We start from the raw sequence: 114,308 nt of genomic DNA on the forward strand, positions 1-114,308 counted from the left end.
ACCTCGACCTGGAGGTAGTCCGGGGAGCCGGGGACGGGTTTGAGGAGTTCGGCGTTGTCGCGGGTGAGGCCGAGGACCTCGTGCACCAGCGAGCCGTAGCGGTCGAGCAGATGCCGCACGCGGTACGGGTGCAGGCCGTAGCGGGTGGCGAGCTGGTCGGCCTGGTTGACGAGGGCGTGGTAGCCGTCGGCGCCGACGAGGGGGACCTTGTCCGTGATGGACGGTTGGATGCGGCCGGGTACGTCGACCGAGGCGGCGTCGACGGCGTCGGCGCCCATGACGCGGTAGGTCGTGTACTTGCCGCCCGCGATGGCGACGAGGCCGGGGGAGACCCTGGCGACGGCGTGTTCGCGGGAGAGCTTCGAGGTGGACTCGTCCTCGCCCGCGAGCAGGGGGCGCAGGCCGGCGTAGACGCCTTCGATGTCCTCGTGGGTCAGCGGGGTCGCGAGGACCGAGTTGACGTGTTCGAGGATGTAGTCGATGTCCTTGCGGGTGGCCGCGGGGTGGGCGAGGTCGAGGTTCCAGTCGGTGTCGGTGGTGCCGACGATCCAGTGGTTGCGCCACGGGATGACGAAGAGGACCGACTTCTCGGTGCGCAGGATCATGCCGGACTCGGAGACGATCCGGTCGCGGGGGACGACGATGTGCACGCCCTTGCTGGCGCGCACGCGGAAGCGGCCGCGGCTGCCCGCCAGGCGCTGCAGCTCGTCGGTCCAGACGCCGGTGGCGTTGATCACCGCGTGGGCGCGGACGTCGGTCTCGCGGCCGTCCTCGACGTCGCGGACGCGCACACCGGAGACCCGGTCGGCCTCGCGGAGGAACTCGATGACCTGGGTGGACGTCCGCACGACGGCGCCGTAGTGGGCGGCGGTGCGGCCGACCATCATCGTGTGGCGGGCGTCGTCGGCCTGGGCGTCGAAGTAGCGGATGCCGCCGATGAGGGCGTCGCGCTTGAGCGCGGGCACCATCCGCAGCGCGCCCGCCCTGGTCAGGTGCTTCTGACCGGGGACGGAACGCCTGCCGCCCATGGAGTCGTAGAGGAACAGGCCCGCCGCGGTGTAGGGGCGCTCCCAGACCCGCTTGGTCAGCGGGTAGAGGAACGCGACCGGCTTCACGAGGTGCGGGGCGATCCGGTTGAGCATCAGCTCGCGCTCGCGCAGCGCCTCGCGCACCAACCCGAACTCGAGCTGCTCGAGGTAGCGCAGGCCGCCGTGGAACAGCTTGCTGGACCGGCTCGACGTGCCGGAGGCGAGGTCGCGGGCCTCGACGAGCGCGACCCGCAGGCCGCGCGTCGCGGCATCCAGCGCGGCGCCGACACCGACCACGCCGCCGCCGATGATGACGACGTCGAAGGTCTCGGTCTCCAGCCGTCGCCAGGACTCCTCGCGTTCCAACGGCCCCATGCGACCGGTTACGGCCGCCTCGACCTCGGTCTCGGTTTGTTCGTGCACCGCTGCTGTCCGGGGCTTGCGCGTGGCCACGACAGACGCCTCCCTGCGCTGACCTGTACTGACCCACAGCACGCTACTCGTAGGTAAGGGGATTCGGGGGATGGAGGGCTTCCGTTGGCGCGCTCTAACGGTTCGTGGTGTGCTGACCAGGAGCGAACGACCCTAAAACGGCCTGAACTGACCACGGACCCATAGACAACCGATCAGTTCGACGGTTAGCTTCAGGTCGCATCACAGGGTGGGCAGCGCGGCCGGACCCGAGCTCGGACGCGCCTCTTCGCCCTGTCCGCCACACGGCGAGGAGGCTGGCGAATGAGTGCAGGTTCGATCTTCGTCTGGGAGACCCTCGGCACCGCGATACTGATCTTGCTGGGTACCGCGGTCGTAGCCAACCACGTGCTCCGCAACACCAACGGCAACGGTGCGGGCACCCTGTTCATCAACTTCGGCTGGGCGTTCGCGGTCTTCACCGGTGCGAGCGTCGCCGCGAAGAGCGGCGCCCACCTCAACCCCGCGGTCACCCTGGGGCTGGCCATCAGCGGCAAGACCCCCTGGGGCGACGTCCCCGTCTACTTCGCGGGCCAGATGGTCGGCGCCGTCATCGGCGCGATGCTCACCTGGGCCACCTACAAGCTGCAGTTCGACGCGCACGACGAGCCGGGCGGCACGCTCGGGATCTTCTCCACCGCCCCGACCATCCGCAACACCCCGTGGAACCTCGTCACGGAGATCATCGGCACGTTCGTGCTCGTCGCGTGGATCCTGCTGAGCCCCGGCGCGAAGATGGCCGAGAACGGCCTGCCGAACTTCGGCAACTCCGCGCTCGGCTACGCGGGTGTCGCGTTCGTCGTGCTGGTGATCGGTACCTCGCTCGGCGGTCCGACCGGGTACGCCATCAACCCGGCCCGCGACCTCGGCCCCCGCATCGCCTACGCGTTCCTGATGCCCATCAAGGGCAAGGCCAACCCGGACTGGGGCTACTCCTGGATCCCCGTCGTCGGACCGTTCGTCGGCGGCGCGCTGGCGGCCCTGCTCTACCTGGTACTCCCGGTCTGAAGATGAGAGGACACCTCGCATGACCCAGTACGTGGCCGCGATCGACCAGGGCACCACCTCGACCAGGTGCATGATCTTCGACCACTCCGGTCGGGTCGTCTCGGTCGACCAGAAGGAGCACGAGCAGATCTTCCCCAAGGCGGGATGGGTCGAGCACGACCCGGAGGAGGTCTGGTCGAACACCCGCCAGGTCGCCGCGGGCGCGCTCGCCAAGGCCGACCTGAACGCGAGCGACATCGCCGCGGTCGGCATCACCAACCAGCGCGAGACCGCGGTGGTGTGGGACAAGACCACCGGCAAGCCCGTGTACAACGCGATCGTCTGGCAGGACACCCGCACCGACAGGATCTGCCAGGAGCTGGAGGCGTTGGGCGGCGGGCAGGAGCGGTACCGCGAGAAGACCGGCCTGCCGCTGGCGACCTACTTCTCCGGCCCGAAGGTCCGCTGGATCCTGGACAACGTCGACGGCGCCCGCGCCAAGGCGGAGGCCGGTGACCTGCTGTTCGGCAACATGGACACCTGGGTGCTGTGGAACATGACCGGCGGCGTCGACGGCGGTGTGCACGTCACCGACCCGACGAACGCCTCGCGCACCCTGCTGATGGACCTCGACACGCTGACGTGGGACGAGTCCATCGCGTCCGACATGAAGATCCCGCTGTCGATGCTCCCGGAGATCAGGTCGTCGTCCGAGGTCTACGGCCAGGTCAGGGAACGGGGTGCGCTCGCGGGCCTGCCGATCGCGGGCATCCTCGGCGACCAGCAGGCCGCGACGTTCGGCCAGGCGTGCCTGTCGCCCGGCGAGGCGAAGAACACCTACGGCACCGGCAACTTCGTGCTGCTCAACACCGGCACGGAGAAGGTGCTCAGCAACAACGGGCTGCTCACCACGGTCTGCTACAAGATCGGCGACAACGCCACGGTGTACGCCCTGGAGGGCTCCATCGCGGTCACCGGCTCGCTGGTGCAGTGGCTGCGGGACAACCTCGGCATGATCGGCACGGCCGCTGAGATCGAGGAGCACGCGCGGTCCGTCGAGGACAACGGCGGCGCGTACTTCGTGCCCGCGTTCTCGGGTCTGTTCGCGCCGTACTGGCGGTCCGACGCGCGCGGCGCGATCGTCGGCCTCACCCGGTACGTCAACAAGGGCCACCTGGCCCGCGCGGTGCTGGAGGCCACGGCCTTCCAGTCCCGCGAGGTCATCGACGCCATGAACGCTGACTCGGGTGTGGAGCTGACGTCGTTGAAGGTCGACGGCGGCATGGTCGTCAACGAGCTGCTCATGCAGTTCCAGGCGGACATCCTGGGCGTGCCGGTCATCCGGCCGGTCGTCGCCGAGACCACCGCGCTCGGCGCCGCCTACGCCGCGGGTCTCGCCGTCGGGTTCTGGGCTGGTGAGGACGACATCCGCGAGAACTGGGCGCAGGACAAGCAGTGGGACCCGTCCATGGACGAGGACCAGCGGGCCCGCGAGTACAAGAACTGGAAGAAGGCCGTCACCCGCACGCTGGACTGGGTCGACAAGGAGGAGTGATCACCAGGATGAAGGACCACCGCGCGAGGTCGCGTCGGTAGGTCGGGTCGCCATTCTTTCGAGCCGGGCGGGGACGGAGTCTCTGCCCGGCTCGAAAGAATCGAGGCTCGACGTGCCGACTCCCGGCGACCGAGCCGCCGTCTGCGGAGCAGCGGCCATGTTTCAGTCCAGGTCGTCGTGGCGCATGAGCTGGCGGCCGGACTCGGTGATGGAGCCCGAGAGGGACGGGTAGACGGAGAACGTGGTGGCGAGGTCTTCCACGGTGAGCTGGTTCTGCACGCTCAGCGCGATCGGCAGGATCAGCTCGCTGGCGTTCGGGGCGACCACGACGCCGCCGATGACCACGCCGGTTGCCGGGCGGCAGAACAGCTTCACGAAGCCGCGGCGCAGGCCCTCCATCTTGGCGCGGGGGTTCGTGGCGAGCGGCAGCATGATCGTGCGGGCCGGGACCTTGCCGGAGTCGATCGCCTGCTGGCTGATGCCGACGTTGGCGATCTCCGGGTTGGTGAACACGTTCGCGGCGACCGTCTTGAGCTTGATCGGGCTGACGCCCTCGCCCAGCGCGTGCCACATCGCGATCCGGCCCTGCATGGCCGCGACCGACGCCAGCAGCATCAGGCCGGTGCAGTCGCCCGCCGCGTAGACGCCGGAGACGTTCGTGCGCGACACCCGGTCGACCGGGATGTACCCGCCGCGCCCGAGCTCGATGCCGATCTTGTCCAGGCCGATGTCGGTGGTGTTGGGCACCGAGCCGACCGCCACGAGGGCGTGGCTGGCCTCGACCACGCGACCGTCCTCCAGGTGGATCTTCACGCCGTCGCCGACGTTCTCCACCTTCTCGGCCCGCGCGTGCTTCACGACCTCCGTGCCGCGTTCCGCGAACACGTCCTCCAGCACCGCCGCCGCGTCCGCGTCCTCGTGCGGCAGCACCCGGTCGCGGCTGGAGATCATGGTGACCTTCACGCCCAGCTCGGTGTACGCCGAGGCGAACTCGACACCCGTGACACCCGAGCCGACCACGGCCAGGTGCTCGGGGAGCTCGGGCAGGTCGTAGATCTGCCGCCAGTTCAGGACGCGCTTGCCGTCGGGCTCGGCACCGGGCAACACGCGCGGGGTCGCACCTGTGGCGATCAACACCACGTCGGCCGACAGCGTCTCCGACGCGCCCGAGCTCTCGACCACGATCCGGTGCTGCGCGAGCCCCCGCGAGTCGTCGCAGAACTTCGCCGTCCCGGTGATGATCTGCACCCCCTCGCGCTGCAGCCGCGCACGGATGTCCGCCGACTGCGCCAGCGCAAGGCCCTTCACCCGTCCGTGCACCACCGGCAGGTCCACCACGGCGGCGTCGTTGTCGGCGCCGATGCCCAGCTCACCGGCGTTGCGGAACGCGCTGCGACCACCCGCGGAGGCGATGAACGTCTTCGACGGCACGCAGTCGTAGAGCACGCACGCGCCCCCCACGCCGTCCGTCTCCACGACCGTCACTTCGGCCCCGTGCTGAGCTGCGACGAGCGCGGCTTCGTACCCAGCCGGGCCGCCGCCCATGATGACGATGCGGGTCACGCCAGATCCTCCTCAGACAGCGGCAACGGCCGCGGTCAACCGTACGCGGTCGGGTCGATCTCCGTGTCGCGCGGTCTGGTGTTCCTCAAGGTGATCGCGGGGTCGCTAGGCTGTCGGTCGTGCCGCTCTATGCCGCGTACGGGTCGAACATGGATCCGAACCAGATGATGGAGCGAGCCCCCTACTCCCCGATGGCGGGGACTGGCTGGCTCGCGGGTTGGCGTCTGTCGTTCGGTGGCGAGGACCTCGGCTGGGAGGGCGCTCTCGCCACCATCGTCGAAGACCCGGAAGCCCAGACCTTCGCAGTCCTCTACGACGTCAGCCCACGCGACGAGTCGCGCCTGGACAGGTGGGAAGGCGCACTGGGCCTCTACAAGAAGATCCGCCTCAGAGTCCAGACCCTCGAAGGCTCCGTCGTCGCCTGGCTCTACGTCCTGGACGCCTACGAAGGCGGCCTACCGTTAGCCAGGTACCTCGGCGTCGTCTCCGACGCCGCAGAAGCCGCAGGCGCCCCAGACGACTACGTAGCCGACCTCCGCACCAAACCCTGCCGCGGCATCGGCTCCGGCTGACAACAGCAACAAAGCCCAAGCCCAAGCACAAGCAAAGCCACTGCCCCAAAGCGACGGCGACGGCGACGGCGAAGCCGAGCACCAACGACCCGCCCTAAAGCCGATTGACCAGCACAAGCAGGCCAACCGGCAACGGAACGTGGCCGATTTTACTTGGGGTTTTTGGGCCTAAAATTAGTCGGCGGGCAGGCTCTACCACCTGCCCTTTTTCGCCCGACGAGGCCCAAAAAGAGGGGCCCCAAGTCAAATCGGCCACAGCACGACGCAACCGAGCTCACCTCTAGCCCCACACGCACTGAGCGGCGCTTCCAGCCCCATGCGCTCCCGAGCACACACCTAGCCCCACGCGCTCCGAGCAGCAGCCCCAGCCACCCAAAAACCAGCCACCCAAAACCCAGCCAACCCTCAAACCAGCTCATCCAACAGCTCACCAACATGATGGACCAACCGCCGTGCGTCCACCGGCGAGATCGTGCTCCAAGGCTCCTGCCCCGGCGACGCCCGCCTCATCTGCACGTACCGCCCCTCAGGCGTGTCGTAAAAAGCCACCACCCGCTCCGGCCTACGCCTCTTCCCCCACTTGTCCCGCGCCGCGGCCCCGAACTGCCCCCGGCTCCCCGCGTCCCTCATCATCTCGACCAACGTCTGCGCGTCCGCCCCGCGCACCCCGCGAGCCACCAACGCCTGCTCAAGCCCGTCCGGCGTCCCCGCCGCGGCGGCCGCCGCATCCAGGTCCGCGCTCGGCAGCGTGATCGAGTGCCCCGGACCCGCGGGCGCCGATGGCAGCACCGACAGGGCCTCCCGAGGCAGTCCTTCCCCGGAAGCGGCCCGCAGGGTCAGCCGGTCGTCGTCCAGCACGGCGAGCACCCCCGACTGCCCCTTCGCCGCCGCCAGCACCCGCACGCTCCGCCCCAGCCACAGCCGCCCGTCGACCTCGGTCTGCGGGCGGTTCAGCAGGTGCAGCAGGTCTTCGAGCACGGGGTCCAGCGAGGACGGCCTGCCCAGGCCGCGCTGGTCGAGCCCGGCCCACACCTGGCGTTCCAGCTCGGCCCGTTCGGCGTGCGTCTTCCCCGGTGACGGCACCTTCAGCACCAGCGGCATGACCTCCAGCCGCAGGTGCTCCCAGAGGACGTCGAACTCCAGGGTCGAGATGGTGACCGGTTCGTGCAGGTCGGCCGTGCCCAGGTCCACTCCGAACGTCGTCATCAGGGGTTCTGGTTCTCCCCGATGACCGGCGGCGAGATCATCCCGCCGATGCCGTAGATGTCGTCGGTCTCGCGCAGGTAGTCGGCGGCGTTGTGCTCGCCGTCCTCTTCCTCCTCGGCCCGGCCGCCGACGTTGCCGAACGGGTCGAACGCGCTGTTCTGCGCGGGGACCATCGGCGTCGCGCGGCGGTGCACCGTGTCGTTGTCGGCCGTCGACGTCGCCGAGCCGCCACCGGAGGGGCCGCCGAGGCCGGAGGCCATGCCGTGCTGGGCGGTGGGGGTGGCGATCGGGCCGAACTCGGCCCCGCTGGCGACGGTCACGCCGGACTGGCGGCCCGCGCCCGCGGCACCGGAACCGGCACCGCCCGCGCCCTGGCCGGACGCGTGCTCGGCGTGCGTGGAGTCCGACGAGGACTTGTCCTTCTTGGACCCGGCCCGCCCGCCCGCGCCGATCACGCCGCTGCCGGAGCCGGAGCCGGACGCGCCGAGCGAGGTGGACCCGCCGCCGTTGGCCGTCTTGGTGGAGCCCGCGGTGGAGGCCGTGCCGCTCGGGGCCGCCCCGGCCGCGCGGGTGGTCGACGAGGACGTGCCCGACGCGGAGCCCGCCGGTCGCGCGCCGCCCTGCGCGGGCACGCGCGCGCCGCCGCCGATGCCGACACCGCCCGCGACCACGCCGTAGCCGCCGCCGAGGTTGCCGCTGATGCCGTGCACGTTGCCCAGCGAGGACTGCGAGGCGTTGATGACCAGCTGGGGAGGCTGGTGGAACTGGCCGAGGGTGCTGGTGTTCGTGCTGGTGCTCGACGCGTAGGTGGCCATGACCTCGCGGGCGCGCTGCTCGGCGGCGCCGTGGGCCTTCTCCTGCACCTCGTAGTCGGTCTGGCCGCCGACGAGGTGCGTCAGCGCGCTCAGGATCGTGCCGGGGTCCTCCGCCGTGACGGGCACGGGCGCGGGCATGTCGGAGCGGGCCTTGCTGATGAAGTCGGCCTGCATCTCGGCCGAGACGCGCATCACGTCGGCACCGGTGCGGGCGTCGTCCGCCCACGCCGCGAGGGGGTTGAGGCCCGCGCGCGCCTGGTCGGCCGCCGCGCCCTCCCAGACCGCTCCGGACCTCTGCACACCCTTGTGGAGCTCGTTGTTGATCTCCGTCATGGCCGCCGAGATGCCGTGCCACCGCTCCATGGAGGCGTGCGACGCCTTGGGACCGGGGCCCGAGTTGATCTGCTTGTAGAGCTCCTCGTGGCTGTACCCGCTCCAGCGGTGTCCGTCGGGCATGATGACGATTCCCCTCAGTTTCGCGACCGGTCCGGCGGCTGCGTCAGCATCCGCCCTGCTGCTGCATCAACCCGGTGGCGTCCTCATCCATCCTGCGGTACTGCTGTTCGACCAGGTCCAGCGCGTCCATGGCGGACTTCAGCTGCTGCTGGTAGCTCTGCAGCGCGCCCAGCGCCGAGTCCCCGGACTCGAAGGCGCGCTCGTTGAACTTCTCGGCGGCCTCCTGGCTCACCCCGTCGCCCGCCCAGGGTCGCACCCTGACCTCGGTGACGGCGAGCTCGATCTGCTCGTCCAGTTTCGTCAGCGCGGACGTGAAGGCGCTGCGGAGGCTGGGGATGGCCCCCTGATCCACGCTGAGCGTGTGCGATGACAGGAACGCCTCGACGTCTGCACCACTAACCTCGGACGGCATCCCGGCCTCCTGCGTAACGTCGTTCTCGGTCGACACTCTAGCCATCTCAGCGGGTTCCCAGGGAGGGGCCGAACGGAGGTCCCCCCGTGTGGGTCAGCGCCGTTCGAGCAAACCGGTCAACGCGGCCTCCGCCGCGCGTTCCGCGCCCGCACAGAGGGTGTCCTGCGTGGCCTTCTTCTCGTTACCGCCGTCGCGGAACATCACGTCCACGAACTGCCCTTCCGCCACGTCGACCTCCACGTTGCACACCTCGTCGAGCCCCGGTGTCCTCACGACCATCGCCGGGAACCCGCCGATGGTCGTGAACTGCGGCTCGACCTGGGAGTTCTCGGACAGCCACACCCCGACCCCTTCCACTGTGACGAGCGCGAGCCGCATCACGTTCCCACTGATCCCGCTCCGGAACGAACACGCCTTCGACTCCCCGAAGGCGGCGTCGACGTAGCCGTTGGGATCGTGGTCGAGGCTGAGCTGCGCCCGCTGCTCCTCGCTGAGCACCGTGCACGGGTCCAGGCCGTCGAGGCGGATCTCACTCGGTCGCGGCAGCAGCGGCTGCCGCGTGGTCGTCGTGACCTCGGGCGTCGGGCTCGCGGACCCCTTGTCCGCGGTGGGGTGCGTCGGCGTGGTGCAGCCGACCAGGATCAGCGCAGGTAGGGCGAGTGCGATTCGCAGGGGACGCCGCATGACCGCATACCGTAGTGCTGACACCCGGTACGTCCACGTCGGCGGGTCACCGGTCGGTCTCCAAGCGCGACCAGATCAGCAGGTCGTGCTGCTCCCCCTGGACCGACTGGGCGCCCCGAAGTCGACCCTCCAGGGTGAACCCCAGCTTCTCGGCCACGCGCTGTGACGACACGTTGTCGACGGCGTGCCGGTAGCTGATCCGGTGCAGGTCGACGCCCCCGAAACCGAACCTGATCACGGCCCCGGCCGCCTCCGTGGCGATGCCCCGACCGCGGTGCCCGGCACCGGTCCAGCAGACGAGCTCGGCCGACCGGTTGTGCGGGTCGAGGTCCTTCAGCGCGATCTCCCCGACGGGACGGCCCAGCAGCTGGTCGCACACCGCCCACGAGTAGCGCTGGTCGCTCTCCCACTGCCACGCCCGGAACTCCACGTACTTGCGCGCGGCGGCCTCGTCGTCGACGAGCAGCCCGCCCTGCCAGCGGCGGATCCCGGGATCGGCGAACGCGGCCACCAGCGCCGCGCTGTCGTCGATCCGGTCGTCCGCGCGCAGCTGCCGCAGGTAGTGCTCGCCCGCGTTGATCTCGACTGGCTCCACGGCCCCAGGTTAGCCGTTGTCGCTGGTGAAGCCCTCGTGCTCGTCGGCGAGCGCGTCGAGCCACGCCCGGCGGGTGCTCGCGGGACGGCCGTCGGGCGCGGTGACCAGCTCGACCACCCAGTCGGCCGCCTCGCCGTCGTCCTCGCCCGCCAGCAGCTCGCGGTGCACGGCGGCGGGCGCCCACCCGTCGGCCGCGAGCCGGGCGGCGAGGTCCTCGGCGGCGTCGCGTTCGGGCAGCACCAGCAGGACCTCGTCGGCCACGTCCGTCGTCGCGGTGCCGGTGGGGCCGTCCAGCAGCCCGCGCGCCTCCAGGGCCTCGCGCAACGAGGCCGTGGTGGGCGTGTGCACGCCGTCGACGCCGATCGCGCGGGCACCCGAGGCGTTCTCCGCCTTGTCGTCGCAGAACACCGTGGCCGCGGGGGAGTGCTGGAGCACCCGCAGCGCGCGCCGGAACGCCTCGGGCGACGGCTTCGCCACGCCGATCCGCGCCGACGACACGACCGCGTCGACCTCCTGGTCGAGGCCGAGCAGCCGCAGGTCGTCGGGGAGCCTGCTGGTGGCGTTGGTGAGCAGCGCGACCCGGCACCGCGTGCGGGCCCGGCGGACCAGGTCGACGGCCTCGGTCACGACCTCGCCGGGTCGGGACCACCGGGCCACCGCCGCCTCGGCCGTCGCGCGGTCCACGTCGAGGGCGAGCCGGTGCACGACCCGTGCCCGCCACACCTCGTCCGGCACCGCGCCGGTGATCGCGGGCCCGAGCAGGTCGGGGGCGAAACCGGCACGGGCCAGCGCGCCGCGCGGCAGGCCGTGGGCGTCCTCGATGGCGTCGTCGGGTCCGAAGCGGCGCAGCACGCCGTCGAGGTCGAGCAGCAGCAGGGTGGGCGGGTTCAGCGCCGCCGCCTGCGGTCGCGGTCCCGCCCGCGCTGGTCGCCGGTGATCGAGCCCGCCAGGATCGCGATGATCGGCACCAGCAGGAAGATGAGCGGGCTCTTGACGACCGTGAGGAACAGCAGCACGCACACCAGGCCGGTCACCGGCACCAGCGCGTTGGCCAGCCTGCGGGCCACCGGCGGTATCGCCCCCGGCTCCTGCTTGGCCACCACCGGGGCGGGGGCGGCGGGCCGCACGACCTCGCCGAAGCGCGGGTGCGGCTCCGGGAGGTCGACGAACAGCGCCAGCAGGTCGCGGCGGGTCTTCGACGTCGTCACCTGGGCGCTGCGGTCGCCGTACTCGTCCAGCTCGAGCCGACCGGCGCTCATGTGCTCGCCGAGCGCCTTGAGTGCTTCTTCGCGTTCGGTGTCACCGATGCGGATGTCGGGCTCGCTCACACCCGAGAATCTAGTCCTTCAGTTCGCAGAGCACGGTTCCCTGCGTCACGGTTGATCCGGATGCCGCGGAGAGGCCCGTCACGGTGCCCGCTTTGTGCGCGGTGACCGGGTTCTCCATCTTCATGGCCTCCAGCACGACGACGAGGTCGCCCGCCGCGACGACCTGGCCCTCCTCGACGGCGACCTTGACGATCGTGCCCTGCATCGGCGCGGTCACCGCGTCGCCGGACGCGGCGGCACCGCCACCGCCCGCGCGCTTGCGGGTCTTCGCCTTCACGGCCGTCTTCGCACCGCCACCGCCGCCGAGCGCGAGGTCGCCGGGCAGCGACACCTCCAGCCGCCTGCCGCCGACCTCGACGACCACGGTCCGCCGCGGCTCGTCCTCGGCCGCCTCGGCGGGGTCCGCGAACGGCGGGATCGTGTTGTCGAACTCGGTCTCGATCCAGCGGGTGTGGACGGTGAAGGCCTCCTCGGCGGTGAACGCCGGGTCGCGCAGGATCGCGCGGTGGAACGGCAGCACGGTCGCCATGCCCTCCACGACCATCTCGTCGAGCGCGCGCCGGGCCCGTTCGATCGCCTGCGCCCGGTCCTCGCCGGTGACGACCAGCTTGGCCAGCAGCGAGTCGAACTGGCCGCCGATCACGCTGCCGCTCTCCACCCCCGCGTCCACCCGGACGCCGGGACCCGAGGGGGCGGTGAACGTGGTCACGGTGCCGGGGGCGGGCAGGAAGCCGCGGCCCGCGTCCTCGCCGTTGATCCGGAACTCGATCGAGTGGCCGCGCGGGGCCGGGTCCTCGGTGGAGCGCAGCTCCTCGCCCGCGGCGATGCGGAACTGCTCGCGCACCAGGTCCAGGCCCGAGGTCTCCTCGCTGACCGGGTGCTCGACCTGGAGCCGGGTGTTGACCTCCAGGAACGAGATCGTGCCGTCCAGCGCGACCAGGTACTCGACCGTGCCCGCGCCGTAGTACCCGGCCTCCTTGCAGATGGCCCGCGCGGAGCTGTGGATCGACGCGCGCTGCTCGTCGGTCAGGAACGGCGCGGGCGCCTCCTCGACGAGCTTCTGGTGCCGCCGCTGCAACGAGCAGTCGCGGGTGCCGACGACGACCACGTTGCCGTGCTGGTCGGCCAGCACCTGCGCCTCGACGTGCCGGGGCTTGTCCAGGTAGCGCTCCACGAAGCACTCGCCGCGGCCGAAGGCGGCGACGGCCTCGCGCACGGCGCTGTCGAACAGCTCGGGGATCTCCTCCATCGTGCGGGCGACCTTCAGGCCGCGTCCGCCGCCGCCGAACGCGGCCTTGATGGCCACCGGCAGCCCGTGCTCCTCGGCGAACGCGATGATCTCGTCCGGTCCGTCGACCGGGTCCTTGGTGCCGGGCACCAGCGGCGCGCCCGCGCGGGTCGCGATGTGCCGCGCGGTCACCTTGTCGCCGAGGTCGCGGATCGCCTGGGGGCTCGGGCCGATCCAGGTGAGCCCGGCGTCGATGACGGCCTGCGCGAAGTCCGCGTTCTCGGACAGGAAGCCGTAGCCGGGGTGCACCGCGTCGGCCTCGGCGCGCTTGGCGACGTCCAGGAGCTTGTCGACCGAGAGGTACGTCTCGCCCGAGGTGCTGCCGCCGAGCGCGAACGCCTCGTCCGCGAGGCGCGCGAACGGCGCGTCCCGGTCCGGGTCCGCGTACACGGCGACGCTCCTGAGCCCGGCGTCCCGGCACGCGCGAACCACCCGGACGGCGATCTCACCGCGGTTCGCGATGAGGACCTTGCGCAGTGCGACCACGTCCAACCTCCCAGGCAACGGCGACTCGGGGACTGCCCGCGAGTTTAGTGACCCACCAGTAACCCCGTGAGCGAGAGCATGCTCACTTTCCAGCAGAATCTCCTCCACCGGGAGCTTCGACGGAGGGGGACGACGTGGCGCGGGTACCGCGGTCGGTGCTGTCGACGGCGGTCGCCGCCGTGCTGGTGCTCGTCGGCTGCCTGGTGGCCGCCTACCTGCTCCGGCCCGCGGCGCCGGGCTCGGCGGGCGGACCGTCGACGGGTGACGACGCCCTGCGGTGCGGCAGCGAGGCCTGCCGGGCGGTGGTGCGGGCGGACGTGGGCGCGGACTCGGTGGAGCTGGTGGTCGGCGGCGGCGTCGGCCGGATCAGGATCGGCGGTCCCGGCGGGCCGAACGTCGTCGAGTCCACGGTGGTGGACTCCGGCGCCCAGGTCGACGGGCAGTCCCTGGAGTGCGTCTCCTCGAAGGTGAGCGTGTGCCTGGTCCGCGGCAAGTCCGGGGACGAGGTGCTCGGGGAGGTGCTGGTCGGCCGGGACGGCACCTGGACCCGCGTCCAGACCCGGTACCTGGCGACCGGCGGCTACCTGGGGCTGCACGACGTGGACGGCGACGCGGTGGCCGACGTCGTCGCCGTGCAGCTCGACTGCGACCAGGACGTCTGCGGGAAGGTCCACGCCCAGGTGTTCTCGTTCACCGGCGGCAAGGAGCCGCTGGGGTGCACCGCGCCGGTCGGCACCGCCGAGCAGCTGCCGGGCTGGCCCGCGGTCGCTCCCGCGACCGCGGACCTGTCGCCCTGCGGGGCCTGACCGTCAGGCCGGGACGGGCTCGCGCGGAGCGGGCTCGGACAGCAGCGGCGGGGCGCTCGGCGCGTTCAGCACCTCGTCGTCCAGCAGGCCCTCGCTCCGCGCGACCAGCACCGGCACGGTGATCTGGCCCGCCACGTTGGTCGCGGTCCGCACCATGTCCAGGATCGGGTCGATCGCGTAGACCACGGCGACACCGGTGGCGATGACCTCCGGCGGCAGGTTCACCGCGCCGAGGGTCAGCGTGAGCATGGTGAACCAGCCGGTGGTGCCCGCGGTCGCGATGGCCCCGAACACGGCCACCGCGATGATCAGCAGGTACTGGCCGATCCCGAGCTGGATGCCGAACAGGTTGGCGATGAACACCGTCGCGATGGCCGGGTAGACCGCCGCGCAGCCGTCCATCTTGGTGGTCGTGCCCAGCGGCACGGCGAAGCTCGCGTAGTCGGGGTCGACCCCGAGGTTGGCCGCGGTCTGCCTGCTCAGCGGCAGCGTGGCGCCCGACGAGCGGGACACGAACGCGAACTGGATGGCGGTCCACGCCTTGGCGAAGAACGTCACCGGGCTGACCTTGCCGACGAACTTCAGCAGCAGCGGGTAGACCACGAACAGCACCAGCAGCGCACCCGCGTAGACGGCCGCGATCAGCGAGAACAGCGGCTTGACGAAGCTGTTGCCGTAGGTCGCGAACGCTGAGCCGATGAGGCCGAACACGCCGAGCGGGGCGAGCAGCACGACCCAGCCGACGACCTTCTGGATCAGGTCGAACGCCGACCGGGTGAGCGCGACGAACGGGGCGGCGCGGTCGCCGATGGCGTAGGCGGCGAAGCCGATCAGCAGCGAGATGAACACCACCTGGAGCACCTCGCCCTCGGTGAAGGCGCTGAACAGGTTCGACGGCACGAGGCTGTCGAGGAACGCGCCCCACGAGCCGGTGTCGCGGGTGGCGAGCTTCTTGAGCGCCGACTCCGACGGTGTGACGTGCACCCCGGCGCCGGGCTTGAACACGGTCGCGATGGCGAGGCCGATGAGCACCGCGATCAACGACGTGGTGGCGAACCAGAACAGTGTTCTGCCACCTAGGCGGGCCGCGGTGCGGGAGCCGCCGAGCCTGCGCAGGCTGGTGATGCCCACGACGATCGCGGTGAAGACGAGCGGGATGACGGTGAGCTGGAGGAGGTCGGTGAAGGTACCGCCGATCCTGGTCAGCGTGGTCACGAGCCAGGTCTGGCCGGTCTGCTTGGCCACGAACCCGGTGACGGCGCCGAGGACGAGCCCGGCGAGGACGGCGGTGCCGAAGACCTTCGGCCTGGTGTACGAGCGGATGAACGACACAACTGCTCCGAGGTGTGCGCGGGGACGGTGGACCGGGGCGGTCCTGGGTCAGCCCGTGCTCTTCCGGCGGCCGAGGTCGATGTGGCGGCGGCGTGTCAGCAACTCGTTCATGTCAGCTCCCCCAACGTCGCGGACGTGGGTCGAGCTTCCCGAAAAGCCCTGGTTGTGACCAGTGCTACCAGAGTGTGGACACCCCGACGCCGACGTCGGCGAGCAGCCTGCGGGTCAGCGGCAGGCTGATGCCGATCACGCTGGAGGGGTTGCCGTCGACGCCGTCGACGAACCAGCCGCCCAGACCGTCGATGGTGAAGGCCCCCGCGACCTGCAACGGCTCGCCGGTCGCCAGGTAGGCCTCCAGCTCGGCGCCGGTCGGACGGCCGAAGCGGACGGTCGTCGGCTCGCTGTCCGCGGCCCGCCCGACGACCTCGCCGTCGCGCAGCCGCAGCACGCAGTGGCCGGTGAGCAGCGTGCCGGACGTGCCCGCCATCCGCCGCCAGCGGTCGCGGGCCGCCTCGACCGTGCCCGGCTTGCCCTCCAGCGAGCCGTCCGCGGTCAGCAGCATCGAGTCGCAGCCCACCACGACCGCGTCCGGGAGCTCGGCCGCGACCAGCGGGAGCACCGCCTCGGCCTTGGCCACGGCCAGCGCCGTGACGACCTCGGCGGGCTTCGGGTCGACCAGCGCGGCGGCCACCGCGTCCTCGTCCACCCCGGACACCCGGACGACGGGCTCGATCCCGGCAGAGCGCAGGACGTTCAGACGGGCGGGGGAGGCCGAAGCCAGCACGAGGCGCACGCGGTCAGCTTAGGCTGGAGCCCTCACCGTCCCCTGGGGAGTCGTGATGGTGGTGGATCCGGTGTCCGGCGCGCTGTCGGCGGTGTTCGGCACGGCGTTCGACGGTCTGGTGCAGCGCGGGGTCGGCGGGCTGGCGCACCGCGTGGACGACCGGCGCAAGGTCCGCGCGCTGGCCGACCCCGACCGGCTCGTCCGGCGGGTCGCCGCCGAGCTGGCCGACCTGCGCCGCGCCGAGTACCCCGGTCTGTCCGAGCAGGACTGGCGGCGGGTCGTGGACGCCGTGCGCGCCTCCCTGCACCGGGTGCGCTGGCACGAGCTCGCCCGCGACCCGGTCGACCTGGTGAACGCCGAACGGCTGGCCGCGCACGTCCGCGCGGTGGACCCGGACGGGCCGCTCGACCTGTCGAGCGCGCAGCGGGCCGCCTACGACCACCTGCTCGCGGGCAGCTGCGCCGGCTTGGCCGACCTGGCCCGCTCGGTCGACCGGGTCGTGCGCGACCTCCAGGTCGGGATCAGCGACGGCGTCGTCGAGCTGCGCGACCGGGAGGCGGTGGCCGCCGAGGAGTTCGAACGGCGCTACGCCGAGTACACCGCTCGCACCACCAGCGGTTTCGAGCTGTTCGGCGTCGCGCGCGGCCGGGCGCCGGGGACGCACTCGTTCGACCACTTCTACGTGAGCCTCGCGGTGAGCAGGCGTTCGCCGGACAGCGCCGTCGAACCGCCGCTGACCGGGGCCGGGGTGAGCGCCGCGACCGCGTTCGACGACACCCGGCGGGTGCTGCTGCGGGGTACGGCGGGCGCGGGCAAGACCACGTTCCTGCGCTGGCTCGCGCTCACCGCCGCACGCGGCCTGCTCGCGGGTGACCAGGGCGCGGTCGTGCCGTTCTACCTGCCGCTGCGCCAGTTCGCCGACGGCCCGCTGCCCACGCCCGAACGGCTCGTCGCGGTCTCGGCGGACGTGCTGGCCGAGGAGAAGCCCGACCGCTGGGTGGTGTCGCGGTTCCGCGAGGGCCGGGTGCTGCTGCTGGTCGACGGCATCGACGAGCTCGGCTCCGAACGGCGCGGCGAGGCGAAGAGCTGGTTGGAGCGGCTGGTCACGGCCTACCCCGGCGCCCGGTACGTGGTGACCACCCGGCCGTCCGCGGTGGCCGAGGACTGGCTGGGCGACGTCGACTTCGCCACCTTCGACCTGCTGCCGCTCAGCGAGCGGGGCGTGCGCGACTTCGTGACCAGGTGGCACGACGCGGCGCGGTTCGCCAACGAGGGCGACGAGCACTCCATCGCGTGGCAGGACACCTGCGAGCGCACCCTGCTCGGCACCCTCGCCGCGCGCCCGGACCTGAGCAGGCTCGCGTCCAGCCCGCTGCTCTGCGGGCTGCTGTGCGCGCTGCACCAGGACGGCGGGATGCACCTGCCGCGCGACCGCAAGAGCCTCTACGAGGCCGCGCTCGACCTGCTGCTGGTGCGCTGGGACGAGCAGCGGGGCGTGTCGCTCGACGAGTGGCGGTTCAGCAAGGAGGAGCAGCTCGTGGTGCTCCAGCGGTTCGCGTACTCGCTGGTGCGCAACCGCAAGCAGCTCGTCCCCAAGCCGGTCGCGGTGACGTGGATCGGCGGGGCGATGCGGGGGCTGCGGCCGCACGACGCCGAGCCCGCGTGGGTGCTCCAGCGGTTCCTGGAGCGCACCGGCCTGCTGCGCGAGTCGGTGCCCGGCGACGTGCGGTTCGTGCACCGCACCTTCCGCGACTACCTGGCGGCCAAGGAGGTCGTCGACTCCGGCGACCTGGACGTGCTGGTCGAGCACGCGCACCGCGACGACTGGCACGACGTGGTCGTGATGGCCGTCGCCCACGCCAGGCCCGCCGAGCGCGCCCAGGTGCTGACCGGGCTCCTGGACGGCAACGACGCCGCCAGGCGCGACCCGCACGTGGCCGAGCACCTGCACCTGCTCGCCGCCGCGGGCCTGGAGCAGGCGGACGTGGTGGGGCCGGGCGACAAGCGCGGCGACGTGCGCGACGCGGTCCGCCGCGCGGTGGCCCGGCTGATCCCGCCCGGCACGATGATCGCCGCCGAGAGCCTCGCCACGGCCGGGGCCTTCGTCCGCGACCTGCTCCCGGACAGCCCGGACGGGCTGACCGACGTGCAGTCCGCGTGCGTCGTGCGGGCCATCGCGATGATCGGCGGCGAGGGCGCGCTGGAGAAGATCAGGCCGTTCGCGGCCGTCGACGAGTCCGTGGTGCTGGAGGAGCTGCTGCGGGCGTGGCGGCTGTCGACCGACCCGGAGCACTACGCGAAGACCGTGCTCGCCGAGGTCGACTTCGGCAGGCGCCGGGTCGACGTGCGCGGGTGGCACCGGATCAGGCACCTGCACCACCTGCGGCACCTGGAGGTGCTGCGCTGCCTCGGCTCGGTGACCCCGCTGGACCCGATCGCGGCCATGCCGGTGCTGCGCAGGCTGGAGCTGATGCAGAACGACGTGCTGCGCGACCTCGGCCCGCTGACCGCGGCGAGGTCGCTGGAGGTGCTGCACCTGACCCAGTGCCCGCAGGTGCGCGACCTGTCGCCGTTGGCGCGCAGCACCGTCCGGGAGCTGTCGCTGCACTTCACCCAGGCCGACCTGCGCAGCCTCGCGGGGGCGCCGCTGCGCGCGCTGCGGGTCCGCCACCCGGTGCTGGAGCGCGGGCTGGACGCCATCCCCGCCGACCTGCCGCTGGAGGTGCTGGCGGTCGACAACCGGCCGCCGGACCGGCTCCTGCTCGGCGTCGAGCGCTGGCCGAGCCTCACCGAGGTCGAGTGCTACGGCGTGCCGCACCCCGCCGAGCTGGCGGCGCTGGCGGAGCTGCCCGGCCTCCGGCGGCTCGTGGTGAACCAGCCGGAGGCCGGGGTGGGGCTAGCGGGCCTGCTGCCCGACCGGGTCGAGGTGCACGGGGTCGGCTGACGGCACGGCGGGCCTGCGCATCGCCAGCGCGCACGCGGTGCCGACCAGCAGCACGGCCACCAGCATCCACATCGTGTCGCCCGCCGCGCCGGTGAACGCCTCCGGGAAGTCGCCGCGGGTGTCGGCCATCCGGCTGTCGAGCCGCGCCTGGAGCAGCACGCCGACCGCGGCGCTGCCCAGCACGGACCCGATCTGCCGGGAGGTGTTGAAGATGCCGGACCCGGCGCCCATCAGCCTGCGGTCGACACCGCGGGTGGAGATGTTGGCCAGCGGCGCGAACACCAGGCCGAGGCCCGCGCCGCAGACGAGCAGCTCCGGGATCAGCTCCCAGCTCGCGATGCCCGGCTCCAGCCGCCACGACAGCAGCGCGACGCCGACCGCCAGCAGCGTGAACCCGGTGGCGGGCAGGAACCGCGCCCACGGCCGGTCCGACAGCTTGCCCGCGATCGCGCTGAACACGCCGGACAGCAGCGACATCGGCGCGGTGAGCAGACCGGACTCGACGGCCGACAGCCCGAGCACGGACTGGATGTAGATGATCAGCGGCAGGAACAGGCCGGTCACGCCGAAGCCGATCATCACGTTGGCGACGTTGCCGAGCGAGAAGTTCCGGTTGGCGAAGATCGCCAGCGGCAGCAGCGGCTCCTTGCGGTTGCGGGCCTGCCACACGACGAACGCGACCAGCAGCACGACACCGGCGGAGATGACCTCCGGGATGGTGACCGGGCCCCACACCTCGCCCCACGCGAAGTGCTGGCCCTCCTGCACGCCGAACACCACCAGCGACAGGCCGACGCAGCACAGCGCGATGCCCAGCGGGTCGAAGCTGTGGCTGTGCCCCGGCTGCCAGTCCGGCACCAGCACGGCCGTCATCACCAGCGCGACCACGCCGACGGGCACGTTCACGAAGAAGATCCACTCCCAGCCGAAGTTGTCGACCAGGAAACCGCCCAGCAGCGGGCCGGTGACCGTCGCGACGCCCGCGACCGCGCCCCACATGCCCATCGGCCCGCCGCGCTCGGCCGGCGGGAACAGGTGCGTGATGAACGCCATCGTCTGCGGCGTCATCATCGCCGCGCCGAGGCCCTGGACACCGCGCGCGATGATCAGCATCTCGACGGACGTCGACATCCCGCACCACAGCGACGAGCCGACGAACACCACCAGGCCCACCATGAACAGGCGTTTCGGCCCGAATCTGTCCCCGAGTCTGCCGGTCAGCAGCAAGGGGACGGCGTAGGTCAGCAGGTAGACGCTGTTGACCCAGATGATCTCGTTCAGGCCCGCGTCCAGGTCCTTGATCATGGACGGGATCGCGACGTTCACGATCGTCGTGTCGAGCAGGATCATGAAGAAGCCGATGCACAGCGCGGAGAGCGCGGCCCACGGGTTGGCTTGCCGGCTCATCGCCGGTCCTCCTCAAGTTCGTCGAGGCGGCGGACGACCGCTTCGGGCCAGGTCAGCTCGTCGTTCACGAGCCGGTCGATCAGCCGCTCGACCCAGTCGAGCTCGGCTTGCCGCATCGTGCGGCCGTAGGTGTAGTCGAGCCAGTACATGGGCTCGACGTGCTGCAGCTCCAGGTCGGCGATCGCCGCGTCCATCAGGGCGATCTTCTTCTTCAGCCCGTGGACGCGCCTGCGCAGCTCCGTGATCGCCGCGTCCCGGCGCTGCGTGTGCAGGTGCTGCAACGCCATCGCGAACCGCGGGTACTCCGGGGCGAGCTCGGAGAGGCTCCCCAGCACCTCCTCCTGGAACACGTCCAGGCCCGCGGCGGACAGCCGGTACGTCGTCCGCTCCGGCCGCCTGCCCTCCCGCGACGTCTCCACGACCTCGATCAGCCCGTCCTTCTCCAGCTTCTCCACCGCGTGGTAGAGCGACCCGACCGTCACCTTCGTCAACCGGCCGAGCTGCCGGTGCCGGATCTTCTGCTGGATCTCGTACGGGTGCATCGGGGCTTCGTGCAGCAGTTCGAGGACGACCATCGCCAAGGGGCGGATCGCGGACATGCTTCTTGCTCCGTTCGTGATTATTCGATCTGGAGTATATGCACGGTCGCGTAGAACTACCGATGCGGGCGCGGTGTGGGGTTCGGCACGCTGGGCGTGGTGAAGCGCTGGGAACTGGTCACCGCGCGCCCACGGCCCGGCGGCTCCCGCCTGGCCGTCGCGGCGGTCCTCACGGCCGTGGTCGCCGGCGTGCTGGTGGTCGGCCGCGTGCTCGCCGCCGACCCGATCGGCTACGGCGTGCCCGTCTGGCCGTTCGCCGACTCCGCCGACGTCGCCGAGGACCGCGTCATGCGGTCCGTCGTCACGGCCGCCCGCGCCGACGCGGCCTCACTGGGCAACCTCACCGGCGTCCCGACGGCCGTCGCGGCGGGCGACGTCGAGGTGCTCGACACCGAGGTCCAGCCCAGCGGGATGGCCGTGTGGATGCTGCTGCGGCTGCACGTGCCGTCGGTCGGCACGCGCTGCCGCGAGGTCGTCGTGCTGGGCGCCACCCCGGTCGAGGTGAACAGCCGCACGGTGGCGTGCGTGCGGCACCCCGCCTAGCGCGGCACCCGGCCTAGCGCGGCAGCCCCGAAGCCCGCCACGCCCCCGGTCCGGGGGTCAGCGGCACCCGCACCCGGCGGGCCGGGTCGCCCCAGGTGGACCGGGGCTCCGGCGTCTCCGCCGGTGCGGTGGCCGACGCGAGGCCCGCCACGACAGTGGTCAGCGCCGCCAGCTCGGCGTCGTCCGGCTCGCCGCGCACCACCCGCAGCAGCGGCCGCTCGTCGCCGCTCACAGCGGGATGTTCCCGTGCTTCTTGGGCGGCAGCGCCTCCCGCTTGTCCCGCAGCATGTGCAGCGCCCGAGCCACGTACGCCCTGGTGTAGGAGGGCGGGATGACCGAGTCCACGTACCCGCGCTCGGCGGCCACGTACGGGTTGCACAGCGCGTCCTCGTACTCGGCCTGCAACCGGGCGCGCAGCGCGTCGACGTCCTCGCCCTCGTTCACGGCGTTCGCCAACGTCTTGCGGTGCACGATGTTCGCCGCCCCGGAGGCGCCCATCACCGCGATCTGAGCCGTGGGCCAGGCCAGGTTCACGTCCGCGCCGAGGTGCTTCGAGCCCATCACGTCGTACGCGCCGCCGTAGGCCTTGCGGGTGATGACGGTGACCAGCGGGACCGTGGCCTCGGCGTAGGCGTAGATCAGCTTCGCGCCGCGCCGGATGATCCCGTTCCACTCCTGGTCGGTCCCCGGCAGGAACCCCGGCACGTCCACGAACGTCACGACCGGCACGTTGAACGCGTCGCAGGTCCGGACGAACCGCGCCGCCTTCTCGCTCGCGTCGATGTCCAGGCACCCCGCGTACTGGGTCGGCTGGTTCGCCACGATCCCCACCGCGTGCCCGTCCACCCGGCCGAACCCGACCAGGATGTTCGGCGCGAACAGCGGCTGCACCTCCAGGAACTCGCCGTCGTCCAGGACCCGCGTCAGCACCTTGTGCATGTCGTAGGGCTGGTTCGCCGAGTCCGGGATGAGCGCGTCCAGCTCCCGGTCGGACTCCGTGACCGAGTCCTCCAGCGGGCCGTGCAGCAGGTCCTCGGGCGCGTCGGACACCGGCGGCTCGGCCAGGTTGTTCGACGGCAGGTAGGACAGCAGCTCCTTGACGTAGGCGATGGCGTCGTCCTCGTCGCTGCCCAGGTAGTGCGCGTTGCCGGACTTCGTGTTGTGCGTGCGGCCGCCGCCCAGCTCCTCGAACCCGACGTCCTCGCCGGTGACGGTCTTGATCACGTCCGGGCCGGTGATGAACATGTGCGAGGTCTGGTCGACCATCACGACGAAGTCGGTCAGCGCGGGCGAGTACACGTGGCCGCCCGCGTTCGCGCCCATGATCAGGGAGATCTGCGGGATCACGCCCGACGCCTGCACGTTGCGGCGGAAGATCTCGCCGTACAGCCCCAGCGAGACGACGCCCTCCTGGATCCGCGCGCCCCCGCCCTCGTTGATGCCGACCAGCGGCCTGCCGGTCTTCAGCGCGAGGTCCATGACCTTGACGATCTTCTCGCCGTACACCTCGCCGAGCGACCCGCCGAAGATCGTGACGTCCTGGCTGAACACGCACACCGGACGGCCGTCGACGGTCCCGTACCCGGTGACCACGCCGTCGCCGTAGGGCCGGTTCTTCTCCAGTCCGAAGTTGGTCGAGCGGTGCCGGGCCAGCTCGTCCAGCTCGATGAACGAGCCGGGGTCGAGCAGTGCGTCGATGCGCTCGCGGGCGGTCTTCTTGCCCTTCGCGTGCTGCTTCTCGATCGCGCGCGCGGAGCCCGCGTGCACGGCCTCCTCGTTGCGCCGGTGCAGGTCGGCCAGCTTCCCGGCCGTGGTGTGGACGTCGGCCTCGTCGCCGACGGGTTCCGTCGCACTGCTCATCCCCGCAGCCTAACCACAGGTCCGGGGCTCATGTACTGATCAGTAGCTCAGGTCACTGGGTCGGGCGTCCGGGCCCGGATCCGGCCCTCGGGAACCGCCCGGCTTGACCTCCAGCCAGGTCGAGGTTGCAGGATTTCCGCGTCCTCCCCGCCGCGAGTCCCGCTCCGACCGGCGGCGGGGAGGACGTCTTCCTAGACTGGCGCGGGTGATCACGCCTTTGGACGTCGACGCGCTGCGGGCGCGTCTGGTAGGGCCCTACGCCTCGGTCGCCGTCGTCGCCAGCACCGAGTCGACCAACACCGACCTCGCCCGGTCGGCCGCGCGGGGCGCGGTCGACCGGACCGTGCTGATCGCGGACGAGCAGACCGCGGGGCAGGGGCGGCGCGGGCGGACGTGGATCTCGCCGCCGGGCAGCGGGCTGTACGTGAGCGTGCTGTTCCGGCCGGTCGGGGTGGCGCCCGCGCGGCTGCCGTGGCTGACGCTGATCGCGGGGGTCGCGCTGGTGCGGCTCGCCGACTCGGTCGGCGTGAAGGCCGCGCTGAAGTGGCCGAACGACCTGCTGCTCGGCCAGTCCGGTGCCAAGGGCGCCGGGGTGCTCGCCCAGAACGTGGGCGCGGCGGTCGTGGTCGGCATGGGCCTCAACGTGGCCCCGCTGCCCGAGGGCGTCGAGCCCGGCCCCGGCGGGCTGGTGCCGACGTCGCTGGCCGACCAGGGCGGTACGAAGCTCGACCGCACCGACCTCGCCGGACGGCTGCTGGTGCACCTCGGCGAGCTGGAGGCGGCCTGGCGCGAGTCGGGCGGCGACCCGCGGCCGTCCGGGCTGCTCGACGAGTACCGCGCGCACTGCTCGACGCTCGGCCAGCGGGTGAGGGTGGAGCTGACCGGTTCCTCCGAGCTGGTCGGCACCGGGCACGACATCGCGGTCGACGGCACGCTGGTGGTGCGCCGCGACGACGGCGTCGACCACCCGGTCTCGGCGGGTGACGTCGTTCACCTCCGCCCGGCATAACGAACCGGCCGTGGGTCCCGACCGCCCCCGCTCCCCGGCGGTACGGTGGCTCGTCCGTTCAGTGCTGCACACCCGGAGGATCGCCGTGGCGTACCCCGACGACCTGCTCAGCCCCAGCGAGCACGTCGTGATCCACAAGCACCCGCACTGGAAGATGCTCCTGCTCCCGGTGTTCCTCCTCCTCGTGGTCGTCGCGGCCTGCGCGTTCCTCGCGTCGCTGGTCTCCGGCCAGTCGTGGGGCGGCATCGCGCAGATCGCCATCGTCGTGATCGGCGTCGTGCTGGTCATGTGGCTCACGCTGACCCCGGTCATCCGGTGGCGCACCACGCACTTCATCGTGACCAGCGACCGGGTGATGGCCCGCGAGGGCGTGCTCAAGCGCACCGGGCTGGACATCCCGCTGTCCCGGATCAACAGCGTCCGGTTCGAGCACAGCCTGCTGGACCGGGTGCTGGGCTGCGGCACGCTGATCATCGAGTCGGCGTCGGACGAGCCGCTGGAGTTCGACGACATCCCCAACGTCGAACGCGTGCACTCGCTGCTCTACCGCGAGGTCAACGACAACCCGGACGACGACTACCGACCTGGAGCTGTGGCCGATGGGCGCGCGTGAGGTCGACCTCCCCGACGTGGTCCCCGGTTCGGGCCTGCCGGAGCGGGTGACCATCTGGGAGGTGGGCGCGCGCGACGGGCTGCAGAACGAGTCGGCGGTCGTCCCGGTCGGCGTGAAGCTCGAGTTCCTCGACCGGATGGCCGACGCCGGGTCGACCGTGCTGGAGGCGACCAGCTTCGTGCACCCCAAGTGGGTTCCGCAGCTGGCCGACGCCGAGGAGCTGCTGGCCGGGCTGGAGAAGCGGCCCGGCGTGACCTACCCGGTGCTGGTGCCGAACGAGCGCGGGCTCGACCGGGCGCTGGCCGCGGGCGTGCGGGAAATCGCGATCTTCGCCAGCGCCACCGAGACCTTCGCGAACCGCAACCTCAACCGGACCCTGGACGAGCAGTTCGCCATGTTCGACCCGGTCGTCGCACGGGCCCGCGCCGAGGGCCTGGCCGTGCGGGGCTACGTGTCGATGTGCTTCGGCGACCCGTGGGAGGGGCCGGTCGCGCGCGAGCAGGTCGTCGTCGTCGGCGAGCGGCTGCTGGACATGGGGTGCTCGCAGCTCTCGCTCGGCGACACCATCGGCGTCGCCACCCCCGGTCAGGTCAAGGCGCTGCTGGCGGCGTTCGACTCGGTCGAGCCGCTGGCGGTGCACTTCCACGACACCTACGGGCAGGCGCTCGCCAACACCTACGCGGCCCTGGAGTGCGGGGTGACGACGGTGGACGCGTCCGCGGGCGGCCTCGGCGGCTGCCCGTACGCGGAGTCGGCCACCGGCAACCTCGCGACCGAGGACCTGGTGTGGATGCTCGACGGGCTGGGCATCGCGCACGGCGTCGACCTCGACAAGCTCGCCGACACCAGCAAGTGGATGGCGGGCGTGCTGGGGCGGCCCAGTCCCTCGAACGTGGTCCGGGCGCTGCGCGGCTGAGGTCAGCCGCGGGTGGCGAAGATGCCGGTGAAGGTCAGCCGGTACACCACCTCGCCGTTGCGGGTGGCCCTGCCGGAGATCTCCACGAGCCCCAGCTCGGGGCGGGAGCGGGACACCCGCGCGCCGACCACCTCCAGCTCGCAGCGCAGCACGTCGCCCGCGAACACCGGGGCGAGCCAGGACAGCTCGCGGCCGCCGGGTGAGCCCTGCGACGTGGAGTCGGCCAGGACGTGGTCGACGTACTGGCGCATCCACAGCGAGGCGGTGAACCAGCCGGACGCGGCGAGGCCGCCGAGGACCGAGCGCTTGCCCGCCTCCTCGTCGAGGTGGAACGGCTGCGGGTCGAAGCGCTCGGCGAAGGCCAGCATCTCGTCGTGGTCGACGGTGACCTCGCCGAGGGGGATGATCCGTCCGGGTGCGAGGTCTTCGAAGGCGATCGTGCTCATGGGGGAGATACAACCACCCGCGCGGTGGGAACCTGTTCGTCGTGTGGCACGTCCAACGCGCGTGAACCGGAGGTGGCCGTGACGTCAGATCACCGGGCCCAGGTGGAGGAGCTGCTCGCCGACTACCGGCGCAGCCGCGATCAGCTGGCGTCCGTGCAGCGCGACCTCGCCTCGATCACGGCCTCGGTGACCAGCCCCGACGGCACGGTGACCGCGACGGTCGGCTCCGGCGGGGTGCTCATCGGGCTGGAGCTGGCGGACAACGCCTACCGGGCGCACCGGCCCGACCGGCTGGCCGAGCTGGTCCTGCGGACCACCGAGGCGGCCGCGGCGAAGGCGGCCGAGCGGACGTACCGGACGCTGGCGCCCGTGCTGCCCGCGGACACCGATCCGGCGGCGCTGGTGCGCGGCACCGCCGACCTCAAGCCGGAGGAGATCGCGCCCCCGCCGCCCGCGCCGAGGCGCCCGGCGCCGGAGGACGAGGACTTCGGGCTGCGCGACAGCTGGCTGGACGACATGAGGGGGACGCGATGACCGGCTTCGAGGTCGACCGGGCCAAGCTCGCCGAAGGGGCGGGCGAGTTCACCGGGTTCGCCGAGCAGGCGGGCAGGATCGCGGCCGACCTGTCGGGGGCGCTCGACTCGTTCGGCGTGTGCTGGGGCGCGGACGAGATCGGGCAGAGCTTCGCGAGCGGCCACGTGGCGGCGGCCCAGGAGTCGTTCGGCAAGCTCGACGGGATCTCCGCCAGGTTCGACGGTGTCGGCGAGCGCTTCGCCGCCACCGCGCAGACGTACGGCCAGGTCGACGGCGGCGCCGCGGGCACGTTGCGCGACGTCCACAGCTGAGGGGCGCGACGATGGGCATCCAACTTCCACCGGAACTCGCCGACGTGGCCGCGAAGGCGGGCGTCAAGTGGCCGGAGGCCGACGAGGACGCGATGCGCGCGTCGGCCACGGCGTGGCGCGAGGCCGGTACCCGGATCACCGGGCTCGCGGGCGAGTCCGACACGTCCGCGACCAGGACGCTGACCTCGATCACCGGCTCGACCGCCGACGCGGCCCGCGGCCACTGGGACAGGGTGGTCGCGCCGGACGGCGACCTGAACACCGCCGCGAAGGGCTGCCACGCGGCGGCCGACCGGCTGGAGCACGGCGCCGACCAGATCGGCGCCACGAAGGTCGCGCTGGTCCGCGAGCTGGTCGACCTGGCCAAGAACAACGACGCCGCCCAGCAGTGCGCGTCCGCGGGACACCCGACCGCGCTGCTCGGCCTGGACACCGCGCTCGCGGGCGCCACGGCGAACGTGAACCACCTGACGAACACCCTGGCCTCGTCCGTGCGGCTGGACAGCGGCGTGGACGTCGGCTCGACGACGCCGCCGGTCAACGCGAACCCCGGTTCGCACGGCGGCCTGCTGGACGTGGTCGGCGGCACCCTCGACCACACCGTCGGGGCCGTCGCGGCCCCGGTCGCCGCCGTGGTCGCCCCGGTGGCGGACGTCGTCCCCGCCGTGGTGGCGCCGGTCGCCGACGTCGTGCCCGCGGTGGTCGCCCCCGTGGCGGGTGTCGTGCCCGCCGTGGTGGCGCCCGTGGCGGACGTCGTGCCCGCCGTCGCCGCGCCGGTGACCGACCTGGCCTCGCACGTCGTGGCCCCGGTCGCCGACGCCGTGCCGAAGATCGCCGCACCGGTCGTCGACCTCGCGCCGCAGGTGCTCGCGCCGGTGGACGGCGCCGTGCAGGCCGTGCCCGCCGCCGCCCAGCCGGTGCTCGCCTCGCCGCCGCTCCAGGTCCCGACCGCGCTCGTCCCGCCGGTGGCCGGCGTCCTGGACGGGCCGCCGGTCGCCCCGGTGCTCGGCGCCCCGCCGGTCCAGGCGCCGCTCGACGCCATCCAGCCGATCGTGGGCACCTCCGACGGCACCGTGACGCAGGCTTCGGCGGCCCTGCTGGACCGCCCGCTGCTGCCCACCGAGCTCCAGGCCCCCGCGCAGGCGGCCGCCCAGCCGCAGGCACCGGCCGCTCCCGCGGTCCCCGTCCAGGGGCCGACCCAGGCACCGAGCTTCGGCACCGCAGCCCCGGCCGCACCCGCGGCGCCGTCGGCACCGGTCGCGACCGGTGGCGGCAGCGGTGGCGCGGTCGTCGGCACGCCGGTGCAGCGCGCGGACCAGGGCGCGGTGCAGCGCGGTGCGGACCAGACGGTGGCCCAGCAGCGGGGTGAGCAGAGGACCCCGCCGTCGCAGCAGCAGTCCCAGCAGTCGAGCCAGTCCCAGCAGTCCCAGCAGTCGACGAACCCGGCGGCCAAGGACCTGAAGAAGCCCGACCAGGGCGCGTCCCAGACCTCGTCCCCGGACGTGGCGGCGTTCGTCTACCTGCACGCCTTCCCGCGCGGCACGGCCCCCAAGGCCAGCCCCCGCCCGAGCGAGCAGACCGACCCGACGGCCGGGTCGAGCGGGAGCGTCGAGTCCGACGGCCTGCGGTTCCGCCCGCAGGACCACCCGCACGCGGACCTGGTCTCGACCCGCTCCGCCCAGCCGGTCCCGGCCCGGACCCCCGCGCTCGGACCGGACCACCCGCTCGTGCGGCAGCTCAGCGAGGGCTACGACCCGCAGGCCGGGCTGCACGAACGCGACTGGGACGGGAGGTACCTGCGCGCCACCGAGCCGTTCGGCCACGTCTGGCCCGACGCGGACACCTTCCCGGAAGGCGGCTACGAGGCCGGCAGGCCCGACGTGCTGCCCGCCGGGTCCGAGCTGGACCGCTTCGGCACCGACGAGGGCCGGGTGCTCACGACCCTGGGCACGCGGTTCGCCGCCCGTTCGCTGCCCCCGGAGCACCTAGCCGCCGGGTACCGCCGCTACGTCGTGCGCCAGCCGCTGCCGGTGTGGCGGACGGTCTCGGCGCCGTGGTTCGGCCAGCCCGGCGGCGGCACCCGCTACCGCACGACCTACCCGGTCGCCGACCTCGTCGCGCTGGGCTACCTGATGGAGCTGTCATGAACACCGAGTCGATCGCGGGCTGGCTGCGGACCGTCGGCGTGCCCGACGACGTCGTGTCCATCGGCGCCGAGACCGACAACGCCTGGTGCCTCACCCGCGACGGCGACGGGTGGGAGGTGTTCTGGCGCGAGCAGGGCAACCGGTACGACTGGGCCCGGTTCGCGGGCGAGGACGTGGCCTGCCACTACCTGTTCGGCAGGCTGGTCTGGGCGCAGGTCGTGCGGGGTGCCGTGGGGGTGCTCACCCCACCCGCAGCACCTTGAGCGCCTCCTCGTGCAGCAGGCCGTTGGTGGACAGCGCGCTGCCCCGGTCGTAGCGGCCGACGCCCTTGAGGTCGGTGAACCGGCCGCCCGCCTCGGTGACGAGCACCTGCGCGGCGGCGACGTCCCACGGGTTCACGATCGCCTCGGCGGCGATGTCCATCGCGCCCTCGGCGACCAGGCAGTGCGACCAGAAGTCGCCGAACGCCCGGTTCTCCCAGGTCGCGTCCATCAGGGCCAGGTAGGCGTCCTGCGAGTGGTGCTTCGCCCACGAGCCGAAGTGGGTCGTGGTCAGGTAGGCGTCCTCCAGCGCGGCCACGCGGGACACCGAGAGCCGCCGCTGCCCGAACGGGTCGGACGAGAACGCGCCCGTCCCCGACGCCGCCCACCAGCGGCGGCCGAGCGCCGGGGCGCTGATCATGCCCACGACCGGCGTGCCGTCCTCGACCAGCGCGATCAGCGTCGCCCACGCGGGAACGCCGCGCAGGAAGTTCTTCGTGCCGTCGATCGGGTCCAGCACCCAGGTGCGGCCCCCGTCGATCGTGCCGCCCCGCTCCTCGCCCGCGACGGCGTCGTCCGGCCGGTGCTCGGTGAGCAGTGCGCGCACCGCGTCCTCGACCGCGGTGTCGGCGTCGGTGACGGGCGTGCGGTCGGGTTTGCGGTCGACGACGAGGTCGAGCGCGCGGAAGCGGGACGTCGTGATCAGGTCCGCGGCGTCGGCCAGCAGGCGGGCAAGATCAAGATCACTGTCGTAGGTGGGCACACGCCGAATCGTGCCAGGCCTAGTCTGGGTTTCGTGAGCGTGGTCTTGTTGGCCGAGGATGACCCGGCAATCGCCGATCCACTGTCCCGAGCGCTGCAGCGCGAGGGGTACGCCGTGCACGTCGTGAGCGACGGGCCCACCGCGTTGGAGGTCGCCGTCGCCGGTGGCATCGACCTGCTGGTGCTCGACCTGGGGCTGCCGGGGATGGACGGCTTGGAGGTGTGCCGCAGGCTCCGCTCGGGTGGCCGCGGTGTCCCGGTGCTGATGCTGACCGCCCGCTCCGACGAGGTCGACTTCGTCGTCGGCCTGGACGCGGGCGCGGACGACTACGTGGCCAAGCCGTTCCGGCTGGCCGAGCTGATGGCGCGGATACGCGCGCTGCTGCGCCGCCGCGCCCCCGGCACGCTGGAGGTCAACGGGGTCCGGATGGACCTGGCCGCCCGCCGGGTCGTCGTCGACGGCCGCGAGGTGCAGCTCGCGAACAAGGAGTTCGAGCTGCTCCGGGTGCTGATGCAGCGGTCCGGTCAGGTCGTGAACCGCGACGAGATCCTCTCCGAGGTGTGGAACGACCCCGAGCTCAAGGGCAGCAAGACGCTGGACATGCACATGTCGTGGCTGCGCCGGAAGCTCGGCGACGGCACCCTGCGCTCGGCCGAGAAGCGCATCGCCACCGTCCGGGGCGTGGGCTTCCGGTTCAACGCCGACTAATGCGCACCAGGATCATGCGGGCGATCATGCTCGCGGTCGCGGTGACCGGGTTCGTGCTCGGCATCCCGCTCGGCTGGACCGCCCTCCAGCTCGTCGACGACGCCGCGCACTCGGACCTGGCCGCGAGCGCCCGGCGGATAGCGGCCGCGCTGGACGACCAGATCGCCGACGGCGCCCCGATCACGTTGGACACCGTGCAGGTGGCCATCCCGCAGGGCGCCCACTTGCGGGTCCGGTCCGCGTCGGGCGAGCAGGAGCTGGGGCCCGAGCTGGGCGAGGACGTGCTGTCCGAGGAGGTGCCGATCGCGCAGGGCGGCAACGTCCGGCTGGAGATGCCGTCCGGCCCGATGCGCACCCGGCAGGCGCAGGTCGCCGTGTCGGTCGTGCTGCTGCTGGTGCTGTCCGTGGCGACCGGCACCGTCGTCGCGACGGTCACCGCCCGCAAGCTCGCCCTCCCGCTCGGGCACGTCGCCGCACGGGCCGCGCGGCTCGGCGCGGGCGACTTCCGCTACGACGACCGCAGGCACGGGGTCGAGGAGCTGGACCTGGTGTCGCAGGCGCTGGACACCTCGGCGGGGGCGCTGGCCCAGCTCGTGCAGCGCGAACGCGAGCTGGTCGGCGACGTGTCCCACCAGCTGCGCAGCAGGCTCACCGCGTTGCAGCTGCGGCTGGAGGCGCTGGCCGACCACGAGGAGCCGGAGACCGCGGCCGAGGCGGGCGCGGCGCTGGAGCAGGCCGAACGGCTGGCCGAGGTGCTGGACGAACTGCTCGCCGCGGCCCGTGCGGCCAGGTCCGTGGACGCCGAGCCGCTGGACCTGCGCGCCGAGCTGACCGCGATCGCCGAGGAGTGGCGCGAGCCGTTGCGCGGGGAGGGGCGGGCGCTGCGCGTCCGGGTGCCGGACGGCATGCTCGCCAGGGCCACCCCCGGCAGGCTCCGCGAGGCCATCGGCGTGCTGCTCGACAACGCCCTGCGCCACGGCGAGGGCCCGGTGGTGCTGTCCGCGCGCAGCGACGAGACCGCGATCGTGGTCGAGGTCAGCGACGGCGGCGCGGGCGTGCCGGACGAGCTGGCCAGCCACATCTTCGAACGCGGCGTCTCCGGCGGCGGCTCGACGGGTGTCGGCCTCGCGCTGGCCCGCGCACTGGTCGACGCCGACGGCGGCAGGCTGGAGCTGTCCACCGCAAGGCCCGCGACGTTCTCGGTGTTCCTGCCGGTCCCGAAGGCCGAGGACGTGGTCGGCGTGCCGTGGCGCACGGACCACACGCCCCGCTGACCGTCCGTGGTCGTCGACGGGTTCGGAGGCCCGAACCCCGGATCAGGAGTGGCCGAGGCCTTCGACGTCCTCGTCGATCTCCTCCGGCGTGCCGTGGCCCTTGCGCGGACGGGCGTCGGCCTCCGGGAAGACCCACTTCTTGTAGCCGTACCAGCGGAACGCCATCGCGACGAGGGTGCCGATGACCTGGGCGCTGGCGAAGTCGGCGATCTCCTCGGTGAGCCTGCTGACGTGCGGCTCCTGGAGGTCGAACAGGTAGCGCGACACGTAGAGCGGCAGCGAGTTGAGCGCGATGCCGACGCCGTTGATCAGGAAGAACAGCAGCGCCTCGTGGTGGCGTTCGCGACCGCCCCTGGTGCGGAAGGACCACTCGCGGTTCAGCACGTAGGACACGATCGTCGCGACCAGCGTCGCGATGATCTTCGCGGTGACCGGCTTGTCCACCAGGATCGTCGACTTCAAGCCGAAGAAGATGGCCGTGTCGATCACGAAGCAGGTGCCGCCGACCACGGCGAACTTCAGCAGTTCGCGATGCTTGAGGGCCAGCGAGCGGAATGGTTCTGGGAACCGGAGGACCACGTTCTCGACTACGGACACCAAAGCAGTGTACGGAGATCGGCTTAACGCGCAGGTCAGGCGACCTCGCGGTCCTCGTCGTCGGTCACCACGCGCAACCGGCTGGTCGCCCGGACGACATCGGGGCGGGCGTCGGCCTCGGGGAAGACCCACTTGCGCATCGCCCAGTACTTGAACGCGGTGGCGACCAGCATGCCGATGATCGACCCGCTGACGAAGTCGGCGATCTCCTCCGTGACCAGCGAGACCGCGGGGTGCTGGAGCCCGAACAGGTGCCGCGAGACGTAGAGCGGCAGCAGGTTCAGCCCGACCGAGGCGCCGCTCACGAGGAAGAACAGCGCGGCCTCGTGGTGACGTTCACGACCCCCGCGGGTGTGGAACGACCACTCGCGGCTGAGCACGTACGACGCGATGACCGCGACCAGGATGCCGATGGCCTTGGCCGTGACGACCTTCTCCTGGAGCACGGTGAGCTTCAGGGCGTACCAGACGCCGTTGTCGACGAGGAACGTCGTCCCGCCCACCACCGCGAACCTGATGAGCTCGCGGTGCTTGTTCAGCAGGAAGCGGACGGGTTCCGGCAGACGGCCCAAGGCCCGGCGTACGGCTGGCAGCACCGGGGCAGTTTACGGATGCGTGATCAACTGACTACGGAGGGGGCTGGCAGTACCCCGGCAGCAGGTCGCCCAGCACCGGCGGCCACCACGGCGGCCAGGGGGTGCACGGGGGTGTCGTCGCCGGTGGGGGCGTCGTGGGCGGGGTCGTCGGAGGTGTCGGCACGACCGGCGGGGCGACCGGTTCGCCGGGTGTCCCCGGTGCCGTCGGAGGGGTCTCCGGCGGCGTCGTCGTGGTGGGAACGGGCGTGGTGGTCGTGGTCGGCGCGGTCGTGCTGGGCACAGAGGGCACAGTGGTCGTGGGCGCCGTGGTCACCGGCGGGAGCTCCGGCGTCGACGGCGGCAGCACCGGCGCCTCGACGCCGGGCAGCAGCGACACCGGCACGTCGACCGACTTCGACGCCGTGCCGACGGTCGCGGTGACCCGGACGGTGCCGCCGCGGAACGGCAGCCCGAACGCCCACGCGGACATCCGGTAGGACCCGTCGCGCTGGAGCTCGGCCCGGCACTCGATCCGGTGGTCGCGCACCGAGCAGCCCGCGCACGGGGTGGTGAGCACGATGCCGTCACCGGTGGTCAGCGACAGCGTGAGCGGACCCGCCCTGGTGCCGGTGTTGGTCACCGTCACGTCCAGCCGCGGGTCCCAGAACACCTCGTGCCACTTGCGGACGGTCAGCACGAGGTCGTCGCGGACCGGCTGGACCTCGACGGCCACGGTCACCGCGACGGTGAGGGTGGTGCCCGCGGAGACCGTGCCGGTGATCGTGCCGCCGACGGCCTCGGGGTCGGCCTGGAGGTTGAAGACGAAGGTGGCGGTGCCGCCGGGCGCGATGCCCTGCGCGGTCGTGCAGGTCACCGTTCCGCTGCCCGCCGGGCACGGGACGGTCTGCTCGGCGAGGCCGTCCAGCGCCAGCAGGCGCGCGCCCGCGAACGACGCGACGGGACCGACCGAGCGGACGCCGGGCGGCAGCGCCAGCGCCATGCTCGCGGGCTCGGAGACGGACTCGCCGGTGTTGCGGATCGTGATCGGCAGCGCCTTCGGGGCCTCGCCGGGCACCAGCGTGAACCCGCTGGGCACCGTCGGCACCAGCGCCGCCGGGGTCGGCTGGGGCTGCGCCGGCGGCGGCGTCTCGGCCGGGGGCGCCGCGGGGGCGGGCGCGGGTTCGGGTGACGGCGGGTCCGGCTGCGGCTGCGGAGCCGGCGGCGCGGGCGGCACAGCGGGCACGACGGCGGGCGGGGCGGGCGGCACGGGTGGCACGACGGGCTGGCTCGTCACGACCGGCGCCGGGGGAGGTTCGGCGATGGCGGGCGTGGTGTCGCCGCCGCCGGAGGTCAGGCCGATCGCCACGGCCACGGCGAGCGCGGCGGTCGACGCGGCCACGCCCAGCAGCTGCCGGGGCAGCGACGCGGCGGCACCGGCGGCACCGCCCGCTCCCGCGGCACCGGCGACGGCGGTCGCGGCGACGGCCTTGCCCGCCCCGGCCGTCACGGCCAGGTAGCCGGTCGCGCCGAGGCCCAGCACCAGCGGGGCGACGAACCCGCGCAGCGACCCGTTGACGTCGGACAGCTCGGCGGCCAGCGCGCGGCACCGGTCGCACTCGTCGAGGTGCGCCTCGACCTGGGTCGTCTCGCGCTTGGACAGCCCGCCGCGGGTCCACGCGCCCAGCCGGTCGACGGTCGCGCGGCAGCGGTCGGACGTGGTCTCGGTCAGGTGCACCTGGAGGTAGGCCTGGCGCAGGCCCTCGCGGGCGCGGTAGGCGAGCGCGGACACGCCGTTCGCGGTCAGCCCGAGCAGCGGGCCGACCTCGGCGGGGGACTGGCCCTCGATCTCGGTGTGCCACAGCACGGTCTGCCAGCGCTCGGGGAGCCGGGCGAACGCCTTCGCGGCGAGCGAGCGCTCCAGCCCGGCGACGGCCGTGTCGCTGAACGGGACGCTGACCGCCTCGGCGGGCACACCGGACACCGCGGACACGTCGTCGGACAGCTCGACCTTCCGGTCGCGCCGGGTCTTGTCGTACGCGGTGTGCCGCAAAGCCGTCAGGAGGTAGGCGCGGAACGCCGAGTCCGGGCCGCGGCCGCCACGGAGAGTGTCCAGCACCTTGGCGAAAGCCTCGGACACCAGATCATCTGCCTCGGCAGGGGAACGGGTCAGCTGGCGGGCGAGGTTGTAGGCCGCCGAGACGTGGCGTTCGTACAGCTCGCCGTACGCTTCGATCTTCCCGCCGCGCACGGAGTCGATCAGCTCCGAGTCGCTCGGTCCCTGGACATCAGCAGGAACGGTCGCCACGTTTTCCCTCCCTCGTGGCGGCCAGTGTGACTCACGTGGTCGCTCACCGTCACCTCAAGCCCCCCGACTGGTCGGGTGAACCCACGTCACGGATGCGGTCCCACGGCGTCCCGTGGTAGTGAACCGACCGGGAGGGGAGACGACCCACGTGGGTGTCGCACAGGCGGAACGCGTGCTGAAGTCGAGGTGGCGGACCGCGAGTCTCGCGGCGGGCTGGCCCTTCCCCGGTGACTGGCCGTCGCGCGAGGTCGACGACGTCGTCACCGCCATGGTGGACACCGCCGACCCCGGTGACGCGCTGGTCCGGCTCGGCCGGTCGCGGGCGGAGGCGGGCGCCGGTCTCGGCGAGACGCTGCTGGACCTGGCCGCGCTGCACGCGGTGCTGGACGGGGCATGCGGCGTGGTCGCCCCGAACGTCGACGCGCTGCCGTCGCGGATGCTGCGGCTGACCGCGCTGGGCTGGGCGGACGTGCTCACCGAGGAGGCCGCCGACCGCGGCGCGGAGGACCCGCTGACCGGGCTGGCCACCCGCGGCTACCTGCGCACCAGGCTGGCGGAGCTCTACCGCGGGACGCCCGCGCCCGGCGACCGCTACGCGCTCGTGCTGGTCGGCCTCGACCTGACCCGCGCCACCGGCTGGTCCCGCGTGGTCGCGATGACGCTGCTGTCGGACGTGCTGCGGGTCGTGTTCGACGGTGGCGAGACGCTGGCCACCCTCGGCCCGTCGGTCGCCGCGGTGCTGACCCGGCGGGACGCCTCGCTCGCCCAGCGGATCTCGACCGTGCGGGTGCTGGCCGCCGACCGGCTCGCCGTCGACCCGCACGTAAGACCCACCGGCCCCGCGGACGTCTGGTCCGAACACCTCCCGGCCACCCACGGGGACGCCTGCGCGCTCCTCGCCGCCCTGGGCCGCTGACGGCCCCCAGAACCCTGCGCCACGGCGCTGAAACCCCTGTCCAGCGCCCGGTCCGCGCCCCGACCCGAACGCCCGTCGCTCCCGCAGCGGCGGGCGTTCGGGCGTTCCCGGCTTGACAGCCCGCCAAGTGGTCCACTTAGCTAGTGTCTTAGTTGAGTAACACACTTTGGAGGTGAGGCGTGGTCGAGTTCCGCATCGACAAGGCGAGCGGCCTCCCTGCCTACCTGCAACTGGCCCGGCAGGTCAGGGAGGCGTTGAGACTCGGCTGGCTCAAGCCGGGCGACCGGCTGCCGACGGTCCGCGACGTGGTCGCGACCAGCGGCGTGAACGCGAACACGGTGCTGAAGGCGTACCGGGAGCTGGAGCGCGCGGGCCTGCTCGAGGCGCGCCAGGGCTCCGGCACGTTCGTGAAGGCCACCCTGGGGTCGGTCGACCCCGAGGTGATGGACCGGCTGCGCGCCAAGCTCGTCGACTGGGTGGACGAGGCGCGCGCCGCCGGACTGGAGAACGAGGACATCGACGCGCTGGTCGGGTCGGTGCTCACCGAGGGGGAGAGGATCGAGGTGCCATGACGGCTGTCGTGGAAACGGCGGGCATCGCCGTGCGGGGCCTTGGCAAGGGGTACCGGAGCTCGGTGGCGCTGCGGGACTGCACGTTCGACCTGCCCGCGGGCAGGGTCGCCGCGCTGGTCGGGGCGAACGGCGCGGGCAAGACGACGCTGCTGACCGTCCTGTCCGGACTGCTGCGGCCGGACGCGGGGGAGTTCACCCTGCGGCCGGGTGAGCGGGTGGCGTTCGTGGCGCAGGAGAAGCCGGTCTACAAGCACCTGACGCCGAGGGTGGTGCTCCAGCTGGCGGCGCGGCTCAACCTGGTCTGGGACCAGGCCAGGGCGCAGGCGTGGCTGGAGCGGTTCGACATCCCGCTGGACCGCAGGTGCGGGCAGCTCTCCGGCGGGCAGCGCACGCAGGTCGCGCTGGCGGTGGCGATCGGGTCGCGGCCGACCCTGCTCCTGCTCGACGAGCCGTTGGCGGACCTGGACCCGTTGGCGCGCACCGAGGTGATGCGGGACCTGCTGAGCGAGGTCGCGGACTCGGGGGCGACGGTCGTCATGTCGACGCACATCGTCACCGAGCTGTCCGGGGTCGTCGACCACCTGCTGCTGCTGGCGCACGGGACCCTGCTCGCGGACGGGGACCTGGACGAGCTGCTGGCCGCGCACGTGATGGTGGTGGGGCCGCGGGCGCAGGAGTCGCCGGTGCGGGGGGAAGTGCTGTGGGACAAGCACTTGGACGGCCAGTCGCTGTTCCTGGTGAGGACGCCGACCACGCCGGTGGTGTCCGCGCCGTGGGTGGTGCGGCCGGTGTCGTTGGAGGACTACGTGCTGGCGCTGCTGTCGGCGACGCGCAAGGGGGATGTGGCATGACGACGGTGACGAAGACCCGCGTTGGCGGGGGCGACCTGCTCTGGGTCGCCTGGCGCACGCACCGCACGTCGATCCTGGTCACGTCGGGGCTGGTGGCGCTCGCGGCCGTGGGGATGGCGGTGGTGAGCCGGTACTTCGTGGCGTGGGCCTCGAGCCTGAACTACCCGACCTACCGGGTGCTGGAGCAGTTCTCGTCCATCGGGCTGCTGTTCGCGCTGGCGGCGGGCATGTTCTGGGGAGCGCCGCTGGTGGCGCGCGAGTACGAGCTGCGGACGCACCTCTTGGCGTGGGGGCAGGACGTGTCGGCCTCCCGGTGGCTGGCGGGCCAGGTCGCCCTGCTCGGCGCCGTGACGGCCTGCCTCGCCGCGCTGGCCGGGGTGGTGTCGGGCGTCATGCTCGAAAGGGTGCCGAAGATGGGCGTCGACACCATCAGGGTGTTCGAGCGCAACGTGTTCGAGGCCGCCCCCCAGGTCCAGGTGGGCTGCGCGCTGTTCGCGTTCGCCCTCGGTGTCGCGGTCGGGGCGCTCACCAGGCGCACGCTGCCGGCGATGGCGATCACCGGGATCGGTTTCCTCGGGGTCGGCGAGGTGCTCGCGCGGTGGGGTCGCGAGCACTACCTGCCGCCCGTGCGCTCGTTCGAGGCCTGGAGCCCGGTGCACCACCCCCTGGTGCCGTTCACCGCGCTGCCGGTCGACAGCGGGTACGCCGACGCGAACGGCGTCCCCATGGGCGACCAGGACTGGGGCTGCGGCGGCCGCAACGGGATCGAGCCGGTCGAGTGCCTCAGGGCCCATGGCGCCGCCGGGCGCTACGCCGACTACCAGCCCGCCGAGCGGGTCGAGCTGTTCCGGTGGATCGAGTCGGGGATCTTCCTCGTCCTCGCGGCCGGGCTGCTGCTGCTGGCCTGGTACTGGCTCAGGCGCGCCCGCCGGGTGTAGCCGGTGTCGGGAGTCCACGTTTGTGCAGGTAGAGTGACCGTCCCGTGGACTCCCGTACCGGCCTTCCCGTTGTAGGCATGATCGGCGGCGGCCAGCTCGCCCGCATGACCCACCAGGCGGCCATCCCGCTCGGCCAGTCGTTGCGCGTGCTCGCCGTCTCCGACTCCGACCCAGCCGCACTCGTCGCCCGCGACGTCGTGCTCGGCGCGCACACCGACCTCGACGCCCTGCGCGCGTTCGCCGAGGGCTGCGAGGTGGTCACCTTCGACCACGAGCACGTGCCCGGCGAGCACCTGCGCGCGCTGGTCGCCGAAGGGGTGAAGGTGCACCCCGGCCCGGACGCGCTGGTCCACGCGCAGGACAAGCTGGTGATGCGCCGCAAGCTCGCGGGCATGGGGCTGCCGGTGCCGCCGTTCGCCGAGGTGAACACCCCGGAGGACGCGCTGGCGTTCGGCGCGGAGCACGGCTGGCCGTGCGTGCTCAAGGCCGTGCGCGGCGGGTACGACGGCAAGGGCGTGTGGATGCTCGACACGCCGGACAGCGCGCGGACCGCCGTGGACGAGCTGCTGGCCGCGGGCACGCCGCTGATGGTCGAGCAGTGCGTGCCGATGCGCCGCGAGCTGGCCGCGCTGGTGGCGCGGTCGCCGTTCGGCCAGGGCGCCGCGTGGCCGCTGGTGGAGACCGTGCAGTCCGACGGCATCTGCGTCGAGGTGCTGGCCCCCGCGCCCTCGGTCGACCCCGAGGTCGCCCAGGCCGCGCAGGAGCTGGCGCTGAAGGTCGCCGACGAGCTCGGCGTCGTCGGGCTGCTGGCCGTGGAGCTGTTCGAGACCGCGGACGGCGTGGTCGTGAACGAGCTGGCCATGCGCCCGCACAACTCCGGCCACTGGACCATCGAGGGCTCGCGGACCTCGCAGTTCGAGCAGCACCTGCGCGCGGTGCTCGACTACCCCCTCGGCGTGACCGACCTGCTTGCTCCAGCCGTTGTGATGGCGAACGTCCTCGGTGCTTCCTCCGGCGAAGCCGGAAACCAGCCGACAGCGCATCCGCCGATGATCCTCGACGAGCGGCTGCACCACCTGTTCGCCCGGTTCCCCGACGCGCACGTGCACCTGTACGGCAAGGCGGAGCGGCCGGGCCGCAAGATCGGCCACGTGACGCTGCTCGGGGAGCGGATGGACGACGTGCGCGACCGGGCGAGGCTCGCCGCGCACTGGCTGTCCGACGGCGTGTGGCTGGACGGGTTCGACATCCACGGAGGGCAGCAGCAGTGACGCAGGTCGGCGTGATCATGGGTAGCGACTCGGACTGGCCGGTGATGAAGGCCGCCGCCGACGCGCTGGCCGAGTTCGACGTGCCGTACGAGGTCAGCGTGGTGTCCGCGCACCGCACCCCGCAGCGGATGATCGACTACGCGCGGTCGGCCGCGGGCCGTGGTCTGCGGTGCATCATCGCCGGTGCGGGCGGTGCCGCCCACCTGCCCGGCATGGTCGCCTCGACGACCGTGCTGCCGGTGATCGGCGTGCCGGTGCCGCTCAAGTACCTCGACGGCATGGACTCGCTGCTGTCGATCGTGCAGATGCCCGCGGGCATCCCGGTCGCCACCATGGCCGTCGGCGGCGCCCGCAACGCGGGCCTGCTGGCCGTCCGCATCCTCGCCGCCGCCGACCCCGCGTTGCAGGACCGCGTCGCCGCGTTCCAGGCCGACCTGGAGCGGATGGTGCTCGACAAGGACGCGGCGCTGCAGAAGGCCCTCTGACCCCGCCCACGGGTGCCTTCCGACGCCGCCAACGTGTCGAAAGGCACCCGTGCGCGGGCATGTGAACGCGCGCTAACATCATCCCAGTAGGCCCTACTGGGAGGTAACAAGTGGACCCGAGCTTCGGCACGTACCAGCTCGCCGAGGAGCACGACGCGCTGCGCGAGGCCGTCCGCTCCCTCGCCGACAAGGAGATCGCGCCGCACGCGGCCGACGTCGACGAGAACGAGCGCTTCCCCGTCGAGGCGCACAACGCCCTGGTCAAGTCCGGCTTCGCCGCCGTCCACGTCCCCGAGGCCTACGACGGCCAGGGCGCCGACTCCGTCGCCACCTGCATCGTCATCGAGGAGGTCGCCCGCGTCTGCGCCTCCTCCTCCCTCATCCCGGCCGTCAACAAGCTCGGCACCATGCCCATCCTGCTCGCGGCCTCCGAGGAGCTGAAGCAGCTGGTCATGCCCTCCATCGCCGCCGGCGAGGCCATGGCCTCCTACGCGCTCAGCGAACGCGAGGCAGGCTCCGACACCGCCTCCATGCGCACCCGCGCCGTGCTCGACGGCGACCACTGGGTCCTCAACGGCACCAAGTGCTGGATCACCAACGCGGGCGAGTCCTCCTGGTACACCGTCATGGCGGTCACCGACCCCAAGGCCGAGAAGAAGTCCAACGGCATCTCCGCCTTCGTCGTCCACAAGGACGACCCCGGCTTCTCCGTGGGCACCAAGGAGCGCAAGCTCGGCATCAAGGGCTCACCCACCCGCGAGATCCACTTCGAGAACTGCACCATCCCCGAGAACCGCATCATCGGCGCCCCCGGCACCGGCCTCAAAACCGCCCTCCGCACCCTCGACCACACCCGCCCCACCATCGGCGCGCAAGCCGTCGGCATCGCCCAGGGCGCACTCGAGGCCGCCATCGCCTACGTCAAGGACCGCAAGCAGTTCGGCAAGGCCGTAGCCGAGTTCCAGGGCGTCCAGTTCATGCTCGCCGACATGGCCATGAAGATCGAAGCCGCCCGCCACATGGTCTACGTCGCCGCCGCCAAGGCCGAACGCGGCGAACCCAACATCGGCTTCATCACCGCCGCCGCCAAGTGCTACGCCTCCGACGTCGCCATGGAAGTCACCACCGACGCCGTCCAGCTCTTCGGCGGCGCCGGCTACACCCGCGACTTCCCCGTCGAACGCATGATGCGCGACGCCAAGATCACCCAGATCTACGAAGGCACCAACCAGATCCAGCGGGTCGTCATGTCAAGGGCACTGCTGAAGGGCTAGACCAACAACAGCAGGCAAACCGCCCAACAACGCTGGCAGCAGCGAGCAACCTCCCCACGACGCTGCCAACAGCAAGCAAACCGCCCAACAACGCTGCCAACAGCGAGCAACCTCCCCACGACGCTGGAAGCGAGCCCGCTCGTCCGCTGGCGGCCGGCTTGACTTGGGGTTTTTGGGCTTAGACTTGCGGCGGAGGGCAGGCTCTACCACCTGCCCTTTTTCGCCCGACGAAGCCCAAAAAAGGGGCCCCAAGTCAAGCCGGCCGCACCGCCCACGGCCGCAGCGATACCAGTCCCAAGTTCGGCGAATCCCATACCCGGTGTCGAGGGATCAGCCACCCATACCCGGCCAACCCACCACGAAAACGACCCCACCAACCCCACCCCACCAACACCCCCACAGCTACCGTCACACCATGGACAGCCGGATCAAGGCCCTGCTGCCGACCCTCCTGGTCGACCTGGCCCTCCCCATCGGCGGCTACTACCTCCTGAACCACCTGGGCGCCCCCGACTGGCTCTCCCTCACCGCCGGCGCCGCCACCTCCGGGCTCGTCCTCCTCGTCGGCATCCTCCGCACCCGCACCGTCGACGCCGCCGCCACCTTCATGCTGGCCTTGTTCGCCTTCGGCCTGCTGACCCTCTTCCTCACCGGCGACGCCCGGTTCGTCATCGCCAAGGACTCCCTGCTCAGCCTCGCCGTGGGCCTGGTCTTCCTCGGGTCGCTCTTCGCCGAGCGCCCACTGCTGCTCACCCTCACGGCCAGAACGGCCCCGGCCGTTGCCGACCGCTACCGGGACTCCCCGGCGGTCCGCCGCACGGTCCGCTTCGCCACGATCCTGTGGGGCGTGGGGATGCTCGTGGACGCCGTTGTCCGCATCCCCCTGGCCTACACGCTGCCGGTGGACGTCATGGTGGTCGGCTCACCGGCCCTGACTATCGCCATCGTCGGCGTCCTGGTGCTCATCACCAGGAAGTACGCCGCGCGGCAACGGGACTAGGCCGCCCCGCCCAGCTCCACGGTCGTCTTCTCGCTGGTCCTCCGGGCGGGCAGCAGTTCCGCGTTCACGTTGCTGCACTGCACCAACGACCCTCCGCCGGCCAGCACGGCCAGCAGGCTGTTCAGCACGCCGTCCGGCTGCGTCCACTCCACAGTGGACAGCACCCGCGAGTCCCCTGAGATGCCGAGCGTCTCCGCACGCGACCGCGCCTCGGCCACGACATCGTCCACAGTGGACGCTCCCAGTGCGGGCGTGCTGCCGGGCGTCGGTCCCCACGGCGTGAAGTCGTCGCCGTACACCCGGACGTCGTCCAGGAAGTCCACGGCAGCACCCAGATCCTGTCCGCGCAGCCCTAGCCCCATCGGGTGCAGCGAGGCCACCGCGACCACGTCGGCCCCCGGCGCGGCACCGTCCGGCGCCACGAAGGCGACCTTCGCGCCCGCGGGGTCGTCCGTCACGGTCGCCCCGCACCACCAGGCGCCCAGCAGCACGCCGGCGGTCTGCCAGTGCGCGGGCAGCAGCACGGCGACGCGGTCGCCCGGCTCGACGTCGTGCTCGTCGCGCAGCCAGTTCGCGGTCTTGGCGGCCCAGTTGGCGATGGTGGCGCGCGACAGCTCGACGCGGGAGCCGTCGGCGTCGTCGTAGTGCGTGATCAGCGGTCGCCCCGGCTCGGCGGCGAGCAGCGGCGTGAACAGAGCTTCGGTGACGCTCAAGGCAGTGCTCTCCTAGTCCACACAAGGCACATCCGGCTGGGCGGCGCGACGGGCGCCGTCCACGCCGACCACCTTGCCACCCGCGAACCGCTGGGTCGGGCTCGGGGGCGCGGTGGTGGTGGTCGTCACGGGGACGAGGGTGTTGGCGGGGCCGAGCCGTTCGGCGACGAACGCCTTCACGGCGGCCACGTCGACGGTGACGATGCTCTGGCCGCGGTCGTTGCGGGCGTTGACGTCGGTGACCGGGATGGTGGCGAACTCCACGGTGCCGCCCGCCATCCCGCGCGCCTGCTGGGCCAGCGCGACGAGGTCGAGGCCGTCGTCGACCACGATCGACTTCCGGGCCGCGTCCAGCAGTCCGGCGAGCTTCTCCTGGTCGGTGAACGTGCCCGCGGACAGCAGTTGCGACACCGCGGCGGACAGGAACACCTGCTGGCGCCTGATCCGGCCGAGGTCACCGCCGGGCAGGTTGCGCTGGCGCACGAACGCCAGCGCGTCGCCGCCGGTCACCCGCTGCGGCCCGGCCCGGAAGTTCGCGCCCGACGCGGAGTCGCTGGTACCGGAGTTCAAGCACACGTCCACGCCGCCGATGACGTCCGTGAGCAGGTAGAAGCCGTAGAGGTTGATCTCCGCGTAGTGGTCGACCCTGATCCCGGTGAGGTCCTGCACGACCTGCACGAGCGCCTTGCGCCCGGCCTGGTCGCCCTGCTTCTCCCGCTCGGCGGCGTCCCCGACGCCCTCGTCGCGCAGGCGCTGGATCGTGGCGTACTTGGTGACGCCGTACGCCTGGTTGATCTTGTCCTCGCGGTAGTCCGGGATCGGCACGTAGGTGTCGCGCGGGATCGACACGGCGGTCGCCCTGCCGCCGTCGGTCGGCACCCGCAGCACGATGATCGTGTCGGTGTTCACCCCGTCGGAGGCCTCGGTGCGCAGCTGGCGCAGCACGCTCGGCGGCAGCTGGTTGCCCTGCGCGTCGGTGCGGCTGTCGCTGCCGACCAGCAGGATGTCCGTGGCGCCGTCGCGCAGCGGCGGCGAGTTCGGCACGTCGGACAGCACCGAGATCACGTCGGTGGTGTTGACGCTCTCCTTCACCCGCTTGAGGGTCACCCAGCCGTAGCCCGCCGCCACCAGGACGGCCGCGGACAGCAGCGCGACCAGCACCCGTGCGAAGGCGAGGACGGCCCGCAAGACTCCTCCTCGGCGTGGTGGTGGTGAACACCAAGGCTAGCCGGCGCCGGGCCGTCGCCACGGCCGTTTTCACCGAGATGGCCGCGTCAGTTCACGCAGACGAGACCACCCGCGGTGATGGCGGGCGGCGGCGCGGTGGTCGACGAACCGGGGACCGGCGTGCCCGAGGTGCCCGCGGGGTCCGACCGGTCCTCCTGCGGGCTGTAGTCGGCGCCGACGTAGACGACGACCTGGTTCTTGAGCACCGAGTCGTCCTCCTCCACGGTGGCGCCGCCGAACTCCTTGGCGACCTTGTCCGCGACCGCTTTGCCGCCCGGCGCGTAGTGGACGATCGTGGAGTCCAGCAGGACGTCGGCCGTGCCCGCGTCGCCGCGCAGGTAGCCCTTGCCCACCAACGCGTCCAGCGCGGTCGCGGCGAGCATCGGGGTGCCCGAGGCGTTGAGCACCCGCACGGTGATCTGGCCGTTCGGCGTGGTCGGGGCGTTCGAGGTCGACGGCGACTGGCTCTCGTCGGTGGCCAGGTTCTTGACGAAGGCCTTCACCTTCGCGGGGTCGACCTGGATGACGTTGCCGTCGTAGTAGGTGTCCATCGTCTCGCCGACCGGGATGGTGCGGAACTCGATGTTGCCGCTGACCAGGCCCTGCATCTGCTCGGCGAACGTCGCGATGTCCCAGCCCTGGCTCAGCACCACGGACTTCTGCACCGCGCTGACCAGGCTGTCGAGCTTGTCGACGTCGGTGAGCATGCCGGTGGACAGCACCTTCTTCGCCAGCGCGCCGATGAACACCTGCTGCCGGGCGATCCGGTCCAGGTCGCCGTTGGGCAGGCCCTCGCGCTGCCGCACGAACGACAGCGCCATCGCGCCCTCGATCGTCTGCGGGCCCGCGACGAAGTTCGCGCCGGACTTGTAGTCGCTGGTGGCCTGGTTCACGCAGACCTCGACGCCGCCGATGGCCTTGGTCACCTCGTAGAAGCTCGCGAGGTTCACCTCGGCGTAGCGGTCGATGGTGATCGAGCCGCCGGTGAGGTTCTCGATGGTCTTGATGAGCGTCTTGCGGCCCGCGGCCGTCGACTCGGTGTTGATCTTGGCCTGGTCGGTCTCGCCCTTCGCGGCCATCTCCTCCGCGACGGTGTTCTTCTGCCGGGCGAACGCGGAGTTCAGCTTGTGCTTGCCGAAGCCGTCCGCGATCTCGACGTAGGAGTCGCGCGGGAACGAGAACGCGCGGGCGCGGGTGCCGTCGACCGGGATGTGCACGAGGATCATCGTGTCGGTGTTCATCTCGCCGTCGGCGACACCGCCGCTGAGGAGGTCGAGCACCTCGGGTGCCAGCGGGTTGCCCTGCGCGTCGACCCGGCTGTCGATGCCGACCATCAGGATGTCGACCGCGCCGTCGAGCGGCTTGCGGCCCACACCGGCGTTCTCGGACACCTCGGCGGAGATGACGTCGGTGGTCGTCGTGCCCTGGTCCAGGTTCCGCAGGAAGCTCCAGCCGTACCAGGTGACCACCATCACAGCCGCCGACAGCAGGGCGATGACCGAACGCCCGGTGACCAGGAGGACCCGGAGCGTGGTCGAGCGTCGGGGTGCGGGGGTCGCGGCAACCCGGATAGGTCCTGGTTGCTCGCTCGCCAGCGGCGTTCTGCCCTCCACGAGTGGTGCCTCCCCCGTGCGCGGTGGTGCTCAGCAAAGATTAGTGGGCCAGGTGCCATCGGCGCTGGTCGTCAGCTCTTCTTATACGGGAGACGCTGTAACAACCTGGTGGGTTGCACGCTTTACTAGGTGACCCACTGCGATGGTTACACCGGTGTAAAGGACTTGAGATGCGCGTTCTGGTGACAGGTGGTGCCGGCTTCATCGGCTCCCACTACGTGCGGGAGCTGGTCGGGGGTGCCTACCCGGCGTTCGCCGACGCCGAGGTGGTGGTGCTCGACAAGCTGACCTACGCGGGCAACGAGGAGAACCTCGCCCCGGTCGCCGACAGCCCGCGCTACCGGTTCGTCCAGGGCGACATCTGCGACGCCGCCGCCGTCGAGGACGTGATGGCGGGCACCGACGTGGTCGTGCACTTCGCCGCCGAGTCCCATGTGGACCGCTCGATCTCCGGTGCCGCCGACTTCGTGCTCACCAACGTGCTCGGCACCCAGACCCTCTTGCAGGGCGCGCTGAACGCCGGTGTGGGCAAGTTCGTGCACGTGTCCACCGACGAGGTCTACGGGTCCATTGAGGACGGTTCCTGGCCGGAGTCGCACCCGCTGGAGCCCAACTCGCCGTACTCGGCCTCGAAGGCCTCCTCCGACCTGCTGGCGCGCGCTTTCCACCGCACGCACGGACTCCCGGTGTGCATCACCCGGTGTTCGAACAACTACGGGCCGTACCAGTTCCCGGAGAAGGTGCTGCCGTTGTTCGTCACCACCCTGATGGACGGCGGGAAGGTGCCGCTCTACGGCGACGGCCTCAACGTCCGCGACTGGCTGCACGTGGCCGACCACTGCCGGGGCATCCAGCTCGTGGCCGAGTCCGGCCGCGCGGGTGAGGTGTACAACATCGGCGGCGGCACCGAGCTGACCAACCGCGAGCTGACCGGGCTGCTGCTCGACGCGATGGGCGCCGACTGGTCGTCGGTCGAGATGGTCGCCGACCGCAAGGGCCACGACCGCCGCTACTCGGTCGACATCACCAAGATCAGCACCGAGCTGGGCTACGCGCCGAGGGTCGACTTCGCCGAAGGCCTCGCGAGCACCGTGCGGTGGTACCGGGAGAACCGGCCGTGGTGGGAGAAGCTGAAGGCGCGGGCGAACGGCTGATGGCACTCGCGCTCCTGGTGCCCGGCGGTCGCGGCCAGCTCGGCCACGACCTGCTCGCGGTCGCCCCCCGCGACGGCTTCGCGCACGCCCCGTCGTCGGCCGAGCTGGACATCACCGACGCCGAGTGCGTCGCGGACGCCGTCGCGACCTTCGCCGCCAGCGCCCGCGACCACGGGCTGCGGCCGGCGGTCGTCAACGCCGCCGCGTACACCGCCGTGGACCAGGCGGAGACCGACGAGGACCGGGCGTTCGCGGTGAACGCGCTCGGCCCTGGGATGCTCGCCGCCGAGTGCGCGCGGCACGACGTGCCGCTGCTGCACGTGTCCACCGACTACGTGTTCCCCGGTGACGCCGACCGGCCGTACGAGCCGACCGACCCGACCGGTCCGCGCTCGGCCTACGGGCGCACCAAGCTCGCGGGCGAGGAACGCGTTCTGGCCTCCTGGCGGCGTTCCTGGGTCGTCCGCACCGCCTGGGCGTACGGCGCGTCCGGCGCGAACTTCGTGAAGACCATGGCGCGCCTGGAGAAGGAGCGCGACACGGTGTCCGTTGTGGACGACCAGCGCGGCTCGCCGACGTGGACGCGAGACCTGGCAACGGGTCTGGTGCAGCTGGCCGGGCTCGCGACGACCGGACACGGGCCGCGGGCGCGGGTGCTGCACGGCACCGGCGGCGGCGACACGACCTGGTACGGCTTCACCCGCGCCATCTTCGAGGAGCTGGGCGCGGATCCCGGCCGCGTCCGGCCGTGCGCGTCCACCGAGTACCCGCGCCCGGCACCGCGCCCCGCCTACTCGGTGCTGTCCGGCGGCACGTGGCGCGCGGCGGGCCTTGCCCCGTTGCCGCCTTGGCGGGAAGCGCTCTCCACCGCGGTGGCCTCGGGAGTGCTCGGATCCGCCGTGACATAGCCGAAACCCGTCCGAGACCACGCCGTGAACCAGTGGTCCACCCCGCACGTATGCCCCCCTGAGACCCGCCCGGATGGACTGCCTGGTCCAGTGGGCGTCGACGGTGAGCAGGGGAGTGGTCACGTGCGGCATGGTGTGGACTCGGACGTGTTCGGCAAGACCGCGCACAGCCCGTCCTTCTTCGAGCTGTCCCGCAAGCTGGGGGACGGCGCGCAGCACATGGTCGACTTCTGCATCCCCTGCAACCCCTACTTCCCGACACCGCAGATGTTCGCGGCGCTGGCGAACAACCTCGAGGGCATCCTGAAGTTCTACCCGAGCAGCACCGACGCCATCGCCGGTCAGCTCGCCAGGACGTTGCGGCTCAACCCGGCGACGATCGCGATGTCCAACGGCTCCACCGAGATCATCACCTGGATCGACCACCTGTGGATCAAGGAGAGCGTGGCGATCCCGATCCCCACGTTCGGCCGGTGGACCGACCAGCCGATGGAGACCGGCAAGCGCGTCGACATGTTCCCGCTGCAGGAGAGCGAGGGCTTCGAGCTCAACATCGACGCCTACCTGAAGTTCATCCGCGCCAGGGGTTCCAAGGTCGCGGTGCTGTGCAACCCGAACAACCCCGACGGCGGCTACCTGCCCCGCCGCGAGATCATCCGGTTCATGGACGAGCTCGCCGACCTCGACCTGGTCATCATCGACGAGTCCTTCATCGACTTCGTCGAGGTCGAGCGCAACCCGTCCGTCGTCAGCGAGGCCATGATCAGGCCGAACGTGGTGGTGCTCAAGAGCCTGGGCAAGAACTTCGGCCTGCACGGCGTCCGCTTCGGCTACCTCGTCGCGAACCCCGCGCTGGCCAAGCGGATGGCGGCGACACTGCCGAAGTGGAACCTCAACTCGTTGGCCGAGGCGTTCGTCTTCATGCTCGGCGACCACCTCGACGAGTACGGCGAGAGCCTGGTCAAGCTGTCCATGGACCGCTACCGGATGGGCATGGAGCTGTCCCGGCTGCCCGAGCTGCAGGTGTACCCGTCGCAGGCGAACTTCCTGCTGGTCAAGCTCGCGCCGGACGTCGACGGGATCGAGCTGCGCGACTTCCTGCTGCACAAGCAGCAGATCTTCATCCGCGAGTGCGGCAACAAGCTCGGCATGAGCGGCCAGTTCGTCCGCCTGGTGGTGCGGCCCGAGGCGGACGTGGACCGCCTGGTGTCCGGCATCCGCAGCTTCGGCAACTCCAGGTGGGACGTCGAACGCCCTTCACTGGTGTCCTAGCGGGCCCGGAGCTCCGGCTCGTCAGGGGGACGCCGTCCCGACCAGCCGGAGCGGACAACCGCTAGGCGTCCTGCCACTCCACGCAGGACGGCCGCCGCGCCGTGATCAGGAACTCCTTGAGCGCCGCCGCCAGCACCCCGACGTGCACCCCGCTGCCGGCCGGGTAGTCCACGTACTCCGACGCGTAGACCGGGGAGTCGCCCTCCCCGACCAGCGTCGAGTAGTCCTGGTCCGGGTCCGCGTAGGTCAGGTACCCGAAGCCCCGGCTGACCGCCGCCGCGACGTCGTGGTCCGGGATCTTCACCTCGCCGGGCGCGCCCAGCAGCCCCTCGACGTCCGGGATCAGCGCCCGCTCCTGGTGCTCGATGACCGCGGCACCGGCGCCGCTCTCGGCCAGCCGGGCCAGCAGTGCGTCGACCTCCTCGGGGGTCGTCACGGTCATCTGCTCTCCGGACTCGTCCGCGTCCTGGATGGACCACACGGCGTTGAAGCTCATCGCGATGCCTTCTCTGCTAGTCGTCGAGGCGGAATGGATGCTCTCAGTGAACGACCCGTGCCGCAAACAGCCCCGCCTTGCGCCGATGGGGTGGAGACCGCCCCGAGGACTGGATAACGCTGCGCGCTTGCGAGAACCTTTTCAGATGTCCGACCACGGGCGAGCCCCCGTTTCCAGCGCGCGAGGCCACGACGGAGACCGTCGTCGCTTCCTCCGCTGCGTCGCCGCCGTCACCGGTTCGCGCCAGGTCACGTGGACCGCGTCGACCGGCTCCCGCGAGGACGCGACCGACCAGGCGCCGCGCCGCTAGCTCGTCGACACCGCCGTCCGGCACCTCCGCGGTGCGCGGCGGTCCGCGCACATCCTCACCCGGTGCCCCCGGGGAGTCACCTGCCCGCGGCCCGCCGGTACGCGGTGAGGGTGGTCTCGGCGCACCGGCGCCACGTGTACTCCGAGGCGTGCGCGCGGCGGGCCATCTGGGCGACGGGCGTCGGCGGTGTCTCCACGGCGGCGAACATGGCGTGGGCCAACGCGTCCGAGTCGCCGACCGGGGTGAGGGCCGCGTGCCCGCCCGCGACCTCGCGCAGCGCCGGGACGTCGGAGCAGACGACCGGGACGTTGCAGGCCAGTGCTTCCAGGACGGGGAGCCCGAAGCCCTCGTCGCGGGACGGGAGGACGAGGGCGGAGGCGCCCGCGACGACGCTGCGCAGGTCGACGTCGGCCAGGTAGCCGGTGCGGATGACCCGGCCGTCCACGCCCGCCTGGCGGGGGCCCGCGAGGACCAGCGGCGGCAGGGACTGGTCGGTCGCGTGGGCCCTCAGGAGCGTGTCCAGGCCCTTGCGGGGGCCGCCCGCGCCGACGAACAGCAGGTACTCCGACGGCAGGCCGAGGCGGGAGCGCAGCGCGTCGTTCGGCGGGCGCGAGGCGAACCACGCCGGGTCCACGCCCAGCGGTGTGACGACGATCCGGTCGGCCGGGATGCCGAGCCGCTCCTCGACGGTCCTGGCCACGGCGTGCGTCGGCGTGCACACGACGTCGGCCCGCTGGGCGGACTGCCGGACGAGCTCGGGCAGGCGCCGGTCGGACGGCGGGAGGTCGCCGGGGGAGGCGAGGAACGCGAGGTCGTGGATGGTGACGACGCCACCCGCCCTGATGGTCGGCGGCAGCACGAAGTTGGTGGCGTGCATGACGTCGGTGAACCCGGCGAGCACCTCCACCGGCGGGAACCGGGAGCGCAGCCAGAACTGCCGCAGCAGCCGGGCGGACACCGGGAGGCCGCGGGCCTGGACGCCGTGCGGGAGGACGCTGCGCAGGGCGCGCCAGCCGCGCAGGGTGAACGCCACCGCGCGCACGTCCACCTCGTCCGGCATGGACGCGAGCTCCTCGGCCAGCGCCGAGGTGTAGCGGCCGATGCCGGTCCGGTGGCCGAGCAGGGGAGTGCCGTCGAGCAGCACGCGCACGGGTTCACCCATGTGCGCCGCCGCGGAACTTCTTCAGCACCCGGCCGGTCGCGCGCTTGGCCAACTCCGTCGGTCCTCCCTGGTCGAGGTACTCGCGGACGAGCCGCGCGTCGCGCTTGAGCTTCGCGCTGGTGGTCAACGGGGTGTTGCGGACCAGCGGCGCCGAGCCGCGCAGCCGGTCGGCGGCGGGCCGCGGGTTGCGGCAGAACTCCACCAGCGGTGCCAGCACGGTGTCCCACGTGAAGCGCTCGCGCACCACGGCGATCCGCTCGCGGCACCCGGCGGCGAACTCCTCGTCGTAGAGCACCTTCTCCAGCGCCGCGGCCAGCGCGTCCGGGTCCTCCGAGCGCACCACCACGCCGAGGCCCTCGCGGTCGACCAGCTCCGCGAACGAGTCGCCGTCGGTCGTCACGATCGGCAGCCCGGCCCACAGGTAGTCGAGCACCCTGGTGCGGAAGGCGAACGTGGTCTCGACGTGCTCGTAGTGCGTGGTCACGCCGCAGTCCGCGTCCAGCAGCCAGTTCTGCCGGTCGTGGTAGGGCACCCAGGTCTCGTTGAAGAACACCGAGCTGCCCACCAGGTCGAGCCGCTTGGCCAGCGACCGGGTCCGGCCCGCGATGTCCATGTCGGGCACCTCGGGGTTCGGGTGCTTCATGCCGAGGAAGAACAGCTTCAGGTCGGCGTGGTCCTCGCGCAGCCGGTGCACGGCGTGGATCAGCGTCAGCGGGTCGAACCAGCTGTAGACGCCGCCCGCCCAGATCACGACCTTGTCGGTGTCCGAGATCCCCGGCACGACGCCCTTGACAGCGGGTCCGGTGCGCTGCGGCGGCTTGCCGGGCAGGCCGAACGGCACCACGGACAGCAGCGAGCGGACCGTGGGGTCGTTGTCGTACAACGAGGGCGTCAGCCTGCCCAGCGCGGCCAGGTGGCCGAGCCAGAAGTGCCGCTGCCGCTCGGAGGCGCACAGGAAGAAGTCGCCGCGCCTGAGCTGGTTGTTGAGCACGCGGGTCACGCCGACGATGTCCAGCGCGCGCTGCTCGTCGTTCTCCTCCTTGCCCTGCTCCAGCAGCTCCAGGTGCATCGGGTCGTAGACGTCGCACACGACGACCTTGGTCGACCCGGCCTTCTTCAGCTCCGGCACCAGCTCCAGCGCGTGGCCCTGCAGGACGATCACGTCGGCCCACCCGATGAGCGGGGCGAGGTCGCGCGGCTTGGAGCGGGAGATCGGGAAAGCGGCTTCCGGCGGCGCGCACAGCGGGTTCACCGTGACCAGGTGGACGTCGTGCTCGCCCGCCAGCACGTCGGCCATGTTCCAGGCCCGGATGGCCGGGCCCGCCATCTTCTCCGAGATCGCGTCCCCGGTGATGATCAGGATGCGCCGCGGCCTGCCGAAGACCTCGTCCAGTGCGAAGACGTCGACCAGGACGTCGTGCGCGGCGAGGTAGCGCGGCAGCGGGTACGCGGGCTCCATCGCCTTGCGCATCAACGGGACCAGGTCGCGGTCGCTGCGCACCCGCGCGGCCTGCTCGACCTTGCGCGACTCCTGCAGCGACGGCATCAGCTCGACGAACTGGTCGATGGCCAGGAACCCGGCAAGCGCTTTCCGGTCGACGGGCACCGGCGCCAGGTCGTCGGCCGGGTCGACCGGTCGACGGGTGATCTCCAGCTGCGTCGCGTCGATCTCGCCGCGGGCGGTCGCCCTGCGCACGACCAGCGCGAGCGCGGCGGGCAGCACCTTGGCCAGCGTGTCGTCGGAGAAGTTCTTGTACAGGGCCGCGAGCGCGTTGCGCTCCAGCAGGTACAGCTCGCGGCTGTGGTCGATCGACGTCATCGACGCGTGGTGCTTGTGGAAGGCCAGCGACGCTGGCTCGTAGCGCACCCGCCAGCCGCGCAGGTTCATCCGCCAGCCGAGGTCGACGTCCTCGTAGAACATGAAGAAGCGCTCGTCGAACCCGCCGAGCGAGCGGTACACCGACGTGCGCACGAACAGCGCGGAGCCGGTGCCGAACAGCACGTCGCGCGGGCCGTCGTGGCTGCCGTCGTCCGGCTGCCCCGCGTGCCGCTTGTAGCCCATGCCGAACCAGGTGAGGCCGCCGTCGACGAAGTCGACCTCGGTGCCGTCCCAGTCGAGCACCTTGCTGGCCACCGCGCCCACGGTCGGCTCGGTCTGGAGCACCTTCACGGCCGCGCGCGCCCACTCCGGGTGCGGCCGGGCGTCGTTGTTCAGGAACGCGAGCACCGAGCCGGTCGCCGAGGCGGCCCCCAGGTTGCAGCCGCCCGCGAAGCCCAGGTTCGCCGGTGCCTCGACCACGGTCGCGCCCGGCACGGCCGCCCGGATCCGCTCCGCGCTCCCGTCGCCGGAGGCGTTGTCCACGCAGACGACCTCGAGCCGGTCGGCGGGGTACGCGAGCTCCGCCAGGGCCCGCAGGCACGTGATGGTGTCCTCGGCGCCGCGGTAGTTCACCACGACCACGGATACGACGGGCAGCACCATCACTCTCCTCGCTCCACGACGGGTGTGCGGGCCTAAGCCTGCCTCATCACAGCGCGTGTCGTGAGCCGAAGGGTCTACCTGCCCGCCCAAGTGCGCCACACGTCACGGCGGGGGACCACCGAACGGCGGCCGATCACGGCTCGCGCGACCAGCGCGGACGGGCAGCGGAGCAGCACCTCGGCCAGCACGCGCAAGCGCAGCGCGAGGCGGAAGTTCGCCGCTTCGGGCACGCCCGAGCGCAGCGGCAGCAGCGCGGTGATCACCGCGAAGCGGGCGACCTCGCGCAGCGCGACGGGCAGCGGGGCGCAGCGCAGGAGCATCAGCAGCCGGTTGCGCTCGTTCCACCGGTGGAACGGCACCGAGCCCGGCCGGGTGCTGGCACCGTGCCGGTGCGTGACGCGCGCGGGCCCGACGGACACGACCCGGTGCCCCGCCAGCCGCAGCCGCCAGGCCGTGTCGGTGTCCTCGTAGTAGCAGAAGAACCCCGCGGGCACCCCTCCCGCGCGGCGCAGCGCTCCGGTCCGCAGCAGCGCCGCGCCCCCGCAGAAGCCGAACACCTCGCGGCCCGCGAGCACCACGTCCACGCCGTGCCCGTCCGCGGTCAGCGAGACGCCGACGGACTGCGTCGAGCCGTCCGCGAGCACCATCGACGACGTGGCCGCGGCCACGTCGGGGTCGCCGTCGAGGGCCTCCTCGAGCGACACCAGCCAGGCCGGGTCGGGGGCGGCGTCGTCGTTCAGCCAGGCCACGTACGGCGTGTCCACCCGGTCCAGCACGGCGGCCAGGCCACCGGCGTACCCGAGGTTGCGGGGCAGCCTGACCACGTCCGGGGCGCTCGGGTGGGCGGCGAGCAGGGCAGCCGTCCCGTCATCCGACGCGTTGTCCACCACCAGTGTCCGGTGTGGACTCTTCTGGGCGGCGAGCGCGTCGAGGCACGCGGTGATGTGCTCACGCCCCCGCCAGGTCACGACGACCACCGTGCTGGCACTGGACACGGCGTGAGACGGTACGGCACGTGCCCCAGCTCGTTGTGCTGACCGAGCAGTTGCTCGCCCCCGTCCCCGGCGGTACCGGGCGCTACACCCGTGAGCTGGCCGCGGCGCTCGCCGCGACCGCGCCCGCCGGGTGGACCGTCACCGGTGCCGTCAGCCGCCACCAGGACGTCGCGGCCGCCGTGGTCCCCGGCGTCGAGGGGCCCAAGGTGCTGCCGCTGCCCCGCCGCGCGCTGATCGCCGCCTGGGAGCACGGCGTCCCGTACTGGCCGGGCGGCGACTCCGTGCACGCGCCGACCCCGCTGGCCCCGCCGGGCGGCCGGGTCGTCGTCACCGTGCACGACGCCGTGCCGTGGACCCACCCGGAAACCCTGACCAGGCGCGGTGCCGCCTGGCACCGGAAGGTGATCACCCGCGCCACCGGCAAGGCGGCCGCGATCGTCGTGCCGACCGGGACCGTCGCCGCCGACCTCGCCCGGCACGCGCCCGGCGCCGCGCCCGTGCACGTGATCGGCCACGGCGCGACGCGGTGGCCGGAGGAGTCGCCGATCGACCTGCCGGAGCGGTTCGTGCTCGCGGTGGGGACCGTCGAACCGCGCAAGGGGTTGGAGACGCTCGTCACCTCGACGGCCGAGGCCGGGATCCCCCTCGTCCTGATCGGCTCGCCGGGGTGGGGTGCCGTGGACGTCTCCGCGCCGCACGTGCGGGTGCTCGGGCGGTTGGCGGACTCCGAACTGGTGTACGCCTTGCGCCGTGCGGCCCTGCTCGCCGTGCCCAGTCTCGCCGAGGGCTTCGGGTTGCCGCTGCTGGAGGCCATGGCTCTAGGCGTTCCCGTCGTGCACTCCGACGCGCCCGCCCTGGTCGAAGTTGCCGGTGGGGCTGGAATCGTCACACCGCGTGGCAACGCGGGAGCGCTCACACGGGCAATCAGGTCCGTTGTGGACGATGGGACTACCGCTGCCCGCATGGTAAGCGCAGGTCTGCGCCGTGCCGAGGACTTCGGCTGGGAGAAAGCCGCCCGCGCGACCTGGGACGTGCACCTCGAAGGTGTTCGACAGCGCGTCACTTGAGCGATACTCCGCAGATCGGTTGGTCGACGGCACTACTCTCAGCCCCGTGCCCTTCGTCGAACCCAGCGTGCTGATCGACGCCACGGCGGTGCCCGCCGACCGCGGTGGCGTAGGCCGGTACGTCGACTCGTTGGTGGCCGCGCTGGACGCGGACGGGGCTCGGCTCAGCGTGGTCTGCCAACCCCGCGACGCCGACCTCTACACCGCGCTCGCGCCCTCGTCCCGCGTCGTCGTGGCCGCCGAGTCCGTCGCGACCCGCACCGCCCGCCTCACCTGGGAGCAGACCACCCTGCCCCGCATCGTGGCCCGGCTGGGTGTCGACGTGCTGCACTCACCGCACTACACGATGCCGGTCGCCAACCGCTCCGCCACCGTCGTCACGCTGCACGACGCCACCTTCTTCACCGACCCGATCCTGCACTCCTCGGTCAAGGCCCGCTTCTTCCGCGCCTGGACCAGGGCCTCGTTGCGCCGCGCCGCCCTCTGCGTCGTCCCCAGCGAGGCCACCGCCACCGAGCTCACCAGGGTCGCGGGCGCCGACCGCCGTTCCCTGCACATCGCCCAGCACGGCGTCGACAACGACCGCTTCCACCCACCCGCCCCCGAGGAGACCGCCGCCGTCCGCCGCTCCCTCGGCCTGGGCGACACCCCCTACGTCGCCTTCCTCGGCGCCCTCGAACCCCGCAAGAACGTCCCGGCCCTCATCCGCGGCTTCGCCCAGGCCTGCGTGGGCCGCCCCAACCCCCCAGCCCTGGTCCTCGCGGGCCAACCGGGCTGGGACGGCCAGGTCGAACGCGCCCTGGACGTCGTCCCGCACCGCATCCGCGTGATCCGAGCCGGATACCTCCCCTTCGAACAGCTCGCGGGCTTCCTCGGCGGCGCCGAACTCGTCGCCTACCCCAGCCTCGGCGAAGGCTTCGGCCTGCCGGTGCTGGAGGCCATGGCCTGCGGCGCCTCAGTCCTCACCACCCGCCGCCTGAGCCTCCCCGAGGTGGGCGGCGAAGCAGTCGCCTACTGCGGCGTAGGCGCAGGCGACATCGCCGCCGGCCTATCCGAACTCCTGGACGACCCCGCCCGCCGCGCCGCACTGTCAACGGACGCCCAACTCCGCGCCAAGGACTTCAGCTGGTCCACCAGCGCCGCAAAACACCAACTCGCCTACTCCCGCGCCAACCTCATGCACCGCCGCGGCAGGTAGAAGCAAACCCCCGCCACCCACCACCCACCCACCCCGACGCACACCCACCCCAGCCACCCCCTCGACGTTGGGCGCAGCCCGCCAGCGCGCATCCGGCGCGAAGCGCCTGGGGCCTTGTCCGCAGCGCAGCAAGGATGCAGTGTCCGACGCGCAGCAAGGATGCCTGAGTCAGGCGCAGCCTGATGCTGGCGAAGCCAGACTTCCCCTCTGCCCCCGATCCACAGCGCCCTCCTGCCCGATCTTGCTTGTCAAGACAGCTTCATCGTCTTGACAAGCAAGATCAGGCATTGAGACAATCGCGCGCCGGGGGCCGGGCTTCCCGCGGGTGGGCACCCCAGAACGCGCCCAAGGACCCGGGCTTCGCGCGGGCGAGCACAGCCGGTCACCTCCAGCCGACCCTCCCAACAACCCCCACCAAAACATACCCCCCAGGGGTATCCTCACCCCATGCAAACCCCGGACACCACCTGGCGAACAGCCACCTCCGCCACCCTCCACTGCCTAACCGGCTGCGCCATAGGCGAGATCCTCGGCATGGTCATAGGCACAGCCGCCACCCTCCCCACCTGGTCCACCATCACCCTCTCCGTCCTCCTGGCCTTCCTCTTCGGCTACGCCCTCACCCTCCAAGGCATCCTCAAAGCCGACATCCCCCTCAACCAAGCCATCAAGCTCGCCCTCGCGGCCGACACCCTCTCCATCCTCACCATGGAGCTCGTCGACAACACCGTCGTCCTCGCCATCCCCGGCGCCATGGACGCGGGCCTCGCCACCTTCCTCTTCTGGGGGACCCTGGCCCTCTCCCTGGCGGTCGCCTTCGTCGTCACGGTCCCGGTCAACCGCCTCCTCATCTCCCGCGGCAAGGGCCACGCGGTGGTCCACCACGTCCACCACCACTAGACCGGTGCACAATGTCCCCCCGTGACCGACTCCAAGCGCTACGGCGACGCCTTGGCGGCAGTGACCGTCACCTACTCACCGGGCGAGACCCTGGACCGCTTCCTCGACACCCTGGCGAAAGCCACCACCCTCCCCGTCCGGGTCGTCCTCGCCGACAACGGTTCCCAGGACGGCGAGCCCGAGCGCGCCGCGGCTGAGCGCGAGGACGTCACCTTCCTCCCGACCGGTGGCAACCTCGGTTACGGCGGCGGTGCCAACCGCGGTGTGGCCGCTCTGCCGGACGACGTCGGCTGGGTCGTCATCGCGAACCCGGACGTCGAGTGGGGCGAGGGTTCCCTCGACAAGCTGCTGGACGCCGCGAAGCGCTGGCCGCGCGGTGGTGCCTTCGGGCCCCTGATCCGCGAGACCACCGGCGAGGTCTACCCCTCGGCCAGGCTCCTGCCGTCACTGGGCCGGGGGCTCGGCCACGCGGTCTTCGGCAAGGTCTGGCCGCAGAACCCGTGGACCCGCGAGTACCGCCAGGAGAAGGCCGCGATCACCGAGCGCCCGGCGGGCTGGTTGTCCGGTTCGTGCCTCTTGCTCCGCCGTGAGGCCTTCGACTCGGTCGACGGTTTCGACGCGCGCTACTTCATGTACTTCGAGGACGTCGACCTCGGCGACCGGATCGGCCGGGCCGGGTGGTTGAACGTGTACGTACCGGAGGCCGAGGTGGTCCACATCGGCGGCCACTCGACCGCGGGCGCGTCCGCGCGGATGCTCGCCGCGCACCACAGCAGCGCCTACCGCTACCTGGCCGACCGCCACCGGGGCCCGCAGTGGGCGCCGGTGCTGTTCGCGGTCCGGCTCGGTCTCGGGCTGAGGCTGAAGCTGGTCACCCGTCGCCGTTGAGCCGCTGGGTCAGGCCCGGCTGCGGCGGCTTGTTGTCGCCGGACAGCCGTTGGGTGAGGCTCGGTCGCCCGCCGGGCACCTGCTGCACGGTGGGCACCGGGCCGGGGCTGACGCGCTGGCCCGGTTCGGGCTGGTAGTGCTGCTGCTTCGGCGCCTGTTGCTGCTGCTGGTACTGCTGCTGCGCGGCCTGCTGCGGCTGGTGCTGGGGCTGTTGCGGCGCCTGCTGCTGGGGTTGCTGCGGCGGCCGCCCACCCCCCGCCGCCATCTGCGCGGAGATGATCATCGTGGACTCCGGGTCGACCTGGCGGGGGTCGACCGCGTTCACCACGGTGCGCGGGATCTGCTGCGTCGCCGACGAGTCCATCGGCGAGGTCATGTTGTCGGGCGTGACGATCTGGGCGCCACGTGCTCGTGCACGGGCCAGCAGCGCGTCGGCCCGGTCGCGGGGGTCCATTCGGATCTCTCCTGCGTTGCCTAGGGCCGGCTGGGGGTGCCGGCGTTCCCGATTTCTGACACGCGCCCGCCAGGGACCACTGCCCGTCTATCGGATGCTGTCTGCCACAGTATTCGAATCGGTCGTTGCGTGTTAGTGGAGGAGGAAAAACGGGCATGTCGGAGCTGCACGGCGTGGAAGCTGTGGTTCTGGTCGGTGGCAAGGGAACCCGACTTCGTCCTCTCACCCTGTCCGCCCCGAAGCCGATGCTGCCGACCGCCGGGGTGCCTTTCCTCGAGCACCTGCTGTCGCGCATCCGCTCGGTCGGCATCACCCACGTGGTCCTGGGCACGTCGTACAAGGCGGAGGTCTTCCAGGACTACTTCGGCGACGGCGCCAAGCTGGGGCTGGAGCTGGAGTACGTGGTCGAGGACGTGCCGCTGGACACCGCGGGCGCGATCCGCAACGTGGCCCACAAGCTGCGGGAACGCGACGTGATGGTGTTCAACGGCGACATCCTCTCGGGCGTCGACCTGCACGGGATCGTCGAGACGCACCGCACGGCGGAGGCCGACGTCACCCTCCACCTGGTGAAGGTCGACGACCCCCGCCGGTTCGGCTGCGTGCCCACCGACGAGGAGGGCCGGGTCACGGCGTTCCTGGAGAAGACCGAGAACCCGCCGACCGACCAGATCAACGCGGGGTGCTACGTGTTCCGCCGCGAGGTCGTCCTGGAGATCCCCGAGGGCCGTCCGGTGTCCGTGGAGCGCGAGACGTTCCCCGGCCTGCTGGAGCGCGGCGCCCGGATCCAGGGCCACGTCGACGCCACCTACTGGCTCGACCTCGGCACGCCCGCCGCGTTCGTCCAGGGCTCGGCCGACCTGGTCCGCGGCATCGCCCCGTCGTCGGCGCTGCCGTCGGAGCCCGGTGAGGCCATCGTCCTCGGCGGTGCGGAGGTGCACGAGGACGCGGTCCTGTCCGGTGGCACGACCATCGGCGCGAACACGACGGTCGCCGCGGGTGCGGTGGTGGACGGCTCGGTGGTGTTCGACGGCGCCGTCATCGGCGAGGGCGCGGTCGTGGAACGAACGGTCCTGGGCGCCGGTGCCCTGGTCCAGGCCGGTGCGGTCCTGCGCGACGCGGTGATCGGCGACGGCGCCGTCATCGGGGCGCGCTGCGAGCTCGTCGGCGGCGCGCGGGTGTGGCCGGACGTCGTCCTCCCGGAGGCAGGCGTACGGTTCTCAGCCGACGTGTGAGGTAGCCGTTGGGAAGAACCTGGTCACCGCCGTTCCCGCTGGACGTGGGAGCGGTCCTGCGCCCGCTCCGCCGTGGAGCGGGCGATCCGACGTTCCAGCAGGACGCCACCGGTGCCGTCTGGCTGACCGCGAACACCCCGTCCGGTCCCGGCACGCTCCGCGTGCGCAGGCCGGACGGGGTCGTCGAGGGGACGGCCTGGGGCGACGGCGCCGACTGGCTGCTGGACGGCCTCCCGGCCCTGCTGGGGGCCGATGACGACGACTCCGCCTTCGTCTGCCACCACCCGCTCATCGCCGAGACCCGGCGGCGCTCGCCGGGCCTGCGGCTCGGGGCCACCGGCCGGGTGTGGGACGTGCTGCTGCCGTCGATCCTGGAGCAGAAGGTCACCGGCACCGAGGCCAGGCGCTCCTACCGCGAGCTCTGCCGCCGGTTCGGCACCGCGGCCCCCGGTCCGGTGCCCGCGGGGATGCGCGTCGTCCCGACCCCGCGCGCCGTGCTCGGGATCCCCGACTGGGAGTGGCACAAGGCCGGTGTCGACAGCGCCCGCCGCCGTGCCCTGATCGCCGCGGCCCAGGTCGCGCACCGCCTGGAACGGGCCGTGGAGCTGCGCGGGGAAGCGGGCCGGAAGCTGCTGCGGCTCATCCCCGGCATCGGCGTCTGGACCGCCGCCGAGATCGCCCAGCGCTCGTGGGGCGACCCCGACGCGGTCAGCTTCGGCGACTTCCACATCCCCTCCGTCGTCGGCTGGGCGCTGCTCGGCAAGCCGCTGGACGACGACGGCATGGCCGAGGTGCTGGCGCCCTACTCGCCGCAACGGCACCGCGCGGTCCGCTACGTCGAGGCGTCGGGCTTCCGCAAGCCGAGGTTCGGCCCGCGGTTCTCGCCCCGCGACTACCGCGCCATGTGAGACGGGCTACCGCAGCCTGGCCAGCGCCGCGTCGATCATCGGCAGCAGGTCGTCCACGTTCGCGGGCAGCGAGTCCAGCGGCCACCACTGCAGGTCCACCGACTCGGCGCTGCGGACCGGCTGCGCGCCCACCGGCGCCCGGACCAGGAACCGCACGTCGAAGTGCCGGGTCGGCACGCCGAGCGAGCAGGTGATCGGGTGCACGTCCAGGTGGATCGGCTGCGCCTCGACGCGCAGCCCCCGGATGCCCGACTCCTCCGTCGCCTCGCGCAGCGCGGCGCCCAGCAGCGTCTCGTCGGTCGGCTCGCAGTGCCCGCCCAGCTGCAGCCACCGGCCCACCCTGGGGTGCAGGGTGAGCAGGGTCCGCTCCGCGGTCGCGTCCAGCACCAGCGCGGACGCGGTGATGTGCCCCGGTTCGCACGACCTGGCACAGGCGTCGTCCCGAGCGCCCAGGAACCCGAGGTACGCCTGCTTCAGCGCCTCCTGCTCCCGGTCGACCGGCTGCCAGCCGCCCAGTACCGACACGGCGTCCGAGTGGAGCGTCACAGTGCGAGGAACCCTTCGTCGAGGTCGCGCGGGGGTCTGGGGGTGAGCGGGTCGACGGGGTGGCCGACGGCCACCGCGCCCAGCGGCTCCCAGTCGTCCGGCAGGTCGAGGACCCGCCGGACCACGTCGGCGCAGAAGATGGTGGAGGAGACCCAGCAGGAGGCGACGCCCTCGGCGGCCAGCGCCACCAGCAGCCCCTGTACCGCCGCTCCGCCCGCGACGGTGAACATCGTCACCTCCGCGGCGGCCCGGCGGGCGTCCGGGTAGTCGTGCGCCCCCTCGCGGACCAGGAACGGCAGCACGATCTCGGTCGCGCCGTGCAGCAGGTCGCCGCGCTTCACCCGGCGGGCGATCCGCTCGTCGTCCCAGCCGTCGGCCCGCAGGTCCGACTCCCACTGCTCGCGCATCGCGGTCAGCAGCGCCTCGCGCCGCGCGGTCACGTGCACGAACCGCACCGGCCTGGTGTGGTGCGGGGCGGGGGCCGTCAGCGCGGCCGCCACGGCCCGGCGCAGCACCGCGGGGTCGACCGGTTCGCCGGTGAACTCCCGCACGGACCGGCGGACCAGCACGGCCTCCGCGCGGCCCTGCGCGATGGCCTCCTCGGTGCCGAGCCGGAACAGGTCGTCCTCGACCGGCCGGGTCAGGTCGCGGGCCGTGGAGCCGTCGTCCACAACGGACAGTCCACGCAGGACGGCCACCGGGACGGCGCCGAGCTTGCCCTTGACGAGGTCCGCGGCCGACGCGATCTCGTCGGCGACGGCGACCTCGGTGACCACCAGCTCGTTGCCCTGGCGGTCGACCTGGCCGCGGTAGCGGTGCAGCACCGCGAGCCCGGACGAGCCGATGGCGGCGTCGGTCTGGCCGATCCGCCACGCCCGGCCCATGGTGTCGGTGACCACGACGGCGACCGAGACCCCCAGTCGTGCCAACAGGTCCGCGCGCAGCGCGGCCGCGGAGGCGTCCGGGTCGACCGGCAGCAGGGCGATCTCGTCGCCCGCCACGTTCGACGCGTCGACGCCCGACGCGGCCTGCACGACGCCGAGCTTGTTCTGGGTGATGAGGGTGCGGGACCGGCGCGCCAGCACGCGCACCGACTCGGTCTCGACCCACGCCCGGCGGACCGCGTCGCGCTCCTCCGGGTCGGCGGGCACGGTGACGAGCCTGCCCTCCACTTTGGACACGACCTTGCTGGTCACCACGACCACGTCACCGTCGCGCAGCCACCGGGCTGCCTCCGCCACCGCGGCGCCGAGGTCGTCGCCGGGGCGGAACTCGGGCAGGCCGGGGACGGGCAGCAGCTCGATGCCCGCGGGCGCGGAGTGGTCCAGCGGCTCAGCCAACGTCGACACCCGCCAGGTCCAGCGCCGCCCTGGCCATCTCGGCGGTCGCGTCCACGTCGGTCATCAGCAGCGGCACCGGGAGCACCGCCACGCCCTCGACGTCGGCGCGGTCGTCGCTGTGGACCAGCCAGCCGTCGAGCACGCCGTCGTCGGAGCACTTGCGCGAGCCGTAGTGCCGTCCGACCGCCTCGGCGCTGGTCTCGACGCCGATCGCGGTCAGGCAGGCGTCGGCCATCCCGCGCAGCGGCTTGCCGCCGATGATCGGGGACATGCCGACCACGCCCGCGTCGGTCTTGCGCAGCGCGTCGCGCACGCCCGGCACGCCGAGGATCGTGCCGACGCTGACGACCGGGTTGGACGGCGCGAACAGCACCGCGTCGGCGGTGGCGATGGCGTCCAGCACGCCGGGGCCCGCGGTGGCCTGGTCGACGCCCACGGAGGCGAACGACCTGGCAGGCAGCTCGGCGCGGTGCCGGACCCACCACTCCTGGAAGTGGATCGCCTTCTGCTCGCCGTCCTGCTCGACGACGACGTGCGTCTCGACGCGGTCGTCCGACATCGGCAGGAGGGTCACCCCCGGCTCCCAGCGGGCGCACAGCGCCTCGGTGACCGCCGAGAGGGGGTAACCCGCCCGGAGCATCCGCGAGCGCACCAGGTGCGTCGCCATGTCCCGGTCGCCGAGCCCGAACCAGGTGGGCTCGGCGCCGTAGGCGGCCAGCTCCTCCTTGACGGTCCAGGACTCGTCCAGCCGACCCCAGCCGCGCTCGGGGTCGATGCCCCCGCCGAGCGTGTACATGCAGGTGTCCAGGTCGGGGCAGATCCGCAACCCGTGCATCCACACGTCGTCACCGGTGTTCACCACCGCGACGACCTCGTTCCCCGGATCGGAGCCCAGCAGGGCCTTCAGCCCGACGAGGAACCGGGCACCGCCAACGCCACCCACCAAAACGACGACCTTCACGGGTCGCGATCCTCCCACGTGGTGAACCGCGCCGTTTCGTCAGCGCCAGAACATGAAGTTGGACTGGCCGAACGCGGCGAAGCTCATGTGCCCGCCGAGCAGTCCGAACACGACCTCGGCGATGTCGAAGAACACCACCGCGACCATCGGGAACGCGAACAGCGAGGCGAACAGCACCAGCGGCGCCCACGGCCGCACCTTGGCGCCGAACTGCTGCGCGGCGGGGGGCATGAAGGGCTCCCAGACACCCCACCCGTCCAGTCCGGGGATGGGGAGGATGTTCAGGACGAAAGCGATGATCTGGAGGTAGGCGAGGTAGGAGAGGGCGGACGCGAGTCCCACGGACGGGTTGAAAACGGCCACCGATCCGGCGAGAAGCGCGCCGAGCGCGAGGTTGCTCGCCGGACCCGCCAGCGACACCATCGACTCGACCCCCTTCGAGCGCAGGGAGTGGTGGTTGATCCACACCGCACCACCCGGAAGGGGGATGCCGCCGAAGGCGAGGAGCACCAGCGGTAGCACGATGCTCAGCACTGGATCGGTGTAGTTGCGGATGTCGAGGGTCAGGTAACCCTTGCTCCGCACCGAGTAGTCTCCGCCCCTGTAGGCGACGATCGCGTGCCCGAACTCGTGCAGGCACAAGGAAACCGCCCACCCGCCGAGGATGAACAGCACGGTGCCCGTGATGAGGAGGGCTTCGCCTTCGAACACGGTCAGCACCGCACCCACGACGGTGGCCGCCAACAAACCCAGGAACAGTGGACTGGGTCGCACAGCTGATCGCTTCACCCCATCAGTGTGGCGTGTCCCGCGCGGTGCGCGCGGCCCATCCCGCTGATCGCCCTTAGGCCGTTGGAGCTGCGGGCATCGCTACGAGCACGGGACCAATCACCGTCTGTGCTGCTAGTCAAGGGTTTTGGGTCCATTCGCGGGAATATCCCCCGTCCTGTGGACTCGGCTTGACCGCCTGCTGTGACGCAGGTGTAATCACATCGGTGTCATTCGTCGTTGTGGGGACGGCGCGTGGTGTCCGCCAACCGGGGAGAGCGGAAGGCGAGGAGGCGGACGGTATGCAGGGATTCGACGGGGATCGTGTCGTGGACCGGCTGGACAGCCCGGCGCAGGAGCTGGGTGTGCTGACCGAGTTGTACGACGCGACTGATGAGCAGGACTGGCAGGAGCGCGCCCTGTGTGCGCAGACCGACCCGGAGGCGTTCTTCCCTGAGAAGGGCGGATCCACCCGTGAGGCCAAGCGCATCTGCCTTGGCTGCGAGGTGCGTTCGGAATGCCTGGAGTACGCCTTGGCGCACGACGAGCGCTTCGGCATCTGGGGCGGCCTGTCCGAACGCGAGCGGAGGAAGCTCAAGAAGCGCGCCGTGTGAAAGCTCGCCGAACCGGCCTGTCGTGAGGAATGCTCCACTGACGGGTAAGGCGGCGAGCGGCACGGGAGTGGGCACTTGGTGAGCAGTACCACTCCGCGGCTCCGGACCGCGCCGGTGTTGGCCGTGCTGGTCTGCCACGACGGGGAGCAGTGGCTCGGCACCGCGCTTTCCGCGTTGCGCAGGCAAGAACCGAGGCCTCGTCACGTTATCGCGGTCGACACCGGTTCCACCGACCGCACGGCGAGGATCCTCGCCGAGGCTTCGGACGGCCAGGACCGCGTCGTCGACGGCGTGCTGAGACTGCCGAGGGGAACCGGGTTCGGCGCGGCCGTGCACGCGGCCGTCGAGCACGCGGTGGAGCGCTGGGGCGACCCCGGCAAGTGGCTGTGGCTGCTGCACGACGACTGCGCGCCCGAACCGGACTGCCTCGCCGCGCTGCTGACCGCGGCCGACCTGTCGCCGGGTGCGGCCGTGCTCGGCCCGCTGGCCCTGGACTGGGCCGACCCCCGGCTGGTCGTCGAGGCGGGGGTGTCCACGGACTCCTCCGGCCACCGGCAGACCGGCGTCGGCCCCGCCGAGCTGGACTGGAGCCGCTTCGGCTCCGGCGGCACCGCGCGGTTCGAGCAGAGCACCGAGGTGCTCGCCGTGTCCTCCGCCGGGTCGTTGGTCAAGCGCCAGGTGTGGCAGGCCCTCGGCGGCTACGACCGGCGGATGCCGCTGCTGCGCGACGACATCGACTTCGGCTGGCGCGCCAACCGCGCCGGGCACCTCGTGCTGTGCGTCCCGGTCGCCAGGATGCGGCACGCCCGCGCCGCGTCCGCGGGACTGCGCAGGCTCGACGCGGTCGCCGCGCGGCCGGGTCCGCTGCTGCGCGGCGTCGACCGCGCCCACGGCCTGCGCACGTTCCTGACCAACACCTCGACCCCGTCGTTCCTGCTCGGCCTGCCGAGGCTGGCCGTGCTCCAGGTGCTGCGCGCGCTCGGCTTCTTCCTGCTCCGCCGGTGGTCCGACGGCCACGGCGAGCTCGGCGCGCTGCGCTACCTGGTCGGCGGCCGCGCCGGACTGCTCGCCGCCCGCGCCGCCCGCCGCGGCGGCAAGGGCTCGGTGCGCGGGTTGTTCACCAGCCGCACGACCAGGTTCCGCAACGCCGTGCGGGCCGGTGCCTCGTACCTGATCCGCCGCCGCGTCGAGGCGGACGTCACGCTCGGCAGGCTGCCGGAGGACGAGGGCAGGCCGAGCGGCTGGCGGCCGCCACCGTCCGAAAAGGACGGCAGGCGCAAGGCCGTCGGACCGGACGCGCTGCCCGCCGGGGTGCTCGGCCGCGGCCACCCGGCCCGTGCCACCGGGGGCCTGCGCAGGCCCGCGACCGCCGTGCCGGTGATCACCGAGGCGGTGCTGCCGCCCACCGCGCGGCCGAGCCCGAGACCACGTCCGTCGCCGGTGCCGAGGGACGCCCGGCCCGAGCCCGAGCTGGTGTTCGTCGAGGTCGACCGGGCCCGCGTGCTGCGGTCGCTGCTGGTCGCCCCTCCGCTGCTGCTGGTGCTCGGCCTCACCCTGTTCGCGCTGGTCGCGAACTCGGGCAGGCTCGGGTTCGACCTGTCCGGCGGCAGGCTCCTGCCCGTCGGGGACCTCGGCGCCACGTGGTCGGAGTACCTCGCCGCGTGGCACCCGGTCTCCGGTGGCACGACCTCGCCCGCCTCCGCGTCCCTCGCCGTCCTGGGCACCCTCGGCGTCCTCTTCGGCGGCCCGGCGACCCTCGTGGCGCTGGTGCTGCTGTTCGACGCCCCGATCGCCGCGCTGGCCGCCTACGTCGCCACCCGCCGGATGCGCGTCCGCCGCCCGGTCCGCGCGGTGGTCGCCGCCGCCTACGCGCTGCTGCCCGCCGCCACCTCCGCGGTCAGCCAGGGCAGGCTCGACGTGGTCGTCGTCCACGTCCTGGCCCCGCTGGTGTTCACCGGCGTCCTCGGCGTGCTGCGCGGCGCGGGCGGGCGGGCGTGGCTGCCGATCGTGTCCGGCACCGCCTTCGCCGCCGCCGCGATCGGCGCGTTCTCGCCACTCGTGCACCTCGCGGTGGTCGTCGGCGCCCTCGTCGGCTTCGTGGTCCTGCCGGGCAACCCCGGCGAGGGCCGCCGCCGGGTGGCGGGCCTGTTCGCCGTCGTCCTGCTGCCCATGGCGCTGCTGCTGCCGTGGCCCGCCGTGGTGCTCCAGAACCCCGTGGTCGTCCTGCACGGCGTGGGCGCGGTGGTGGACACCCCGGCGGTCGGTCCGCTGGACCTGGTGGCCCTGCGGCCCGGAGGCCCCGGCGCGCTCCCGTTCGTCGGCGCGCTCGTGGTGCTGGCCGCGCTCGGCGGTCTCGCCCTGCGCCCCAACCGCGCGATGCTCCCCGGCCTCGGTGTGGTCGTGCTGGGCGTGCTCACCGGTGCCGCCCTGCTGGCCGTCCCGATGTCCCCGCTGTCCGGCGGTCCGGCCCGCTACGGCTTCACCGGCGCGCCCCTCGTCCTGCTCGGCTGGGGCCTGCTCTGGGTCGTCCTGGCCGCCTGCCGCCGCGACGGCCCGCCCGCAAGCGCTCGCGTCCGGCACCTGGTGTCCCTGGTCGGCGTCCTCGCCGTCCTCGGCCTGGCGGTCTCGGGCCTGCTCGGTCTCCGCCAGGGTCCGCTGCGGGCCGGCACCGACGAGCTCCCGTCGACCGTCGCCCAGGAGCTGCCGCGCACCGGCCGCGCCGTGCTGGTCCTCGGCGCGAACGGCGAACCGACCCGCCAGGTGGCCGGTCGGACGCCGTCGTTCGGCGACGACGACCTCGTCCCGACCTCCTCCAGCCCCGCCCGGCTGAACCGCTGGACCCGCGACCTCACCTCCGGCACCCGCGACACCGCCCGGCTGGCACTGGCGCAGGCCGCGACCGCGGGCGTCGCGTTCGTCGTACCGCCGGACGGCCCGACCGCCGACAAGCTGCGCTCGGCCGTCGGCGACCTGGTCGCCGACGCCCCCTCGACGTCCGACGGCCGCCCGGTCCTGCGCGTGCAGCTCGCGGCGGGCAACGCCGTCCTGCTGTCGCCGGAGCTGGCCCGCCGCGCCCGCTCCGGCGGCGACCCGCCCACCGAGCTCGGTGTCCCCGGCATCGCGCCGGTCGAGGCGGGTCCACCGGTCGCGGGCGTCCGCGTCTCCGAGGGACCGGAGGGCCGGGTGCTCGTCCTGGCCGCCGAGGACGAGCCGAGCTGGCGCGCGACCGTCGACGGCAGGCCCGCGCCCGTCTCACGGGTCTGGGGCCACCAGGTGGGGGTCACGGTGCCGACGACGGCGAGCGACGTCCGGGTCGAGGCGGGCGGCTCGGTCCGCGAGCTGCTCCTGCTGCTCCAGGGCGCCGCGGCCCTGTTCGCGCTGCTGACCGCGATCCCCTCGCGGGGGACTACTCCCCGTCGATGACGTCGGGGTCGAGGCCGAGGTAGTTGGCGACCTGCTCGACCAGCACGTCGTGCACCAGGTCGGACAGGTCGGCGCCGTCCTTGGCGCGCGCCTCCAGCGGCCGCCGGTACAACACGATCCGCGCACGGGTCGGCACCCCGGACTTGTCCGACACCGCGGGCATCAACCGGGCCAGGGGCACGTTGCCGTCCTCGACGACCCCGCCGTCCTCGGACTCGGCCACCTGCACGTCCGGCACGTCGTCCACCGCGACGTCCAGCTGGGTCAGCTCGGTCCGCCACCGCGCCTCGATCGGCTCCAGCGCCTCCAGCACGAGCGCGTCGAAGCGCTCGGCCCGGCTCCGGGCCGCGGGGAGGGTCGCCGGGTACAGCGGTCCGCGCAGGCCTCTTCCGTGCCTGTCGCGATTGCGTCGCCGCGGAGAACCCTGTCGCCGCGAACCCCGAGCCGTCACCACACCCCTGAGCCTAGTTGTCCAGCGCGGAACCCCTCCAGACGCACCCTCGCGGGGACGAAACGAGAGGTCGCTCACGCCGTTTACCGCGTGCCTCCGACACGACCGGCGGCGGACGCGCTATCGTCCCCGCCGTGCGGAGCGTGAGACGGTGCTCGCGAACCGGGTGCGCTAACCCGGCAGTCGCCACGCTCACCTATGCCTATGCGGACTCGACCGCGGTCGTCGGACCCCTTGCCACGTACTCCGAACCGCACAGCTACGACCTGTGCGAGGAGCACGCGTTGAGGCTCACCGCCCCCCGCGGGTGGGAAGTCGTGAGGTACCAGGGTGAGTTCGCGGCGCCCGAGCCGACGGTGGACGACCTGACGGCGTTGGCCGAGGCCGTGCGCGAGGCGGGCAGGGCCGACCGGCCGCTGGAGGTCCGCGATCTGCAGCGCGACCTCCAGACCGGCAACATCCGACGGGGCCACCTGCGCGTTCTGCCTGATCCGCACGAGGACTGAACCCCCGCACGGGTCACCGGTAGGCTTCCGGCCGGGCGGTGTCAACAGCCGACCGTGTCGAGGAATGCCAGCCGAGGAGTGTCCGCGTGCGCGATCTGTCCGGCGTCGTCAAGGCCTATGACGTGCGTGGTGTGGTGGGCGAACAGCTCGACGCCGCCGTCGTCCGCGACCTGGGTGCCGCGTTCGCGCGCTTGGTCGGTGGGCCCGCCGTCGTCATCGGCCACGACATGCGCGACTCCTCGCCGGAGCTGTCCGCCGCGTTCGCCGACGGCGTGAACGCCCAGGGCGTGGACGTGATCAGCATCGGCCTGGCCAGCACGGACATGCTGTACTTCGCCTCCGGGAAGCTCGACCTGCCCGGCGCGATGTTCACCGCGAGCCACAACCCCGCGAAGTACAACGGCATCAAGCTCTGCCGCGCGGGCGCCTCCCCGGTCGGCCAGGACACCGGCCTCTCCCAGGTCCGCGAGGACGCCGAGCGCGGCGTCCCGGACGCGGAGGGCGTCACCCCCGGCACCCGCACCGAGCGCGACCTGCTCGCCGACTACGCCGCCTACCTGCTCGACCTGGTGGACCTGTCCGGCTCGCGGCCGCTGAAGGTCGTCGTGGACGCGGGCAACGGCATGGGCGGCTACACGGTGCCCGAGGTGTTCAAGGGCCTGCCGATCGAGATCGTGCCGATGTACTTCGAGCTGGACGGCAACTTCCCGAACCACGAGGCCAACCCGCTGGACCCGAAGAACCTGGTCGACCTGCAGGCGAAGGTCGTCGAGGTCGGCGCGGACGCGGGCGTGGCCTTCGACGGCGACGCCGACCGCTGCTTCGTGATCGACGAGCGCGGCGAGCCGGTGTCGCCGAGCGCGATCACCGCGCTGGTCGCGGTGCGCGAGCTGGCCAAGGACCCCGGCGGCACGGTGATCCACAACCTGATCACGTCCAAGGCCGTCCCGGAGATCGTCGCCGAGCACGGCGGCAAGCCGGTCCGCACCCGCGTGGGCCACTCGTTCATCAAGGCGGAGATGGCGACCACGGGCGCGATCTTCGGCGGCGAGCACTCCGCGCACTACTACTTCCGGCAGTTCTGGAACGCCGACACCGGCATGCTGGCCGCGCTGCACGTGCTGGCCGCGCTCGGCGAGCAGGACGGCCCGCTGTCCGAGCTGACGAACGTGTACGAGCGCTACTCCGCGTCGGGTGAGGTCAACTCCACCGTCGCCGACCAGGCCGACCGGATCGCGGCGATCAAGGCCGCCTACGGCGCCCGCCCCGGCGTCACGTTCGACGAGCTGGACGGTCTCACCGTCGACCTGCCCGACGGTTCGTGGTTCAACCTGCGGGCCTCCAACACCGAACCGCTGCTCCGCCTGAACGTGGAAGCCGCCGACTCCGACGCCGTCGCCGCGCTGCGCGACGACGTGCTCGCGATCGTGCGCGGCTGACGAAAGGGAAGACGATGGCTGTGCAACTCGACAGCAGGCTGCTGGAGATCCTGGCCTGCCCGTGCCCGGAGCACGGGGCGCTGGTGGCGGGCGACGGCACCGACCCGGCGGCGAACTACCTGACCTGCTCGGTGTGCCACCGCTCGTACCCCGTCACCGACGGCATCCCGGTGCTGCTGCTGGACGAGGCCGTCCGGTTCGACACCGACCCGGACCCGACGGCCGGGTGACCCGGCATGCTGGACGACACACTGCTGGAAGACTCCGCCAGACTCGGTGAGAACGACACCGGCGGCTGGCTGCGGGCGGCCGCCCACGCCGGGGCGCAGGTCCGCGCCACCGCGGAGGTCGCCACGGAGCTGGGCGTCGCCCGGATGTTCGAGGAACGGCCGCGCGCTCTCGTGCTGCTGACCCGTCCCGGCGTGGGCAGCTCGGTGGCGAAGCTGTCCTCCGCGCTGCTCGGACCGGGCTGCCCGGTCCCGGTGGTCGTCGCGGACGAGCTCCCGCCGTGGGTCGGCGCGCTGGACGTGGTGCTGGCGCACACCGAGGATCCCGGCGACGCCGTGCTGGCCGAGTCGATCTACCGCGCGGGCCGTCGTGGCGCGCGGGTGCTGCTGACCGCCGAACCGGACGGTCCGGTGGCCGCGTCGGCCGCGGGCCACGCGCTGCTGATCCCGCCGAGGGTGCCGGTGCCGCAGGGCTTCGGGTTCCCCAGGGCGTTCGGCGGCTGGCTCGTCGCGCTCAACGCGCTGGGCCTGCTCAAGACCGACATCGGGCTGATCGCGGACGAGCTGGACCGCGAGGCCGAGCGCGACCACCCGATGCACGAGTCGTTCGTGAACCCGGCGAAGTCGCTGGCGCTGCGGCTGGCCGACCGCACCCCGCTGCTGTGGGGGCTCGACCACCCGGCGACCGCGGTCGCCGCGCACGGCGCCGCGATGCTCGGGTGCTACGCGGGTGTGGTGAGCGACGTGGCCGGGTACCCCACGGCGCTGACCCGTTCCGTCCTGCACCGCCGTGCCGTCCAGTCGGCGTCGGGCGAAGACCTGTTCGCCGACCCCGAGGACGAGCCGACCGGCCAGGTGCGGGTGATGCTGCTCGCCGTGCGGCAGGGGCAGGCCGCCGAGTACGCCCGCCGAGCCGCGCTCGACACGGTGCCCGGCGTCGACGTGCTGGAACCGGCGGAGGAAGTGACCGGCGGCGACGCGGTGTGCGCGGCACTGCTCGCCCTGCGGTTCGAGTTGGCCGCGCTCTACCTGGGCCTCGCGGCGGGAACGCTGGGCGGACCGGGTCTGTACGCACCGGCGGTCTGAGGCACGCCGACGAGGGAATGAGCGAGACCGTGGAACTGCTGCACAACGCCATCCGCGCTTACGCGTGGGGCTCGCGCACCGCAATCTCCGCACTGCTGGGCAAGGAAGTTCCCGCGCCGCACCCCGAGGCCGAGCTGTGGATGGGCGCCCACCCCGGCGACCCGTCCCGCGTGGTCGGCCCCGACGGGCAGGAGCGGTCGCTGCTGGACCTGCTGGCCGCCGACCCGGCGGCCCAGCTCGGCGAGCGGTTCGCCACCAGGTGGGGCGGCAGGCTGCCGTTCCTGATGAAGGTCCTCGCGGCCGAGGAGGCCCTGAGCCTGCAGGCCCACCCGTCGGCCGAGCAGGCCGCCGAGGGCTTCGCGGCCGAGGAGCGGGCGGGCGTCCCGATGGACGCGCCGACCCGCAACTACAAGGACCCGTCCCCGAAGCCCGAGCTGGTCTGCGCGCTCACCGAGTTCCACGCCCTCGCGGGCTTCCGCGACCCCCACCGCACCGCCGCGCTGCTGCGGTCGCTGGACGCGCCGGACTTCGCCCCCTACGCCGAGCTGCTCGCGGGCCAGCCGGACGAGCAGGGCCTGCGGGCGCTGTTCACGACGCTGATCACGTTGCCGCAGACCGCGTTGGACCAGCTGCTGCCGCAGGTGCTCGACGCGTGCGTGCTGCACGTCAAGGAGCACGGCGAGTTCGACCTGGAGTGCCGCACGGTCCTGGAGCTGGGGGAGGCCTACCCCGGTGACGCCGGGGTGCTGGCCGCGCTGCTGCTCAACCGGCTGGTGCTCCAGCCCGGCGAGGCCGTGCACCTGCCCGCGGGCAACCTGCACGCCTACCTGCACGGCACCGGCATCGAGATCCTGGCGAACTCGGACAACGTGCTGCGCTGCGGGCTCACCCCCAAGCACGTCGACGTGCCGGAGCTGCTGCGGGTGCTGGACTTCGGCTGCGGCGACATGCCCGTGCAGCGCGGCGAGGAGGTCGCGCCCGGCCTCGCGGTGTACCGCACGCCGTCGCAGGAGTTCGAGCTGTCCCGGCTGGACCTGGCCGCCGACCTCGAGGTCCGGGTCGACGACGCGGGCCCCCAGATCCTGATCTGCGTGGACGGCGCGGTCCGCGTCCACGACGGCGCCGGCCGCGAGATCGAGCTGGCCAGGGGCAGGTCCATGTGGTTGGCCGCCGCCGATCCGGCGGTGGTTGTGAAGTCCGCCGACGGGGAACCCGCGCTCGTGTTCCGGGCCACCGCCGGGGCCTGAGCCCGCCCGGCCGGTTAGGGTTCGGCTCGACAAATCGGACTTCGACCTCATCAGGGGGCGCACGTGTCAGCAGGGGGCGGAAGCAAGGCGATCATCGCCGCGCTGGTGGCCAACGCGGGGATCGCCGCCGCGAAGTTCGTCGGGTTCCTGGTCACCGGGTCGTCGTCGATGCTCGCGGAGTCGGTGCACTCGCTCGCGGACACGTCGAACCAGGGCCTGCTGCTGCTCGGGCAGAAGACGTCGAAGCGGGTCGCGACCCGCAACCACCCGTTCGGCTTCGGCCGCGACCGGTACTTCTACTCGTTCGTCGTCGCGCTGATGCTGTTCTCGCTCGGCTCGGTGTTCGCCCTGTACGAGGGCATCCACAAGCTGGAGGAGCCGGAGCCGCTGTCGTCGCCGATCGTCGCGGTGATCATCCTGCTGGTCGCGATCGGTCTGGAGAGCTACAGCTTCATGACCGCGATCAAGGAGTCGACGGAGCTCAAGGGCGAGGCGACCTGGTGGCAGTTCATCCGCCAGTCGAAGGTGCCGGAGCTGCCGGTCGTGCTGCTGGAGGACGCGGGCGCGCTCGTCGGCCTGGTGCTCGCGCTGATCGGCGTCGGCCTGGCGACCCTCACCGGTGACCCGGTGTGGGACGCGCTCGGCACGATCTCCATCGGTGTCCTGCTGGGTGTCATCGCGGTCGTCCTGATCGTCGAGATGAAGAGCCTGCTGATCGGAGAGGGCGCCTCGCCCGCCGAGCTCGACGTGCTCGTGGCCGAGCTGGCCAAGGGCAAGGTCGAGCGGGTCATCCACATCCGCACCCAGTACATCGGCCCCGACGAGCTGCTGGTGGCCGCGAAGATCGCGCTCAACCCCGGCCTGACGGTCGCCCAGACCGCCGAGGCCATCAACGACGCCGAGCTGCGCGTCCGCAACAAGATCCCGGCCGCCCGGCTCATCTACCTGGAGCCGGACCTCGACCGCAGCCTCACCGAGACCGCCCCCGACCCGGCGATCAAGGGAGCCTGATCTCCTGACCTGCCCCGGCACGCGGATCCCCCTATGGTCAAAGGTCGTCAGTCACCCTGCGACAGGAGGACCACGTGCCGGGGAACGGGTTGTGGCGCACCAAGTCCATCGAGCAGTCGATCGAGGACACCGACGAGCCGGACACCAAGCTCCGCAAGGACTTGACGTCCTGGGACCTGATGGTGTTCGGCGTCGCCGTAGTGATCGGCGCCGGTATCTTCACCGTGGCGGCGCAGACCGCCGGTGACCTGGCGGGACCGTCGGTCTCGCTGTCGTTCGTCCTCGCCGCGGTCGCCTGCGGCCTCGCGGCGCTCTGCTACGCCGAGTTCGCCTCGACCGTCCCGGTCGCGGGCAGCGCGTACACGTTCTCCTACGCCACGTTCGGCGAGCTGGTGGCGTGGATCATCGGCTGGGACCTCGTTCTGGAGTTCGCGGTCGGCTCGGCGGCCGTGGCGAAGGGCTGGTCGTCCTACCTGCAGATCGTGCTCGGCCAGATCGGGCTGGAGGCCAAGACCACGGTCGCGATCGGGTCGGTCGACTTCGACTGGGGCGCCGTCCTGCTGGTCGCGGCCCTCACCACGGTGCTCGTGCTGGGCACCAAGCTGTCCTCGCGGGTCAGCCAGGTCATCACCGCCGTCAAGGTGCTGGTGGTGCTGCTGGTCATCGTGGTCGGCGTCGGCTACATCAAGGCGTCGAACTACAGCCCCTACATCCCGCCCGCGCAGAGCGGTGGCACCGGTGTCGGGTCCAGCGGTCTGGAGCAGTCGCTGTTCTCGCTGATCACGGGCCAGTCGGGCAGCACGTTCGGCGCGTACGGGATGCTCGCCGCCGCGTCGCTGGTGTTCTTCGCGTTCATCGGCTTCGACGTCGTCGCGACCGCCGCCGAGGAGACCCGCAACCCGCAGCGCGACCTGCCGCGCGGCATCATCGGCTCGCTGGTCATCGTCACCGTGCTGTACGTCGCGGTGGCGCTGGTCATCACCGGCATGGTCCCGTACACGGACCTGAAGACCTCCGACGACGGCACGCCCGCCAACCTCGCGACGGCGTTCGCGAACCTCGGCGTCGACTGGGCGGCCAACATCATCTCGGTGGGCGCCCTCGCGGGCCTCACCACGGTCGTCATGGTCCTCATGCTCGGCCAGACCAGGGTCCTGTTCGCGATGTCGCGCGACGGCCTGCTCCCGCGCGGTCTCGCGAAGACCGGCAGCCACGGCACCCCGACCAGGGTCACGCTGCTCGTCGGCACGCTCATCGCCCTCGCCGCGGGCTTCTTCCCGGCGGGCAAGCTCGCCGAGATGGTGAACGTCGGCACCCTGTTCGCCTTCATGCTCGTCTCGGCCGGTGTCCTCATCCTCCGCAAGACCCGCCCGGACCTGCCGCGCGGCTTCCGCACGCCGCTGGTGCCGCTGGTCCCGATCCTGGCGATCCTCGCCTGCCTGTGGCTGATGCTGAACCTCACCGCGTTGACCTGGGTGCGGTTCGTCATCTGGATGCTCGTCGGCGTCGTCGTCTACTTCGCCTACGGCCGAACGCATTCCGTGCTGGCCACCCGCGACCGGACCGGCGATCCGGTGGTGAAGCCGGACGAGCGGACCTGACCACGACGGGTGCGGTCGGCCTCCCGCGGAAACCGACCGCACCCGTCGTGGTTCAGCCCTCCATCCCGGAGGTGATGCCGTCGATCGCCGCGACGACCTGGCTGACCGGGATGCGCGCGGCGATGTCCTTCGCGGCGTCCAGCCTGCCGCGGACGACGGCGAGGTGCGGCGCGGTCAGCGCGGCCTCGACCTCGGCCACCAGCCGCGTCCCGTCCGGGCGGTCGAGGTCGTGCGCCTCGACCGCCCGGACGATCAGCGCCCGCAACGCCTCGAGCTCGGCCGAGGTCCCCGGATCGACCTGCCGGTGCTCGGTGGGGTCGGCGGTCCGGACGGTGTCGGCGTGCTCTCGATCGATCTTGGAATCGGCCATCCGCGGTGTCGACCTTCGGGGGTGGGGGTTGGGTGGGCGCCGACCTTGTCGGCGGTGGGCCGCACCGCGTTACCGGCGGGATGTCCGGGTGCGGGTCCTCTTCGGGCCGACGATCACGAAGACGAATACCGGGCCCACCGCGTCCACGCCGTTTCCGTAGGATCCCGCCATGCAGCCCGACCTGGCCGCGCGCCTGGCCCAAGCCCTGCACGACCGCGAAGCCGCCTGGACCTTCGTCCGCGAGTTCGCCGAAGCCTGGTCGGCACCGCTGACCGACACCGACGGCACCGGGAACGACGAGCTGGACGCGGCCGAGGCGAGGCTCGGCGTGAAGTTGCCGCGGGCGGTCCGCGAGGCCTACCTGCTGTTCGGGCGGCGGCCGGACCTGACGTCCAACCAGGACCGGTTGCTGGCGCCCGAGAAGCTCTTCGTCGACCACGGGATGCTCGTCTTCCGCGAGGAGAACCAGTGGGTCGCCCACTGGGGCGTGCCGCTGGAGGCCCTGGACCAGGACGACCCGCCCGTCACGATGTGGATGAGCCTGGCCGACCCCGCGGCCGACCCGAAGACCGCGTGGCTGGACCGGTTCTCGGTCGCCTGCGTGGAGATGGTGCTCAGCGAGTCGCTGTTCGAGCCGGAGGACCTGGCCGCGAGCATGGAGCTGGACGAGGACGACGCGGCGGCGCTGGAGCGGTGGGGGACTCGGCTGCCGCTGCCGGACTACCCGGCGGGGTCGACGGAGACGCGGTGGTTCGTCGGCCCGGACGTGCTGGTGCGGGCGCACGACCGGCAGTGGGCGTGGGTGCGGGCGCGCACCGAGGAGGCGCTGGACGAGTTCGTGGACGCGCCGGAGGAGTGGCTGCGCCGGTAGCGTCGTGGCCATGACGACTCTCCTCGTGACCGGGGCGGCCGGGTTCATCGGCTCGCACTTCGTGCGGCACTGGGTGCACGAGCACCCGGAGGACAAGGTGGTGGCGCTGGACGCGCTGACCTACGCGGGCACCGAGGCGAACCTCGCGGACGTGCGCGAGCGGATCTCGTTCGTGCACGGGGACATCGCGGACGCCGAGCAGGTGCTGCGGGACCACCGGGTGGACGTGGTGGTGAACTTCGCGGCCGAGTCGCACAACAGCCTGGCCGTGCTGGACCCCGGCCGGTTCTTCCGGACGAACGTGCTGGGGACGCAAGGACTGCTGGAGGCCGCGCGGCAGGTCGGGGTGGCCCGGTTCCACCACGTGTCGACGTGCGAGGTGTACGGGGACCTGGCGCTGGACGCGGAGCACGCGTTCACCGAGGACTCGCCGTACCGGCCGCGCACGCCGTACAACGCGAGCAAGGCCGGGGCCGACCACGCGGTCAGGGCCTACCACGAGACGTTCGGGCTGCCGGTGACGATCACCAACTGCGCCAACAACTACGGCTCGCACCAGTTCCCGGAGAAGGTGCTGCCGCTGTTCACGACCCGCGCGCTGGACGGGCAGCCGCTGCCGGTCTACACGTCCAAGGACAACCGGCGCGAGTGGATCCACGCGCTGGACCACGTGCGGGCGATCGAGGCGGTGCTGGACCGCGGCCGGGTCGGCGACACCTACCACGTGGGCACGGGCGTCGAGGCGAGCGTGGAACGGCTGGCGGACCTGGTGCTCGACGAGCTGGGGCTCTCGCCGGACCTCAAGCAGGAGGTGCCGGACCGGCCCGGCCACGACCGGCGGTACCTGCTGGACTCGACGAAGATCACCCGCGAGCTGGGCTGGGAGCCGATGATCACGTTCGAGAAGGGCATGCGGGAGACGGTCCGCTGGTACGCCGACAACCGGGCGTGGTGGGAGCCGCTGCGCGACCGCTCGCCCGTGGTCGAGAACGCCTGGAGCGGGTGACAGCAGGAGCGGGTCGCACCGGTCAGGGGTGGGGTTTTCACCGGTGCGACCCGCTCGTGCTCTCGGACAGGTGGTCCCGGCGACCGCTCAGGGGGGAAGTTCGCGGCCGCCGGTGACCGACCTGCTGGCCTACTTGGTCGACCCCGCCAGCACGCCCTGGACGAAGTACCGCTGGAACGCCAGGAACACGCCCAGCGGCACGACCATCGACAGGAACGCGCCGGAGGACAGCAGGTCGATGTTGGTGCCGAACTGGCGCAGCTGGCCGCGCAGCACGACCGTGATGGGCGCGGAGTCCTGGTCGGCGAACACCAGCGCCACCAGCAGGTCGTTCCACACCCACAGGAACTCGAAGATCGCCAGCGACGCGATGGCGGGCTTCCCGATGGGCAGCACCACCTTCGCGAAGATCAGCCACTCGCGCGCGCCGTCCATCCGGGCGGCCTCGACGAGGTCGCGCGGGATGCCGGTGAAGAAGTTGCGCAGCAGGAAGATCGCGAACGGCAGCCCGAACGCCACGTGGAACAGCACCACACCGGTGATCGTGCCGAACAGGCCCAGCGCGCCGAAGAGCTTCGCGACCGGGATCAGCGCGACCTGGACCGGCATCACGAGCAGGCCGACGACGACCGTCGTGACCCAGCCGCGGCCAGGGAACTCGATCCACGACAGGGCGTACGCGGCGAGCGCCGAGATGACGACGACCAGGACGGTCGACGGCACGGTGATCAGGACGGTGTTGAGGAAGGACCTCAGCACCGTCTCGTTCGCCGCCAGGCCCTCGTAGTTCTCCAGGGTCAGCTGCGCGGGCTTGGTGAAGACCGTCCACCAGCCACCCGCGTTGTTGTCGGTCTCGTCGCGGAACGACGACACCAGCAGCCCGAACACCGGCATGAGCCAGAACAGCGCGACGACCGCCAGCGCCACCTGCACGGTGCCGTCGCCGAGCCTGCCGACCAGCCGGGAGAGCAGGCCTCGACGCGGTGACCCGGACACCGCGACCTCCACGATCCGGACCCGCTCCGGCGCGGTCGCGGCGGTCATGACCGCTCCCGGCGGAAGCGGCGGATGTTGAAGATCATCGCGGGGGCGACGAGGAGGAACAGCAGCACCGCCAGCGCGCTGCCGACGCCCTGGTCGCCGCCGGTGCCGAAGGACACCTGCCACATCTGCAGCGCCACCACGTTCGCCTCCTCCTGCGACGAGCCGGGCGGGATGACCAGCACCAGCTCGAAGATCTTCAGCACGTTGATCACCAGCGTCACGAACACCACCAGCAGCACCGGCATCAGCAGCGGGACCGTGACGCGCCGGAACACCTGCATCTCGGTGGCCCCGTCGACGCGGGCCGCCTCCAGCGCGTCGCGCGGGATCGCGGACAGCCCCGCCGCGATGAACGTGATCGCGAACCCGGTCATGATCCAGATCCACGACGAGATGATCACCGGCGTGATCAGCGACGGCCCCAGCCAGGTGAGGCCGCGGAACGGCAGCTCGAAGTTGTCCGCGGGCAGCCGCAGCTGGTAGCTCCCGGCGGGCAGACCGGGGAAGGTGAACCGGCCGTCGTCACCGGAGGTGGTGCGCCCGACGACCCCGCCGTCCCGCACGGCCTCGACGGAGATCCGGGGGAGGCCCTTCTCCGCGCCGTCGAGCTGGTTCGGCCGCCCGCCCGCGGAGACGTCGAGCCACACCACGCCTCGCAGCTCGTCGGAACCGGCCGTCGGCGCGGTGGCCGCGGCGGCGTTGGCGGGAACCTGGGCGGGCGCGAAACCCACCAGCGGCACGGTGACCGCGCTACCGGTCCGGAACGTCCCGGTGCTCGCGAAACCCTCCGGTGTCGCGGTGAACGGCGCCCCGTCGCGCGGGTGGGCACCGGGGTAGGACGACGACGGCGAGAACAGGTCGTGCACGCCGACCACGGCCGCGTTCACGACGCCCTGGTCCGGGTCCTCGTCGTACACCAGCCGGAAGATGATGCCGGAGGCGAACAGCGAGATCGCCATGGGCATGAACAGCACGAGCCGGAACGCGGTCGCCCACCTGATCCGCTCGGTGAGCACGGCGAGGACCAGCCCGAGCCCGGTGACCGCGACCGGCGCCACCACGACCCAGATCACGTTGTTCTTGAACGCGGTCAGCGTGCGGCGGTCGGTGAACGTGTCGACGTAGTTGCCCACGCCGACGAACTCGTCGCCGGAGCGGTCGAAGAAGCTGCGGACCACCGAGTACACCAGCGGGTAGAGCACCAGCGCCGTCAGCACGAGCGCGGCGGGCAGCAGGAACAGCGCCGCCAGCCTCGGCGACCGCCCCGTGGACGGGTCGTCGACGACCTGGTGCCCGCGCCGCCGCCCGACGCCGCGGGCACCGGGAGCGCCCGCGGCGTCGGTGTCGGGAACGCTCATCTCACTTCCCGAACGACTTGGCCGCGTCGGCCTCGAGGCGGGCCAGCGCGCCGTCGAGGTCGGCCGGGGTGGCCAGGAAGTCCTGGAGGTCCTTCCACTCGCCGCCGCCCTTGGTGCCGCCGAAGGCGGACGGGGCGAGGTCGGACATGTCGAACCGCACGTTGTCGCCGGCGTCGACGAGCTGCCCGGCCAGCTCGCGGGTCACGTCGTCGGGGTAGGAGTCGGGGGCGATGTCCTTGTTGGGGGACAGGTAGCCGCCGAGCTCGGCCCACACGGTGCCTGCCTCCGGCGAGGCCAGGAACCTCATGAGCTCCTTGGTGGCCGCGTCGTCCTTGAGCGCCACGGCGACGTCACCGCCCGCCACGACCGCGGGCTTGCTGCCGCCGACCGACGGGAACGGGAAGAACTTGGCGTCCTCGCCGACCTTCGCCTTGGTGTTCGCGGTGATCACGCCCGCGACGAAGTCGGCCTCGAACACCATCGCCGCCTTGGGCTGGTCGTCGAAGACGTTGATGACGGACTTGGGGAACTCGGTCTGCAGCGCGCCGGGGGCACCGCCCGCGATCAGCCGCTGGTCGCCGAACAGCTGGCCCAGCACCTCGAGCGCCTTCTTGACCGAGGGGTCGGTCCACGGGATCTCGTGCTTGCTCAGCTTGTCGTAGTTCTCCGGGCCCGCGCTGCGCAGGTAGACGTTCTCGAACCAGTCGGTGAGCGTCCAGCCGTCGGCGCCCGCGACGGACACCGCGGCCTGGCCGGTGTCGACGACGGACTTGCCGGTGCTGATGAACTCCTCCCACGTGGCGGGCGGCTTCGCGCCGACCACGTCGAACGCCTTCTGGCTGTACCAGACCGCGGACTTGTTGGCCGCCTTGAAGTACACGCCGTAGAGCTGCCCGTCGACGCTGCCGAGGCTCTTCCAGATCGGCGCGTTGTGGTCCTCGACGGCCTTCACGACCTCGGCGGACAAGGGCTTGAGCGACCCGGCCTTGGCGAGCTGGGCCAGCAGGCCGGGTTGGGCGACCATGGCGACGCTGGGCGGTGCGCCGCCCTGGAGCCTGGTCTGCAGCAGGGTCGGGAGCTCGTCGCCCGCGGGCGTGTAGGTGACCTCGGCACCGGTCTTCGCCTTGAAGGCGGCCAGCACCTCCTCGAAGTGCTTCTGCTCGTCGCTGGTCCACGGGCCGATGACCTCGACGGTCTGGCCCTTGAGGTCGGTCCCCGTCGCGGAGGTGCCCGCGGGTGCGCCGGTCCCGCCGGACGAGCACGCGGCCGCCGCGCCGACCACCGCGGCGGCGGCGAGCGCGCCGGACAACCTGTTCAGCCTCATCGCTGATCTCCTGACCTGTTCCAGATGGACGACCCGGTCTCCGGGTCGAAGAAGTGCAGCCGCGACGTGTCGACCCAGGCCGCGACCGGCTGGCCCTCGTAGATGCGGGTGCGCGGGCTGAACCGGCCGACCATGACCGTGTCCCGCCCCTTGGTCAGCGACGGCAGGTCCTCGGTGCCCGCGTCCAGCGCGAGCTCCTTCGTGTCCTCGGTGACGACCGGCTCGGCGTCGATCGGGAAGTGCACCAGCACGTCGGAGCCCATGGCCTCGACGAGGTCGGCGACCGAGTGCAGGAGCTGGCCCTCCTGGGCGTCGGCCAGCGCGACGTCCTCCATGTCCTCCGGGCGGATGCCCAGCACGACGTCCTCGCCGACGTGGTCGGCGAGCGCGGGCCGTTGGTGCAGAACGCTTTCCGGCAGCAGCAGCGCGTCGGAGTTCAGCGCGACCCAGTACCGGCCCTCGGCGTCGCGGTCGAGGCGGGTGGTCACGAGGTTCATGCCGGGTGAGCCGATGAAGCCCGCGACGAACAGGTTGACCGGCCGGTCGTAGAGCTCCTGCGGCGGCCCGACCTGTTGCAGGACACCGCGTTTCATCACCGCGACCCGGTCGCCCAGCGTCATGGCCTCGGTCTGGTCGTGCGTCACGTACACCGTCGTGACGCCGAGGTCGCGCTGCACCCTGGCGATCTGGGCCCGCATCTGGACCCGCAGCTTGGCGTCGAGGTTCGACAGCGGCTCGTCCATCAGGAAGACCTGCGGCTCGCGCACGATCGCGCGGCCCATGGCGACGCGCTGCCGCTGGCCGCCGGACAGGGCGCGAGGCTTGCGGTCGAGGTGCTCCTGCAGTTCCAGGACCTCCGCGACCTCGCGCACCCGGCGTTCGATCTCCTTCTTGGGAAGCTTGCGCAGCGAAAGCCCGAACCCGATGTTCTCGCGGACGTTGAGGTGCGGGTAGAGCGCGTAGGACTGGAAGACCATCGCCACGTCGCGGTCGCGCGACGGCACGCCGTTGACCACCTTCTCGCCGATGTGGATCGTGCCCTCGCTGATGTGCTCCAGGCCCGCGATCATCCGCAGCGCGGTGGTCTTCCCGCAGCCGGAAGGGCCGACGAGCACCAGGAACTCCCCGTCGCGGATCTCAAGGTTGAGGTCGTCGACGGCGCGCGTGCCGTCGCCGTACACCTTGCCCAGCCCGGTCAGAACGACTTCTGCCACGACCATCTCCTCGCAGGCGACCAAGCCCTGCCGCTGTGATCCGGGGCACGACGGCCCCGGTGCGAAGACCGTAGGCGGCACTCGCCTAAGGGAGCGTTAAGGCGTCGGCACAATCGCGATAAGTCCGCAACCCCCGTGTAATGGCGTCACCGCATCGGCACTCGCTCGGCACGCCGTTCCGTGCCTACTGTTGCCGTATGTCGAAGGTGCTCCTGGTCGAGGACGACCCGGTTGTCCAAGCCGCGCTGGTGCACGCGCTCACCGAGCTGGGGCACGTGGTGCAGGCGGTGGGCACCGCGGTGGCCGCGCTGCGGGAGGCGGCGAACCAGGAGATCGACCTGGTGCTGCTCGACCTCGGCCTGCCGGACCTCGACGGGGTGGCCGCGCTGCGGATGCTGCGCGGGGTCAGCAACGTGCCGGTGATCGTCGCGACCGCCCGCGGCGCCGAGAGCTCGATCGTGTCGGCGCTGGACGCGGGCGCGGACGACTACGTGGTGAAACCGTTCTCCAGCGAGCACCTGGCCGCCCGGATCAACGCGCTGCTGCGCCGCACCGGCGCCGACCGCCCGAAGCCGGGTTCCGGGGACGTGCTGGTGGTGGGGGACCTGCGGGTGGACGTCGGGCAGCGCGAGGCCCGGCTGGACGGTCGGGTGCTGGCGTTGAGCAGGCGGGAGTTCGACCTGCTGGCCTACCTGGCGCGGCGGCCGTCGCGGGTGATCACCCGGCGCGAGCTGATCCAGGCGGTGTGGGGGCACCCGCACGTGGGTGACGACAAGACGATCGACGTGCACGCGTCCTGGCTGCGCCGCAAGCTCGGCGAGACCGCCGCCGACCCCAAGTACCTGCACACCGTGCGAGGTGTCGGCCTCAAGTTGTCGGCGCCGGAATGAGAACCCTGGTCACCAGGGCCCTGGCCGTGGCCGCGACCCTGGCGGCGGTGCTCGTGCTGGTCGTCGCCGTCGTGCTGACCGCGGTGGCCGCGGGGGACCGGGCCCGCACCGCCGACGCCGCCGAGCAGTCCACCATCGCCGCGGTCCTGTCGGTCACGACCGACGCCGACGCCCTCCGCGCCGCACTGGCCCGCACCACCGCCGGCTCCGAGGGCAGGCTCGCCGTCCACCTCCCCGACGGCCGCACCCTCGGCGTCGGCGGCGACGACCCCGACCTGTCCGACGGCAGGCGGGTGCCGCTGCCCTCCGGCGGTACCGCCACCGTCTCCATCACCGCCCCCACCCCGGTCGTGACCCGCGCCCTCGTCCTGGAGATCACCCTCCTGCTCACCCTCGCCTGCCTCGCCACCACCGCCGCCGTCGCACTCGGCCGCCGCATGGTCGCCCCCGCCCTCGACGCGGTCCGCGTGCTCTCCGACACCGCCGAGGAGATCAGCCGCCACGACGTCAACGTCCGCATCCGCCTCACCGGCCCGGCCGAGCTGGTGGCCCTGGCCGACGCCATCAACGCCGCCGCCGACCGCACCGGCAGGTTGTTGGCGAAGGAGCGGGAGATGATCGCCGACGTCTCCCACCGCCTCCGCACCCCGTTGACCGCTCTGCGCCTCGACGCCGAGTCCATCGGCTCGGGCCCGGTCGCCGAACGCATCCGCCGCGCCGTCACGAGCATGGAGCACGACGTCGACCGCATCATCCAGTCCGTCCACCACACACCCGGCGACTTCTCCAACACCTGCGACGTCGGCGCCGTGGTCCGCTCCCGCATGGTCTTCTGGACCGCCTACGCCGACGACCAGGGCCGCCCCTGCGAAGTCGACCTCCCCTACGAACCAACCCCGGTAGAACTCTCCGCGGAAGGTCTCAGTGCGGTCGTGGACGCTTTGATGGACAACGTCTTCCACCACACCCCACCGTCCACAGAGGTCGGTGTCGCGGTCGTCCACCACGCCGGCTGGATCACCCTCGTCGTAGACGACGCCGGCCCCGGCGTAGCCGACCCCGAAGCAGCACTGCTCCGCGGCGCCAGCGGCCGCGGCTCCACCGGCCTAGGCCTCGACATCGCCCGCGCCGCCGTCGAAAGCACCGGCGGCACCATCCACGTAGAACGCGGCCGCCTAGGCGGCGCCCGCATCCGCCTCCGCTTCGCCGAAGCCCACAGCCACCACAAACCAGAAAGCCCCCGCGCCTGGCGCCTCTGGGGCAAACGCCCTTAAGAACAACAGAAAGCACCCACCCACCCACCCACCCCCCCACCCACGCACCCCACCCCGTTGGGCGCAGCCCGCCAGCGCGCATCCGGCGCGGAGCGCCTGGGGCCTCGTCGGCGCCAGCCGATGCCTTGTCCGATGCGCAGCGAGGATGCCCTGTCCGACGGCGAAGCCGAGGATGCTCGAGTCAGGCGAAGCCTGATGCTGGCGAAGCCAGACCTCCCCTCTGCCCCCGATCCACAGCGCCCTCCTGCTTGATCTTGCTTGTCAAGACAGCTTCACCGTCTTGACAAGCAAGATCAAGCATTGAGACAATCGCGCGCCGGGGGCTGGGCTTCCCAGGGGTGGGAGGAGCAAGAGCCGGACTCACGGGGTGAGAGGGTCGAAACAGGGCCTCGCACGGCAAGAGGACCGGAGCTGAACACCACCAGGTGGGAGGGCCCGAACCGAACCTCGCCACTGCTGGGACGCCCCGAACCGAAGCCCTTACTCCGACCTCTCCACCTCCTGCGGCCGAACAGGCTGAAACACCGGCATCCCCCTCCGCGCCATCGGCAGCGAAGGCGTGAACCCCCCACCCCCCTCCTCCACCGAGTCCGCCCTCGTCAACCCCGCCGCGATGGCCACAGCCCGATCCCACTCCGGGTCCGACGTGTAGTCCGCGTGCCCGCACACCCCCGACGCCCACCGCCGCCCCGGAAAAGGCCCCCTCTGCGGATCCGGCAACCAGTGGTCCCCTCCCAGCACCAGCGCCCCGTTCGGCCCCCTCAACGCAGGCGGCAACGCCCCCTCCGTCCCGTCTGGCAGGTACCCGACCCCCAGCAACATCCCGTCGAACACCTGCCTCCCCCAGGTGGTCACAGCACCCCCAAGCGGATCCGTGCCACGGCAGAGCGCCCTCCACCGCCCGTCCAACCCCCCGGCCAACGCCGCCAACGAACTGTGCGGCACCACGGCGGGAAACGCCCTCGGGTACGCCCACTGCAACTGCGACCCGGCCGTCAGCAACCCCACCCGCTCCCGATCCTCCGGCGGCAGGACCTCCAACAACCGTGCCGCGGCGACGGCCACCAGCAAGCTCCCCTGGCTGTGCCCCGTCAGCACGACGCGAGTCCCCCGGTCCCGCAGGTGCTCACGCGTCCGCGCGACCAGCTCCGGCACCACCTTCAACGCGTAGCACGGCGGCACCACCGGATGCGCCTCACGGGGCCAGAACGACGCGATGTCCGCCATGATCCCGAGCCTCCGCCCGGACTGCGGTCGCCGGGCCGCCAACCACACCGCCCGCAGCAGCGTCACCGCGAGCAGTCCCAGCACCAGCACCCCGAACGTCGAGAACGGCCTGGTCCACGCCGCGGGCTCGATCTGCCGCAACCGCAGCGCGGTGGCCGGGATCGCCCCCGCGACCAGCACCGCCGCGACGACCAGCAGCACGTGGTGGCTGTGGTTGCGCTCCCAGCGGGCCCACCACCACGCCCGTGACGCCTGCTTGATGTCCCGCGCCCGCCCCGAGTGCAGCAGCGACGCCTCGCGCGCCCACTCCTTGCCGCGGCGCAGCGAGCTCCACCGGACCATGCCCGTGGTCGCGGCGATCACGGCGCCCGCCAGCAGCCCGAGCACCCCGGCCACGCCCCAGAGCAGGGTGATGTAGCCGTAGCCGATGGGCAGCGGCAGGTTCCCGCCGAGCAGCCACCGGGTGGTCAGCGCGACGCCCGCGCCGAACCCGCCGCCGAGCAGCCCGGCGACGACCAGGACCGGCGCCGCCATCCAGCCGCCCGCCCACGGCCGCAGCTCGCGGGGGAGCGAGGACCAGGTGCGGCGGGCCAGCAGCGCGGCGGGGGCGAGCAGGAGGCCGAGCAGCGCGCACACCAGCACCAGCAGCGCGGCGAGGACCTGCACGCCGACGTCGACGCCGGGCATCCGCGGCGGCAGCCGGTCGAGCAGGCACGCGGCGAGCAGGAACAACACCGTGGCGAGGGCCACCAGGACCTGCCGCGGGCGGCGGCCGAGCGCGGCGCGCAGCCAGCGTCCGCCGCGGTGCGGGGCCCCGCCGGTCGGGTCGTCCAGCAGCATCGTGCCGAGCGCGGCGACGCCGATCAGCAGCAGTCCGAGCGCCCACGCGGCCGTGATCGCCATCCCCTGCGAACCGGGCGCGACCAGCGGTCCGAGCGGTCCGCCGAGCGCGATCACGGTGATCGCGCCGAGCGCCGCGACGATGTGCAGCGAGCGCAGCGCCGGCGTGTCCGGGTCGGTGGCGATGTGCGTGCCGGGCAAACCCGTCATCGTGGGTTCCCCCTCGGCGTCGAGGGGTTCCGGCCGGTCGATCCGCCAGTCCACAGTGGACAGCCGAGCCAGCACGAGGATCAGCAGTGCGATCGGGGCGAGCCCGACACCCGCCCGCACCCACGGCACCGCGCGCACCGAGGCAGGCACCACGTCGGCCAGGCACGCCGACCCCGGCGCGAGGCACTGCGCGGCGAACAGGTCCAGCGTCACGACCGCCGTCTGCGCCACGAGCAGCACGGTGAGCAGCAGCGCGGCCAGCCGCAGCAGCGACCGCAGCCCGATGCCGAGCAGGTGCGCGGCCGTGCTGCGCTCCGGCACCGGCGGCAGCATCCAGTGCGCCACGTTCGCCAGGCTGAACGGGAACAGCACCGCCCAGGTCGCCTTCGACCAGCCGCCGGACGTCATCGCGCCCCACAGGTACCCCTCGACCACGCGGGTGATCGGACGGCCCTCGGCCTGCAGCACCGGCCCCGGCCCCGGCCTGCGCAGCCGGTCCGCAGGCCGCACGATCCGGCCGAGCCCGTCACCGGCCACGTCCACCGCGGCCACCGCGTCCACGAGCGATTGCGGGGTCGTGCCCTGCACGCCGTGCACCCGCAACTCGACGACCCGTGTGTCGGGGCCTGGAATGAGCATGGTCGATCCTTACTGCAGCTCCGCGTGGTGAGGTCGAACCGCCATAGTGGGCCATCGGCCACCCGATCACGGCGAACGGACCGGCCCGGCGTGGCGGCGGTAGGGTCGATTGACCCGTTAGTGCTGCCGTGGAGGGAACTGCGAATGACCGCCGACATCGAGGCCGCGAGGCTCCAAACACGCAACGGGCTGGACTTCGCCGTTGCCGATCTCTCGCTCGCCGAGTTCGGCCGCAAGGAGATCCGGCTCGCCGAGCACGAGATGCCCGGCCTGATGGCCCTGCGTCGCGAGTACGCCGAGGTCTACCCGCTCAAGGGCGCCCGCGTGTCGGGCTCCCTGCACATGACCGTGCAGACCGCCGTCCTCATCGAGACGCTCGTCTCGCTGGGCGCCGAGGTCCGCTGGGCGTCGTGCAACATCTTCTCCACCCAGGACCACGCCGCCGCGGCCGTCGTGATCGGCCCGCACGGCACCCCGGAGGAGCCCAAGGGCGTCCCGGTGTTCGCCTGGAAGGGTGAGACCCTCCCCGAGTACTGGTGGGCCACCGAGAAGATGCTGACCTGGCCCGACGGCGGGCCGAACATGATCCTGGACGACGGCTGCGACGCCACGATGCTCGTCCACAACGGCGTCCAGTACGAGAAGGCCGGAGTCGTCCCCGCCGACGACGAGAACGACTCGGACGAGTGGAAGGTCGTGCTCCAGACGCTGCGCGACTCCCTCGCGGCGGACTCCTCGAAGTGGACCAAGATCGCCGAGGGCATCCGCGGCGTGACCGAGGAGACCACCACCGGCGTCATGCGGCTCTACCAGCTGGCCGCGGCGGGCACGCTGCTGTTCCCGGCGATCAACGTCAACGACGCGGTCACCAAGTCGAAGTTCGACAACCGCTACGGCATCCGGCACTCGCTGATCGACGGCATCAACCGCGGCACCGACGTCCTCATCGGCGGCAAGGTGGCCGTGGTCTGCGGTTACGGCGACGTCGGCAAGGGCGCGGCGGAGTCGCTGCGCGGCCAGGGCGCCCGCGTGATCATCACCGAGATCGACCCGATCTGCGCCCTCCAGGCGGCGATGGACGGCTACGACGTCAAGCGCCTCGAGTCGGTGCTCGACGTCGCCGACATCGTCATCACGACGACCGGAAACAAGGACGTCGTCACCGCCGAGCACATGGCGTCGATGAAGCACCAGTCGATCCTCGGCAACATCGGCCACTTCGACAACGAGCTGGACATGGCGGGCCTGTCCCGCTACCCCGGCGTCAAGAAGGTCAACATCAAGCCGCAGGTCGACGAGTGGGTCTTCCCCACCGGCAAGTCGATCATCGTGCTGTCCGAGGGCCGCCTGCTCAACCTGGGCAACGCCACCGGCCACCCGAGCTTCGTGATGTCGAACTCCTTCTCCAACCAGGTGATCGCGCAGATCGAGCTGTTCACCAAGCACCAGGAGTACGACAAGGAGGTGTACCGCCTGCCCAAGGTCCACGACGAGAAGGTGGCGCGCATCCACCTCGCGGCGCTGGGTGGCGAGCTCACCAAGCTCACCAAGGAACAGGCCGAGTACATCGACGTCGACGTCGAAGGCCCCTACAAGAGCGACCACTACCGGTATTGATGGTCGCTGCTCCGCGGACTCCGGCTCGGCCGCTTCGAGTCGGCACGTCGGCACCGATTTTCTTCGCCCCCGGGGAGACTCCGTCGCCCTGGGGGCGAAGGAAATGGGAACCGACCCACCGGCGCGGCCTCACGCCGGGGTTCCGCTAGCTCCACTCCACGGAGACGCCGGCGGTGCCGGGGCCGACATCGGAGAAGTAGGCGCTGACGACGCCGCCCAGGCCGCAGACCAGCTCGTCGACGTCGACGGGGGTGGCGAGCAGGCCGCTGCGGAACTGCTTGGTGCACCGGGCGGGCAGCGCGCGCCGGTGGAAGCCCATCTGCACGAGGTAGCTCGGGCACGGGTCGCGGAACGTGCGGTGGTGACCGGGGGTGGGACCGCCGGTCTCGTCCACGACGGTGTAGCTGAAGACGTGCTCCTCGCCCTCGGCGAGCCTGCGGTCGAACAGCAGCTCCACGGCCATCCCGCGCGACGCCGCCTGCCTGCGCAGCCGCCCCTGGCGGCACCCCTCACCCGGCCGGATGGTGGCCTCGTCTATCCGGCAGCCCTCGTCGCCCTGGTGCACGGCCAGGTACCGGTCCGGCCCGCCGCGCAGCGCCCGCACGACCAGCCGGGTCGTCACGGCCCGCTGCTCGTGCCTGCCGCCGATCAGGATGGCGTCGTGCACGCTGAGCATCTCCAGGTCGGCGTTGGACCGGCTGGACTCGGGGATGGCGTCGAACTCGGCCAGCAGCGGCGCGGTGTCCGCCCACGCCGACGCCAGCTCGGCGAACCCGGCGGGCGAGGGCCGCTGGGCGTGCGGCGGCTGCCGGGGGCCGATCAGCGCGATCAGCGAGTCCGGCGGCAGCTTCAGCACGGTCTCCAGCGCGCGCACGGTCGGGATCGCCCTGGGCACCTCGGGGTGGCGCAGGCCGCGTTGCCAGTAGCTCAGGGTCGACTGGCCGACCTGCACGCCGAGCTGCTCGATGTGCGCGCGCAGCCGGGCGAGCGACAGCCCCCGGTGCGCGATGGCGTCGCGCAGTGCCCGGTGGAACGGCCCGTAGCGCAGCGTTTCGGCCAGTGAGGCGGGCAGTCCTCCGATCGGGGGGCCGGTCGGCTCGTCAGCCGGACCGGCGTGCCCGAAGTCCGCGGTCACCGCGGCACCACCTTCCGCACGCCGAAGTGTTGGTTCACCGTAGTCACTCGATCCGGTGACCGGAAGATCCTGTTTCACCCATGTGGGTTACAGGCTTGCTCTGGAACTCGATCGGACGTACCTCACGGTGAACCAGCCGATCCCCCTCTAAGGTGGCCGGCGTGGGAAAGCTGGTGGTGATCGAGGGGTTGGACGGGTCGGGCAAGCGCACCTTGGCCGGGGTGCTGACCAGGCAGCTGGTCGAACGGGGGGCGCGGGTGACGAGCCGCGCGTTCCCCCGCTACGGCGAGAGCGTGCACGCGGACCTCGTGCGGGAGGCCCTGCACGGCAGGCTGGGCGACCTCACCGACTCCGTGTACGCGATGGCCGTGCTCTACGCGCTGGACCGGCAGGGTGCCGCGACCGCGATCCGGGCCGACCTCGCCACCCACGACGTGGTCCTGCTGGACCGGTACGTGGCGTCCAACGCCGCCTACGGCGCGGCCCGGCTGCACGAGGACGCGGGCGGCCGGTTCGTCGAGTGGGTGCGGGCGCTGGAGGCGGACCGCTTCGGACTCCCGTCGCCGGACCTCCAGTTGCTGCTGCGGGTCCCCACGGCCGTCGCCGCCGACCGCGCCGCGCGCCGCGAGCAGACCGAGGCCGACCGCGCGCGGGACCTGTACGAGGCCGACCGCGATCTCCAGCAGCGGTGCGCGGAGGTCTACGACGGGCTCGCCACAAGCGGGTGGCTCGGCCCGTGGGAAGTGCTCGACGACACGTCGGACGTGAAGATCTCGGCTCTTCTCGATCGCCTCTTCTGCCGCTAGCGGTCACCCTCCGTGCACCCCGTCCGAGCGGTGTCGAGACGCCGCCCTAGGCCGTCCGAGTGGGTTTTTTCGGCTGAAACGGTAGTTTCCGTAACGAAAAGTGAGCGCACCGCGTATTAGTTCCAGACAACCGCGCAGCGGCTCTGACAGGGCGAGGTGGCCTGGTGGAACGACAGCATCAGCTGGTTACGGATCGAACCCGCGCGACGACCAGCAGCGATGATCGCTGGGCGGTGCGCGAACGGCAGGCCGTCAGTGCGACGATGTTCGGCATGAAGGCACGTGTGCTGGTGGTGGACGACGACCCCGCGTTGGCGGAGATGCTGACCATCGTCCTGAGGGGCGAGGGGTTCGACACCGCGGTTGTGGCCGACGGCGCTCGGGCACTGCCCGCGCTGCGCGAGCTCAAGCCAGACCTGGTCCTGCTCGACCTCATGCTGCCGGGCATGAACGGCATCGACGTCTGCAAGGCGATCCGCTCGGAGTCGGGCGTACCGATCGTGATGCTGACGGCGAAGAGCGACACCGTGGACGTGGTGCTGGGCCTCGAGTCCGGCGCGGACGACTACGTGGTCAAGCCGTTCAAGCCGAAGGAGCTGGTCGCGCGGATCCGGGCGCGGCTCAGGCGCACCGAGAACGAGCCCGCGGAGACGCTGGCGATCGGTGACCTGAGCATCGACGTCCCCGGTCACGAGGTGTTGAGGGAGGGCAGGCCGATCCAGCTCACGCCGCTGGAGTTCGACCTGCTGGTGGCGCTGGCGCGCAAGCCGCGCCAGGTGTTCACCAGGGAGGTGCTGCTCGAACAGGTGTGGGGCTACCGGCACGCGGCCGACACCCGCCTGGTCAACGTGCACGTCCAGCGCCTGCGGTCGAAGGTGGAGCGGGACCCGGAGCACCCGGAGGTCGTGCTGACCGTCCGCGGCGTCGGGTACAAGGCCGGTCCGCCGTGACACCGCGGGAGTACCGGGGATGACCTGGCGCACGCGGCTGCTCCGCCCCGTCGTCCGCAGGCTGCGGACCGGTGTGGAGCAGGCGCGCAAGCGGTGGCTCGCGTTCGGCGAGCTGTGGCGGCGGTCGTTGCAGCTGCGGGTGGTGGTGAGCACCCTCGCGCTGTCCTCGGCCGTCGTCTTCGTGCTGGGCATGGTGCTCCAGATGCAGATAACCAACCAGCTGCTCGAGACCAAGACGAACGCGGCGATCCAGCAGGCCAAGGCCAGCGCCGCCGTGGTCCAGCCGGACCTGCTTGGGCTCAACCCCGGTCCGGACAGCGTGCGCACGCGCTTCCTCAGCGCGGTCAACAAGATCAACACCGCCAGCTCGGGCCAGGACGTGGCGAGCTCGGGCGCCGGTGCCTTCGAGCCGGTGTTCGACGACGCGGGCAACAACGGCGCGGACGGCAGGCCCACGACGGTCGGCCCCATCCAGGACGTGCCCGCCGGGCTGGCGAAGATGGTGCAGGCGGGCTTCTCCGGCAGCCAGATCACCACCGTGGACCGCGAGACGGGCCGCACGACGCTGCTCGTGGTCGGCATCCCGGTCAACAGCTCCGCCCGCGCCATGCAGCTCTACCTGCTGTTCCCGCTGACCAGCGAGCAGGCCACCGCCGCGGTCGTGCAGAACACCCTCGTCGTCGGCGGCCTCGTCCTGCTCCTGCTGCTCGCGGTGATCGCGAACCTGGTGACCAGGCAGGTCGTCCGCCCGGTCCGGCAGGCCGCCGAGGTCGCGGAGCGGTTCGCCGACGGCAGCCTCGACGAGCGGATGATCGTGGTCGGGGAGGACGACGTGGCCAGGCTCGCCCAGTCCTACAACGAGATGGCCGAGAGCATCCAGGAGCAGATCCAGCAGCTGGAGGACTTCGGCCAGCTCCAGCGCCGGTTCACCTCCGACGTGTCGCACGAGCTGCGCACCCCGCTGACCACCGTCCGGATGGCGGCCGACGTGCTGCACGCCTCGCGCGAGCAGTTCCCCGGCGGCCTGGCCAGGTCCACCGAGCTGCTGGTCGACGAGCTGGACCGGTTCGAGTCGCTGCTCGGCGACCTGCTGGAGATCAGCAAGCTCGACGCGGGCGTCGAGGAGCTGGCGGCGGACCCGGTGGACGTCCGGGTGCTCGCCCGGCGGGCGCGTGACGCCGTCCGCGCCATCGCCACCGGCAACGGCACCACGATCGTCATGGACATGCCCGACCACGAGGTCACCGCCGAGCTGGACTCCCGCCGCGTCGAGCGGATCCTGCGCAACCTGCTGGCCAACGCGGTCGACCACGGCGAGGGCCTGCCGGTCGAGCTGACCGTGCGCGGCGACGGCAACGCCGTCGCGGTCACCGTCCGGGACCACGGCGTCGGCCTGCGCGCGGGCGAGGCGGAGCTGGTGTTCAACCGGTTCTGGCGCGCGGACCCGTCGCGCAACCGGCGCACCGGCGGCACCGGCCTCGGCCTGTCGATCAGCCTGGAGGACGCCCGGCTGCACGGCGGCTGGCTGGAGGCCTGGGGCGAACGCGGCTACGGCGCGGTGTTCCGGCTGACCCTGCCGTGCACGCACGGCCACGAGATCACCACCAGCCCCCTGCCGCTGCGGCCCGAGGACCTGCCGGTCATCGAGGCCGTCGCCGAGGAGCCGGAGACCTCGCCCGAGGAGGTCGAGGCGCCGAAGTCCGAGTTCACCTGGCAGCCCGCCGAACCGGTCGGCGGGATCGAGTCGTCCGAGCGGGAGGAGGTCGGGTGACCGCGCGTCGACGGGTGCTGCCGCTGCTGGTCGTGCTGCTCGCACTGGCGGGGTGCGCGGCGATCCCGACCCAGACCAACCCGAAGCCGCTGAGCCCGTCGGCCTCGCGGCAGGCCTCCGTGGAGGCGCCCGAGCCGGAGAAGGACCTCGACGCGCTGAACCTCGTGCGCGAGTTCGTCGTGGCCTCGGCCAGCCCCGAGGGCGACTACGCGGCGGCGAAGGCCTACCTCACGCCCGAGGCCCGCAAGACGTGGGACACCAAGGGCACGCCGACGATCATCGACAACATCTTCGGCACCGTGCCCACCCCCGGCGACAGCGACCTGCCCGCGGACGCCAAGGAGCGGACGGTCATCCTCCAGGGCCGCAACGTCGGCAGGCTGGACACCGAGGACAGCTCGTTCCAGCAGCAGTCCGGCGACCTCAACGTGCCGGTGCGGGTGCAGCGCGACGACAAGGGGCAGTGGCGCATCTCCGAGCCGCCCGCGGGCGTCTACGTGGCGATCGCCGACTTCCAGCGCAACTACCAGCGGGTCACGCTGTTCTTCTACAACAAGGACCGCAACGTCCTGGTGCCCGACCCGCGGTTCGTCGTCGTGCCGCCCGCCAGCGGCATCCCGCAGCGGGTCACCGAGCTGCTGGTGAAGGGCCCGTCGAGCCGGATGCGCGGCGCGCTGTTCAGCGAGCTGGGGCCGGACGCGGGCATCAACAAGGACACCAGGGAGGCCGACGACGGGGCGCTGGAGGTCGACCTCACCAGGCTCGGCGACCCCAGCCCCACGGCCCGCAAGAAGATCGCCGCCCAGGTCGTGCGCTCGCTCGCGGGCGTGACCAGCAGCCGGGTCCGGGTGCTGCTCGACGGCGCCGTGATCTCCTCGGAGCTGAAGGACTGGCGGCCCTCCGACGTGCAGTCCGGCGAGGCGCTGATCACGCCGACCGCCGAGGAGCGCGGGATGGTCGCCAGCGGCGGCAAGCTGCTCTCGCTGGCCGACGGCGAGCAGGTGAAGGGGCCTGCGGGCACTGGCGAGTACAACGTGGTGAGCGGCGCGCAGTCGTTGGACGGCTCGCAGCTGGCCGTGGTGAGCAGGGTCGGCCCGGACTCCGTGCGGCTGCGCGTCGGACCGACCGCGGAGCCGTTGCGCGAGGGCGAGTCGCTGGCCAGGACGATGACCCGGCCGACGTGGCTGCTCGGCAGCACGGTCGGCCAGCCCGGCACCGAGGTGTGGACGGTCCTCGACGGCACGAACGTCGTGCGCGTCGTGCGGTCCGAGGGCGGGGCGCTGAGCGCGAACCCGGTCAACGCCGCGGACCTGGCCCCGTTCGGGCCGATCACCGAGATGCGGCTGTCCAGGGACGGCACCAGGGTCGCCTGCGTGATCGACGGGACCCTGATCGTCGCGTCCGTGGTGCGCGGCGAGGACTCCGCGCCCGCGCTGCGCGCGCCCCAGAAGCTCCAGTCGGGCCTGCTCGGTAACAACGTGCTCTCGGTCGACTGGCTGGCCCAGGACGTGCTGGTGGCCAGCACGTCGCTGTCGACCAACCCGGTCGTGCGGGTCAACATCGACGGCCTGAAGCTGGACCGCTACAACACCTCGAACCTGACCGCCCCGGTCACGTCCGTCGCCGCCGCCCCCGGCCGCCCGGTCATGGCCGTCGACCACACCGGCCTGTGGAGCGCGACCGAGGTCGGCGACGTGTGGCGCGGCAGCCAGGTCAAGCCCGACTCCGGCGCGTTCGTCTTCTACCCCGGCTAGCGGGGTGGCCGCCGGACCCCGGCGGCCACCCGCGCTACTGCTCGGCCAGCGCCCCGTAGGCGGCCATCACGAGCCCGAGCGCCCGCTCGTCGCCGAGCGAGCCCTTGTCGAGCATCTGGTTCATCGCGAACGCCACGGTCATCCGGGCGTCGAGGTCGACCAGCACCATCGAGCCGCCCCACCCGCCCCAGGAGCAGGTGGCGCCGTTGACGCCGTAGCCAAGACCCCAGCGCACGGTGGTGCCGAGCACCAGGTCGAGCCCCTCGTACTGCACCTCCCGCACCCGCCGGCAGCCCGCCTCGGAGAGCAGCCGCACGCCGCGCACCTCGCCGCCGCACGCCAGCACCGACTGCACGCGGGCCATCGAGCGCGCGTTGCCGTGACCGCCCGCGGACGGGATCTCGGCCCGCCGCCACTCCGGCGTGTTCGCCACCTCCGGCGGCACCAGCGGGTTCGGCTCGATCCCGGCGTCGTTCGTCCACGGCGCCGTCTCCGGCGGCGGGATGACCGGCGCGACCCGGTGGTCGTGCTCGGCGGCCAGCCCGATGTGGAAGTCCGCGCCCAGCGGCCCCGCCAGCTCCTCGGCGAAGAACTCGCCGCAGGTGCGGCCGGTGACCCGGCGGACGAGCTCGCCGACCAGGTACCCCTGGGTCACCGAGTGGTAGCAGGCTTCCGTCCCCGGTTCGGCCCGTGCCCGCTGCGCGGCCAGCCTGCCCGTGACGAGGTCCCAGTCGTACAGCTCCTGCACCGTCGTCGGCTCGGTCCACGACGGCAGGCCCGAGGTGTGCGACAGGACGTGCCGCACCAGCACACCGCCCTTGTCCTCGGCCGCGAACTCCGGCCAGTACCGGGCCACCGGCGCGTCCAGGTCGAGCTCTCCCCGGTCGGCCAGCACCAGCACGCACAGCGCGGCCATCGGCTTGGTCGACGACCAGACGTTGACGATGGTGTCCTGCCCCCACGGCACCGTGCGCGCCTCGTCGGCGTACCCGCCCCAGAGGTCGACCACCAGCTCCCCACCGACGTCGACCGCCACCGACGCCCCCACATCCTCGTTGTCCAACGACGCGGCGAACGCGTCGCGCACCGCCCCGAACCTCTCGTCGAACGTCCCCTCAACCTCAGCCATGGCCGGAAAGTAGACCCACCGCGCCCACCCCGGCGACGCATTTACCGGGCCCGGCCCCGAGGTCCACGCGGGCAGGAATTGTCGGTGTCCCGGTGCACCCTGTCGGGATGCTGACCGGACTGCTGGACCTGGTGCTCCCGCCCCGCTGCGCGGGCTGCGGCGCGGCCGGGGCGTGCTGCGCGGCGTGCATCGCCGAGTTCACCGCCCCGCGCCGGGTCCGCGTGCCGGGCAGGCCGGTGTACGCGCTGGCCGAGTACCAGGGCGCGCCGCGGGAGCTGGTGCTGGCGTTCAAGGAGCGCGGGCGGCACGACCTGGCCGGTCGGCTGGGTGGCCTGCTGGGCGCCGCGCTCGCCGCCGTGCCCGAGGCGCGCGCGGACGCCGGGGGCACCTGGTGGCTGGTGCCCGCGCCGTCCCGCCGGTCGGCGAGCAGGCGGCGCGGCGGCGAGCACGTGGTCCGGCTGGCCAGGGCGGCGGCCGCGGTGCGGGCGGCGGAGGGGGTGCCGGTGGCGGTGGCGCCCGCGCTGGAGCTGGCCGCGGGCACGCGGGACTCGGTGGGGCTGGCGGCGGCCGCCCGGCGGGCGAACCTCGCGGGCCGGGTGCGGCCGCGGCCGGAGGGCCTGCCGCCGCCGGGCACGCCGGTGGTGCTGCTCGACGACGTGGTGACGACCGGCGCGACGGCCGCCGAGTGCGCCCGCGTGCTGGCGCGCGCCGGGGTGCGCGTGGCGGCGGTGCTCGCGTTGACCAGCGCGGCCGCGCAGCGGTGGTGGTGAGGGCCGCGCACCACCGGGTTGACCCGCTGGGCCGACCAGGGGAGCGGTGCGGTCGGGCCGGTCCGCGGTCGGGGCAGGTCGCGGTGCGCGACCAAGATCGCCGGGAAGATCACGAACCGGAAACCACCCGTGCGAGTGATCTGCCCGTGATCTGCGAAATCGGGCACGACGCCTGGTCGGGATGACGGAGACATCTCCGATAAGAGGGAAGCCGAACACGTTTCATGTGTTCATTACCGATACACCCCGCTCCGAGCACGGCGAATGGGACGAAAAATCTATTCCGCGCCGTCGGGAACCTGCGGTCGCGTCCGCCCGTTGGCGACACATGACGTTCCAGCGGAGCCACTTCGGCGCGGTGACTGTGCCGAACGGGGTTTCGCCCGCAGTACGCCATCCGGGTGAGGTGAAGGTGTCGCGCGGTGCTCGGAGTGCCCGTCGGGGTACGCCTAGTGGCCAGTTTTTGTCACGCTCCGTGAGCATTTGTTTTTCTCGGAGTTCCCCCGCCGTGGGGGCTGTCGCTGAGGTGAATACCGAGCTAACGTGCAGCGCTATCAGCGTTCCCGGCCCGGTGGGGGAGGAGGCGAAAAGCCCATGACCCAGGCGCCGGAAGGGTGCTGAGAACGACACTCAGCGACAGTCCGCGATCGATGATCGCGAGCCGGTGCCGCACTGATCCATAGCCATAGCTCGCAGCAACGCGAGGGAGGTCGTGTATGGACATCGTCGTTAAGGGCCGCAACGTCGAGGTGCCCGATCACTACAGGGTGCACGTGACGGAAAAGCTGGCTCGGCTAGAGCGTTACGACCGCAAGGTCATCCGCTTCGACGTGGAGCTCTTCCACGAGCCCAACCGCAGGCAGGCCAAGAGCTGCCAACGCGTCGAGATCACCGGCAAGGGCCGCGGACCGATCGTCCGCGCGGAGGCCTGCGCCGCCGACTTCTACGCCGCCCTCGACTCGGCGGTCAGCAAGTTGGAGAACCGCCTGCGCCGCACGCACGACAGAAGGCGCGTGCACCACGGGCGACGTGGCCCGACATCGGTCGCGGAAGCGACCAGCGGCCTCGGGGACGTCGTCTCCCCCACCGACATGAACGGTTCCGCGCAGGGCGTGAGGCTCGGGCAGACCGCCCTCCTCGACGCCCCCGAACCCGACGACGACTACGCCGGCGTGGCCGAAGTGCCCGCCCAGCAGCGGTGGGACGAAGGACTGGAGGACAACCTCCCCGGTCGGATCGTCCGCGAGAAGGAACACCCCGCCAAGCCGATGACCGTCGACCAGGCCCTCTACGAGATGGAGCTGGTCGGCCACGACTTCTTCCTGTTCTCCGACTCCGACTGCGGCAGGGCCTCCGTCGTGTACCGGCGGAAGGGGTTCGACTACGGCGTGATCCGGCTGTCCTGACCGGTCCGACCGGCCCTACGACCTCGACCGCGGTCCCCCGGAGCAGCCCGCTCCGGGGGATCGCGGCGTTTTCGGCACCAATGCGCTCCTTGCACCGTTGTACCTGTCGTGCACGGGCACTCCGGGTGCCGCTCACGGTGGGTTTCGGAGCGGTTCCTGCCTGTGTCGGTGCACACAGGTCTCGCTCTTGCCTACGATGTCGACTAGAGCGGGCTTGTCGAGCCTGGTGGAAGGCGCCCAGATCGGGCGCGTAGCGATGACGTAATGAGGTCGACCCGGATGGTGCTGTCCCGACTGCTCCGCGCTGGCGAGGGCAAGATGCTCAAGCGCCTGCGCAACATCGCAGCGCACATCAACAACCTGGAAGACGAAGTCGTCGACCTCACGGACGCGGAACTCCGGGAGAAGACCGTCGAGTTCCGCAAGCGGTACGCCGAGGGCGAGACCCTCGACGAGCTGCTCCCCGAGGCGTTCGCCGTCGTCCGCGAGGGTGCCAAGCGCACGCTGGGCCAGCGGCCCTTCGACGTGCAGCTCATGGGTGGCGCGGCGCTGCACCTCGGCCAGATCTCCGAGATGCGCACCGGTGAGGGCAAGACCCTGACCTCGGTGCTGCCGACGTACCTCAACGCCCTGGCGGGCGAGGGCGTGCACGTGATCACCACGAACGACTACCTGGCCAAGCGCGACGCGGAGTGGATGGGCCGCGTCCACCGCTTCCTCGGTCTGACGGTCGGCGTGATCCTGTCCGAGCTGACGCCGGAACAGCGCCGGGTGGCCTACAACGCCGACATCACCTACGGCACGAACAACGAGTTCGGCTTCGACTACCTGCGCGACAACATGGCGTGGAGCCTGGACGAGTGCGTGCAGCGCGGCCACTACTTCGGCCTGGTCGACGAGGTCGACTCGATCCTCATCGACGAGGCGCGCACCCCGTTGATCATCTCCGGCCCGGCCGACCAGTCCTCGCGCTGGTACCAGGAGTTCGCCCGGCTCTCGCCGCTGCTGAAGAAGGACGTCCACTACGAGGTCGACGAGCGCAAGCGCACCGTCGGCATCTCCGAGGTCGGCGTCACCTTCATCGAGGACCAGCTCGGCATCGAGAACCTCTACGAGGCCGCGAACACGCCGCTGGTCGGCTACCTGAACAACGCGCTGAAGGCCAAGGAGCTCTTCACCAAGGACAAGGACTACATCGTCCGCGACGGTGAGGTCATGATCGTCGACGAGTTCACCGGCCGCGTGCTGGCGGGTCGTCGGTACAACGAGGGCATGCACCAGGCCATCGAGGCCAAGGAGCGCGTGGAGATCAAGGCGGAGAACCAGACCCTCGCCACGATCACCCTGCAGAACTACTTCCGCCTGTACAAGAAGCTGGGCGGCATGACCGGTACCGCCGAGACCGAGGCGGCCGAGTTCCACCAGACCTACAAGCTCGGCGTGGTGCCGATCCCGACGAACCGCCCGATGCAGCGCAAGGACCAGCCCGACCTCGTCTACAAGACCGAGGAGGCGAAGTTCGAGGCGGTCGCCGACGACATCTCCGAGCGGCACGAGAAGGGCCAGCCGGTCCTGATCGGCACGACGAGCGTCGAGCGCTCCGAGTACCTGTCGAAGCTGCTGGTGCGCCGGGGCATCCCGCACGAGGTGCTGAACGCGAAGCACCACGACCGCGAGGCCCTGATCATCGCCAGGGCGGGCCGCAAGGGCGCCGTCACCGTCGCCACCAACATGGCCGGTCGCGGCACGGACATCGTGCTCGGCGGCAACCCCGACATCATCGCCGACCACGAGCTCCGCGAACGCGGCCTCGACCCGGTCGAGGCCCCCGACGAGTACGAGGCCGCCTGGTCGAAGCTGATCGAGGAGGTCTCCGCCGAGGTCAAGGCCGAGGCCGACGAGGTCCGCGAGGCCGGTGGCCTGTACGTGCTCGGCACCGAGCGCCACGAGTCCCGCCGCATCGACAACCAGCTGCGCGGCCGTTCCGGCCGCCAGGGCGACCCCGGTGAGTCCCGGTTCTACCTGTCGTTGAAGGACGAGCTGATGCGGCGCTTCAACGCCGCCATGGTCGAGACCGTCATGACCAGGCTGAAGGTGCCGGACGAGGTCCCGATCGAGCACAAGATGGTCACCAGGGCCATCCGCAGCGCGCAGACCCAGGTCGAGCAGCAGAACTTCGAGATCCGCAAGAACGTCCTCAAGTACGACGAGGTCATGAACCTCCAGCGCAAGGTGATCTACGCCGAGCGCCACCGCGTCCTGGACGGCGAGGACCTGCGCGAGCAGGTCGAGCACATGATCACCAGCGTGGTCGAGGAGTACGTCGACGGCGCCACCGCGGACGGCTACTCCGAGGACTGGGACTTCGAGCAGCTCTGGACGGCCCTCAAGACGCTGTACCCGATCCAGCTCGACTGGAAGAAGTACACCGACGAGGAAGACGACATCACCCGCGAGTCCCTCAAGGAGACCTTGCAGGCCGATGCCCTCTCCGCCTACGAGGCCCGCGAAGCCGACATCGACTCCCGCGTCGGCCCCGGCGCCATGCGCGAGCTGGAACGCCGCGTCCTGCTGTCGGTCCTGGACCGCAAGTGGCGCGAGCACCTCTACGAGATGGACTACCTCAAGGAGGGCATCGGCCTGCGCGCCATGGCCCAGCGCGACCCGTTGATCGAGTACCAGCGCGAGGGCTTCGACATGTTCAACCGCATGCTCGAGGCGCTCAAGGAGGAGATCGTCGGCTTCCTGTTCAACCTCCAGGTCGAAGCCGCCGAACCCGAACCCCCCGCCGCCCCCCCGATCCCGGTCTCCATCAGCAACGGCGCGGGCCCCCTCACCGGCAGCCGCGCCCGCGCCCGCGCGGCCGCCGCAGCCGAACCCGCCCCCGCCCAACCCGAAGCCCCCGCCGGCCCCGCCTTGGCCCAACTCTCCGCAGGCTCCGCCATCCCACCCGCACTCCGCGGCAAGGGCCTGGACGAACCCGGCAAGCAACGCCTCAGCTACAGCGGCCCCGCGGAAAACGGCGAAGCCGAAGCCCGAGAAGACGACACCACAGGCGACGAAGGAGCCGGCACCCGCAAGGAACGCCGCGCAGCCGCCCGCGCCCAAGCCAAATCCGCCCGCAAGGGCCCCCGCCGGTAACCCCCACCACCCCCCCGAAGGGCCGCCACCACCCGGTGAGCGGCCCTTCGGGCTTTTCCACGCCCCAACAACCGCTCGCCAGCAAAGCTCGGCGGCATCCCCAACAGCGGCGGTATGGCCGCTCCATCCGGCACACAGCGCTCAGCTGCCCCGGAAGCCGGGGATGCTCCGTCCGACCCTCGGCAAGGACACCCTGTCAGGCGGAGCCTGATCCTCGTCCGATGGCGAAGCCGAGAACCCTCGCTGGGCGCAGCCCGCCACCTCGCATCCGGCGCGGAGCGCCCCACTGCTTCATCCGAAGCGCAGCAAGGATTGCCTTGTCAGGCGAAGCCTGATGCCCCTGCCCAGACACAGCCCACCACCCACCCGCCTTGCCCGACGCGCAGCGAGAACGCCCCACCCGACAGCGCAGCCGAGGGTCCCCCGCCGGGCGCAGCCCGCGCCACCTCACCCCGTTGGGCGAAGCCCGCCAGCGCCCATCCGGCGCGGAGCGCCTGGGGCCTTGTCCGACGCGCAGCGAGGATGCTCTGTCGGCGCCAGCCGATGCCCTGTCAGGCGCAGCCTGATGCCCTCGAACCCACACTTCCCCCCCACGCACCCCGACGAGAAGCCATCTCTATGCCCACCACTGCTTGTCAAGACAGCTCCATCGTCTTGACAAGCAGTGGTGGGCATAGAACACTCGGCGATCGGGGTGAACCCACCCCAAACAAGGCACTCCCGAATTCAGAAGCCCCCGACAACAATTCTACCGACCGGGTCCGACAAGATCATTTACCGAATAGATGAACCGAAAACTGTCGTACCCCACCGATATCCTCCCCACGGGCACCCCTATCGCCCGCCCCAACAAAGCACCCCCCAAATCCACCCTATCAACCCCCCCGACAATCCCCGCCCAACAAAAACCCGAAACCCCCTCACCCCAACACCCGAAACACCACACACCTCCACCCCCCATCCACGAACTCCACCCTCACCGCCAACGCCCTCACCCTCCCTCCCCGAACCACCGTCCCAGCCATCTCCACCACCCCCACCCCCACCCGACAAACCCTCAACCTCCCCAACCGCGACCTCCCCACCTCCACCCTCAACCCCCTCAACACCTCCCCACTCACCACCCCCGCCAACTGCCCCAACGGCCTCAACCCATCCACCCCCTCCAACACCACGACCACCAACCTCCTCCCCTCCTCCTCCGACAACTCCGGCACCACCCGCCCCTCCGGCACCCTCATCTCCGGCACGACCGCCCCAGAAGCCACCGCCCCAGAAGCCACACCCACGGAAGCCACCCCCACAGCCCCCAACCTCAACGCCCGCACAACCATCCGACCCCTCCACGCCGACCAGTGAACCCACACCCCAGTACCGAGTGACCACCGGCCCAACTCAGGACACACATCACCCGATCGGATGACCGGCGTAGGTTGCTGCTGTGCTTCGTGGACTGGTGCTGGACTTCGGTGGTGTGCTGACCGACTTCGGCGACGACTTCGCCGCCCCCGAACCCCCGCTCGTCGGGGTCGTGCGGACCGCTCGTCGACATGGCGTCCGCACCGCTCTCCTGTCCAACGCGGACGGCCTGTGGTCGCCGCCGCGGGAGTGGGACGGGTTGTTCGACGTGGTGGTGGTGTCGGGGGAGGTGGGGTTGGCCAAACCGGACGCGGCCATCTACCTGCTGACCGCGCAACGGCTCGGATTGGAGCCGGCGGAGTGCGTGTTCGTCGACGACCTGGCGGTCAACGTGCGAGGTGCGGCGGCTGTCGGAATGGTGGGTGTGCACCACACGTCGATAGCTTCGACTGTGGACGAACTCGCTGTCCTGATTGAGTTTCCGTCGATCTGAAAGCGCGCTACCCTTTGATCATCATGCGCCGCGGGCCCGATTCGGCAAACGCTTTCCGCTAAGGTGCCGGCCGTGTGCGCACTCGAGAGAGTCAGGTGATCATCCCGGTGCTGAGTGCTCGGTCAGTCCTGATCCTGGTGGACCTCCAGCAGTGGATCGTCGACAAGCCGCTGGAACCGATCCCCGGTCCGGCGGTCGTCGAGGCGAGCGTGCGGTTGCGCGAGGCGTTCGACGCGGAGGCGGCACCGGTGGTGATCGCCCGGTACGTGCGGGCGGACGGCTCGGACGGAGGGGTGGCGGCGCCGGCGAACCGGATCGTCGACGCGCTGGAGCCGGGGCGGGGCGAGCACGTGGTGACCAGATCCGGGGTGGACGCGTTCTCCGGCACCAGGCTGGTGTCGGACCTGCGCGACCTGGGCGCGAAGGTGCTGGTGATCGCGGGCATCGCGACCGAGCACGGGGTCGCCGCGACCGCGGGCACGGCGCTGCAGCTGGGCTACGAGGTGCTCGTGGTGTCGGACGCGACCACGGGCACGACGGCCGAGGAGCACGCGGCGGCGTTGCGGAGGCTGGCCGACGCCGGGGCGAAGGTCGTCACCGTGGGTGAGCTGCTCGACCGCTAGGTCCCCAGGCGTCGCGACGCCGTCGTCGGCCCCGTCCCAGGCGTGGACCGCGCGCTCCCGCCGGTACACCCGCGCGGATGGCGGAACCCTGCTACCGACCCACCGCAGGGTTAACGGCGGTGACGCGGCGCGAGGAAAACAGCCCCTGTCCGGTTATTGCGGCTCATCACCGGTGCTGCGTAACTTCGGTGGCGTCGTCGAATTCAAGGGGCCACCGATGCGGAAGCTCATCGCCATTGTCGCCGCTGTTCTCGCCATTCCCGTCGTCCAGGTCGGCGGAACGGCATCGGCGGCGGCAGCACCGGACTTCCCACCGCCGGCCCGTGAATGTTCCCCCTCCTTCCGCGGAATTCTCGGCGGGGAGGCGGTAGCGGTGTTCTGCGACTTCGGGCCGACGCGCTTTTTCCGGATCGTCGTGGACTGCGAGTCCGGGTACAACCGCTGGCGGGAGTTCGGGGACGGGGCCGCCACCGGTTTCGAGACGTCGGACGCGGAATGCCGTGGCGGTTTGCTGGAGACCGCGCGCGTGGGTGGCTACCACGTCGACTGGGTCTAGCAACCCGCCGAAAACTCGCTGGGCCCGCCGCTGGGTGCACGCGGCGGGTCCAGTCGACTACCTCCCGGCCTGCCGCCTGCGCACGACCTCGAAGCACAGCACGGCGGCGGCGCTGGCCACGTTGAGCGACTCGACACCGGCCGCCATCGGGATCGACAGCCACCCGGTCACGTGCGGGCGCACGTCCTCGGAGATGCCGTAGGTCTCGCTGCCCAGCACGAACGCCGCCCGCTCCGGCAGGTCGGCGGTGTAGATCGACTCCTCGGCGCCCGCGTCCAGCGCGAACAGCGGGTACCCGTGGGCGCGCAGGTTCGCGGCGGCCTCGGCCGCGGTCGCGCAGCGCAGCATCGGCGCGCGGAACGCGACCCCGGCCGACGCCTTGACCACCAGCGGGTCCACCGAGGCGACACCCCGGCGCGGCACCACGATGCCGTCCATCCCGGCCGCCGTGGCGGTCCGCAGGATCATGCCGACGTTCGCGGGCGTGGTGATGCCGTCGAGGACCAGCACCCCGCGCGGCTGCTCCGGACCCTCCAGCGCGAGGTCGAGCGGCAGCATCCGCGGCGCCACGACGTCGGCGAGGACGCCCTGGTCGTGCCGCCCGTTGCCGGCGAGGACCTTCACCCGCTGCTCGGTCGCCCGCTGCACCCGCACCCCGCGCCGCTTGGCCGCGTCGAGGATCTCCCTGGCCGCCGCCCCGCGCGCCGTGTCGGCGAGCATGACCTTGTCCACGTCCAGGCGCGGGTCGTCGAGCGCTTCGAGGACGGGCTTGCGGCCGTAGACCGTGACGAACTTGTCCTTGGGGGAGATTTCCACGACGTGAAGGGTGCCATGCCCGTTCAGGGGCTTGCATCGGCGCCGGGAACCATGAGGATCGTCACATGAGCTCGGGCGAGCGCAGCGTTGCGCACCGCGCCCGCCTCCTGGCCAGCGGTCAGGAGGCGGACGTCTTCCTGCGGCCGGACGGTCTGCTGGTGAAGCGGAACCGCGACGGACGGGACCTCACCCCGGAAGCCGAACTGATGCGCTACCTGCGCAAACGCGGCATCCCGGTGCCGAGGGTCCACGGCGTCGGGGACGACGGACTCGTCATGGAGTACGTCCCCGGCCCCCGGATGTCGGCGGAGCTGGACCACCGGCCGTGGCGCGCGGCCGTGCTCGGCAGGCAGCTGGCCGACCTGCACCACCGGCTGGACGACGTCCCCGCACCGGACTTCCTGCCCGGCGCGCCGCACGGGGCGCTGCTCCACCTCGACCTGCACCCCGGCAACGTCGTGCTCGGCCCGGAGGGACCGGTCGCGATCGACTGGGCGTGCGCCGCCCGCGGCGACCGGCGGGTCGACCTGGCCCTGAGCTGGCTCGCGATGGCCGTCGGCAGGCTCCGGCCGGTCCGCCGCGCGGCCAGGTCGCGGCTGATCAGGTCGTTCCTGGCCGGGGTCGACGACGCCGTCCGGCAGGCCATGCCCGCCGCCGCGGAGATCAGGCTCGCCCGCCGCGACCGGGACCCCGAGGAGGTCAGGGCCGTCGAGGAGCTGGTGGAGCGGTGCCGCCGGTCGTGACCGGCGGCAGCGCGGTGTCCCGGCCGGTGCCGCGCGGCGGGCTAACCTGATCTCATGCCCGATCGTCTGTCCGCGTTGGACGCCTCGTTCCTGTACCTGGAGGACGCCACGACGCCGATGCACGTCGGCGGGGTCGCGGTGTTCCGCAGGCCGAGGGCGGGGTTCGACTACGACCGCCTGGTCGAGCTGATCGAGCAGCGGCTGCCGCTGGTGCCGCGCTACCGGCAGAAGGTCGTGCACGTGCCGGGCAGGCTCGCCCGCCCGGTGTGGGTCGACGACCCGGACTTCGACGTCACCTACCACGTGCGCCGCTCCGCCCTGCCCAAGCCGGGCAGCGACGCGCAGCTGCACGACCTGGTCGCGCGGCTGATGTCGCGACCCCTGGACCACACCCGGCCCCTGTGGGAGACCTACCTGGTCGAAGGGCTCAAGGGCAACCAGATCGCGGTCATCACCAAGACCCACCAGGCCGTGGTCGACGGGGTCGGCGCGATCGAGATCGGCCAGGTGATGCTGGACGTCTCGCCCACGCCCCGCAGGCCGCTGGAGAGCCTGTGGATGCCCCAGCCCGAGCCCAGCTCGTTCCAGCTGGTCGCCGACGCCGTCGCCGAGGTCGTCCAGCGGCCCGGTGAGCTGGTGGAGAACGTCCGCTCGGCGACCATGGACACCATGGCGACCGTCGAGAAGGTCGCGGGCGCGGTCGGCGGCCTGGTGTCGGCGCTGCGCACCGCGTCCACCCCCGCGCCGGGCAGCCCGCTCAACGTCCGCATCTCGCCGCAGCGGCGCTTCGCCGTCGCCAGGGGCACACTGGAGGAGTTCCGGGCGATCCGGCGCGCGCACGGCGGCACGATCAACGACGGCGTGCTCGCGGTGCTGTCCGGCGCCATGCGGGCGTGGCTGATGTCGCGCGGCGAGGTCGTGTCCGCGCACACCACGATGCGCGCGATGGCACCGCTGTCGGTGCGCGACGAGGAGGGGTCAAACGGCGTGGCGGCCTACCTGGTCGACCTCCCGGTCGGCGAGCCGAACCCCGTGGTGCGCCTGCACCACGTCAGCCACGCCATGCGCGCCCACCAGGAGTCCGGCCAGTCCGTCGCCGCGGACACGCTGGTCAAGGTGTCGGGCTTCGCCCCGCCGACCCTGCACGCACTGGGGGCACGCGCCGCCAGCTCGTTCTCGCGACGCCTGTTCAACGTCGTCGTCACCAACGTGCCCGGCCCGCAGGTCCCGCTCTACGCGGCGGGCGCGCGGATGACCGAGATCTTCCCGGTCGTCCCGCTCGCCAAGAACCAAGCCCTGTCGATTGGCGTCACGTCGTACGACGGTGGTGTTTACTTCGGTCTCAACGCCGATCGCGACGCCATGTCCGATGTGGACGTTCTAGCTGCGATGGTCGAGGAATCCGTGGAAGAACTGATGGGGACGGTGTCGGAATGAGGGTCTACCTTCCGGCGACCGTGGCCATGCTGCGCGACTTGGTGGAGAACAACGAGTTCCGCCCGGTCGGCGGCACCGCGTTCGCCCTCACGCCCGCCCTGCGCGAGTCCTACGCCGCGGGCGACACCGAGGAGCTGGAGTACGCCGCCATGCTCGACGCGGCGCGCGCCTCGGTCCGGCTGCTGGCCGCCGAGCTCGCCGACGACGACAAGGCGATGCCGCGCCGCGCGGTCGTCTCGGTCGACGTCGACGACGTGAAGCTCCGCCCCGACCTGGACTTCTCGGTCGTCAAGGTGTCCGGCCCCGTCCCGATGGAGCTGGTCGCGGCCATCCACCTCGACACCTCGGAGGCCGAGGACGCGGTCCGCGCCGCCGCGGAGGTCATCGACGAGGCCGACCTGGGCGACCCGGACGCCGAGTTCACCCTCGGCAGCGCCGAGGACCACGAGCTGGCCTGGTACGCCCGCCAGGAGCTGCCGTTCCTGCTGGACCTGCTGTAACCGGGGGCTACATGCCCTCGGCGGGCTCCCACAGCTCGATCCGGTTGCCCTCGGGGTCCACGCACCACCCGAACCGGCCGAACTCGGAGTCCTCGGTCTGCGGCAGCACCTCGACGCCGCGGGCCTTCAGCTTCGCCAGCAGGATCCGCAGGTCGTCCACCCGCAGGTTCAGCATCGCGCGCTGCCCCGGCTCGCCCAGGTAGTCCGTGTTGTTCGCGAACAGCGCGATGGTCGTGGTGCCGGGGTTGTCCTCGGTCGACGAGTCGACCCAGTGGAACGTCACCGTGCCGTGGTCGTTCATCGGCACGCCGAGGTTGTCCCGGTACCAGACCGCCAGCAGCGCCGGGTTCCTGGCACGGAAGAAGATCCCGCCGATACCCGTCACCTGCGCCATGGCGCGCAGGTTACCGCGCGGTGCCAAGATGAGGACATGGACGCCGTCACCTCGGTACCCGAACCGGTTAACGAGCCCATCCGTTCATACGAACCGGGCAGCCCCGACCGCGAGTCGCTGCGCCGCAGGATCACCGAGCTCGAGGGCGTCCGGCACGAGCTCACCACCACCATCGGCGGCGAGCAGCGCATGGCGGGCGGCGACCGGGTCGAGGTCGTCCAGCCCCACGACCACCACCACGTCCTCGGCGTCACGGCCCAGGCCACCCGCGAGGACGTGGCCGAGGCCGTCCAGGCCGCCAAGGACGCCGCACCGGCCTGGCAGGACCTCCCGTTCGACGAGCGCGCCGCCGTCCTCCTGCGCGCCGCGGACCTGCTCGCGGGCCCGTGGCGGGACACCCTCAACGCCGCCACGGTGCTCGGCCAGTCCAAGACCGTCCAGCAGGCCGAGATCGACGCCGCGTGCGAGCTGGTCGACTTCCTCCGCTTCGACGTCCACTTCGCCCGCCGCCTGCTCGCCGAGCAGCCGATCTCCAGCCCCGGCGTGTGGAACCGCTTCGACCACCGCCCGCTCGACGGGTTCGTCGTCGCGATCACGCCGTTCAACTTCACCGCCATCGCCGGGAACCTGCCGCTGGCGCCCGCCCTGCTGGGCAACACCGTGGTGTGGAAGCCGTCGCCGACCCAGCAGCTGGCCGCGCACTTCACGATGCGGCTGCTGGAGGCCGCGGGCCTGCCACCCGGTGTGGTGAACATGGTGACCGGCGACGGTGCCGCGGTCAGCGAGGTCGCCCTGACCGACCGCGACTTCGCCGGGCTGCACTTCACCGGGTCCACGGCGACGTTCAAGGCGCTCTGGCGCACCATGGCCGACAACCTCGACACCTACCGCTCCTACCCCAGGGTCGTCGGCGAGACCGGCGGCAAGGACTTCGTCGTCGCCCACCCCTCCGCCGACCCCGCCTCCCTGGTGACCGCCCTCGTCCGCGGCGCGTTCGAGTACCAGGGCCAGAAGTGCTCGGCGGCCTCCCGCGCCTACGTCGCCAGGTCGCTGTGGGACGGCGGCGTCCGCGACCTCCTCGCCGACACCACCAGGACCCTGTCCTACGGCGACGTCACCGACTTCTCCCACTTCGGCGGCGCGGTCATCGACGGGCGCGCGTTCGCCAAGCACAAGGGCGCCCTGCTCATGGCGAACGCCTCCACCTCGGTCGAGGTGCTCGCGGGCGGCGGCTGCGACGACTCCGCCGGCTACTTCGTCGAACCGACCGTCCTGGTCGGCACCGACCCGCACCACGCCCTGTTCACCACCGAGTTCTTCGGTCCCATCCTCACCGTCCACGTCTACGACGACGCCGACTACACCACCACCCTCGACCTGGTCGACAGCTCCACCCCGTACGCCCTCACCGGCGCCGTCTTCGCCCGCGACCGCGCGGCCATCGACGAGGCCCACCGCCACCTCCGCTTCGCCGCGGGCAACTTCTACGTCAACGACAAGCCCACCGGCGCCGTCGTCGGCCAACAGCCCTTCGGCGGCAGCCGCGGCTCCGGCACCAACGACAAGGCGGGCTCCGTCCTCAACCTCACCCGCTGGACCAGCCCCCGCTCCGTCAAGGAGACCTTCGTCCCGCCCACCGACCACACCTACCCGCACATGCGCTGACCCACGCCGCGGGCACCAAGCACGCGCTCGGGCGTGGGCAATCGGCGCTGGTGCCCTGTCCTGCGCGGGCGTCATCGGCTACCGCTTCGGCTCTGTGCCCCGCGTTCAGTGGTGTGGTTTAACAGTAGTTGTCAATCGCGATTGTGATAACGATCGGGGTGTCGATTATCCGAGTGGGGAACTTGTCGAAGAGCCACCCATTCGCACCAACTTCAGTGACTCCTGTCATCTGTGCGGGTTACCCTGATCGACGCGGTTCGGCGTGCTGCGATGTGCACGTCTTCGACGCTGCTCCGGGTCTTGAAGGGGGTGTCGATATTCTACGGAAATTCGCTCCTTGGTTAGAGCGCTTCCTGGAGGAAGAAGGCGGAGTCGGGCTCGTCAAGGCCTCTTTGGGGATTATGGCGTTCGGCGCCGTCCTCAGCGCGTTGTTGGGAGACTTCGCGATTCGGGCCGCAGTACTCGTGGTTGTCGTGCTGTCGTGGCTGGCGTTGACGCTTGCCCTGCTGGCCAGTCGGAACAAGCTCAAAGCCAAGGTCGAGCTCCACCGCGGACTGCTGTCGCGCTACTGCGACGTCATCTGGGATGGCTGGCCGACCAGGTTCCGCATCATCCGGTGGGAACAGGTCGCTGTCATCGAGGAGAACGGCGACACGGAAGAGATAATCACAGTGCAAGCCAAAGTGGAAGGTGCAGACGCCCGGTTCTTCCGCTTACGGTTCGGTGCGGGGTGGGACCAGCCCGAGTCCTACCGGAAGAACGTGACGACCGAGGTGCGGAACCTGCTCGTGGACGGCACCTCCGGTACAAGCTGGGATGTGACCTCGTACTGGCTCGACGACGGTCGTCTCAACATGCTTTCCCATTTCCACACGCCCGCGGAGGTCGGCAGCAGTGTCCGTGTGCAAATGAAATGGCGCTGGCCGGGCAAGAGCATTCCGCTCATGGTGCGGAGGCAACCGGACCTGTTCACGTTCAGGTTCGGCAACCCCGTCGAGTACGCGAGCTACCGGGTCATCCTGCCCAAGGGGTTCGACGCGCACTTCGACGCGGTCAACCTCGACCGCAAGAAGCACGACTTCACGATCAAGCGCAAGGACAGCACCGGCAGGCTGGAGGTCGAGCTGAAGATCCGCAACATGCCGATCGACGTGAAGATCGGCATGCGGTTGGAGATCAAAAAATAAGCGCCCGCCGGACCGGTGGTCGGTCCGTGCGGACGCTTCGAACGGCTGCTGCTACTTGTCGCCGTTCTCGCCGCCATCGGTGTGGGACATCGTGCTCCTTG

Annotated in this window: 106 protein-coding genes (1 of these 106 cut by a window edge); 61 read left to right on the forward strand and 45 right to left on the reverse strand. The window is 71.8% G+C overall.

Annotated features, from left to right (window positions below; genetic code table 11):
- On the reverse strand, positions 1–1,403 hold the 5' portion of the coding sequence (gene glpD, locus CLV43_RS12765) for a glycerol-3-phosphate dehydrogenase (RefSeq protein ID WP_106187572.1). The gene continues 295 nt to the left of window position 1, outside the view; only the first 1,403 of its 1,698 coding nucleotides appear in the window; its start codon is at positions 1,401–1,403; the stop codon falls past the left edge of the window.
- Between the two features lie 360 nt (positions 1,404–1,763).
- Between glpD and CLV43_RS12770 the strand changes: the two genes are divergently transcribed.
- Together CLV43_RS12770 and glpK are read left to right on the forward strand one after the other, a co-directional pair.
- Positions 1,764–2,507: an MIP/aquaporin family protein gene (locus CLV43_RS12770; protein WP_106187305.1), complete on the forward strand. Its 744-nt coding sequence runs from the start codon at positions 1,764–1,766 to the stop codon at positions 2,505–2,507.
- Positions 2,508–2,526: 19 nt separating this feature from the next.
- Positions 2,527–4,041 (forward strand): glycerol kinase GlpK, encoded by a 1,515-nt coding sequence (gene glpK / locus CLV43_RS12775; protein WP_106187306.1) that lies wholly within the window; start codon positions 2,527–2,529, stop codon positions 4,039–4,041.
- A gap of 162 nt (positions 4,042–4,203) precedes the next feature.
- Here the strand turns inward: glpK and CLV43_RS12780 are convergent, their stop codons facing one another.
- Complete coding sequence (locus CLV43_RS12780) at positions 4,204–5,604, reverse strand: NAD(P)H-quinone dehydrogenase (protein WP_106187307.1); 1,401 nt, start codon at positions 5,602–5,604, stop codon at positions 4,204–4,206.
- 119 nt (positions 5,605–5,723) lie between these two features.
- On the opposite strand from CLV43_RS12780, the gene CLV43_RS12785 reads away from it, so the two are divergent.
- A complete protein-coding gene (locus tag CLV43_RS12785; RefSeq protein WP_106187308.1) occupies positions 5,724–6,176 on the forward strand; it encodes a gamma-glutamylcyclotransferase family protein in 453 nt (150 codons plus the stop codon).
- Between the two features lie 405 nt (positions 6,177–6,581).
- Here the strand turns inward: CLV43_RS12785 and CLV43_RS12790 are convergent, their stop codons facing one another.
- The 8 genes from CLV43_RS12790 to CLV43_RS12825 form a co-directional block, all read right to left on the reverse strand.
- A complete protein-coding gene (locus CLV43_RS12790) occupies positions 6,582–7,382 on the reverse strand; it encodes an ESX secretion-associated protein EspG (protein ID WP_106187309.1) in 801 nt (266 codons plus the stop codon).
- On the reverse strand, positions 7,382–8,653 hold the full coding sequence (locus CLV43_RS12795) for a PPE domain-containing protein (protein WP_106187310.1): 1,272 nt from the start codon (positions 8,651–8,653) through the stop codon (positions 7,382–7,384). The genes CLV43_RS12790 and CLV43_RS12795 overlap by 1 nt, the downstream gene beginning before the upstream one ends.
- Before the next feature lie 43 nt (positions 8,654–8,696).
- Positions 8,697–9,065: a transcriptional regulator gene (locus CLV43_RS12800; protein ID WP_106187573.1), complete on the reverse strand. Its 369-nt coding sequence runs from the start codon at positions 9,063–9,065 to the stop codon at positions 8,697–8,699.
- Positions 9,066–9,158: 93 nt separating this feature from the next.
- Positions 9,159–9,749 carry a DUF3558 domain-containing protein gene (locus CLV43_RS12805; protein ID WP_106187311.1) on the reverse strand — a complete coding sequence of 197 codons (591 nt, stop codon included), beginning with the start codon at positions 9,747–9,749 and terminating at the stop codon, positions 9,159–9,161.
- A gap of 46 nt (positions 9,750–9,795) precedes the next feature.
- Positions 9,796–10,344: a GNAT family N-acetyltransferase gene (locus tag CLV43_RS12810; protein WP_106187312.1), complete on the reverse strand. Its 549-nt coding sequence runs from the start codon at positions 10,342–10,344 to the stop codon at positions 9,796–9,798.
- Positions 10,345–10,353: 9 nt separating this feature from the next.
- Positions 10,354–11,196: an HAD family hydrolase gene (locus CLV43_RS12815; protein ID WP_170155820.1), complete on the reverse strand. Its 843-nt coding sequence runs from the start codon at positions 11,194–11,196 to the stop codon at positions 10,354–10,356.
- 35 nt (positions 11,197–11,231) lie between these two features.
- Positions 11,232–11,672: a DUF1707 SHOCT-like domain-containing protein gene (locus tag CLV43_RS12820; RefSeq protein ID WP_106187314.1), complete on the reverse strand. Its 441-nt coding sequence runs from the start codon at positions 11,670–11,672 to the stop codon at positions 11,232–11,234.
- 10 nt (positions 11,673–11,682) lie between these two features.
- Positions 11,683–13,446, reverse strand: coding sequence for an acetyl/propionyl/methylcrotonyl-CoA carboxylase subunit alpha (locus tag CLV43_RS12825; RefSeq protein ID WP_425445751.1), 1,764 nt, complete (start codon positions 13,444–13,446; stop codon positions 11,683–11,685).
- Positions 13,447–13,580: 134 nt separating this feature from the next.
- Between CLV43_RS12825 and CLV43_RS12830 the strand changes: the two genes are divergently transcribed.
- On the forward strand, positions 13,581–14,252 hold the full coding sequence (locus CLV43_RS12830) for a hypothetical protein (protein WP_106187316.1): 672 nt from the start codon (positions 13,581–13,583) through the stop codon (positions 14,250–14,252).
- Positions 14,253–14,255: 3 nt separating this feature from the next.
- Here the strand turns inward: CLV43_RS12830 and CLV43_RS12835 are convergent, their stop codons facing one another.
- Together CLV43_RS12835 and CLV43_RS12840 are read right to left on the reverse strand one after the other, a co-directional pair.
- Entirely contained in the window at positions 14,256–15,584 is a 1,329-nt protein-coding gene (locus CLV43_RS12835; protein ID WP_106187317.1) for a dicarboxylate/amino acid:cation symporter, read from the reverse strand.
- Positions 15,585–15,759: 175 nt separating this feature from the next.
- Positions 15,760–16,377 carry a Maf family protein gene (locus tag CLV43_RS12840; RefSeq protein ID WP_106187318.1) on the reverse strand — a complete coding sequence of 206 codons (618 nt, stop codon included), beginning with the start codon at positions 16,375–16,377 and terminating at the stop codon, positions 15,760–15,762.
- Positions 16,378–16,423: 46 nt separating this feature from the next.
- Here CLV43_RS12840 and CLV43_RS12845 point away from each other — a divergent pair, with 46 nt between their 5' ends.
- Positions 16,424–19,312, forward strand: coding sequence for an NACHT domain-containing protein (locus CLV43_RS12845; protein ID WP_106187319.1), 2,889 nt, complete (start codon positions 16,424–16,426; stop codon positions 19,310–19,312).
- On the opposite strand, the gene CLV43_RS12850 is transcribed toward CLV43_RS12845, so the two are convergent.
- Together CLV43_RS12850 and CLV43_RS12855 are read right to left on the reverse strand one after the other, a co-directional pair.
- Entirely contained in the window at positions 19,265–20,719 is a 1,455-nt protein-coding gene (locus tag CLV43_RS12850) for a DHA2 family efflux MFS transporter permease subunit (protein ID WP_106187320.1), read from the reverse strand. The two genes, CLV43_RS12845 and CLV43_RS12850, sit on opposite strands and share 48 nt — an antisense overlap.
- Positions 20,716–21,318 carry a PadR family transcriptional regulator gene (locus CLV43_RS12855; RefSeq protein WP_106187321.1) on the reverse strand — a complete coding sequence of 201 codons (603 nt, stop codon included), beginning with the start codon at positions 21,316–21,318 and terminating at the stop codon, positions 20,716–20,718. The genes CLV43_RS12850 and CLV43_RS12855 overlap by 4 nt, the downstream gene beginning before the upstream one ends.
- Before the next feature lie 99 nt (positions 21,319–21,417).
- On the opposite strand from CLV43_RS12855, the gene CLV43_RS12860 reads away from it, so the two are divergent.
- On the forward strand, positions 21,418–21,861 hold the full coding sequence (locus tag CLV43_RS12860; protein ID WP_146174751.1) for a hypothetical protein: 444 nt from the start codon (positions 21,418–21,420) through the stop codon (positions 21,859–21,861).
- Between the two features lie 13 nt (positions 21,862–21,874).
- Here CLV43_RS12860 and CLV43_RS12865 read toward each other — a convergent pair whose 3' ends face one another.
- A complete protein-coding gene (locus CLV43_RS12865) occupies positions 21,875–22,093 on the reverse strand; it encodes an acyl-CoA carboxylase subunit epsilon (protein ID WP_106187323.1) in 219 nt (72 codons plus the stop codon).
- A complete protein-coding gene (locus CLV43_RS12870; protein WP_106187324.1) occupies positions 22,090–23,721 on the reverse strand; it encodes an acyl-CoA carboxylase subunit beta in 1,632 nt (543 codons plus the stop codon). Before CLV43_RS12870 ends, CLV43_RS12865 begins: the two co-directional genes overlap by 4 nt.
- Before the next feature lie 205 nt (positions 23,722–23,926).
- On the opposite strand from CLV43_RS12870, the gene CLV43_RS12875 reads away from it, so the two are divergent.
- The 3 genes from CLV43_RS12875 to CLV43_RS12885 all read left to right on the forward strand — a co-directional run bounded on the left by CLV43_RS12875 (position 23,927) and on the right by CLV43_RS12885 (position 26,259).
- Positions 23,927–24,730: a biotin--[acetyl-CoA-carboxylase] ligase gene (locus CLV43_RS12875; RefSeq protein WP_106187325.1), complete on the forward strand. Its 804-nt coding sequence runs from the start codon at positions 23,927–23,929 to the stop codon at positions 24,728–24,730.
- 85 nt (positions 24,731–24,815) lie between these two features.
- The gene (locus tag CLV43_RS12880; RefSeq protein WP_106187574.1) at positions 24,816–25,343 is read left to right on the forward strand and encodes a PH domain-containing protein; all 528 of its coding nucleotides are present in this window, start codon (positions 24,816–24,818) and stop codon (positions 25,341–25,343) included.
- Positions 25,330–26,259, forward strand: a complete 930-nt coding sequence (locus CLV43_RS12885; protein WP_106187326.1) for a hydroxymethylglutaryl-CoA lyase — start codon at positions 25,330–25,332, stop codon at positions 26,257–26,259. The genes CLV43_RS12880 and CLV43_RS12885 overlap by 14 nt, the downstream gene beginning before the upstream one ends.
- Before the next feature lie 2 nt (positions 26,260–26,261).
- On the opposite strand, the gene CLV43_RS12890 is transcribed toward CLV43_RS12885, so the two are convergent.
- Entirely contained in the window at positions 26,262–26,705 is a 444-nt protein-coding gene (locus CLV43_RS12890; RefSeq protein WP_106187327.1) for a MaoC family dehydratase, read from the reverse strand.
- A 78-nt stretch (positions 26,706–26,783) separates the two neighbouring features.
- On the opposite strand from CLV43_RS12890, the gene CLV43_RS12895 reads away from it, so the two are divergent.
- Genes CLV43_RS12895 through CLV43_RS12910 form a run of 4 tightly spaced genes read left to right on the forward strand, consistent with a single transcriptional unit; the run spans position 26,784 to position 29,960 of the window.
- On the forward strand, positions 26,784–27,239 hold the full coding sequence (locus CLV43_RS12895; protein WP_106187328.1) for a YbaB/EbfC family nucleoid-associated protein: 456 nt from the start codon (positions 26,784–26,786) through the stop codon (positions 27,237–27,239).
- Positions 27,236–27,550, forward strand: a complete 315-nt coding sequence (locus CLV43_RS12900; protein WP_106187329.1) for a hypothetical protein — start codon at positions 27,236–27,238, stop codon at positions 27,548–27,550. The genes CLV43_RS12895 and CLV43_RS12900 overlap by 4 nt, the downstream gene beginning before the upstream one ends.
- Before the next feature lie 11 nt (positions 27,551–27,561).
- The gene (locus CLV43_RS50030) at positions 27,562–29,697 is read left to right on the forward strand and encodes a TNT domain-containing protein (protein ID WP_146174752.1); all 2,136 of its coding nucleotides are present in this window, start codon (positions 27,562–27,564) and stop codon (positions 29,695–29,697) included.
- Entirely contained in the window at positions 29,694–29,960 is a 267-nt protein-coding gene (locus CLV43_RS12910; protein ID WP_106187331.1) for a hypothetical protein, read from the forward strand. The genes CLV43_RS50030 and CLV43_RS12910 overlap by 4 nt, the downstream gene beginning before the upstream one ends.
- Here CLV43_RS12910 and hisN read toward each other — a convergent pair.
- Entirely contained in the window at positions 29,938–30,720 is a 783-nt protein-coding gene (gene hisN, locus CLV43_RS12915; RefSeq protein WP_106187332.1) for a histidinol-phosphatase, read from the reverse strand. The two genes, CLV43_RS12910 and hisN, sit on opposite strands and share 23 nt — an antisense overlap.
- Positions 30,721–30,753: 33 nt before the next feature.
- Between hisN and CLV43_RS12920 the strand changes: the two genes are divergently transcribed.
- Together CLV43_RS12920 and CLV43_RS12925 are read left to right on the forward strand one after the other, a co-directional pair.
- Complete coding sequence (locus CLV43_RS12920; protein WP_106187333.1) at positions 30,754–31,428, forward strand: response regulator transcription factor; 675 nt, start codon at positions 30,754–30,756, stop codon at positions 31,426–31,428.
- Complete coding sequence (locus tag CLV43_RS12925) at positions 31,428–32,702, forward strand: ATP-binding protein (protein WP_106187334.1); 1,275 nt, start codon at positions 31,428–31,430, stop codon at positions 32,700–32,702. The genes CLV43_RS12920 and CLV43_RS12925 overlap by 1 nt, the downstream gene beginning before the upstream one ends.
- Positions 32,703–32,744: 42 nt before the next feature.
- Here CLV43_RS12925 and CLV43_RS12930 read toward each other — a convergent pair whose 3' ends face one another.
- Genes CLV43_RS12930 through CLV43_RS12940 form a run of 3 tightly spaced genes read right to left on the reverse strand, consistent with a single transcriptional unit; the run spans position 32,745 to position 36,179 of the window.
- Complete coding sequence (locus tag CLV43_RS12930; RefSeq protein WP_106187335.1) at positions 32,745–33,299, reverse strand: GtrA family protein; 555 nt, start codon at positions 33,297–33,299, stop codon at positions 32,745–32,747.
- Positions 33,300–33,334: 35 nt separating this feature from the next.
- Entirely contained in the window at positions 33,335–33,892 is a 558-nt protein-coding gene (locus CLV43_RS12935) for a GtrA family protein (protein WP_106187575.1), read from the reverse strand.
- Positions 33,893–33,926: 34 nt separating this feature from the next.
- Positions 33,927–36,179: a sigma-70 family RNA polymerase sigma factor gene (locus CLV43_RS12940; protein WP_106187336.1), complete on the reverse strand. Its 2,253-nt coding sequence runs from the start codon at positions 36,177–36,179 to the stop codon at positions 33,927–33,929.
- 148 nt (positions 36,180–36,327) lie between these two features.
- Here CLV43_RS12940 and CLV43_RS12945 point away from each other — a divergent pair, with 148 nt between their 5' ends.
- The 8 genes from CLV43_RS12945 (at position 36,328) to CLV43_RS12980 (ending at position 43,486) form a co-directional block, all read left to right on the forward strand.
- Positions 36,328–37,095: a nucleotidyl cyclase domain-containing protein gene (locus tag CLV43_RS12945; RefSeq protein WP_106187337.1), complete on the forward strand. Its 768-nt coding sequence runs from the start codon at positions 36,328–36,330 to the stop codon at positions 37,093–37,095.
- A gap of 179 nt (positions 37,096–37,274) precedes the next feature.
- Positions 37,275–37,667 (forward strand): GntR family transcriptional regulator, encoded by a 393-nt coding sequence (locus CLV43_RS12950; RefSeq protein ID WP_106187338.1) that lies wholly within the window; start codon positions 37,275–37,277, stop codon positions 37,665–37,667.
- Positions 37,664–38,518 (forward strand): ATP-binding cassette domain-containing protein, encoded by an 855-nt coding sequence (locus tag CLV43_RS50035; RefSeq protein WP_106187339.1) that lies wholly within the window; start codon positions 37,664–37,666, stop codon positions 38,516–38,518. The genes CLV43_RS12950 and CLV43_RS50035 overlap by 4 nt, the downstream gene beginning before the upstream one ends.
- The gene (locus CLV43_RS12960) at positions 38,515–39,456 is read left to right on the forward strand and encodes an ABC-2 transporter permease (RefSeq protein WP_106187340.1); all 942 of its coding nucleotides are present in this window, start codon (positions 38,515–38,517) and stop codon (positions 39,454–39,456) included. The genes CLV43_RS50035 and CLV43_RS12960 overlap by 4 nt, the downstream gene beginning before the upstream one ends.
- A gap of 44 nt (positions 39,457–39,500) precedes the next feature.
- A complete protein-coding gene (locus tag CLV43_RS12965; protein WP_106187341.1) occupies positions 39,501–40,727 on the forward strand; it encodes a 5-(carboxyamino)imidazole ribonucleotide synthase in 1,227 nt (408 codons plus the stop codon).
- Positions 40,724–41,212 (forward strand): 5-(carboxyamino)imidazole ribonucleotide mutase, encoded by a 489-nt coding sequence (gene purE, locus CLV43_RS12970; RefSeq protein ID WP_281262152.1) that lies wholly within the window; start codon positions 40,724–40,726, stop codon positions 41,210–41,212. The genes CLV43_RS12965 and purE overlap by 4 nt, the downstream gene beginning before the upstream one ends.
- A gap of 110 nt (positions 41,213–41,322) precedes the next feature.
- Positions 41,323–42,486, forward strand: a complete 1,164-nt coding sequence (locus CLV43_RS12975; RefSeq protein WP_106187342.1) for an acyl-CoA dehydrogenase family protein — start codon at positions 41,323–41,325, stop codon at positions 42,484–42,486.
- A gap of 415 nt (positions 42,487–42,901) precedes the next feature.
- On the forward strand, positions 42,902–43,486 hold the full coding sequence (locus tag CLV43_RS12980; protein WP_170155790.1) for a VC0807 family protein: 585 nt from the start codon (positions 42,902–42,904) through the stop codon (positions 43,484–43,486).
- Here the strand turns inward: CLV43_RS12980 and CLV43_RS12985 are convergent.
- The 3 genes from CLV43_RS12985 to CLV43_RS12995 all read right to left on the reverse strand — a co-directional run bounded on the left by CLV43_RS12985 (position 43,483) and on the right by CLV43_RS12995 (position 47,039).
- Positions 43,483–44,199, reverse strand: a complete 717-nt coding sequence (locus CLV43_RS12985) for a TIGR03089 family protein (RefSeq protein ID WP_106187344.1) — start codon at positions 44,197–44,199, stop codon at positions 43,483–43,485. The two genes, CLV43_RS12980 and CLV43_RS12985, sit on opposite strands and share 4 nt — an antisense overlap.
- Before the next feature lie 12 nt (positions 44,200–44,211).
- Positions 44,212–45,387: an LCP family protein gene (locus CLV43_RS12990; protein WP_106187345.1), complete on the reverse strand. Its 1,176-nt coding sequence runs from the start codon at positions 45,385–45,387 to the stop codon at positions 44,212–44,214.
- A gap of 86 nt (positions 45,388–45,473) precedes the next feature.
- Positions 45,474–47,039, reverse strand: coding sequence for an LCP family protein (locus CLV43_RS12995; protein ID WP_245886374.1), 1,566 nt, complete (start codon positions 47,037–47,039; stop codon positions 45,474–45,476).
- A gap of 170 nt (positions 47,040–47,209) precedes the next feature.
- Here CLV43_RS12995 and rfbB (CLV43_RS13000) point away from each other — a divergent pair, with 170 nt between their 5' ends.
- The 3 genes from rfbB (CLV43_RS13000) (at position 47,210) to CLV43_RS13010 (ending at position 50,373) form a co-directional block, all read left to right on the forward strand.
- Positions 47,210–48,193, forward strand: a complete 984-nt coding sequence (gene rfbB, locus CLV43_RS13000; RefSeq protein ID WP_106187346.1) for a dTDP-glucose 4,6-dehydratase — start codon at positions 47,210–47,212, stop codon at positions 48,191–48,193.
- Complete coding sequence (gene rfbD / locus CLV43_RS13005; protein WP_211304359.1) at positions 48,193–49,101, forward strand: dTDP-4-dehydrorhamnose reductase; 909 nt, start codon at positions 48,193–48,195, stop codon at positions 49,099–49,101. Before rfbB (CLV43_RS13000) ends, rfbD begins: the two co-directional genes overlap by 1 nt.
- A gap of 123 nt (positions 49,102–49,224) precedes the next feature.
- On the forward strand, positions 49,225–50,373 hold the full coding sequence (locus tag CLV43_RS13010) for a pyridoxal phosphate-dependent aminotransferase (RefSeq protein WP_211304337.1): 1,149 nt from the start codon (positions 49,225–49,227) through the stop codon (positions 50,371–50,373).
- A gap of 61 nt (positions 50,374–50,434) precedes the next feature.
- On the opposite strand, the gene CLV43_RS13015 is transcribed toward CLV43_RS13010, so the two are convergent.
- The 4 genes from CLV43_RS13015 to CLV43_RS13030 form a co-directional block, all read right to left on the reverse strand.
- Positions 50,435–50,869 (reverse strand): Imm1 family immunity protein, encoded by a 435-nt coding sequence (locus CLV43_RS13015; RefSeq protein ID WP_106187347.1) that lies wholly within the window; start codon positions 50,867–50,869, stop codon positions 50,435–50,437.
- A gap of 386 nt (positions 50,870–51,255) precedes the next feature.
- Positions 51,256–52,341: a glycosyltransferase family 4 protein gene (locus tag CLV43_RS13020; RefSeq protein ID WP_211304338.1), complete on the reverse strand. Its 1,086-nt coding sequence runs from the start codon at positions 52,339–52,341 to the stop codon at positions 51,256–51,258.
- The gene (locus CLV43_RS13025) at positions 52,334–54,823 is read right to left on the reverse strand and encodes a glycosyltransferase (RefSeq protein WP_170155821.1); all 2,490 of its coding nucleotides are present in this window, start codon (positions 54,821–54,823) and stop codon (positions 52,334–52,336) included. The genes CLV43_RS13020 and CLV43_RS13025 overlap by 8 nt, the downstream gene beginning before the upstream one ends.
- 74 nt (positions 54,824–54,897) lie before the next feature.
- Entirely contained in the window at positions 54,898–55,818 is a 921-nt protein-coding gene (locus CLV43_RS13030) for a glycosyltransferase family 2 protein (RefSeq protein ID WP_245886378.1), read from the reverse strand.
- A gap of 20 nt (positions 55,819–55,838) precedes the next feature.
- Here CLV43_RS13030 and CLV43_RS13035 point away from each other — a divergent pair, with 20 nt between their 5' ends.
- From CLV43_RS13035 to CLV43_RS13050, 4 genes are all read left to right on the forward strand, one after another.
- Positions 55,839–56,885, forward strand: a complete 1,047-nt coding sequence (locus tag CLV43_RS13035; RefSeq protein WP_106187348.1) for a glycosyltransferase family 4 protein — start codon at positions 55,839–55,841, stop codon at positions 56,883–56,885.
- Between the two features lie 67 nt (positions 56,886–56,952).
- Positions 56,953–58,083, forward strand: coding sequence for a glycosyltransferase family 4 protein (locus tag CLV43_RS13040; RefSeq protein ID WP_106187583.1), 1,131 nt, complete (start codon positions 56,953–56,955; stop codon positions 58,081–58,083).
- A gap of 447 nt (positions 58,084–58,530) precedes the next feature.
- Positions 58,531–58,983: a DUF4396 domain-containing protein gene (locus tag CLV43_RS13045; RefSeq protein WP_106187349.1), complete on the forward strand. Its 453-nt coding sequence runs from the start codon at positions 58,531–58,533 to the stop codon at positions 58,981–58,983.
- 21 nt (positions 58,984–59,004) lie between these two features.
- The gene (locus tag CLV43_RS13050) at positions 59,005–59,871 is read left to right on the forward strand and encodes a glycosyltransferase family 2 protein (RefSeq protein ID WP_106187350.1); all 867 of its coding nucleotides are present in this window, start codon (positions 59,005–59,007) and stop codon (positions 59,869–59,871) included.
- On the opposite strand, the gene CLV43_RS13055 is transcribed toward CLV43_RS13050, so the two are convergent.
- The gene (locus tag CLV43_RS13055; RefSeq protein ID WP_106187351.1) at positions 59,855–60,325 is read right to left on the reverse strand and encodes a hypothetical protein; all 471 of its coding nucleotides are present in this window, start codon (positions 60,323–60,325) and stop codon (positions 59,855–59,857) included. The two genes, CLV43_RS13050 and CLV43_RS13055, sit on opposite strands and share 17 nt — an antisense overlap.
- A 155-nt stretch (positions 60,326–60,480) precedes the next feature.
- On the opposite strand from CLV43_RS13055, the gene manB reads away from it, so the two are divergent.
- Both manB and CLV43_RS13065 read left to right on the forward strand, forming a co-directional pair.
- Positions 60,481–61,560 carry a mannose-1-phosphate guanylyltransferase gene (manB, locus tag CLV43_RS13060; RefSeq protein WP_106187352.1) on the forward strand — a complete coding sequence of 360 codons (1,080 nt, stop codon included), beginning with the start codon at positions 60,481–60,483 and terminating at the stop codon, positions 61,558–61,560.
- A gap of 8 nt (positions 61,561–61,568) precedes the next feature.
- The gene (locus tag CLV43_RS13065) at positions 61,569–62,468 is read left to right on the forward strand and encodes a DNA-3-methyladenine glycosylase family protein (RefSeq protein ID WP_106187353.1); all 900 of its coding nucleotides are present in this window, start codon (positions 61,569–61,571) and stop codon (positions 62,466–62,468) included.
- Between the two features lie 6 nt (positions 62,469–62,474).
- Here CLV43_RS13065 and CLV43_RS13070 read toward each other — a convergent pair whose 3' ends face one another.
- Genes CLV43_RS13070 through CLV43_RS13085 form a run of 4 tightly spaced genes read right to left on the reverse strand, consistent with a single transcriptional unit; the run spans position 62,475 to position 66,104 of the window.
- Positions 62,475–63,014 carry an NUDIX hydrolase gene (locus CLV43_RS13070; protein ID WP_106187354.1) on the reverse strand — a complete coding sequence of 180 codons (540 nt, stop codon included), beginning with the start codon at positions 63,012–63,014 and terminating at the stop codon, positions 62,475–62,477.
- On the reverse strand, positions 63,011–64,354 hold the full coding sequence (locus tag CLV43_RS13075) for a coenzyme F420-0:L-glutamate ligase (RefSeq protein ID WP_211304339.1): 1,344 nt from the start codon (positions 64,352–64,354) through the stop codon (positions 63,011–63,013). Before CLV43_RS13075 ends, CLV43_RS13070 begins: the two co-directional genes overlap by 4 nt.
- On the reverse strand, positions 64,347–65,315 hold the full coding sequence (gene cofD, locus CLV43_RS13080; RefSeq protein ID WP_106187355.1) for a 2-phospho-L-lactate transferase: 969 nt from the start codon (positions 65,313–65,315) through the stop codon (positions 64,347–64,349). The genes CLV43_RS13075 and cofD overlap by 8 nt, the downstream gene beginning before the upstream one ends.
- A 39-nt stretch (positions 65,316–65,354) precedes the next feature.
- Complete coding sequence (locus tag CLV43_RS13085; RefSeq protein WP_170155822.1) at positions 65,355–66,104, reverse strand: site-2 protease family protein; 750 nt, start codon at positions 66,102–66,104, stop codon at positions 65,355–65,357.
- 281 nt (positions 66,105–66,385) lie between these two features.
- Here CLV43_RS13085 and CLV43_RS13090 point away from each other — a divergent pair, with 281 nt between their 5' ends.
- A complete protein-coding gene (locus tag CLV43_RS13090; RefSeq protein ID WP_106187357.1) occupies positions 66,386–66,697 on the forward strand; it encodes a WhiB family transcriptional regulator in 312 nt (103 codons plus the stop codon).
- Positions 66,698–66,775: 78 nt separating this feature from the next.
- Positions 66,776–70,120: a glycosyltransferase gene (locus tag CLV43_RS13095; protein ID WP_342749766.1), complete on the forward strand. Its 3,345-nt coding sequence runs from the start codon at positions 66,776–66,778 to the stop codon at positions 70,118–70,120.
- Here the strand turns inward: CLV43_RS13095 and CLV43_RS13100 are convergent.
- Entirely contained in the window at positions 70,104–70,574 is a 471-nt protein-coding gene (locus CLV43_RS13100; protein ID WP_106187359.1) for a metallopeptidase family protein, read from the reverse strand. The two genes, CLV43_RS13095 and CLV43_RS13100, sit on opposite strands and share 17 nt — an antisense overlap.
- 131 nt (positions 70,575–70,705) lie before the next feature.
- Between CLV43_RS13100 and CLV43_RS13105 the strand changes: the two genes are divergently transcribed.
- From CLV43_RS13105 to CLV43_RS13135, 7 genes are all read left to right on the forward strand, one after another.
- On the forward strand, positions 70,706–71,077 hold the full coding sequence (locus CLV43_RS13105; RefSeq protein ID WP_106187360.1) for a DUF3499 domain-containing protein: 372 nt from the start codon (positions 70,706–70,708) through the stop codon (positions 71,075–71,077).
- Positions 71,078–71,163: 86 nt separating this feature from the next.
- Complete coding sequence (locus CLV43_RS13110) at positions 71,164–72,516, forward strand: phosphomannomutase/phosphoglucomutase (RefSeq protein ID WP_106187361.1); 1,353 nt, start codon at positions 71,164–71,166, stop codon at positions 72,514–72,516.
- Between the two features lie 14 nt (positions 72,517–72,530).
- On the forward strand, positions 72,531–72,746 hold the full coding sequence (locus CLV43_RS13115) for a Trm112 family protein (RefSeq protein WP_106187362.1): 216 nt from the start codon (positions 72,531–72,533) through the stop codon (positions 72,744–72,746).
- 6 nt (positions 72,747–72,752) lie between these two features.
- Complete coding sequence (locus tag CLV43_RS13120; protein WP_106187363.1) at positions 72,753–73,829, forward strand: SIS domain-containing protein; 1,077 nt, start codon at positions 72,753–72,755, stop codon at positions 73,827–73,829.
- Positions 73,830–73,858: 29 nt separating this feature from the next.
- Positions 73,859–75,076, forward strand: coding sequence for a mannose-6-phosphate isomerase, class I (gene manA, locus CLV43_RS13125; RefSeq protein WP_106187585.1), 1,218 nt, complete (start codon positions 73,859–73,861; stop codon positions 75,074–75,076).
- 63 nt (positions 75,077–75,139) lie between these two features.
- Positions 75,140–76,087, forward strand: a complete 948-nt coding sequence (locus CLV43_RS13130; RefSeq protein WP_106187364.1) for a cation diffusion facilitator family transporter — start codon at positions 75,140–75,142, stop codon at positions 76,085–76,087.
- Between the two features lie 74 nt (positions 76,088–76,161).
- Positions 76,162–77,688, forward strand: coding sequence for an amino acid permease (locus CLV43_RS13135; RefSeq protein ID WP_106187365.1), 1,527 nt, complete (start codon positions 76,162–76,164; stop codon positions 77,686–77,688).
- 52 nt (positions 77,689–77,740) lie between these two features.
- Here the strand turns inward: CLV43_RS13135 and CLV43_RS13140 are convergent, their stop codons facing one another.
- The gene (locus CLV43_RS13140) at positions 77,741–78,058 is read right to left on the reverse strand and encodes a hypothetical protein (RefSeq protein ID WP_106187366.1); all 318 of its coding nucleotides are present in this window, start codon (positions 78,056–78,058) and stop codon (positions 77,741–77,743) included.
- Positions 78,059–78,227: 169 nt separating this feature from the next.
- On the opposite strand from CLV43_RS13140, the gene CLV43_RS13145 reads away from it, so the two are divergent.
- Positions 78,228–78,929, forward strand: coding sequence for a hypothetical protein (locus tag CLV43_RS13145; RefSeq protein ID WP_106187367.1), 702 nt, complete (start codon positions 78,228–78,230; stop codon positions 78,927–78,929).
- A gap of 10 nt (positions 78,930–78,939) precedes the next feature.
- Entirely contained in the window at positions 78,940–79,935 is a 996-nt protein-coding gene (rfbB, locus tag CLV43_RS13150) for a dTDP-glucose 4,6-dehydratase (RefSeq protein ID WP_106187368.1), read from the forward strand.
- Positions 79,936–80,064: 129 nt separating this feature from the next.
- Here rfbB (CLV43_RS13150) and CLV43_RS13155 read toward each other — a convergent pair whose 3' ends face one another.
- The 4 genes from CLV43_RS13155 to CLV43_RS13170 are packed head-to-tail and all read right to left on the reverse strand — an operon-like array spanning position 80,065 to position 84,875.
- The gene (locus CLV43_RS13155; RefSeq protein ID WP_106187369.1) at positions 80,065–80,979 is read right to left on the reverse strand and encodes a carbohydrate ABC transporter permease; all 915 of its coding nucleotides are present in this window, start codon (positions 80,977–80,979) and stop codon (positions 80,065–80,067) included.
- Positions 80,976–82,337, reverse strand: coding sequence for a carbohydrate ABC transporter permease (locus CLV43_RS13160; RefSeq protein ID WP_106187370.1), 1,362 nt, complete (start codon positions 82,335–82,337; stop codon positions 80,976–80,978). The genes CLV43_RS13155 and CLV43_RS13160 overlap by 4 nt, the downstream gene beginning before the upstream one ends.
- Position 82,338: 1 nt before the next feature.
- The gene (locus CLV43_RS13165; protein ID WP_106187371.1) at positions 82,339–83,661 is read right to left on the reverse strand and encodes an ABC transporter substrate-binding protein; all 1,323 of its coding nucleotides are present in this window, start codon (positions 83,659–83,661) and stop codon (positions 82,339–82,341) included.
- Positions 83,658–84,875, reverse strand: coding sequence for an ABC transporter ATP-binding protein (locus tag CLV43_RS13170; RefSeq protein WP_170155823.1), 1,218 nt, complete (start codon positions 84,873–84,875; stop codon positions 83,658–83,660). Before CLV43_RS13170 ends, CLV43_RS13165 begins: the two co-directional genes overlap by 4 nt.
- A 197-nt stretch (positions 84,876–85,072) precedes the next feature.
- Between CLV43_RS13170 and CLV43_RS13175 the strand changes: the two genes are divergently transcribed.
- Together CLV43_RS13175 and CLV43_RS13180 are read left to right on the forward strand one after the other, a co-directional pair.
- Positions 85,073–85,765: a response regulator transcription factor gene (locus CLV43_RS13175; RefSeq protein ID WP_106187373.1), complete on the forward strand. Its 693-nt coding sequence runs from the start codon at positions 85,073–85,075 to the stop codon at positions 85,763–85,765.
- Positions 85,762–87,039, forward strand: coding sequence for a sensor histidine kinase (locus tag CLV43_RS13180; RefSeq protein ID WP_106187374.1), 1,278 nt, complete (start codon positions 85,762–85,764; stop codon positions 87,037–87,039). The genes CLV43_RS13175 and CLV43_RS13180 overlap by 4 nt, the downstream gene beginning before the upstream one ends.
- Before the next feature lie 480 nt (positions 87,040–87,519).
- Here CLV43_RS13180 and CLV43_RS13185 read toward each other — a convergent pair whose 3' ends face one another.
- On the reverse strand, positions 87,520–89,955 hold the full coding sequence (locus CLV43_RS13185; RefSeq protein ID WP_106187375.1) for a hypothetical protein: 2,436 nt from the start codon (positions 89,953–89,955) through the stop codon (positions 87,520–87,522).
- Positions 89,956–90,099: 144 nt separating this feature from the next.
- Between CLV43_RS13185 and ahcY the strand changes: the two genes are divergently transcribed.
- Entirely contained in the window at positions 90,100–91,572 is a 1,473-nt protein-coding gene (gene ahcY / locus CLV43_RS13190; protein ID WP_106187376.1) for an adenosylhomocysteinase, read from the forward strand.
- 145 nt (positions 91,573–91,717) lie between these two features.
- Here ahcY and CLV43_RS13195 read toward each other — a convergent pair whose 3' ends face one another.
- The gene (locus tag CLV43_RS13195) at positions 91,718–92,707 is read right to left on the reverse strand and encodes a hypothetical protein (RefSeq protein WP_106187377.1); all 990 of its coding nucleotides are present in this window, start codon (positions 92,705–92,707) and stop codon (positions 91,718–91,720) included.
- A gap of 161 nt (positions 92,708–92,868) precedes the next feature.
- Between CLV43_RS13195 and CLV43_RS13200 the strand changes: the two genes are divergently transcribed.
- The 4 genes from CLV43_RS13200 (at position 92,869) to CLV43_RS13215 (ending at position 97,988) form a co-directional block, all read left to right on the forward strand.
- Positions 92,869–93,513, forward strand: coding sequence for a dTMP kinase (locus CLV43_RS13200; RefSeq protein WP_211304340.1), 645 nt, complete (start codon positions 92,869–92,871; stop codon positions 93,511–93,513).
- A gap of 272 nt (positions 93,514–93,785) precedes the next feature.
- Complete coding sequence (mtrA, locus tag CLV43_RS13205; protein ID WP_106187587.1) at positions 93,786–94,463, forward strand: MtrAB system response regulator MtrA; 678 nt, start codon at positions 93,786–93,788, stop codon at positions 94,461–94,463.
- A 19-nt stretch (positions 94,464–94,482) separates the two neighbouring features.
- Entirely contained in the window at positions 94,483–96,234 is a 1,752-nt protein-coding gene (gene mtrB, locus CLV43_RS13210; RefSeq protein WP_106187378.1) for an MtrAB system histidine kinase MtrB, read from the forward strand.
- A complete protein-coding gene (locus tag CLV43_RS13215) occupies positions 96,231–97,988 on the forward strand; it encodes an LpqB family beta-propeller domain-containing protein (RefSeq protein ID WP_106187379.1) in 1,758 nt (585 codons plus the stop codon). The genes mtrB and CLV43_RS13215 overlap by 4 nt, the downstream gene beginning before the upstream one ends.
- A gap of 34 nt (positions 97,989–98,022) precedes the next feature.
- Here the strand turns inward: CLV43_RS13215 and CLV43_RS13220 are convergent, their stop codons facing one another.
- Positions 98,023–99,117 (reverse strand): serine hydrolase domain-containing protein, encoded by a 1,095-nt coding sequence (locus CLV43_RS13220; RefSeq protein ID WP_106187380.1) that lies wholly within the window; start codon positions 99,115–99,117, stop codon positions 98,023–98,025.
- 107 nt (positions 99,118–99,224) lie between these two features.
- Here CLV43_RS13220 and CLV43_RS48460 point away from each other — a divergent pair, with 107 nt between their 5' ends.
- The 3 genes from CLV43_RS48460 to secA all read left to right on the forward strand — a co-directional run bounded on the left by CLV43_RS48460 (position 99,225) and on the right by secA (position 104,434).
- Positions 99,225–99,887, forward strand: a complete 663-nt coding sequence (locus tag CLV43_RS48460; RefSeq protein WP_106187381.1) for a ComF family protein — start codon at positions 99,225–99,227, stop codon at positions 99,885–99,887.
- 716 nt (positions 99,888–100,603) lie between these two features.
- A complete protein-coding gene (gene hpf, locus CLV43_RS13230) occupies positions 100,604–101,293 on the forward strand; it encodes a ribosome hibernation-promoting factor, HPF/YfiA family (protein WP_106187382.1) in 690 nt (229 codons plus the stop codon).
- A gap of 279 nt (positions 101,294–101,572) precedes the next feature.
- Complete coding sequence (secA, locus tag CLV43_RS13235) at positions 101,573–104,434, forward strand: preprotein translocase subunit SecA (protein ID WP_106187588.1); 2,862 nt, start codon at positions 101,573–101,575, stop codon at positions 104,432–104,434.
- A 920-nt stretch (positions 104,435–105,354) separates the two neighbouring features.
- Here secA and CLV43_RS50040 read toward each other — a convergent pair.
- The gene (locus tag CLV43_RS50040; protein WP_106187383.1) at positions 105,355–105,768 is read right to left on the reverse strand and encodes an Rv3235 family protein; all 414 of its coding nucleotides are present in this window, start codon (positions 105,766–105,768) and stop codon (positions 105,355–105,357) included.
- Positions 105,769–105,875: 107 nt separating this feature from the next.
- Between CLV43_RS50040 and CLV43_RS13245 the strand changes: the two genes are divergently transcribed.
- The 3 genes from CLV43_RS13245 to CLV43_RS47085 all read left to right on the forward strand — a co-directional run bounded on the left by CLV43_RS13245 (position 105,876) and on the right by CLV43_RS47085 (position 107,465).
- Positions 105,876–106,286: an HAD-IA family hydrolase gene (locus CLV43_RS13245; protein WP_106187384.1), complete on the forward strand. Its 411-nt coding sequence runs from the start codon at positions 105,876–105,878 to the stop codon at positions 106,284–106,286.
- A gap of 74 nt (positions 106,287–106,360) precedes the next feature.
- Positions 106,361–106,909: a cysteine hydrolase family protein gene (locus tag CLV43_RS13250; RefSeq protein ID WP_106187385.1), complete on the forward strand. Its 549-nt coding sequence runs from the start codon at positions 106,361–106,363 to the stop codon at positions 106,907–106,909.
- 217 nt (positions 106,910–107,126) lie between these two features.
- Complete coding sequence (locus CLV43_RS47085; RefSeq protein WP_146174753.1) at positions 107,127–107,465, forward strand: hypothetical protein; 339 nt, start codon at positions 107,127–107,129, stop codon at positions 107,463–107,465.
- A 57-nt stretch (positions 107,466–107,522) separates the two neighbouring features.
- Here CLV43_RS47085 and CLV43_RS13260 read toward each other — a convergent pair whose 3' ends face one another.
- The gene (locus CLV43_RS13260; protein WP_106187387.1) at positions 107,523–108,281 is read right to left on the reverse strand and encodes a TrmH family RNA methyltransferase; all 759 of its coding nucleotides are present in this window, start codon (positions 108,279–108,281) and stop codon (positions 107,523–107,525) included.
- 65 nt (positions 108,282–108,346) lie between these two features.
- Here CLV43_RS13260 and CLV43_RS13265 point away from each other — a divergent pair, with 65 nt between their 5' ends.
- The 3 genes from CLV43_RS13265 to CLV43_RS13275 are packed head-to-tail and all read left to right on the forward strand — an operon-like array spanning position 108,347 to position 110,961.
- Positions 108,347–109,024, forward strand: coding sequence for a phosphotransferase (locus tag CLV43_RS13265; RefSeq protein ID WP_106187388.1), 678 nt, complete (start codon positions 108,347–108,349; stop codon positions 109,022–109,024).
- Positions 109,025–109,078: 54 nt separating this feature from the next.
- Positions 109,079–110,461 (forward strand): WS/DGAT/MGAT family O-acyltransferase, encoded by a 1,383-nt coding sequence (locus tag CLV43_RS13270; RefSeq protein ID WP_106187389.1) that lies wholly within the window; start codon positions 109,079–109,081, stop codon positions 110,459–110,461.
- Positions 110,458–110,961, forward strand: coding sequence for a DUF6912 family protein (locus CLV43_RS13275; RefSeq protein WP_106187390.1), 504 nt, complete (start codon positions 110,458–110,460; stop codon positions 110,959–110,961). The genes CLV43_RS13270 and CLV43_RS13275 overlap by 4 nt, the downstream gene beginning before the upstream one ends.
- A gap of 7 nt (positions 110,962–110,968) precedes the next feature.
- Here the strand turns inward: CLV43_RS13275 and CLV43_RS13280 are convergent, their stop codons facing one another.
- Positions 110,969–111,355 carry a VOC family protein gene (locus CLV43_RS13280; protein WP_106187391.1) on the reverse strand — a complete coding sequence of 129 codons (387 nt, stop codon included), beginning with the start codon at positions 111,353–111,355 and terminating at the stop codon, positions 110,969–110,971.
- A gap of 36 nt (positions 111,356–111,391) precedes the next feature.
- Between CLV43_RS13280 and pruA the strand changes: the two genes are divergently transcribed.
- Positions 111,392–113,020 (forward strand): L-glutamate gamma-semialdehyde dehydrogenase, encoded by a 1,629-nt coding sequence (gene pruA / locus CLV43_RS13285; RefSeq protein ID WP_106187392.1) that lies wholly within the window; start codon positions 111,392–111,394, stop codon positions 113,018–113,020.
- Between the two features lie 272 nt (positions 113,021–113,292).
- Positions 113,293–114,207 carry a hypothetical protein gene (locus CLV43_RS13290; protein ID WP_146174754.1) on the forward strand — a complete coding sequence of 305 codons (915 nt, stop codon included), beginning with the start codon at positions 113,293–113,295 and terminating at the stop codon, positions 114,205–114,207.
- Positions 114,208–114,308: the final 101 nt, after the last annotated feature.

Source organism: Umezawaea tangerina, from assembly GCF_003002815.1.
Lineage (GTDB): Bacteria > Actinomycetota > Actinomycetes > Mycobacteriales > Pseudonocardiaceae > Umezawaea > Umezawaea tangerina.

Bases quoted from the DNA above. Each gene is read 5' to 3' on its own strand.
- CLV43_RS12770 (WP_106187305.1), top strand. From the start codon at position 1,764: ATGAGTGCAGGTTCGATCTTCGTCTGGGAGACCCTCGGCACCGCGATA.
- glpK (WP_106187306.1), top strand. From the start codon at position 2,527: ATGACCCAGTACGTGGCCGCGATCGACCAGGGCACCACCTCGACCAGG.
- CLV43_RS12790 (WP_106187309.1), bottom strand. From the start codon at position 7,382: ATGACGACGTTCGGAGTGGACCTGGGCACGGCCGACCTGCACGAACCG.
- CLV43_RS12795 (WP_106187310.1), bottom strand. From the start codon at position 8,653: ATGCCCGACGGACACCGCTGGAGCGGGTACAGCCACGAGGAGCTCTAC.
- CLV43_RS12800 (WP_106187573.1), bottom strand. From the start codon at position 9,065: ATGCCGTCCGAGGTTAGTGGTGCAGACGTCGAGGCGTTCCTGTCATCG.
- CLV43_RS12805 (WP_106187311.1), bottom strand. From the start codon at position 9,749: ATGCGGCGTCCCCTGCGAATCGCACTCGCCCTACCTGCGCTGATCCTG.
- CLV43_RS12845 (WP_106187319.1), top strand. From the start codon at position 16,424: ATGGTGGTGGATCCGGTGTCCGGCGCGCTGTCGGCGGTGTTCGGCACG.
- CLV43_RS12850 (WP_106187320.1), bottom strand. From the start codon at position 20,719: ATGAGCCGGCAAGCCAACCCGTGGGCCGCGCTCTCCGCGCTGTGCATC.
- CLV43_RS12855 (WP_106187321.1), bottom strand. From the start codon at position 21,318: ATGTCCGCGATCCGCCCCTTGGCGATGGTCGTCCTCGAACTGCTGCAC.
- CLV43_RS12870 (WP_106187324.1), bottom strand. From the start codon at position 23,721: ATGAGCAGTGCGACGGAACCCGTCGGCGACGAGGCCGACGTCCACACC.
- CLV43_RS12885 (WP_106187326.1), top strand. From the start codon at position 25,330: ATGGGCGCGCGTGAGGTCGACCTCCCCGACGTGGTCCCCGGTTCGGGC.
- CLV43_RS12890 (WP_106187327.1), bottom strand. From the start codon at position 26,705: ATGAGCACGATCGCCTTCGAAGACCTCGCACCCGGACGGATCATCCCC.
- CLV43_RS12900 (WP_106187329.1), top strand. From the start codon at position 27,236: ATGACCGGCTTCGAGGTCGACCGGGCCAAGCTCGCCGAAGGGGCGGGC.
- CLV43_RS50030 (WP_146174752.1), top strand. From the start codon at position 27,562: ATGGGCATCCAACTTCCACCGGAACTCGCCGACGTGGCCGCGAAGGCG.
- CLV43_RS12910 (WP_106187331.1), top strand. From the start codon at position 29,694: ATGAACACCGAGTCGATCGCGGGCTGGCTGCGGACCGTCGGCGTGCCC.
- CLV43_RS12925 (WP_106187334.1), top strand. From the start codon at position 31,428: ATGCGCACCAGGATCATGCGGGCGATCATGCTCGCGGTCGCGGTGACC.
- CLV43_RS50035 (WP_106187339.1), top strand. From the start codon at position 37,664: ATGACGGCTGTCGTGGAAACGGCGGGCATCGCCGTGCGGGGCCTTGGC.
- CLV43_RS12960 (WP_106187340.1), top strand. From the start codon at position 38,515: ATGACGACGGTGACGAAGACCCGCGTTGGCGGGGGCGACCTGCTCTGG.
- CLV43_RS12980 (WP_170155790.1), top strand. From the start codon at position 42,902: ATGGACAGCCGGATCAAGGCCCTGCTGCCGACCCTCCTGGTCGACCTG.
- rfbB (WP_106187346.1), top strand. From the start codon at position 47,210: ATGCGCGTTCTGGTGACAGGTGGTGCCGGCTTCATCGGCTCCCACTAC.
- rfbD (WP_211304359.1), top strand. From the start codon at position 48,193: ATGGCACTCGCGCTCCTGGTGCCCGGCGGTCGCGGCCAGCTCGGCCAC.
- CLV43_RS13015 (WP_106187347.1), bottom strand. From the start codon at position 50,869: ATGAGCTTCAACGCCGTGTGGTCCATCCAGGACGCGGACGAGTCCGGA.
- CLV43_RS13020 (WP_211304338.1), bottom strand. From the start codon at position 52,341: ATGGGTGAACCCGTGCGCGTGCTGCTCGACGGCACTCCCCTGCTCGGC.
- CLV43_RS13025 (WP_170155821.1), bottom strand. From the start codon at position 54,823: ATGGTGCTGCCCGTCGTATCCGTGGTCGTGGTGAACTACCGCGGCGCC.
- CLV43_RS13045 (WP_106187349.1), top strand. From the start codon at position 58,531: ATGCAAACCCCGGACACCACCTGGCGAACAGCCACCTCCGCCACCCTC.
- CLV43_RS13055 (WP_106187351.1), bottom strand. From the start codon at position 60,325: ATGGACCCCCGCGACCGGGCCGACGCGCTGCTGGCCCGTGCACGAGCA.
- manB (WP_106187352.1), top strand. From the start codon at position 60,481: ATGTCGGAGCTGCACGGCGTGGAAGCTGTGGTTCTGGTCGGTGGCAAG.
- CLV43_RS13090 (WP_106187357.1), top strand. From the start codon at position 66,386: ATGCAGGGATTCGACGGGGATCGTGTCGTGGACCGGCTGGACAGCCCG.
- CLV43_RS13115 (WP_106187362.1), top strand. From the start codon at position 72,531: ATGGCTGTGCAACTCGACAGCAGGCTGCTGGAGATCCTGGCCTGCCCG.
- CLV43_RS13120 (WP_106187363.1), top strand. From the start codon at position 72,753: ATGCTGGACGACACACTGCTGGAAGACTCCGCCAGACTCGGTGAGAAC.
- CLV43_RS13140 (WP_106187366.1), bottom strand. From the start codon at position 78,058: ATGGCCGATTCCAAGATCGATCGAGAGCACGCCGACACCGTCCGGACC.
- CLV43_RS13145 (WP_106187367.1), top strand. From the start codon at position 78,228: ATGCAGCCCGACCTGGCCGCGCGCCTGGCCCAAGCCCTGCACGACCGC.
- rfbB (WP_106187368.1), top strand. From the start codon at position 78,940: ATGACGACTCTCCTCGTGACCGGGGCGGCCGGGTTCATCGGCTCGCAC.
- CLV43_RS13155 (WP_106187369.1), bottom strand. From the start codon at position 80,979: ATGACCGCCGCGACCGCGCCGGAGCGGGTCCGGATCGTGGAGGTCGCG.
- CLV43_RS13160 (WP_106187370.1), bottom strand. From the start codon at position 82,337: ATGAGCGTTCCCGACACCGACGCCGCGGGCGCTCCCGGTGCCCGCGGC.
- CLV43_RS13165 (WP_106187371.1), bottom strand. From the start codon at position 83,661: ATGAGGCTGAACAGGTTGTCCGGCGCGCTCGCCGCCGCCGCGGTGGTC.
- CLV43_RS13175 (WP_106187373.1), top strand. From the start codon at position 85,073: ATGTCGAAGGTGCTCCTGGTCGAGGACGACCCGGTTGTCCAAGCCGCG.
- CLV43_RS13180 (WP_106187374.1), top strand. From the start codon at position 85,762: ATGAGAACCCTGGTCACCAGGGCCCTGGCCGTGGCCGCGACCCTGGCG.
- CLV43_RS13185 (WP_106187375.1), bottom strand. From the start codon at position 89,955: ATGCTCATTCCAGGCCCCGACACACGGGTCGTCGAGTTGCGGGTGCAC.
- ahcY (WP_106187376.1), top strand. From the start codon at position 90,100: ATGACCGCCGACATCGAGGCCGCGAGGCTCCAAACACGCAACGGGCTG.
- mtrA (WP_106187587.1), top strand. From the start codon at position 93,786: ATGAAGGCACGTGTGCTGGTGGTGGACGACGACCCCGCGTTGGCGGAG.
- mtrB (WP_106187378.1), top strand. From the start codon at position 94,483: ATGACCTGGCGCACGCGGCTGCTCCGCCCCGTCGTCCGCAGGCTGCGG.
- CLV43_RS13220 (WP_106187380.1), bottom strand. From the start codon at position 99,117: ATGGCTGAGGTTGAGGGGACGTTCGACGAGAGGTTCGGGGCGGTGCGC.
- CLV43_RS48460 (WP_106187381.1), top strand. From the start codon at position 99,225: ATGCTGACCGGACTGCTGGACCTGGTGCTCCCGCCCCGCTGCGCGGGC.
- hpf (WP_106187382.1), top strand. From the start codon at position 100,604: ATGGACATCGTCGTTAAGGGCCGCAACGTCGAGGTGCCCGATCACTAC.
- secA (WP_106187588.1), top strand. From the start codon at position 101,573: ATGGTGCTGTCCCGACTGCTCCGCGCTGGCGAGGGCAAGATGCTCAAG.
- CLV43_RS50040 (WP_106187383.1), bottom strand. From the start codon at position 105,768: ATGGTTGTGCGGGCGTTGAGGTTGGGGGCTGTGGGGGTGGCTTCCGTG.
- CLV43_RS47085 (WP_146174753.1), top strand. From the start codon at position 107,127: ATGCGGAAGCTCATCGCCATTGTCGCCGCTGTTCTCGCCATTCCCGTC.
- CLV43_RS13265 (WP_106187388.1), top strand. From the start codon at position 108,347: ATGAGCTCGGGCGAGCGCAGCGTTGCGCACCGCGCCCGCCTCCTGGCC.
- CLV43_RS13270 (WP_106187389.1), top strand. From the start codon at position 109,079: ATGCCCGATCGTCTGTCCGCGTTGGACGCCTCGTTCCTGTACCTGGAG.
- CLV43_RS13275 (WP_106187390.1), top strand. From the start codon at position 110,458: ATGAGGGTCTACCTTCCGGCGACCGTGGCCATGCTGCGCGACTTGGTG.
- CLV43_RS13280 (WP_106187391.1), bottom strand. From the start codon at position 111,355: ATGGCGCAGGTGACGGGTATCGGCGGGATCTTCTTCCGTGCCAGGAAC.
- pruA (WP_106187392.1), top strand. From the start codon at position 111,392: ATGGACGCCGTCACCTCGGTACCCGAACCGGTTAACGAGCCCATCCGT.